The sequence below is a fragment of the Methylobacterium oryzisoli genome, assembly GCF_046557895.1.
GTDB classification, from domain to species: domain Bacteria; phylum Pseudomonadota; class Alphaproteobacteria; order Rhizobiales; family Beijerinckiaceae; genus Methylobacterium; species Methylobacterium oryzisoli.
In genome coordinates this window covers 1-107,965 of record NZ_JBKIBX010000003.1, presented here as the reverse complement: position 1 = coordinate 107,965, position 107,965 = coordinate 1, and the positions used below count along the sequence as shown (strand labels likewise).

The window sequence follows — 107,965 nt, the reverse complement described above, 5'->3', positions numbered from 1 at the left end:
GGTGTGCAAGCCGGCCTCCGCGCGCCGGATCCCGGCGCGCCAGCTCATGCGGGCGGAGGCGATGGAGGTCTGGACGGCCTACCGCGCCGCGTCGGGCTGAGGCCGCGCGGCATCCGGCCGGCGGCCGACCGGACGTTCAGGGATCAGTGCGATTCGGCCCGCGCCGCGAAGGTGGCCGCCTGCTCCGGGCTCGCCTCGCGCTGGTGCTGCGCCTTCCACGTCTCGTAGGGCATGCCGTAGACGTGCTCGCGGCTCTCGTCCTTGGTGAGCGGCAGGCCGCGCGCGTCGGCCGCCTCCTTGAGCCAGTTCGACAGGCAGTTCCGGCAGAAACCCGCGAGGTTCATCAGGTCGATGTTCTGCACGTCGGTGCGCCCCTGCAGGTGCGCCACCAGCCGCCGGAAGACGGCGGCTTCGAGTTCGGTGCGGGTGGTGTCGTCGATGCTCGTCATGGCGCGCTCTCCTGGCAGGGCTCCTGGCGGGGATGGTGCTGAGGTCGGTCCTCGGGGCTGCAGCGTCAAGGCACCATCAGCGGCGCCAGCAGGCCCGCGAAGCGCGCCGCCCAGGCCTCCGCGCCGGCCTCGTCGGCGATCAGATCCTGGCGGATCTCCACCAGGGCGTTCGGCAGCCCCCGGGCGGTGGCGTGCCGGTCGAGCGTGTCGCCCGACAGGCCCCCGAGATAGGGCTCGTTGTCGCCCACCGTGAAGCCGGCCGGGTCGGCCCGCAGGCCGGCGATGAGCGGGGCGGCGACGCGCCCGTCGCGCGGGTCCCACAGGATGCCGACCTCCCACGGCCGCGGTACCCCGCGCCAGGCCGGGGTGAAGCTGTGGATCGCCACGAGCGCGGGCGGGCGCCCGGCGGCAGAAGCCTCCGCCAGGGCCGCCTCGATCGCCTGGTCGTAGGGGTCGTAGAAGCGCCGGACCCGGGCGGCGACGCCGGCTGCGTCGATGCGGGCGTTGCCCGGCACGATCGTGCCGTCCGAGAGCCGCATCACCAGCGTCGGGTCGTCGCGACCGCGGTTCGGGTCGATCACCAGCCGCGAGAAGGTGGTCAGCAGGGCCGGCGCCCCGAGCCGCCGGGCGAGCGAGCGCGTCACCGCCGCGGCGCCGATGTCGTAGGCGATGTGCCGCGCGAAATGCGGCGGGTCGAGCCCGAGCGTGCCGAGATCCCCCGGCACGGCGTTCGAGGCATGATCGCACAGGAGCAGGAGCCCGCAGGCCGGATCGCCCGGGATCCGCTCGACGGGCTGGCACGGGGCGGGATCGGGCATGGGGGACCGGGGCGAGAGGAAGACGCGGCGTCCCTTACCCCAAATGGGCGAGCGGCATCCACCGGGCCGCGTCCCGAGGGCCGGGTGACGCCGGACGCGTCTTGGCCTAGTGCTTCCCGGCCTGGTGCTTCCCGGCCCAGTGCGTCAAACCCTGGTGCTTCGCCGGAACGCCCCGTCCGGCGCCGAGAGGATGAACCGCGCCGCCATGCCCCGCCCCTCCCTGCCCGATCTGGCCGCGACCGGCCCGCGGGCGGCTCCCCGCGGAGCCGGACCCGCCGCGGCGGAGGGGACCGGCCTCGCCTTCGCGGCCCTGTTTCTCGGCGCCGTGGCGATGGGCGTCTCGCCCGTGCTGGTGCGCGTGGTCAGCCCGGAGGTCGGCCCCTTCGCCAGCGCCTTCTGGCGCGTCGCCCTCGCCCTGCCGGCCCTCTACGCCTGGATGCGGATCGAGGAGGCGACCCGGCCCCACCTCGTGCGGGCCGCCTTCGCGCCCGCCGCGCTGCTTGCCGGCCTCGCCTTCGCGGGGGACCTCGTCTTCTGGCACCGGGCCATCCTCGGCACCACGGTCGCCAACGCCACCTTCTTCGCCACCACGGCGCCGGTCTTCGTGGTGCTGTTCGCCTGGATCGGCCTCGGGCGGCGTCCGGCCGCGCGCACGCTCGCGGGCCTCGGCCTCTGCCTCGCGGGCGGGGCCGCGCTGATCGGCCAGTCGGTCCAGGTCGATCCGGCCCGGCTCGCGGGCGACCGCGACGGCGTCGTCACGGCGGTCTTCTTCGCCCTCTACTTCCTGGCCGTCGAGCGCGCCCGGGCGCGCGGCCTCGGGGCGGCGCGCGTCACCTTCGTGGCCTCCTGCGTCACCGCGCTGGCGCTCTTCGGGATCGTGCTCGCGGCCGAGACGCGGCCGGTCCTGCCGCAGACCGCCACCGGCATCGCCGGCCTCGTGGCCCTGGCGCTGCTCAGCCACGCGGGCGGCCAGGGGCTGCTCTCGGTGGCGCTCGGGCGCCTGCCCGCCGCCTTCTCGTCGCTGGTGATCTTCCTCGAAGCCGTGGCGGCGGCGGCGCTCGGCTGGCTGGTGCTCGGCGAGGCGCTGAGCCTGCCCCAGGCCCTCGGCGGCGCCCTGATCTTCCTCGGCATCGCGGTCGCCCGCCCGCGCCGCCGCTGACCAGCCCCCCGGACGAACGACCAGCGAGGATCCGCCCGTGACCGCCTCTCCCTCCCCGGCCGCCGACGAGCGCCGCGCCCTCCTGCTGCGCCTCCTCGACGCCGCCGTCACCGCCGCCCATCCGCGCGGCTGCCTCGTGCCCGAACTGCCGCCCCCGCCCGCCGGCCGGCTGGTGATCCTGGGCGCCGGCAAGGCGGGCGCCAGCATGGCGGCGGTGGCCGAGCGGCACTACCGCGAGGCGCACGGCCTCGGCCCCGACCGCCTCGTCGGCCAGGCGGTGGCCCGGCACGGCTACGGCGAGCCCGCGGGCGTGATCGAGGTGGTGGAGGCCGGTCATCCCGTGCCGGATCAGGCCGGCATCGACGCCACGCGCCGCAGCCTCGACCTCGCGGCGGCGGCCGGGCCCGACGACCTCGTGCTGGTGCTCCTCTCCGGGGGCGGCTCGGCGAACTGGATCGCGCCCGCCGGCGCGCTGACGCTGGCCGAGAAGCAGGGGATCACCAAGGCGATGCTGCGCTCGGGCGCGGCCATCGACGAGATCAACTGCGTGCGCAAGCACCTCTCGCGCATCAAGGGCGGGCGGCTCGCGCTCGCCGCCCGCAACGCCGGCCACCTCCTGACGCTCGCGATCTCCGACGTGCCCCGCGACGACCCGGCGGTGATCGCCTCCGGGCCGACCGTGCCGGACCCCACGACCCTGGCGGATGCCCGTGCCATCTGCGCCAAGCGGGGCATCCCCCTGCCCCCGGCCGCGGAGGCGCTGCTGAACGATCCGGCCAACGAGAGCCCCAAGCCCGGCGACCCGCTCTTTTCCCGCACCGCGTTCCGCATCATCGCCCGGCCGGTCGATGCCCTGAACGCGGCCGCCGCCGCCGCTGCGGCCGCCGGCTACGAGCCCGTGCTGCTCGGCGCCGACCTCGAGGGCGAGGCGCGCGAGGTCGCCGCCGAGCACGCCGCGATCGCCCGCCAGATGGCCGCCGAGGGCCGCAAGGTCGCGCTGATCTCAGGGGGCGAGCTCACGGTGACGATCCGCGGCGAGGGCCAGGGCGGGCCGAACCAGGAATACGCCCTCGCGCTCGCCGTCGCCCTCGACGGCGCGGCGGGCATCGCCGGCCTCTCGGCCGACACCGACGGCACCGATGGCGGGCGCGGCGAGGCCACCGACCCGGCCGGCGCTCTCGTGGACGAGACCACCCTGGCGCGCGCCGCAGCAGCGGGCCTCGACCCGCGCGTGAGCCTCGCCGAGAACGATTCCACCCCCTTCTTCGAGCGGATCGGCGACCTCGTCCGGCCCGGTCCCACCCGCACCAACGTCAATGATTGCCGGATCATCCTGGTCGGCTGAGCGCGTGCGCCGCGTCGTCCTCGCGCTCGCCCTGGCGGGCGGCGTGCTCGCGGCCTCGCCGGCCCGGGCGGACCTGCGCATGTGCAACATGACGGGGAGCCGCATCGGCGTCGCGCTGGGCTACCGCGACCCCGGCGGCTGGGTGACGGAGGGCTGGTGGAATCTCTCCGCCAAGGCCTGCGAGACCCTGGTCAAGGGCGCGCTCGCGGCGCGCTACTACTACGTCTTCGCGGTCGATTACGACCGCGGCGGCGAGTGGAGCGGGCGCTCGCTGATGTGCACCCGCGACCGCGAGTTCACCATCCGGGGCGTCGAGGATTGCCTCGCCCGCGGCTACGACCGCAACGGCTTCTTCGAGGTCGATACCGGCGAGCAGAAGAGCTGGACCATCCAGCTCACCGATCCGGGCCGCCCCGCCTCCTCGCCCTGACGGAGGGCGTTCGCCCCAAGATTCTTATCCGCGCCGGGACGAGCGGGCCGGGCTTCCGGGTTCCGCATGGCTGTCCGGGGAAATTCTTCGACGAGGATGGCGCGGGGAGCCCCTCTCCCGCACGGGGAGGGGATCCCGCGCCATCGATTGTCTCCGGACAGCCATGCGGTGTCGGGAGGACGGGAGAGACGTCTTTCGTCCAATTCGCGGGCCGTGGCCCGGTCCGTCCGTTGCATCGATGCGCGAACGTCACTAGGCACGGAGCCCCGCCCGCGCCGGTTCCGACCTCCGGAATCGACCGCGCGGATCGTCTTTCGCTCTCGGCCCGCCCGGAATCACCCCCATGAAGCGCGCCCGCCGCACCAAGATCGTCGCCACCCTCGGGCCGGCCTCCGAGGACCCGGAGGTGATCGAGAAGCTGTTCGAGGCCGGGGCCGACGTCTTCCGCCTCAACATGAGCCACCTGCCGCGCGAGCGCCTGATCGAGCGCGTCGGCGTGATCCGGGCGATCGAGCAGCGTCTGCGCCGGCCGATCGCCATCCTGCTCGACCTTCAGGGGCCGAAGCTGCGGGTCGGCCGCTTCGCCGAGGACGCCGCGCGGCTGGAGAGCGGCCAGACCTTCGTGCTCGACGGCGACGCGACGCCGGGCGACGCCACCCGGGTCCACCTGCCCCACCCGGAGATCCTGTCTTCCCTGGAGCCGGGCCACAGCGTGCTGATCGACGACGGCAAGCTGCGCCTGTCGGTGACGGAGGCCTCGCCCGACCGCGTCGTCACCCGCGTCCTCGTCGGCGGGCGGATCTCGAACCGCAAGGGCGTGTCGCTGCCCGACACCACCATCCCGGTCGCCGCCATGACTGAGAAGGACCGCCTCGACCTCGACGCCGGGCTCGCCGCCAACGTCGACTGGGTCGCCGTCTCCTTCGTGCAGCGCCCGGAGGACGTGGCGGAGGTCAAGGCCATCGCCGGGTCGCGCGCCCTGGTGATGGCCAAGATCGAGAAGCCGCAGGCGCTGGCCCGCCTCGACGCCATCATGGAGGCGTCGGACGGGCTGATGGTCGCCCGCGGCGATCTCGGGGTCGAGATGCCGCTCGAACAGGTGCCCGGCGTGCAGAAGCGGATCACCCGCGGGGCGCGCCGCCTCGGCAAGCCCGTGGTGGTGGCGACCCAGATGCTCGAATCGATGATCACCGCCCCGGTCCCGACCCGGGCCGAGGTCTCGGACGTGGCGACCGCGGTCTACGAGGGGGCCGACGCCGTGATGCTCTCGGCCGAGAGCGCGTCCGGCGCCTTCCCGGTCGAGGCGGTCGCGACCATGAACCGGATCGCCGAGCAGGTGGAGCGCGACGCGATCTACTGGTCGATCATCGCCGCGCAGCGCTCCGCCCCCGAGGCCACCGCCTCGGACGCGATCGCGGCCTCCGCCCACCAGATCGTCGACACGCTCAACCTCGACGCGATCATGGCCTGGACGGCCTCGGGCTCCACGGCCCTGCGCCTCGCCCGCGCCCGCCCGAACGCCTCGGTGATCGCGCTGACGCCGAAGCGCGAGACGGCGCGGCGCCTCGCGCTCGCCTGGGGCACCCACCCGATCGTCACGAACGACGCCAGCGACATCGACGACATGTCTTTTCGCGCCTGCAAGTTCGCGGTGCGCGAGCGCTTCGCCAAGGTCGGCGAGCGGGTGATCGTGGTGGCGGGCCTGCCCTTCGGCACGCCGGGCGCGACCAACCTGATCCGCATCGCCCAGGTGACCCGCGAGCACGCCGCCAAGGCGTGAGGCGTCGCCGCCGGGCTGCGGGACGCTGACCTCAAGGCCGGGCCGGTCGGGGAGTACCGGGCCTCCGGCCGTCAGGGCCGGCGAGCCTCGCCGTCGCCCGTCCGCCTCTCGGCAGGGCGGGCCTCCTCGCCGTCCGCATCCGCCTCGTCGGCCGTGTACCCGGCGAGCCAATCCGCGCTGTCCTGCGACCCGGCGCGGTAGGGATCGTCCGTGTGGGGCCGGCCGGCGGCTCTCGCGGCCCTGCCCTCTTCGAAGACCGTCTGGGACACCACGATGAACGCCATTGTGTGGTCCTCCGGCTGCCGAGAGCGCCCTCCGACCGCGCGGCCATCGGAGGCCGTTCTCCGTCGATCTTGCGCTCTCTCGCGCCGAACCGGTGTCCACTCGGGCCAGGGTGCCCACCTGGGCGCAGAACGCTTCGGTGCGAGGGCATAGCTGCGCGAGCATACGCCGCCGGAGGCCCGCCCGCGAGGGTGCCGGCCGCGCGGGGAAGCCGGCTCAGTCGGCCTCCGCCCGCTGGCGCGCCGCCACCTCTTCCACCGCCGCCACCACCGCGTCCGTCGCCGTGTAGTGCAGCATGTGGCCGATGCCCGGCAGCACCGTCAGCGTTGCGCCGGGCACCGCGCGCGCCATCGCGGCGGCGTGGACCTCGGTGCGCACGATCGGGTCGATGTCGCCCGCCACGAGCGCGGTCGGAGCCGTGATCTCGGGGTAGCGCGGGCTCTGCCGCTCCAAGAAGGCGTAGAGCCCGTCGAGGTCTTCGAGGTTCGCCAGGAAGGTCGCGGGGCGCAGCACCAGGGGCACCCGCGCCCCGTCGAGATAGTCCGGCGGCAGGCTCTGGGGGCGGAAGACCACCTCGGAGAAGCGGTCGAGGTAGCGCAGGCCGAGCGGGGCCGCGATCGTGCGCGCGGCGAGCCACAGCAGCACCCGGCCGACCGGCGAGCGGTACCAGCCCGCGTAGCCCGAGACCGTGCCGCCCGGCCACGGATAGAGGGCGGGGGCGAGGAGCACGAGGCCCGCGACCCGCTCGGGGGCGTCGAGGGCGAGGCTGGCGGCGAGCGCGCCGCCCCAGGAATGGCCGACCACCACGGCGGGCCCCGCGCCGAGCCGGTCCAGCGCCTCGCCGATCAGCCGCGCCTGCACGGCGGGCGAGGCGGCCTGCGCCCCGGCGAGGCGGTCGCTCCAGCCGAAGCCCGGGCGGTCGACGGCGAGCACGCGAAAGCCCCGGCCCGCCAGGCGGCGGCCGAAGGCCTGCATCGGGTCCATGCCGTTGGCCGAGGCGCCGTGGAGCAGCACCACCGTGCCGCGGCTCGGCTGGCCCTCGGCGGGGCCGGCCTCCAGCACCGCGAGGTGGCCGCCCGCCACCGGCACGCGCCGCCCGGCCGGCGGGTAACGCGCCTCGATCCGGGACGTGATGATCCAGGTGGCGAGGGCGCCTGCGGCGATCAGGGCCGCGACGAGGCCGACCGTCACGGCCGCCGCGAGCGTCAGCACGCGCCCGATCCGCCGCAGCCCGCGCCGCTCATGGCCCGGCATCTGGCCCGGCATCTGGCGGGGCGCGCCAAGGCCGGGTCACAGGTCCCCGGATCACAGGTCGCGGCCGTCGACGTCGGGGGCGAGGCGCTCGATCGCCTCGCGCAGCTTGCCCATGCGGGGGTAGAGGTCTTGCGCCTTGCGGAAGGCGGCGAGCGCCCGGACCTTGTCGTCGCTCGCCATGTAGATGTGGGCGAGCGCGGCCCAGGCCTCGAAGTGCCGCGGCTCCAGCCGCAGCGCCCGGTTGAGGTCGGCGAGCGCGCTCGCCTGATCGTCGAGGAGGTAGAAGGCGGTGGCGCGCCGGCTCCAGCCCTCGGCCCAGCCCGGTTCGAGGGTCACGACCCGGTCGAGCAGTTCGACGGCGAGCGCGGTGTCCTTGTCCTTGAGGGCCTGTCCGGCGCGGTTGGCCAGGAGATCGACCGTGTCGCTCCCGGAGCGGTCGAGGCGGCGCTCGATGAGCTGCGCCACGCCGCGGGCCTCCGGATCGTCCTTCGCGGCCTTGAGCCGGGCGAAGAGGTCGTCGAGCGTCGGCGGCGGCTTCGGCGCGTCCTTGGGCGCCTCCCGGGAGGCGGCGCCCGGCTCCGGGCCTGCGGCACCCGCCGACGGTGCGGCGAGGGCGAGCCCGGCGAGGAGGGTCAGGGCGACGGTGAGGCGGCGCATGGCCTCATCGTCGGATGCGGCCGGGCCGCGGTCAACGCGATGGCTTGCCGCGGCGGCGAGGGGCTGGACAGCCCTTCCGCAGGAGCCAGAGGCCCCTGTGCAGGAGCGTGGCCCCTGCCCTCAGCCCTGGCGGGCCTTGTAGCGCTTCTGGGTCTTGTTGATGACGTAGACGCGGCCCTTGCGGCGCACGATCTGGTTGTCGCGATGCCGGCCGCGCAGCGACTTCAGCGAATTGCGGATCTTCATGGGAAACAGTCTCGCGGGTCTCGGCCGGCTCCGGCCGGCGCCTGGCGGGGTTGAACGGAACGGCCGGTCATCGTCGGCTTTTCGGGCCGCACGCCGGGTTCGGGCGACGCGCAGCACCGCCCGTGGTGCCGTGGCGTTTACCTCCGCGGCCCGAAAAGTCAATGGCCGGCCGCCGCGCGGTGCAACCGATCGGCCCGGATCGCCTTGATCCGTGGGCGCCCGCGGGGCGCGGCACGGGAGGCGATCATGGCAGGCAACCATCCCCAGCACAGGCAGGGCGAAACCGTCGATACGGGCGATCAGCTCAGCAGCGTCGTGCTGCTCGGCCTCGCCGTCGCGGGAGGCGCGGTGGCGGTCGTCCTGTCGTCGCTGCTCAGCTGAGGGCTGCCGGAGGGGCGGCTCACGCCTTGCGGCTCCCCAGCGAGCGGTAGAGGCTGAGCCGCGCCCGCACCACCTCGCGGCCCGCGCCATCCTGGCCGGTGCGCTCCAGGCTGCGGCCCGCCCGCGCCTGCAGCGCCTTGACGGTGGTGAGCGGCACGATCGCCAGCCCGGCCTCGGCCAGGGCGTCGCCGTACGCGGCGATCGCCGCGCGGGCGAGATCCTCGGCCGCCTGCTCGTCGATGCCGAGCGGGGCCGCGCGGAGGCTGTCCTGGGCCTGGATCGCCAGCGCGACGCGCCGGGTGATGACAGTGCTCATTCTGACCTCGCCTGGATGGGCCCGCCTTGCGGGCACCCGCCTCGCGGCGGCGAAGGGGGCACGGGCACCGGCGTCCGGTCGGTGTGCGATGGCACCGATCGGCTCCGGCAGGCCCCGGCCTAGCCCCCGAGTGTGTCGGGATGATTGCATCGGCCGGATGTGGGCCGGTCGGCTCGGCGCGGGGCCGGCGCCTCGGCGGTCGCCCCGCCCTCGGGCGAAGCCCTGAGTCATCGAGCCGTTCTCCGCTTCGGCGAGGGATGTCCTCGGTCAATCGGCTTAGGCCATCGGCGGATCGCGATCTCGTTCGAGTTTTGTCTGATTAAAATACATCATTAACATTAGTTATGCAGTGTTCGTGTTGCGAACTGCTGTCAATGGCCTGCCAAGATGAATAATGATTCTGTGTCGGAGCGTCTGGCGTTCCTCGAAATTGATCGCAGCACGGTGGCGGAGCTGCCGCAGCTATGGGCCATCGTGGGGCCTGCGCTGCCGCAGGTGCTCGCCCGGTTCTACGCGAAGATCACGGCGGTGCCCCACCTCGCGGCGTTGATCGGCCGGCAGCAGGACCGCCTCGTGAGCACCCAATCCGCGCATTGGGAGCGCCTGTTCAGCGGACGCTTCGACGAGGATTACGTCGCCAGCATCCGACGCATCGGCCGCGTCCACCACAAGATCGGGCTGGAGCCGCGCTGGTACATCGGCGGCTACGCCTTCGTGCTGAACGAGCTGGTGCGGCTCCTGTCGCAGCGGGCGGGGTTCGGCGCACGCAAGACCCTCGCCCGGCAGGTGGCCGCCCTCAACAAGGCGGTGATGCTCGACATGGATTTCGCCATCTCGGTCTACCAGGAGGTGCTGCTCGAAGAGCGCCAGCGGAAGGGCGAGGTGCTGTCGGGGGCGATCGCGACGTTTTCGGAGGCGGTGCAGGCCAGCCTCTCGGTGTCGAGCGCGGCCGGCGACGACCTCGCGCGGAGCGCCGCGACGATGGACGCGGCCACCGCCGAGGCCGGGGATCTCGCCGACAACGTCGCGTCCGCGGCCGGTCAGACCTCCGCCAACATGCAGACCGGCGCGGCCGCCGCCGAGGAACTCGCCGTCTCGGTGCGCGAGATCGGCGGGCAGGCCGGCCGCTCCGCGGAGGTCGCGCGCCAAGCGGTCGAGAGCGCGCAGCGCACCGAGCGCACGGTGTGCGGGCTGGCCGAGCAGGCGCGCGAGATCGGGCAGGTGGTCGACCTGATCTCCTCGATCGCCGGCCAGACGAACCTGCTCGCGCTCAACGCGACGATCGAGGCGGCGCGGGCCGGCGAGGCGGGCCGCGGCTTCGCCGTGGTGGCGAGCGAGGTGAAGTCGCTCGCGGGACAGACCGCGAAGGCCACCACGGAGATCGGCGCGCGGATCGGCGCGATCCAGGACGCGACCCTGCGCAGCGCCGCGGACATCCAGGAGATCGTGCGGGTGATCGGCGATGTCAGCACCATCGCGACCGCCATCGCGGCGGCCGTGGAGGAGCAGACGGCCGTCACCCAGGACATCGCCGTCACCGTGCAGCGGACCGCGGCGAACACCCAGGAGGTGGCGGGCACCATCGAGACCCTGCGCGGCTCGACCAACTCGGCCGCGTCGGCGGCGCAGGGCGTGGTCGCGGCGCGCGCGACGCTCGGGACGCAGCTCGACCGGCTGCGCGCCGACATCGACCGCTTCCTGGAGGCCGCCCGCGCCGCGTGAGACGGACCGCGGCGCCTGCGCCCGAACGGCGCAGGCGCCGCTCCCTCGCCCGATAGGAGGAGACGGTTCCCTCCGGCCGGAACCCGCCCACCTTGACGCCAGGAGGCCCCGCCATACCTGCCGCTGGAGTAGTACTCCTGTGCAGTATGGTGGGAGGTCCCTTGCTCCGCTCGTCCGATGAAGCCGCCGCCGCGCCCGTGTCGCTGGCCGAGCCGGTGCGCGACCATCTCGGCTTCCTGCTGCGCGACCTCTACGCCGCGCACCAGAGCCAGGAGCTGTCCGCGCCGCTGGCGAGCCTGCTGGCCCGGCTCACTCAGGCCCTGGACGAGCAGTCCGACGCGGATGCGCGGGCCTTCCATGCCGGCCTGATGCGCGCCCTGCCCTCCCTGCGCGCCTTCGCGCTCAGCCTCGCGGGCCGCTCCGCCGAGGCGGACGATCTCGTGCAGGAGACGGTGCTGCGGGGCTGGCAGAACCAGCATCGCTTCCAGCCCGGCAGCAATCTCGACGCGTGGCTGTTCACGATCATGCGCAACATCTTCTACTCCCTGCGCCGCAAGCGCTCGCGGGAGGTCGAGGACGATGACGGCCAGTACGCGGCGACGCTCGCCGTGGCGCCTCGCCAGGATCACGGGATCAGCCTCGCCGAGGTGCAGGTGGCGCTGGGGCGGCTGCGCCCCGACATGCGCGAGGTGCTGATCCTCGTGGGCGTGCAGGAGGTGAGCTACGAGCAGGCGGCGCAGATCATGGGCGTGGCGATCGGCACCATCAAGAGCCGGGTCTCGCGCGCCCGCACGCAGCTCGCCGCCCTGCTCGGCTATACCGGCCAGGACTTGGACGGGGACGCGCTGATCCGCTCGGTGATGGCCGCGAGCCCGAGCCGGATGCCGCGCTGATCCGGCCGGGCTGTCCGGAGCGGACGGCTACAGCCGGTAGCCCATCCGCAGTCCGCCCCAGTGGCGGCCGTGGACGCGGATCGGCACCGCGATCTCGCGCAGCGGGGGCCGGGCCTGCCCCTCCGGGCGGCACATCTGCACCACGAAGGGCCGCGTCGAGCGGGCCGCGGTGAGGCCGGCCGGATCGTCGTGGAAGCGCCGATGGCGGGAATGGCGGGCGGTCCAGGCCGGATCGTCCGGGCGCGGGGCCTGCGAGAAGCGGCGGTTGTGCACCGGCGCGTAGCCGTGGCGGTCGACCGCGAAGCAATGGGCGAGGCGCTCGTCCGCGATCAGCAGCGGCTCCAGGATCGGCGGCAGGATCTCTTCCAGCGCCGGCAGCGCCGCGGTGAGGAAGCGCGGCGGATCGGTGCCGGGCAGCGGCCGGTAGGCATCGTCGAACAGCGCGTCGCGGCCGAGAAGCCCGGAGCCGATCGCGGCCTCCAGCGCCGCGCCGATCTGCGCGGCCCCGGCCTGCGCGGTCGCGACGAGCGGCCGGTGCTCCGCCTCGATCCGCGCCGCCGCCTGCCGCACGGCCTCGGAAATGGGCTCCGCGAAGGCGCAGTGCAGCCCGCGCGCGCTCACGCCCACCACCGTCACCCGTAACTGGCCGAGCGGGCGCACCGCCAGGGCGAGCGGCGTCCCCACAGTCGGGCGCAGGCCCTCCGGCGGGGCGAGCAGGAGCCCGCCGCGCCCGAGATCGCGAACCCGCCCCACGCCGAAGGTGCCGACCCGGGCCGGCAGGTCGACCGGATAGCGGTCGTGGAGCCGGCGGTCGCCGAGTTCGGCCTGCCGCAGGGCCGCCACCACCCGCGCGCCGAGTGGGGATGCCGGCTCCGGGGCCTCGGCCTCCGCCAGGGTGTCGAGCGCGTCCGCCATCGCGGCGGCCTCGGCCGCGAGATCGGCGGCGGTCGCGGCCTGCCCGCGGCTCGCGGCGGTGAGCGTGTCGAGCACCGGCCCCAGGCCGCCAACCAGGGCCTCGGCCGCGCGTGCCGCCGCGATGGCGCCCGCGGCGGCGCCCGCCCGGTCGCCGAGGCCGCGCAGGGCAGCGGCACTGCGGCTGCCCTCGGCGGACAGGATCCGCACCGCCTGCGCGAGCCGCAGCGTGCCCTCGCCGGCCTCGCCGAGCCGAGCCGCCTCGACGGTCGCCTGGAGTGCTGCCAGATGGGCGCGCCGGGCCACGCCGGACAACGCCGCCGCCAGGGCGTCGATCTCCCCGGCCGCCCCCGCGAGCGGCAGGGCGGACCGGGCGGCCTCGCCGCAGCGCATCCCGGCGAGGCCGAGATGGCGCCCGGCCTGCGCCAGCACCTCGCCGGCGCCCGCCCCCTCGCTCGACAGGGTGCTGCAGACCTCGGCGACGCGGCCGGCCGCCCGGGCGAGATCGGCAGCAGAGCCGGCCGAAGCGGCCGGGCGCGGCGCGCCGCCGGCCCGCGCGACGTCCGCCTCCACCAGCGCGATCACGTCCCGGCCCGCGCGGACGGGGTCGGCGAGCGCCGCCGAGGGGGATTCGGCGAGGCCCTGACGAGGATGGGGAATGCGGGAGCGGTCGATCCGGCGCATGTCGCGATTGGGCGCCGAACCCCCTTAAGGGCGGCTTAACCCTGAGGCCGGCCCCGCCGGGCCGGCGCCCCGCCCAACGCCGCGTCACGCGCGCTGTTGCGCGGGTGCGGGCGGGCGTGGCAAGGAGCGGTCAAGCCCCGATCGACGAGGGTCCCGCGCCGTGTCCTACGGTTGTCCGACGAGAATCTGCGACCCTCCGGCGAGCGACGCGGCGGCCCGGGCCCGCCGGCCGGCCGGCCGAACCGCGTTCCTGCTCGCGGGCCTCCTCGTCGCCCTCGCCGCCGCGATGGTTTCGGCCCGCGCCGACCCGCTGCCCTCGCCGGTGCGCATCGCCACCGAAGGGGGCAAGCCGCCCTTCAACTACGTCGAGGACGGCAAGCCGGCGGGGTTCGAGGTCGACCTCGCCCAGGCGCTCTGCGCCGCCGCCAAGCTCACCTGCGCGATCGTGCTGCACCAGTGGGACGGCCTCATCAAGGGCCTGGAGACCGGCGAGTACGACGCGATCATGGCCTCGCTCGCCATCACGGCCAAGCGCCGCGCACGGGTGGCCTTCTCGCGGCCCTATTACCGCATTCCCTCCGCCTTCATGGCGCGGCGCGACGCGGTGGCCGGCCGGCTCGATCCGGCCGCGCTGAAGGGCCGCGCCGTGGGCGTCGCCGCGCACGCCCCCCAGCTCGCCTACCTGGAAGAGCGCGCGCCCGAGGCGGACATCCGCACCTTCGACAGCCTGCGCGACGCCGGCTACGACCTGCGGCTCGGCCGCCTCGACCTCGTGTTCGGCGACAAGCTCGACCTGTGGCGCATCCTCGAACTGCCGGACGGCGCCGCCTGCTGCCGCCTCGTGGGGGACGCGCCCGCGGGCGACCCGCTCCTCGGCGAGGGCATCGGCGCGGCCTTCCGCAAGTCCGACGCGGGCCTGCGCGAGGCGTTCGACACGGCGCTCGCGGCGATCATCGCGGACGGCACCTACGACCGCATCCGCGCCAAGTACCTCCCCTTCGACACCAAGGTCGACACGAAGTAGGCCGGGCGCGCGGCTCGGGCCGGCCGCGGCCGGCACGGCGGTTTGACGGCCGCGCCCTCGCCTCACTACACGGGACCGCCCGGCGCACGGGGCCGGCAGGGAGTGTTCAGCATGGCGAAGGTCGCGTTTCTCGGTCTCGGCGTGATGGGGGCGCCGATGGCACGCCATCTCGCCGCCAAGGGCCACGACGTCACGGTCTACAACCGCACGGCCGAGAAGGCGCAGGCCTGGGTCGCCGCCCATGGCGGGCGCAGCGCCGCCACCCCCGCCGAGGCCGCCGCCGACCAGGAGATCGTGTTCGCCTGCGTGGGCAACGACGACGACCTGCGCCAGGTCACCACCGGTCCGGACGGCGCCTTCTCGGCCATGCGCGCGGGCGCGGTCTTCGTGGACCACACCACCGCCTCGGCGGAGGTGGCGCGCGAACTCGCGGCGGCCGCCGCCGCGGGCGGCTTCGGCTTCGTGGACGCGCCGGTCTCCGGCGGGCAGGCGGGCGCCGAGAACGGCGTGCTCACGGTGATGTGCGGCGGCGAGCCTGAGACCTACGCTCGGGTCGAGCCGGTCATCGCGGCGTTCGCCCGCTCCTGCCGGCTGATGGGGCCGGCGGGCTCGGGCCAGCTCACCAAGATGGTGAACCAGATCTGCATCGCCGGGCTGGTGCAGGGCCTCGCGGAGGGCATCCATTTCGGCAAGCGCGCCGGGCTCGACATCGAGGCGGTGCTCGAGGTGATCGCCAAGGGCGCGGCCGGCTCCTGGCAGATGGAGAACCGCGGTCGCACCATGAACCAGAACAAGTTCGACTTCGGCTTCGCGGTCGACTGGATGCGCAAGGACCTGTCGATCGTGCTCGCGGAGGCCCGCCACAACAAGGCGCTGCTGCCGGTGACGGCCCTGATCGATCAGTTCTACGCCGAGGTGCAGACGCTCGGCGGCGGACGCTGGGACACGTCGAGCCTGATCGCGCGCCTGGAGAAGTGAGGCGCGGCCGGCGCCCTGCCCCGGGTGTCGGCGAGGGTGTGGCGCAGCCGACCGCATGCTGCGCTGCATGGTTCCCTGAGACGAGGCGCGCGGGCCGGGCAGCCGGCGCGGCTCAGCCGCGCGCCAGGGCCGCGGCCTCCTCCGGCGCCAGCCAGCGCCAGTCCCCGCCCACTTGGTGGCGGAACCACGTCACCTGCCGCTTGGCGTAGCGGCGGGTGTCGGCCTGGCCCCGCGCCACCGCCTCCTCGCGCGTGACCGCGCCGTCGAGGTGGGCGATCAGGCCCGGCACCCCGTGGGCGCGCATCACCGGCAGCATCGGGTCGAGGCGCCGCGCCCGCAGCGCCCGCACCTCGTCGAGCGCCCCCGCCTCCATCATGGCGAGGAAGCGCGCGTCGATGCGCGCCCGCAGGACGGCGCGGTCCGGCACCAGAAACAGTTTTTCGCACGCGGCCCCGGCCAGCGGCCCCGGCCGGCGGGTGCCCTGGAAGGCCGCGAGCGGGCGGCCGGTGGCGGCCAGGACCTCCAGGGCGCGCAGCACCCGCAGGCGGTCGCCCGGAGCGATCCGGGCCGCGCCCTCCGGGTCGCGCAGGGCGAGCTCCGCGTGGAGCGCCGCGGTCCCGCGCGCCTCGGCCTGCGCCCGCACCGCGGCCCGCACCGCCTCCGGCACGGCCGGGATCTCGGACAGGCCCTCCAGCATCGCCTTGACATACAGCCCGGTGCCGCCGACCAGCACCGGCAGGCGCCCCGCCGCCCATGTCTCGTCCAGCACCGCGGCGGCGTCCGCGAGGTAATGGCCGACCGAAAAATTCACCGCCCCGTCCACGTGCCCGTAGAGGCGGTGGGGCGCCTCTGCCTCCTCGGCCTCGCTCGGCCGGGCGGTGAGCCGGCGCAGGTCGCGGTAGACCTGCATCGAGTCGGCGTTGATCACCACCCCGCCCCGCGCGCGGGCGAGCGCGAGCGCCAGGGCCGACTTGCCCGAGGCGGTCGGCCCTGCGATGAGGATCGCCTGACGCCCGACCATTTTCGCTCCCGACGCCGTGCCGGGCCAGACGAGTGCCGTGATGACCCTTGTGGCGACCCTGATAGCAAACCCCGCGCGCCCCGCCATCACGGACGCGGTGCTGGCCGAGGCCCGCCGGGTGCTGGCCACGGAGCATCAGCCGCGCATCCTGCACGGCGAGGTCGCCGCCGAGGTGCTGGTCCCGGGCGCGCCCGATTCCGCGCCGTCGCTCGCCGAGCGGCTGCGCCACGCGCTCGGCGACGAGCCGATCGACGTGGCCGTGCGCCCGGCCGACGCCCATCGGCGCAAGCGTCTCGTCCTGGCCGACATGGACTCCACCATGATCGGGCAGGAATGCATCGACGAACTCGCCGATCGGGTCGGGCTCAAGGACCACGTCGCGGCGATCACCGAGCGGGCGATGCGCGGCGAGATCGCGTTCGAGCCGGCCCTGCGCGAGCGGGTGGCCCTCCTCGAAGGATTGCCGGTCGGCGCCATCGACGCGGTGATCGCCGAGCGCATCACCCTGACGCCGGGCGGGCGCACGCTGGTGCAGACCATGCGGGCGCACGGCGCCTATGCGTGCCTCGTCTCGGGCGGGTTCACGCTGTTCACCGGGCCGGTGGCGGCCCGGATCGGGTTCGACGAGCACCGGGCGAACCGCCTCGTGGTGGCGGACGGGCGCCTCGCCGGCCGGGTCGAGGAGCCGATCGTCGGGCGCGAGGCCAAGCGCGCGACCCTGATCGAGCTGCGCGACCGCCTCGGGCTCTCCCCCGCCGAGACGCTCGCGGTGGGCGACGGGGCCAACGACCTCGCCATGCTGGAAGAAGCCGGGCTCGGCGTCGCCTTCCGGGCCAAGCCCGCGGTCGCCGCGGCGGCGCATGCCCGCGTGGAGCACGGGGACCTCACCGCCCTGCTCTACCTCCAGGGCTTCGCCGCGGCCGAGTTCGTGGCCTGATCCGCAGCAGCCATGGCCTCCGGACTGATCTACCATCCCGACGGGCACGCGCGCTGCTGGTGGCCGGGCCTCGATCCGCTCTACGTCGCCTATCACGACACCGAGTGGGGCGTGCCGGAGCTCGACGACCGGGCGCTGTTCGAGAAGCTGATCCTCGACGGGTTCCAGGCCGGCCTGTCGTGGATCACCATCCTGCGCCGCCGCGACGGCTTCCGGCGCGCCTTCCGGGGCTTCGAGCCCGAGATCATCGCCCGGTTCGGCGAGGCGGAGGTCGCGGCGCTGATGGCGGATCCCGGCATCATCCGCAACCGCGCCAAGATCGTCGGCACGGTGCGGAGCGCCCGCGCCTACCTCGCCATCCAGGAGCGGGGCCCCGGCTTCTCGGCCTTCCTGTGGGACTTCGTGGACGGGCGGCCGGTGCAGGGAACCGCCCGCGACCGGGCGGAGATCGCCACCGAGACCGCGGTGTCGCGCCGCCTGTCGAAGGCGCTCAAGGCCGAGGGCTTCGGCTTCTGCGGCCCCACCATCGTGCACGCCTTCATGCAGGCGGTGGGCATGGTCAACGACCACCTCGTCGGTTGCTGTCGCCATGGACCCTGCGCGGCCCTGCCCGGCCCCGAAGGGCATGGGGTTGGGCCGGGAACGGGGCATGGGACCGCCGCATGAGCATGAGCCGGCCGCCCCGCGCGTGGCAGCGCATGCTCTCGGGCCGCCGCCTCGACCTCCTCGATCCCTCCCCGCTGGATGTCGAGATCGGCGACATCGCCCACGGCCTCGCCCGGGTCGCGCGCTGGAACGGCCAGACGGCGGGGCCGCACGTCTTCTCGGTGGCCCAGCACGCGCTCCTGGTCGAGGCGATCGGCGCCGGTTTCTGCCCGCAGGCGAGCGCTCCCGAGCGGCTCGACCTCCTGCTGCACGACGCGCCCGAATACGTGATCGGCGACATGATCTCGCCCTTCAAGGCGGCGATCGGCCCGTCCTACAAGGCGGTGGAGCTGCGCCTGCTCGGCGCCATCCGGCTGCGCTTCGGCCTCAGCCCGCAGCCGGCCGCCGCGATGCAGCGGCTGATCAAGCGGGCCGACCGGCTCGCGGCCTTCCTCGAAGCCACGCGGCTCGCCGGCTTCGCGCGCGAGGAGGCCCTGAAGGTCTTCGGACGGCCCGAGCCCCTGCACGCCGCGGTCGATGCGCTCCTCGTCCCCTGGCCCACCGCGGAGGCGCAGGAGCGCTTCCTCGCCCGCTTCCACGCGCTCGCGGCGCCCGCCCGCGCGCCCGCCCGCACCGAGGCCTGAGATCCGTGCCCACCCTCCACGTCTGTTCCCTCTCGCGCCTGCCCGAGACCGTGGCGGCGGTCGGCGCCAGCCACGTCGTCACCCTGGTCACCCGCGGCACCGCCGTCCGGCGGCCGGCCACGATCCGGGAGGACGATCACCTGATCCTCGGGATCAGCGACATCTCCGCCCCGATGACGGACCACGTCCTGCCCGAGCGGGCGCATGTGGAGCGGTTCCTGGCCTTCCTGCGTGCCTGGGACCGGGGGCGGCCGCTGGTCCTGCACTGCTACGCCGGAATCAGCCGCTCGACCGCGGCGGCCTACATCGCGGCCTGCGCGCTGCATCCGGACCGGGACGAGGCGGAGCTGGCGCAGCGCCTGCGGCAGCTGTCGCCCTCCGCCACCCCGAACCGCCGCCTCGTCGCGGTGGCCGACGAGGTGCTCGGCCGCGACGGCCGGATGGTTGCGGCGATCACCGCGATCGGGCGCGGCGCCGACGCCTTCGAGGGCGAGCCGTTCTGCCTCGCGATCGAGTGATCGCCGGGCGGCGCCCGCGCCCTGGCGCCCAGTCCGGATCGGCGTAGCATGGCCGCATCGGGACCGGAACGGAGCGCGACCATGACGACGATGTTCGAGGAACGGGAGCGGGCCTTCGAGACGCTGTTCGCGCACGAGGAGGAGCTGCGCTTCCTCACCCTGGTGCGCCGCAACCGGATGATCGGGACCTGGATCGCCCGCCGCCTCGGGCTGACGGAGGCCGAGGCCGAGGATTACACGCGCCGCCTCGTCGAGACCGTGGCGCTTCCGCTCACCGAGGAGGCCCTGGTGGCGCGGCTGCGCGCCGATCTCGACGCGCGCGGCGTCGAGGTGCGGGACCTGCCCGCCCTCGTCACGCGCTGCGCCGCCGAGGCCGCCCGGGAGGTGCGGGCGGGCTGAGTGAGGCGGTCCGGCCTGCATTGCACCGTCGGTTCCCGCGGTCAGCGCGGGATCCCCTCTCCCGTGCGGGAGAGGGGTAGGGGTGAGGGTCCCGGGAGGGTGCAGCAAGAAGACACCACGCTTCCGCTCCCAGCACCACGCTTCGTGTTTGAGCCTGCCCCGTTCCGCTCCCCTCACCGCGTTCTCAGCGTCAAAACGGAACCATCTAGACCCTCACGCGGGATCTTCGATCCCCTGCCCCTCTCCCGCACGGGAGAGGGGTTCCCCGCGCCAGCTCCGGTTGCCGGCCGAAACCCCCTCAGAAGAAGGTCGGCCGCGCGCTCGCGGTGTGCTCCTTGAGCACCGTGCCGGTGGCGGGGTCGACTTCCTTCAGCAGCACGTCGTAGCCCCAGAGGTCGGCGAGGTGCTGGAGCACGCGGTGCGCGTCCTCCTTCTGCAGGAGGACGCGGTTGAGCACCCGGTGGTGCAGGATCAGCTTGCGGTCCCCCTCCAGGTCGACGTCGATCACCTCGATGTCGGGGTCGAGCCATGCGACGTCGTACTGGCGCGCGAAGGCCCGGCGCAGGCGCCGGTAGCCGCGTTCGTCGTGGATCGCCTCGACCCGCAGCTCCGGCTGGTCGGGGTCGTCCACCACGTGGAAGAGCCGCAGCTGGCGCATCAGGCGGGGTGAGAGGAACTGCGCGATGAAGCTCTCGTCGCGGTAGTTTTCCCAGACGTCGCGCAGCACTCCCATCGGGTCGCCGGAGCCGGCGATGTCGGGGAACCACGCCCGATCCTCCTCGGTCGGCTCGGTGCAGATGCGGGCGATGTCCGTCATCATGGCGAAGCCGATCGCGTAGGGGTTGTGGCCGCCGTAATGGCGGTCCTCGTAGGTCGGCTGCCGGATGACGTTGGTGTGCGACTGCAGGAATTCGAGGTAGGCCGCCTCGCTGATCCGCCCGGTCTCGGAGAGCCGGGTCATGATCCGGTAATGCGAGTAGGTGGCGCAGCCCTCGTTCATCACCTTGGTCTGGCGCTGCGGGTAAAAATACTGCGCCACGTGGCGGACGATGCGCAGGATCTCGCGCTGCCAGGGCCGCAGGCGGGGCGCGGCTTTTTCCAGGAAGTAGAGGATGTTTTCCTGGGGCAGTTCGAGCAGCGCGCGGCGGCGCTCCACCGAAAGATCCGGCTTGTCGGTCTTGGCCTTGGCGGGGAGCGTGCGCCAGAGGTCGTTGTACATCCTCTCCTGATGTTCCTTGCGCTCGCGCTCGCGGCGCTGCTCGGAGGAGAGGTCGGGACGCTTCTTGCGCGGATAGCGGTGGACGCCCTGGTTCATCAGCGCGTGGGCGGCGTCCAGCACCGCCTCGACGGCGCCGTGGCCGTAGCGCTCCTCGCAGCGCGAGATGTAGCGCTTGGCGAAGTCGAGGTAGTCGAGGATGCCCTCGGCATCCGTCCACTGGCGGAAGAGGTAGTTGTTCTTGAAGAAGTGGTTGTGGCCGAAGGCGGCGTGCGCGATCACCAGCGTCTGCATCGTCGCCGTGTTCTCCTCCATGATGTAGGAGATGCACGGGTTGGAGTTGATGACGATCTCGTAGGCGAGCCCCATCAGGCCGCGCCGGTAGCCGGCCTCGTGCTGGGCGAAGTGCTTGCCGAACGACCAGTGCTTGTAGAAGAGCGGCATGCCGATCGACGCGTAGGCGTCGAGCATCTGCTCGGCGGTGATGATCTCGATCTGGTTCGGGTACCAGCTCAGGCCCAGTTCCGGTCCGGCCACCGCCTCGCAGGCGTCGTGGATGCGCCGGATGGTGTCGAAGTCCCAGTCGTTTCCGGTGAACAGAGGCTCGCCCGTCCGGACCAGGGCGGGGCTGGCGGGCCGGATCGTCCCGCTCGGGGCTGAACTCATCGAAGCCTGGACCTCTCGTATCCTCCGGCGGACCGCTCTCCCCGGCCCGCCCCCTCGGGGGTGTCAGGGCGCCGCGTTCTCCTGCCCGGCCTTGCGGGCGAACAGCTCGCGGAAGACCGGGTAGATGTCGCGCCGGTGGTTGACCTTGCGCATGGCGAGCACCGGATTGGCCTTGGCGACGGGCTCGTAGGTCCGCCACAGCGTGGTGCGGTGCTCCACGAAGCCCGCCCGCGGCCCGGTCTCGTCGCCGACCTCCAGATAGGCGAAGTGCTGGCAGGCCGGCAGGATGGCCGAGCGCAGCAGATCCTGCGAGGTGGTCGAGTCGCTCGACACGTTGTCGCCGTCCGAGGCCTGGGCCGCGTAGATGTTCCAGTCCTCGGGATTGTAGCGCTCGGCCACGATCCGCTTCATCTCGACGAGCGCCGAGGAGACCAGCGTGCCGCCGGTCTCGCGCGAGCCGAAGAAGGTTTCTTCGTCGACCTCCTTGGCCTGGTCGGTGTGGCGGATGAACACGATCTCGACGTGCTTGTAGCGGCGCACCAGGAAGATGTGCAGCAGGATGTAGAACCGCTTGGCGAGATCCTTCATGTGCTCGGTCATCGAGCCCGAGACGTCCATGAGGCAGAACATCACCGCCTGGGCCACCGGGCGCGGATAGGCCTCGAAGCGCCGGTAGCGCAGGTCGATCGGGTCGATGTAGGGGATGCGCTGCGAGCGGGTGCGCACCCGCTCCAGTTCCGCCAGAAGGTCAGGGAGTTCGGGCGCGTCGGGGTCGCGGGCCTCGATCTCCCGGACCTGCGCCTCCAGGGCGGCGAGGTCGTCGGCCTTCGGCCGCTTGAGGGCGATGCGCCGCGACAGCGAGTTGCGCAGGGTGCGCGTGAGCGCGAGGTTGGCGGGCGAGCCCGAGACCATGTAGCCGGCCCGGCGCAGCGCCTCCGTCTGGACCACGGCGAGGCGCCGCTTGGCGAGGTCCGGCAGTTCGAGGTCTTCGAGGAAGAGTTCGAGGAACTCTTCCCGGGTGAGCACGAACTGGAAGGAATCCTCGCTGTCCTGGCCGCCGTCCCCGGCTTGGCCGCCGCCCCCGCCGCCCTGGCCCCGCGGCGGGCGCTCGATCGTGTCGCCCTCCACGTAGGTCTTGTTGCCCGGCAGGATGTGGTCCTGCACGCCGCTGCCGGGGGAGCGGACGAATTTCGGCTCGCGCACCCCGTCCGCCGGGACGGTGACGCTCGCCTCCTTGTCGATGTTGCGGATGTCCCGGTCGCGGGCCGCCTCCCGGACGGCGCGCTGCGCCACGTCGCGCACGCGCCGCAGGAAGCGCTGCCGGTTCGCCAGGCTCTTGCCGCCCGGATTGAGGCGTCGATCGATGATGTGCATCAGGCCACGTTTCCGATCACGCCCATCCTACCCTACCGGGCGGCTTCCGGCATCACCCGCGAGACCGCCTGCCCGTCAGCCCGCCTGCTTCACCCGCATGTACCACTCCACGAGGCGGCGGACCTGCCGCTCCGTGTAGCCGCGGGCGCGCATGCGCTCGACGAACTCGCCGTGCTTCTTCTCCGTCTCGCTGTCCTTCTTCGAGCCGAAGGAGATGACCGGCAGGAGTTCCTCCACCTGCGAGAACATGCGCCGCTCGATCACCTCGCGGATTTTCTCGTAGGAGGTCCAGGAGGGATTGCGCCCGCCGTGCTGCGCCCGCGAGCGCAGGGCGAACTTCACCACCTCGTTGCGGAAATCCTTCGGGTTGGCGATGCCGGCCGGCTTCTCGATCTTGGTGAGCTCCTGGTTGAGGAGTTCGCGGTTGAGCAGCTGGCCGGTCTCCGGATCCTTGAAGTCCTGGTCCTCGATCCAGGCGTCGGCGTAGTCGATGTAGCGGTCGAACAGGTTCTGACCGTAATCGTGGTAGGATTCGAGGTAGGCCTTCTGGATCTCGTGGCCGATGAACTCAGCGTAGCGGGGGGCGAGTTCGCCCTTGATGAATTCGAGGTAGCGCTTCTCGGTCTCAGGGGGAAGCTGCTCGCGGCGCAGGGACTGCTCCAGCACGTACATCAGGTGGACCGGGTCGGCCGAGACCTCGGTGGTGTCGTGGTTGAAGGTCGCGGCCATGACCTTGAAGGCGAAGCGGGTCGAGATCCCGTCCATGCCCTCGTCGACGCCGGCCGAGTCCTTGTATTCCTGCAGCGAGCGGGCGCGGGGATCGACCTCGCGCAGGGACTCGCCGTCGTAGACCCGCATCTTCGAGAAGACGTTGGAGTTCGGGTGCTCGCGCAGGCGCGAGAGCACCGAGAACCGGGCCAGCATCTCCAGCGTGCCGGGCGCGCAGCGCGCGGTGGCGAGTTCGGAGCCCGAGACCAGCTTCTCGTAGATCCGCTGCTCCTCGGTCACCCGCAGGCAGTACGGCACCTTGATGACGTAGATCCGGTCGATGAAGGCTTCGTTGTTCTTGTTGGTCTTGAAGCTCTGCCACTCGGCCTCGTTCGAGTGGGCCAGGATGATGCCGGAGAACGGGATCGCCCCGATGTTCTCGGTGCCGACGTAGTTGCCCTCCTGCGTCGCGGTGAGCAGGGGGTGGAGCATCTTGATCGGCGCCTTGAACATCTCGACGAATTCGAGGATGCCCTGGTTCGCCCGGTTGAGGCCGCCCGAGTACGAATAGGCGTCGGGGTCGGCTTGGCTCAGGGTCTCGAGCTTGCGGATGTCGACCTTGCCGACGAGGGAGGAGATGTCCTGGTTGTTCTCGTCGCCCGGCTCGGTCTTGGCGACCGCGATCTGGCGCAGGCGCGAGGGCCGCACCTTCACCACCTTGAACTGCGAGATGTCGCCGCCGAACTCGTCGAGCCGCTTGAGGCACCACGGGCTCATCAGCCCGGTGAGGCGGCGGCGCGGAACGCCGTAGCGCTCCTCGATCGCCGGCCCCATCGTCTCGGGGTCGAACAGCACCAGCGGGCTCTCGAAGACCGGGCTCAACTCGTTGCCGGCCTTGAGCACGTAGATGGGGTGCACCTCCATCAGGGCCTTGAGGCGCTCGGCCAGGGACGACTTGCCGCCGCCCACCGGTCCGAGCAGGTAGAGGATCTGCTTCCTCTCCTCCAGCCCTTGCGCGGCATGGCGGAAGAACGAGACGATCCGCTCGATCGTCTCCTCCATGCCGTAGAATTCCGAGAAGGCCGGGTAGATCCGGATGGTCCGGTTCATGAAGATCCGGCCGAGGCGCGAGTCACGCGCCGTGTCCACGAATTCCGGCTTCCCGATCGCCTCCAGGATGCGCTCCGGGGCGCTGGCGTACATCAGGGGGTCGTCGCGGCACGCTTCGAGGTACTCGGTCAGCGACAGTTCCGCGTCGCGTCGCGCCTCGTAGCTGCGGGCAAAAGTCTGAAATAGGTCGCTCGCTGACGGCATTGGCATCCCGAACCCTCACGACATCGCCAGCTTCATCCTGTCCCGCCTCGGATGCAATCGATATCCCCATGTTTGTCGCAGTGCGGCGACGGGCAGACTGCGCAGGCGGGGGCAGCGTGGTCCCGAAACGGGGCGGAGTTGCGCCCGCACCGCCGCAACCGTGCGGAAAGTCCGTGGCCCGCCAAGGCGAAAGCGTGGCGGGCCCCGCCCATGTGTTCGAAAGGACACGCCGATCGGCGATCTTCGAACTCCGTCCGGGCGGCCCGCGCCGGCGGCATGGAGGAAACGCCGGCCCGGGCCAGGGCGTTCCGGGCGCACCGCCAGGGCGCTTGGAGGCCAGGGCTCAGAGGTCGGTGGTCTCGGATTTGGCGCCGCCCGGACCGCCGACCTTGATCTTGATCGTCTCGATCGTGGTCTGGCCGTCCGCGCCCTTCACCTCCACCGTCACCTCGTCGGTGCCGGTAAAGCCGGCCTTGCTCTCGTAAAAGACCGCCTGGACGTTCGCCTCGGTGTTCGGGCAGCGATAGGTGGCGGGCGTCTTGAGCTTGCCGGCGCGCTGGATCAGCGCCCCGTTCTTCGGCCCCGAGGTGATCTTGATCTCGGGCTGCGGCCCGAGCGAGCAGTCCTTCTTGAGGTTCGGCGCGAGCAGGATGCGCACCTGCTTGCCGGAGGCGGCGGATTGCTCGCGGGTCTTGGTGGTCTGGGCGAGGGCCGGACCTGCGAACACCGCGCAGGCGGCGAGCGTCAGGAGGGGGCGGATCATGAGCGTGTCTCTCCGAGGAAGCGCTGCCGCCCCGATGTGGGGAGTGCGCCGACCGGCGTCGAGCCCGCCGGGCTGACCTTGGAGCAATTTCCGGCAGCCTCCCGGCGGGGCGGCGCGGGCCCGCGGCGGCCCGCGGCCGGGCTCGATGCGAAACGGCTCGAGCTTGTCCGCGCAGGATCTTGTTTCCGCGGGATTTTCCGCCAGCAAGCCGAATGCCGATGCTGAGGACGATGGCGGGATCGCCCTACGCCGGAGGGGGATGCCCGTTCGGGGCGGGAATAACTCAAAACGACAGGAGCTTGGAGCCGCGTCTTCATGCGACGCGAGAGGAGGTAGCTCTAGAGCATGTTCCGACGAAGGGCCACTGCTCGTTGCAGAAAGAACAAGAAAAATCAGAGATTTAGTGCTGGATTCTCTTGTAGCGCAATCGAGCGCGGCTCTAATGCAGCGTCAGCATCACCGCGAGGTTGAACAGGCCGAGCAGCGCGATGCCGGCCAGCCACAGCCAGTAGCCGCGCCCCTCGACCGGGTAGTCGCCGAACATCACCGCTCCCCGCTGCCGCCGGAGGATTGCAGCACGGCCATCACGGCGCCGGTCACCCGGGCGATCTGGGCCGGGGTGAACTCGCCCGAGAGGGCCGTGCCGAGCTGCACCTCGATGCGCTGGCGCTCGCCCGCATCCCCGATCGGGTCGGCTGGAATGTCGGACTCGGCGAGCCCGCAGGCGTCCCGGATGGTGTCGGCGGCCCGCCGCAGGGTGGCGCGCTGATCGGGCGACATGTCCCAGAGCGGGTGGCGCAGGCGCGCGATCACCCGCTTGGCGTCGCGGTAGTCGCGGTCGACGTTGGTCAGGGCCTCGACCTGACTCACCAGCAACACGAGTTCGAGCACGTCGGCGGTCGCCTCCGGGCAGGTGCGCACGACGCGCATCAGCCGGGCGATGAGCGCGGTGGTCGGGGAAGCGTGGCGCGACGACTCGGCCATGTCCGCCTAACTCCCTTCGGTCGGCGAGGTTCTCGCCGCGAAACCCTCGTCGCCGATGGCGTCGTCGCGGGTATCGTCGTCGGCGGCGTGATCGCACGGGCCGTCCCGCCACGCGGCGAGCTGCGCCCGGCAGTCGCGCAGGATCTCCAGGGCGCGTCCGAGCGCCGCCCGGTCGGCGGGCGACAGGACCGGCTTGCCCCCCGCGGCGGGCTGCGCCGGCTCCGTCTCCGGGAAGGCCGCCGGCGCGACCTGCTCGCCGCGGCCCACCGCCTGGACGAAGCGCATGCCGCGCTCGCGCAGGATGCGCTGCACGCCGCGGATCGTATAGCCCTGGCCGTAGAGAAGCTGGCGCACGCCGCGCAGGAGGTCGACGTCGTCGCGCCGGTAGTAGCGCCGGTTGCCTCCGCGCTTGAGCGGCCGGATCTGCGCGAAGCGGGTCTCCCAGAACCGCAGCACGTGCTGCGGCAGGTCGAGATCCTCCGCCACCTCGCTGATGGTGCGGAAGGCGTCCGGAGCCTTGTCGCCGGCCGCTTCGGCCGCCGCGAGCGTCGTCATGCGCGCGACCCTCAAGCCTCGGTCGTTCCGGGGACCGCGCCCCGGGCGCTCAGCCCTCCTCGGGCTCGGCGGGCTCGCCGTTGATGCGGGCCTTGAGCACGTTGGAGGGCTTGAACACCATGACCCGGCGCGGCTCGATCGCCACCTCGACGCCGGTCTTCGGGTTGCGCCCCACCCGCTTGCCCTTGCCCCGCACCACGAAGGAGCCGAAGGAGGACAGCTTCACGGTCTCGCCCGCCGCCAGGCAGGTGCAGATCTCGGACAGCACCGTCTCGACCAGGGCCGCCGACTCGGTCCGCGAGAGGCCGACCCTCTGGTAGACGGCCTCGGTCAGATCAGCCCGCGTGACCGTCTTGCCTGCCATCCTGCTGCTCCCCGGCGGCTCTTCAAAAACCGTCATATGTGTATGATCGCGCACGCTAATCCGCGCCGGTCACGGGGTCAACTGGGAGTCGTGCGGTTTCTCGATTGCGTGCCGCCTATCAGCGGTGCCGCCTGCCAGCGGTGCCGCCTACCAGCGGATCAGCGCGCTGCCCCAGGTGAAGCCGCCGCCGATCGCCTCGATCATCACGAGGTCGCCCCGCTTGATGCGGCCGTCGCGGCAGGCCGCGTCGAGGGCGAGCGGGATCGAGGCCGCCGAGGTGTTGCCGTGGCGGTCCACGGTCAGCACGACCTTCTCGCGGGCGATGCCGAGCTTGTCGGCGGAGGCCTCGATGATGCGGCGGTTGGCCTGATGGGGCACGAACCAGTCGAGTTCCTCGGCCGTGGTGCCGGTGGCCCGAAAGGCGTCCGCGATCACGTCGGTCACCGAACCGACCGCGAAGCGAAACACCTCCTTGCCCACCATCCGCAGCTTGCCGGTGGTGCCGGTGGAGCCGGGACCGCCGTCCACGAAGAGCTTTTCGCGGTAGCGCCCGTCCGAGCGCAGATGGCTGGTGAGCACCCCGCGGTCGCCCGCATGGCCCTCGCCCTCCTGCGCCTCCAGCACCAGCGCGCCCGCGCCGTCGCCGAACAGCACGCAGGTGGTGCGGTCCTCCCAGTCGAGCAGGCGCGAAAACGTCTCGGCCCCGACCACCAGGGCGCGCCGGGCGGCGCCCGTCGTCAGGAACTTGTCGGCGGTGGCGACGCCGTAGACGAAGCCCGCGCAGACGGCCTGCAGGTCGAAGGCCGCGCCGCCGCGGATGCCGAGCCCGGACTGGATCTGGGTCGCGGTGGACGGGAAGGTGTGGTCCGGCGTCGAGGTGGCGCAGATCACGAGGTCGATGCTCGCCGGGTCGATGTCGGCGTCGGCGAGCGCGGCCTGCGCGGCCCTGATGCCGAGCACCGAGGTGGTCTCGTCGGGTTCCGCGATGTGGCGCTGGCGGATGCCGGTGCGCTGCACGATCCAGTCGTCGGAGGTGTCGACGCGGGTGGCGAGTTCATCGTTGGTGACGACGGTCCGCGGCAGATAGGAGCCGCAGCCCCGCACCACCGAGCGAAGGCGGGTCATGGCGGGTGTCCTCTCTCAGGCCGATGTCACCGCCGGGGTGGTCTCCAGCATGTCGCGGATCGTCCGCATCAGGTCGTGGCGGGCCATGTCGTGCGCGATGTCGATCGCGCTCGCGAAGCCGTGCGCGTCCTCCGAGCCGTGGCTCTTGATGACGATGCCCTCCAGCCCGAGAAAGACGCCGCCGTTGGCCCGGCTCGGATTCATCTTCTCCCGCAGGGCCTCGAAGGCGCCGCGGGCAAACAGGTAGCCGATCTTCGCCATCAGGGTCCGGCTCATCGCGCCCTTGAGATACGTGGCGATCTGCTTGGCGGTTCCCTCGGCGGTCTTGAGGGCGATGTTGCCGGTGAAGCCTTCGGTGACGACCACGTCCACGGTGCCGCGCCCGAGGTCCGTGCCCTCCACGAAGCCGTGGTAGCTGAGGCTCGGCAGGTCGGCCTCGCGCAGCATCCTGGCCGCCTCCTTGACCGCCTCGTTGCCCTTCATCTCCTCGGTGCCGACGTTGAGGAGGCCGACGGTCGGCCGGTCGAGGTCGAACACGATGCGCGCCATGGCGGCGCCCATCAGCGCCATGTCGACGAGGTGGGCGGCGTCCGTCCCGATGGTGGCGCCGACGTCGAGCACCACGCTCTCGCCCCGCACCGTCGGCCACAGGCAGGCGATGGCCGGGCGCTCGATATGCGCCATGGTCTTGAGGCAGATCTTCGACATGGCCATCAGCGCGCCGGTGTTGCCGGCCGAGACCGCGGCCTCCGCCTCGCCGTCGCGCACGGCCTGGATCGCCTTCCACATCGACGACTTGCCGCGCCCGGTGCGGACCGCCTGGCTCGGCTTCTCGTCCATCGACACCGCCACGCTGGTGTGGCGGATCTCCACCGCCCCCGCGAGCCGCGGCTCCGCCTCCACCATCGGGGTGAGGAGCGCCTCGTCGCCGAACATCAGGAAGGTCGTCTCGGGATGGCGCTCGCGGGCGATCGCCGCCCCGGGCACGACCGTGGACGGACCATGGTCGCCGCCCATCGCGTCGAGCGAGATACGCACTCTCTGGGACATGGGAAAGTCGACGAGCCTCGTTCGCGGCAGGCGGGACAGGGGGGCCGCGGCGCGGCGGAAAATAGCGACCCGGCGCCGGGCCGCAAACGAATTCTCGATCCCTGCGCCCTTCGCCCCGCTGCCCCTGGCCCCGCTGCCCTTGGCCCCACTCAGGCCGGCGCCCCGATGATCGCCCGCCGCAGCCGGCCCGAGACCCAGTCGATGGCGGCGACCGTCACGAGGATCATCAGGACCAGGAAGGCGACCTGCTGCATCTCCAGCACCCGGATCAGCTCCGTCAGGTACTGGCCGATGCCCCCGGCTCCGACGATGCCGATGATCGTCGCCGAGCGGGTATTCGATTCGAAGTAGTAGAGCACCTGGCTTGCCAGCACCGGCAGCACGCCGGGCAGGAGGCCGAAGCGGACCCGGTGGAGCGGGCTGCCGCCCGCGGCGGTCACGCCCTCCTGCGGCCTTCGGTCGGCGGCCTCGATCGCCTCCGAGAAGAGCTTGCCGAAGGCGCCGACATCCGAGCAGGCGATGGCGAGCGCCCCCGCGAAGGGACCGAGCCCCACCACGTTGATCCAGATCAGGGCCCAGATCAGCACGTCGACCGCCCGGATCACGTCGAAGCCACGCTTGACCGTGAAGCGCAGGAAGGGGTTGGGCATCACGTTGCGAGCGGCCAGCAGCGCCACCGGCAGGGCGATGAGCGCGGCCGTCAGCGTGCCCAGGAAGGCGATGCCGAGGGTCTCGGCTAGCGCCTTGAGGAAGACGAGGCCCTGGCCCTCCGGCGAGGGCGGCAGCATCAGCACGGCGAACTCGCCGAGCCGGTGCAGCCCGGTGAGGATGCGCAGGAGCGAGAAATCGAGCCGCACCATCGCGACGACGGCGAGGCCGGCGAGCCCCGCCACCACCCCGGCGACGAGGAGCCGGCGGCGCAGCGGCACGGCGAAGGCCGCCGGGTGGCGCGCGCGCAGGCCCGCGAGGTCGGCGAGCGCCGCCTGGCGCAGGGCGGAGCGGCGCGGGGCGGAGGCCGGCGGGGCGGCGTCTTGCGAGGCAGGCCGGCTCATCGGGCGGCCTCCCGGCCGAGCAGGTGGTGGCGCAGGCGCTCGGTCGCGAGGTCGATGCCGATCACCGTCAGGACGATCAGGAGCAGGATCGCGCTCACGTCCGAATAGTAGAAGTTGCGGATCGCCACGAGGAATTCCTGGCCGATCCCGCCCGCGCCGACGAAGCCCATCACGCCGGCCCCCCGCACGTTGATCTCGAAGCGCAGCAGCCCGTAGGAGGCGAAGTTCGACAGCACCTGCGGCACCACCGCGAAGCGCACGGTCTCGACCCAGGAGGCGCCCGTCGCGGTCAGGCCCTCGACGGGCTTCATGTCGATGTTCTCGACCACCTCCGAAAAAAGCTTGCCCAGGGCGCCCGCGGTGTGGATGGCGAGCGCCAGCACCCCCACCATGGGACCGAGCCCGAAGGCGATCACGAAGATCAGCGCGAAGACCACCTCCGGCACGGTGCGGCAGACCTCGAGCAGGCGGCGGGTGCCGAACCGGATGGCGCGCGACCGCACGAGGTTGGAGGCGGCGGCAAAGCACAGCGCGAAGGCGGCGAGCCCCCCGAACAGGGTGCCGAGATAGGCCATCAGCAGCGTCTCGCCGAGCAGCGCCAGCCATTTCGGCAGGCCCCAGTACCAGGCGGCGAGGTCGCCGCCGAGGTTGGCCAGGGTGAGCGGCGGGACGATCTGGGCAATGTAGGCGGTGAAGTTGGTGATGTTCTCCGCGAGCGTCAGCGGGCGCACCTCCGCGGCGAACCCGGCCAGCACCACGAGGACGACGAGGAGCGCCAGCAGGGCGAGGCCCCGCCTGCGCGCGCCCGCGACGCTCGCCGCGTAGGCCCCCGCGAGGGCGTCGGCCCGCGCGGAGGGAAGCCTGTCGAGGGGCAGCGTCACGTGCGATCCGCCTCAGGAGCGCTTGCGCTGCTCGTCGTTGTAGCGGAGCATCTCGATGATCGGCTGGTAGTCCTTCAGCGTGACGGCCGTGAAGTCGAGGTCCTTGCCGTCCGAGAGCCGGTCGAAGGCGGCCTTGTCCTTCTTGGGCATCGCCACGAGCGCGGTGCGGATCGCCTGCTTGAGGTCGTCCGGCAGGGACGAGAGCATGGCGAAGGGGCCTTCCGGCAGGAAGTCCGACTTGAAGATCACCCGGAAGTCCGACTGCGCCATCGGCGAGCCGTCGGGCTTCTTCAGCATGCCCTTGGCGATCATGCGGGTGACCGCGGTGTCGTTCTCGGAGTTCCACAGGTTGGCGGCGGCGTCCGCCGTGCCCTGGACCAGCGCCAGCACGGCGTTCTCGTGGCTGCCCGCGTAGAAGGTCTTGCCGAACAGCTTGTCGACGTCGTGGCCGGCCTTCTGCATGAAGAAGCGCGGCGCCTGGTTGCCGGAGGTCGAGTTGGGATCGACCAGGGCGAGGTTCTTGCCCTTGAGGTCGTCGACCTTCCGGTACGGGCTGTCGGCCCGCACGTAGATCACCGAGTAGTAGCCCGATGCGCCGTTATCGTGCTTCTGGTTGACCACCGGCTCGGTCTTCACGCCGGTCATCACCGCGCGCGAGAACGAGGCCGGGCCGTAGAAGGCGATGTGGATGTTGCCGGCGCGCTGGCCCTCGATCACCGCCGCGTAGTCGTTGGCGACCCGCAGCTTCACCGGCACGCCGATCTCCTTGGAGAGGTAGGCGGTCAGCGGGGTGTAGCGGTCGACGGTGCCGGAGGCGTTCTCGGCCGGGATCACCCCGAGGGTCAGCTCGGGATACTTGGCCTTCCAGTCCTGCGCGAAGGCGGGCGCCGCAAGGCAGGCGAACGCCGCGGCGGCGGCGCCCGCGAGGGTGCGTCGGGTGAGCATGGGTTCATCCTCTGTCATGGGCGCGGGGCCGCACCCCGCGCGGCGCGGGGACGCTCCCCGCCGGATCTCAGGCGACCGCGGCCTGCGTCTCCGCCCAGGCGGGCGCAGGGCGGCCGGGCGGCTCGTCCATGACCTCGCCGGCCTCCAGACCGTAGAGGTCGCGCGCCACGTCCTCGGTGAGGTCGAAGGCGCGGCCCTCGAAGACGACGCGCCCGGCCGAGAGGCCGACCAGCCGGTCGCAATAGGCCCGCGCGAGGTCGAGGGAGTGCAGGTTGCACAGGACCGTGATCCCGTAGCGCTTGTTGGCCTCGGCCAGCGCGTCCATCACCAGGCGGGTGTTGCGCGGATCGAGCGAGGCCACCGGCTCGTCGGCCAGGATGATCTCGGGCTCCTGCACCAGCGCGCGGGCGATCGCCACCCGCTGCTGCTGGCCGCCCGAGAGCTGGTCGGCTCGCGCGGCGGCGAACCCGCCCATGTCGAAGTTTTCCAGCGCGGCGAGCGCCAGCGCCCGGTCCTCCTCGCTCCACAGCTTGAGCAGCGAGCGGTGGGCCGGCACGTGGTTGAGGCGCCCCATCAGCACGTTCGTCATCACGTCGAGCCGGCCGACGAGGTTGAACTGCTGGAAGATCATGGCGCAGCGGCCCCGCCACGCCCGCAGCGCCGACCCGCGCAGGGCCGTCACGTCGGTGTCGCCGAACAGGATGCGCCCCCCGGTGGGGTCCGCGAGGCGGTTGATCATGCGCAGCAGCGTCGACTTGCCGGCGCCCGAGCGCCCGATCACGCCGACGAAGCTGCCGGGCTCGATGCGCAGGGTCACGCCGTCCACGGCGCGGCGCGCGCCGTACTGACGCGTGAGGTTTTCGACGACCAGCATCCATCCGTCCGGTTCGCGGGGCCCGCAAACCTAAACGCCGGTTTAACGACAGCCGGATGACAGCGGCCGGCGCGCCTCAGCCGCCGTGCCGGTCCAGGAAGGCCGCGACGTCGAGCGAGCGGAAGTCCGGCAGCGCCGCGCGCAGGCGCTCGTGGTCCCAGTCCCACCACGCCAGGGCGTCGAGGCGCAGGGCGGTCTCCTCGTCGAAGCGCCGCCGCAGCACCCGGGCCGGGTTGCCGGCCACGATCGTGTAGGGGGCCACGTCGCGGGTCACCACCGCGCCCGCGCCCACCACCGCCCCGGTGCCGATGCGCCGGCCCGGCAGCACCACCGCCCCGTGCCCGATCCAGACGTCGTGGCCGATCGTCACCGGGCTCCGGCGGCGCCAGTCGAAGAACGCGGCCTCGTCCTCCTCCTCCGGCCAGTACAGGCGCGAGCGGTAGGTGAAGTGCGCCTGCGAGGCGCGCTGCATCGGGTGGTTGCCGGGGTTGAGGCGCACCATCGCGGCGATGGAGCAGAACCGGCCGATCGTGGTGGCAAACACCTCGCCGTCGTTGACGATGTAGGAATAGTCGCCGAGCACCGTCTCGGTGAGCTGCGTGCGGGCGCCCACCTCGGTGTGGCGGCCGAGGCGGCTCTCCACGACCCGGGCGCTCGGGTCGACCAACGGCTCGGGGCCGAGGTGCTTGGCGCTCATGGCGCCGCCCCGAAGGGCAGCCGGCGCAGGACCCGGAAGGGCGCCTCGCCGTCCTGGCGCAGCAGCGTCACCGCGTCGATGACGAGCGGCTCGCCCGCCCCGTAGGCGGCCTGGAGCCGGGCGCGCCAGGGTTCGCGCTCGGGCTGCGGCAGCGCGTCCGTGAGGGTCATGTGGAAGCGGAATTCCTCGAAGACGTGCGGGTAGCCCCAGCGCGCGAGGAGCGCCCGCTGGCGCGGGCGCAGGCGCTCGGGATCACGGCGGGCCAGCTCCGCCGCGGTGAGCGGCGCCCGCAGGGGATCGAGGGCGGCCACGCACTCGGCCGCGAACAGACCGAGATCCGGAGGCGCCTCGGCCGGCACCAGAGCGGTGAAGCCGCCGAGCGTCGCCACCGCGAGCGGTCCCACCGTCACGGGCGGGTGGTCCGCGCTCAGCGCCGCGGCGGCGGCGATCAGGTCGTCCTCGCCAAAACCCTCGGCCAGGCGCATCGGCGCCTTGAGGGTGGCGTGGAAGCCGTAGCGGCGGGGCGAGGCCGTCACCGCGCCGGCCTCCGCGAAGCCGGGCAGCGGCGCCACCGCCGCGCCGGTGGCGCTGTCGTAGCCCAGGATGCCGTCGCCGAAGCGCGCGAGCGGCGTGCCGGGTGCGGGCGTGTAGTAGAGCGCGTAGCGCGTGCGGTCGCTCAACGGGGCGTTCTCCTCGCGGCCCGGTTCAGCACGCGCGCGTGACGGACCGGTGACGGGGCGCCTACAGCACGTTGATGGCGAGCCACACCACGCCCCACCCCACGAGGCCGAACCACGCGACCACGAGGGGGACGCCGACGGCGAGCGTCAGCACGAGGGCGGCCTGCCTCAGCCTGTGCCCGAACGGGCCATCGGCCCCATCCCCGGACAAGTGCGTGTCGTTCTTGCGCAAGGCGTGAGCCCTCCTTCTTGGTCGGCCCACGCCGGCGCAAGCGCCGCGCCGCGCTCAAGGGGCGCAGCCGATCGTCCGCTCGGTCCGCCGGATCTGCGCGACGGTCTCGCGCTGGCGGACGGAGAGCGGCACGTCGCGCTCGTCGTCGTAGGAGCAGCCCGCGTTGCCGAAGGCCCGGATGCCGCGCGGCGTGCGGAAGCAGTAGCCGGCCTCCTTGTAGATGCGGTTGCGCTCGTACCAGAGCTCGTCGCAGCCCTGGGCGGCCGCCTCCCCCGGCAGGCAGGCGCCCGCGCAGGCGAGCGCGGCCAGGAATGCGCGCCGGAGCGCGGCGTGGTGGGTCATCGTCGGTCGTTCCCGTCCGCCCGCATCTCTCGCGGGCGGGCGCATCATGACCGATCCGCCGCCCGCCGCATCCCCGCTCAGGCTGCGCAGACCGCCCCCGGCACGATGGTTGAGGAATCCTTAACCGGAAGCGTGGACGGCGGCATTGCCCGCTCCTACAACCGGACCGTGGGGCGATTCCCGTTCGCGCCGCGGCACGCCGGAGGCGGTCTTTCCGGCGAGGAGGATCCGATGCCGAAGCGACCCCTCACCCCGACGCGCCGGCTCGTCTCGGCGGCCCTCCTGCTCGGCGCCGCGTGGGCGGTTCCGGCCGCGGCGCAGCCCCAGCCGGGCTGGACCGACCCGCCCGTCCGCACCGGGCCGCCCGAGCCCCCGTCCCAGAGCCCCCAGACGGTTCCCCCGAAGGCGGATGCTCCCGGGCGGTCCGCGCCGGCCGTGGCGGCGCGCCCCGCGCGGGTCCGCACGGAGGCGGCGCGGCGGCGCCCGGTGCCGGTGGCCCGGGCCGTGCCCAGGCCCCGTCCGGCGATCACGGCCGCGGCGCGCCCCGTGCGCCAGCCGGCCGTGCGCACCGCCGCGGTCCGGCCCCGGCCCGTCCGCGTCCGGACGCTGCGGCCCGCCCATTACGACGGCGCCTGGGAGGTCTGGGAGGCCAACCGCATGGAGCGGATCCGCCGCGCCCAGGCGGCAGGCTACCTCGTCATGCGGCGCAGCACCTGGGAGTCCATGACGGGCCGCTCCCTCCACGTCCCGGCAGGGTCGTGGTCGGAGGAGACGGATGAGGAGTGAGCAGACGGGTGGGCGCCGGATGGCCGGTCGCGGCGGGCGGCCTTTTCCGGCCCTGGCCGGATGCGGGTGCGGATTCTAATATTTTTTGGTACATGGTGGCATCAGGAGGCAGCCGTGGCCAAGAACACATCCGTCACTCTGGGCGACCATTTCACCGGCTTCATCGATCGCCAGGTCGAGGCGGGACGCTACGGGTCGGTGAGCGAGGTGGTGCGAGCGGGCCTGCGTCTGCTCGAAGAGCATGAGGTGAAGGTGCAGGCGCTCCAGGCCGCGATCCAGGCCGGTGAGGAATCCGGACCGGCGACCGCCTTCGACTTCGAGGCTTTCATCGCCAGCAAGAGCGCGCCGGTGTCCGAGCCGCGATGAGCGGCTACGTCCTCACGCCTCAAGCCCAGGCCGATGTGGCGGAGATCTGGGACTACACGGCCGAGCGGTGGAGCAGAGAGCAGGCGGCATCCTACCTCCGAGCGATCCGGGACGCCTGCGAAGACTTGGCATGTTGCAGGCGGATCAGCCGCCCGGTCGATGTGAAGCTGGGCTATTTCAAGGCCACGGTCAAATCGCACCTCATCATCTTCAGGCGAGACGATGCTGGCCTCGTGATGGTGGTGCGCATCCTGCACGGCCGGATGGATGTGGAGCGGCACCTGCGTTAGAGCCGCATCCGCTCGCAACCCGATCGAATGCGGCTCTAAGGTCTTGTATTCCCGCGCGCTCTCGCACCGAAGCGGCCTCCGCTTCGGCACAGAGCGCTCCAGCGTCCCGGCACCCATCGCCGAACCTGTCTCCGCTTCGGCGATGGGCCTTGCTCCCAGGGCAGGGCGCGCCTACCACTCGGCCCCATCGCGACGAGCCGGAGCCGGGATGCCGTGAGCCAGGAGGCGAGCCGAGAGCCGAGCGGGCAGCGAAGCGTTCGGGTGATCGTGCGCGGGCGGGTGCAGGGCGTCGGGTTCCGGGCCTGGGCCCGCGACGAGGCGGCGCGGCGCGGCCTCGCGGGCCACGTGCGCAACTGCCCGGACGGGAGCGTCGAGGCCCTGCTGTCCGGTCCGCCCGAGGCGGTGGAGGCGATGCTCGCCGCCCTGCGGCACGGGCCGGCTGGCGCCCGGGTCGCCGAGGTCGCGGTCGCGGACGCCCCCCGCCCGGCCGGCGGCGGCTTCGACATCCTGCGTGCGCCGTGAGGCCGGCCCCGGCGTGAACGATTTCTCGCTCCTCGACTTCGCGGCGGTGGCGTTCTTCCTCGTCGCCTGGATCGCCTACAGCACCGCCGTCGAGCGGGTGAGCGGGCGCTCCAGCCTGAACCGGATGATGAACCGCTACCGCCATGCCTGGACGGACCAGCTGGCAGTGCGCGACAACCGGGTGGTCGACACCACCATCAACGCCTCGCTTCAGAACGGCACCGCCTTCTTCGCCTCGACCTCGCTCATCGCGCTCGGCAGCGTGCTCACCCTCACGCGCTCGTCCGACGACGTCCTGACCCTGTTCTCCACCCTGCCGTTCGGCATGCAGACCACCCGGGTGACCTGGGAGATCAAGGTCGCCGGTCTGGCGCTGATCTTCGTCTACGCGTTCTTCAAGTTCGCCTGGGCCTACCGGCTGTTCAACTACGGCGCCATCCTGATCGGGGCGGTGCCGCCCTGGGGCAGCGACCCGGCGGAGATCCGCCGGGCGTCGCAGCGCGCCGCCGCCATGAACGTGGTGGCGGGCGGGCACTTCAACCGCGGCCAGCGGGCGTTCTTCTTCGCCCTGGCCTATCTCGGCTGGTTCGTGAGCGCCTACGTGCTGTTCGCCACCACGGCCGCCGTGATGTACGTGATGTGGCAGCGCCAGTTCGCTTCCGACGCCCGGCGCGCCCTGCAGGAGACCGATGAGTCAGGAGAGTTCCCGGGCGAGGCCCGATGACGCGGCCATCACCGAGACGCTGCTGCGCCTCGTCGCGGAGCGCGGCGCCGACAAGACCGTCTGCCCCTCCGAGGTGGCCCGCGCGCTCGGCGGATCGCACCCGGACGGCTGGGGGCCGCTGATGCAGCCGGTGCGCCGCGCGGCGGTGCGGCTGATGAAGGACGGCCGGGTCGTCATCCTGCGCAAGGGGCGCGCGGTCGACCCGGACGATTTCCGCGGCATCTACCGGCTGTCGCTGCCGCGCTGACTCCGGGACGGACCGGCGCGCACCGCGCCGGTCTCCGGAGGCCTACTTGGCGGCCATCTCGGCCTCGTAGCGGGCCTTGGTCTCGGCGTTCGGCGGGTAGAGGCCCGGCAGCGCCGCGCCCTTCTCGACCTCGCGCATGATCCAGAGTTCCAGCCGCTCCTGCTCCACGGCGGCGAGCGCCACCTCCTGGGCGATGGCGGCCGGGATCACCACGGCGCCGTCCCCGTCCGCCACGATCACGTCGTCGGGGAAGATCGCGACGCCGCCGCAGCCGATCGGCTGGTTCCAGCCCACGAAGGTGAGCCCCGCCACCGAGGCAGGGGCCGCGACGCCGGAGCACCAGATCGGCAGGCCGGTGCCGGCCACGCCCTCGCCGTCGCGCATCACCCCATCGGTCACCAGGGCGGCGACGCCGCGCTTGTGCATGCGCGCGGCCAGGATGTCGCCGAAGATGCCGGCATCGGTGACGCCCATGGCGTCGACGACGGCGATGCAGCCCTCGGGCATCGCCTCGATGGCGCCCCGCGTCGAGGTCGGGCTCGACCACGATTCGGGGGTCGCGAGGTCCTCGCGGGCGGGCACGAAGCGCAGGGTGAAGGCCGGGCCGACGATACGCCGGTCGGCGGCGAATTTCGGCATCGGTCCGCGCATCCAGCAGCGGCGCAGGCCCTTCTTGAGCATGACCGTGGTCAGGGTCGCGGTGGTGACCGCCTGGAGCGCGTCGATCAGCGTCTTGTCGAGGGGCATCGCGGAATTCCGGGTGCGAGGGGCCTGCCCCGCGCCTTAGCCGATCGGCGCGCGGGGCAGAAGACCCGGCGGGCGAACCCCTCCCCAGTTCTGTTCGCCGGGGTCGGGCGTTCGGTCCGAGAGTCTTGAGCCTCGGGTCGTCGAACGATCTCGGCGGCTCGACACCGGACCTTTCGATCCGGCGAGACCGGAACCAAGGAGCGACTCCCGGCCGATGACAGGGAGACGCGCGGCACTGCGAGGGGCGTCGGTCAGACGCGGATTTATCCTCTCCCCGCCTGCGGCGTGGCTGTCCAGAGACAATCGATGGCGCGGGGAACCCCTCTCCCGTGCGGGAGAGGGGCAGGGGTGAGGGTCCCGGGAGGGAGCCGCAAGTACCCGGAACGCTGCCGCTGCCAGCACGACGGTCAGTGTTTGAACCTGAAGCGTCCCGCTCCCCTCACCACGTTCCACGCTTCACTGCGGCTCCACCTGGACCCTCACGCGGGATCTTCGATCCCCTGCCCCTCTCCCGAACGGGAGAGGGGTTCCCCGCGCCATCCTTGTCGGCGATTTTTCCCCGGACAGCCGTGCGCCTGCGGGGAGAGGAGAACGCACACCACCGGCTGAGCACCATGGTGCATCCCAGCGACGCGTTCTAGGTGATCGGCGTGACCAGCACGGTGGCGGCGGCCGGGCGGGCGGAGATGTGCGCGCACCACGCCTCCAGCGCCGGCCGCGGCCGGCGCGGCACCGCGAGGTGGAGCCAGCGATGCGCCGCGCAGCCGAGCGCGATGTCGGCGGCCGTGAAGTGGTCGCCCACCGCATAGGCGCGGCCGGCGAGGTGCGCGTCGAGGATCGCCGCGCAGGCCTCGGTCTCCGTCACTGAGCGGGCGATCACGGCCGGATCGCGCTCCGCCTCGGGCACCCGCACCGTCTGCCAGAAGGCGTCGCGCATGGCCGGCGTGAAGGCGGTGGCCTGCCAGTCGAGCCATTGGTTGACGTGGGCGCGGGCCTGCGGCGCCTGTGGCCACAGGCGGCCGGCCCCGTGCGTCTCCGCGAGGTGGCGCAGGATGGCGTTCGACTCCCAGAGCACGAAGCCGTCCTCCTCCAAGACCGGCACGAGGCCGTTGGGATTGAGCGCGAGGTAGTCCGGGTCGCGCACCCGCCCGTGGGCGCCGCCGGCCTCCACCCGCTCGTAGGGCAGCCCCAGCTCCTCCAGGCCCCAGACCGCCTTCTGCACGTTGACCGAACTCAGCCGTCCCCAGAGTCTGCGCATCGGGTGTTTCCCTCCTCCGGCGGATAGGCGTGCGGGCGCCCGTCCGGATCCGTCACGGTCCAGGTCTCCCCCGCCCCATCCCGCGCCGCGAGGTAGCCCGGCCCCAGCGGCACCTTGCCGTGCCCGCCCGGAATGTCGAGGACGTAGGTCGGCTGGCACAGGCCCGAGATCCGCCCGCGCAGAGTGCGCATCAGCGCCTGCCCCTCCCGCAGCGTCGTGCGGAAATGACTGGTGCCGGGGGCGAGGTCGCCGTGGTGGAGGTAGTAGGGCTTGATCCGGTTCTCCACGAAGGCGCGCATCAGGGCGCCCAGGGTCTCGGCGTCGTCGTTGACGCCCCGCAGCAGCACCGACTGGCTCACCAGCGGGATGCCGGCATCGACGAGCCGGGCGACGGCCGCCTGGGCGGCGGGCGCGAATTCCCGCGGGTGGTTGGCGTGGAGCGCCACGAACACCGCCCGGCCGAACTCCTTCAGGGCCGCGATCAGCGCCGCGTCGACCCGGGCGGGCTCGACCACCGGCACGCGGGTGTGCAGGCGCAGCACCCGGACATGCGCCGTCGCCCCGAGCGCCCGCGCGATCCGCGCGAGGCGGCGGGGCGAGAGCAGCATCGGGTCGCCGCCCGTGAGCACCACCTCCCAGATCTCGGGCCGCGCCGCGATGTAGGCGAGCGCCGCGTCGAGATCCGCCTCGCTCAAGGCGCCGAGGCCATCCGGCCCCACCACCTCGCGCCGGAAGCAGAAGCGGCAATAGACCGGGCAGACGTGGAGCGGCTTGAGCAGCACCCGGTCGGGGTAGCGGTGCACGAGGCCGGGCAGCGGCGCGTGGGCCTCGTCCCCGATCGGATCGGCGCGCTCGCCGGGCGCCGCGTCGAGCTCGGCCGGATCCGGCAGGAACTGGCGGCCGATGCCGTCCCCGGGCGTCTCGATCAGCTCGGCGATGTCGGGCGTGACCGCCACGGCGTAGCGCGCGGCGACCCGCTCCAGGGCGGGCAGGCGCTCGCGCGCCACCAGCCCGGCCTGCGCCAGGGAAGCGGGATCGCGCAGGGTGCGCACGCTCACGGCGCGCCTCCGGCGACGGGGGTCCAGATCACCTCGTCGATCCGCCGGGCGTGGGTCGCCAGCATCACGAGGCGGTCGAAGCCGAGCGCCACCCCGCTCGCCTCCGGCATCTGCGCGAGGGCGTTCAGGAAATCCTCGTCGAGGGGGTAGCGCTCGCCGTAGATCCGCTCCTTCTCGTCCATCTCGGCCGTGAAGCGCCGCCGCTGCTCGGCCGGGTCGGTGAGTTCCCCGAAGCCGTTGGCGAGTTCGACCCCGCAGGCATAGAGCTCGAAGCGCTCGGCGACGCGCGGGTCGGCCGGGCTCGGCCGGGCGAGCGCCGCCTCGGGCACCGGGTACTCGCACAGGATGGTGGCCCGGCCCTGCCCCAGCGCCGGCTCGACCCGCTCGACCAGCACGCGGCTGAACAGGTCGGCCCACGTATCGTCCGGGGCAGTGCGGATCCCCGCCGCCGCCACCGCCGCGTGCAGGCCCTCGCGGTCGGTGGCGCCGTCCGGCGCGACGCTCGCGAGCAGGTCGATCCCGGCGAAGCGCCCGAACGCCTCCGCCACGGTGACCCGCTCGGGCTCGGCGAAGGGATCGGCCTCCCGGCCGCGGTAGGAGAGCCGGTCCGTACCGGCCGTCTCGGCGGCGAGCGCCAGCAGCGCCCCGCAATCGCGCATCAGGGTCTCGTAGGGCTCGCCCGCCCGGTACCACTCCACCATGGTGAATTCCGGATGGTGCAGCGGTCCCCGCTCCCGGTTGCGGTAGACGGCGGACAGGCTCATCAGCCGGCGCTCGCCCGCCGCCAGGAGCTTCTTGCAGGCGAATTCCGGCGAGGTGTGCAGGTAGAGCGGGATCGTCCGCCCGTCCGGCCCGATGCACCGGGTGGCGAAGGCCGAGAGGTGGGTCTCGTTGCCCGGCGAGACCTGGAGGGCGGCGGTCTCCACCTCGATGAAGCCGCGCTCCTCGAACCACCGCCGCAGCGCCGCCCGGATGCGGGTGCGGGCGATGAGCCGGGGGCGCCGGTCGGCGTGGACGTGGGGCGCCCACCAGGGCGAGGCGCAAGTCGTCGCAGGGGAGGTCGTGGCGGGGGAAGAGGTCGCGGAAGACATGGATCGGGGCTCGAACCGCTCGCGACTGGCGGTCGCGCGTCAGATGCGATAGGGCGGGCGCTCGGGCACCCAGGGCCGGCAGCGGCTTGCGGGACGCCGGCCGCTTCTGTCAACGCTCGCACCCAGGATCTGACCCCGTGAAGGTGATCGCCAGCTCGCTCCGAAAGGGCAACGTCGTCGACAAGGACGGCCGCCTCTACGTGATCCTCTCCGCCGAAAATATCCATCCCGGCAAGGGCACCCCGGTGACGCAGCTCGACATGCGCCGCATCACCGACGGCGTGAAGGTCTCGGAGCGCTACCGCACCACCGAGCAGGTCGAGCGCGCCTTCGTGGAGGACCGGGAGCACACCTTCCTGTACTCGGACGGCGAGGGCTTCCACTTCATGAACCCGGAATCCTACGAGCAGCTGGCGGTGCCCCAGGACGTGATCGGCGACCAGGCCGCCTACCTGCAGGAGGGCATGGCCGTGATGCTCTCGCTGCACAACGGCGTGCCGCTCTCCATCGAGCTGCCCCAGCGCGTGACGCTGGAGATCACCGACACCGAGCCGGTGACGAAGGGCCAGACCGCCTCCTCGTCCTACAAGCCCGCCACGCTCTCGAACGGCGTGCGCACCCTGGTGCCGCCCCACATCACCACCGGCACCCGCGTGGTCATCATGACGGCGGACGGCTCCTACGTGGAGCGCGCCAAGGACTGACCGCGCGGGCGGTCTCGGGCGCGGGCGGATTCGGGGCCGCCGCGCTCAGCCGGGCTTGGCCCGGCGGAAGCAGTCCTGCGAGGCCGCGACCGCACGCTCGCGCGCCTCGTCCGTGAGCGTGCCCCGCTCGGCCGCCTGCCACAATCCTTCCTCGCGCAGGCGCACCAGCAGGCAGCGCGCGGCGACCCGGCAGACGTCCGCCTCGCCGCCCGCCGCCGCGCAGGTCTCCCGGTACTCGCGCAGGAAGGCCCCCTCGCCGGCCCGCGGATGCGGCCCGGTCAGCGCCGCGGCCCCGGCCGCCAGCCCGAACAGGACGGGCTGGTGCACGAGGTAGATCGCGAGGCTGTGCCGCCCGGCCGCCGCGAGGAGCCGCCAGGGCCGGGCGTGCAGGTTTGGGGGGGCGAGCCGCGTCAGGCCGAGCCGCGCGAGGGCGATCCCGGCGAGCACGAAGCCGATCCAGGGGAAGAGCGGGACGTAGTCGTTCGTGGCCGGCACCGTGCGGCCGAGCCCGAGGAACAGCAGGGCCGGGGCGTCGAGGAACCCGGCATCCGCCCCGCTCCAGGCCGCGAGCGCGGGCGCCGCGAAGGCCCCCGCCGCCGCCGCGACCACGAGCGGTCGCGGCGCCCGGAGCGCCGGCAGCGCCAGCACGCTCGACAGCGCGATGCAGTGCAGGATGCCGAAGAAGATCCAGGATTGCGGGAAGGCGAGCCGGGTCGCGAGCGAGATGGCGCCGGCCGCCGCGGCGATGCGGCCGAGGCGCGCCAGGAACGGGCGCGGCCGAAAGCCCTTGCCCTGCGCCAGCACGAGGCCGATGCCGACCAGCGTGAGGAAACTCGCGGCGATCGCGTGCGCGCAGGCGCGGCCGAGCGGGCTCAGCGCGTAGTTCTCGGGCGTCAGCCGCAGGAAGCCGAGGTTCCAGGTCAGGTGGTAGAGCGCCATCGCGACGAGTGCGGCGCCGCGGGCGGCGTCGAGGCCCGCGAGGCGGACCGCGCCGGCCGGCGCGGCGGGAGCGAGGAGGCGGCGCAACCGCGCGGGCAGCGGCATCACGGTCGGGATCCAAGGGCTTGAGCCGACGCTGATAGCGGCGCGCGGACGATCCGTCGAACCCTGCGACAGAACCGCGCGGGGCCTCCGCCGGTGCCCTCCTCCGGCCGCCGGTGCTGCACGGCGCGGCGGCAGATTGCCGTCCAGGCATGCGGAACGGGCGGGAGTGGCTCCGATCCGCGCCGCATCCCGGGCGGACTAGGCCGCGGCGGGCACGGAAACGGGCTTCCCCCGAGTCATGACTTTGTTAAGCTCCCGTGGGAATCGCATCGCGCGATTCGGTGTTGGGTTGCTTAACATGTCGGACGAATTCGGTTCAGGCCCGCTCGGCCCGCTGCCGGGGAGTACGTTCGAGACCGGCGCGCGTCGCACGTCGGCCGGCTCCGACGCGGAGACGGAGCGTCCGCTCGACCTCGTCGAGATCAGCGGCCGGATCAAGTGGTTCGACGTCGCCAAGGGATTCGGCTTCATCGTCCCGGACGACGGCTCGCCGGACGTGCTGCTGCACGTGACCTGCCTGCGGCGGGACGGCCACCAGAGCGCGAGCGAGGGCGCCCGCATCGTGGTCGAGGCGGTGCAGCGCGCGCGGGGCTGGCAGGCCTTCCGGGTGATCTCCCTCGACCAGTCGACCGCGATCCATCCGGCCGAGCTGCCGATGCCGCGCACCCACGTCACCGTGGTGCCGACGAGCGCGCTGGAGAGCGCGGTGGTGAAGTGGTTCAACCGCCTGCGCGGCTTCGGCTTCCTCAGCCGCGGCGAGGGCACGCCGGACATCTTCGTCCACATGGAGACCCTGCGCCGCTACGGCATCGCCGAGCTGAAGCCCGGCGAGCGGGTGATGGTGCGCTACGGCGACGGCTCCAAGGGCCTGATGGCCGCCGAGGTGCGGCTGGCGGATGGCGCGCTGCCGGCCTCGCACTAGCTTGCCCGGCATGTCGACTCGCATCGCGCAGCAGGGCGCCGCGGCGGCGCTCGCCGTCCTCGTCCTCACCTCCTTCATCTTGGGCCTCGCCCTCCTCGTCCGGCCGGCCTTGGCCGAGGGGCCGACCGAGCCCCTGACCATCGCCTCCCGCTCCGGCCGCCACGCCTTCCGGGTCGAGGTGATGCGCGACGAGGCCGGGCGCGCCCAGGGGCTGATGTACCGCCGCACCATGGCGCCCGACCGCGGCATGCTGTTCGACTTCGCGCAGGTGGCCCCGGTCGCCATGTGGATGAAGAACACCTACCTGCCCCTCGACATGCTGTTCATCCGCGCCGACGGCACGGTCGCGCGCATCGCCGCCGACACCGAGCCCCTTTCGACGCGCACGGTCTCGTCGGGCGAGCCGGTGCTCGCAGTGCTCGAACTCAACGCCGGCACGGCGGCCAAGCTCGGCATCCGGGCGGGCGACAGGGTGGAGCACCCGGTGTTCAGGGGGCGGTAGCGCAGGATGGTGCCTGTATGATTGTATGACTCCTTTCGTGATCAGCTCAGATCGTTTGTATAGCGGCGATTTGCGACGCAGACAGGACTCGCTGCCTATGGATTGCGTAAATACACCGAGATTTGTTGTTGCACCGATCGAAGTTTTGAAGTCTGACTGCAATTTTCATCGTGTAGGAGGTCGCAGGAGTATCTAAATTACCGCCATGCGGCTTCAATTTTGATCAAGAATGAAGCGCAATTTGACATCTAGACATAGTAAATTATTGCATACTTGTAGCCTAAATTGTAATTCTAACGCATAGCTATCGAAGCGGGTGCCGCATCTGAAGCTAGTAGCCTGATCGGCGCACCGGAAGAAAATTAGGTAGATACTGTCGAAAATACAGCAATGATTTGGGTTTTTTTCGAGAAATTTAGTAAACAAAGATCGATTTCCCCGGTCGCAGATCTAACGTACATTGACGATGGTCGGGGCGAGTTCCGCTGCAATGTCGGACCATCGAACGGTCACTCACTCAGTGCGCGCGCATGGAGTGCTCTTCGGCGCGATCGCGAATGCCCTGACTGGTTTCGTCTTCGCTATAATTCTAAGCTCTACAATTATAGTTGCATCAAAAATCCCCTACGTTTCCGGGCCGTTCGAGGCAATGAGGCGCCTCGGGATCGACAAGGGAATGGGTCTTTATGCCGACATCTATGCGCCTCGGCGCCGGATGACGCGATCCGGTGCGCCTGAGCCTCGCCTGATCTTTCTGGATATCCAGCAGAGTGCCTGCGAGACGTATTTCACGCCGAGGAATGCAATCGAACGTTGCCGGACCGGGCATCCCGCCCAGCCGGAACTCGTGCATGAGGTTCTGGCGCTCGCGCTGAGCGGTGGTGCCCAGCCCGCCGCCATCGTTCTGGACGCGGCGCTCGTCGATCGGAGAACCGCACCGGATTGGCCGGAGCCCGGGCGCACGGCCATCGAGAGCCGCGGCACGTCGGTGATCTACGCGCTGTCCGGCCGTCTCGCACAGGAGCCGCGCACGATCTGGTTCGACGCCCGGGAAGACCCGGTCAAGGCAGGTCTCCTGCGGGAGAACGCCTACGCGGCCATGGCCCAGACCTTCATCGAGGCGGAGGACGGGGATGACGTCTTGCGCCGCTACGCTCCGGCCATCGTCGCGCGCCCGGCCGATGGCGGCATGCGGGTCCTCAAGCCGACGGTAGCCGCCGCCGCCGCCATCGCGGCGGCCGAGGGGCGCGATGGCCTCGACCGGTTCATGGCCGGTCTCCTCGATGGGAGAGCGACCGATTGCAGCGACCACGCGGACGGGCATGCCCCGCGCAGCCGCTACGGCTTCGAGAACCGCCTCATCTGTCTTTCGGCGCTCACGCCAGACACAGCGGGTGCGTCCGGGACGCAAGTTCCGCAACTGCTCTTCACGCTGCGTTCGCTCGCCTATCCGCGCAACGCATCGGGGGCGGGTCCGAACGCGATCGCGAGCTCCTGGGATGATGACATCGAGCAGGCCGCGTATCTGCGGATCCCGGTCGGCGACGTCGAGCAGTTGACGAGCCAGTCCAGGAGCGTCGCGCGCTTCTTCGACAAGGCCGTCATCGTGATCGGAACCTCTGCTCTCAGCGCCGGGGACGTCCACACCACGCCGATCGGGACGCTGGCCGGCGCGGAGGTGGTCCTCAACGCCGTCCGTGCCTTCCTGAGCTTTCCGGTGGCCCTGCATCCGACCCTCGCCGCCGAGCTGTGGAACGAATTCGTTCTCATCGTGCTCGCCTCGTTGATGTTCTTCCTCATCTGGTGCCCGATCGGAGCGTTGTCGCACCGGTTGCCGGGCGCCTCATGGCCGCGTGCCTTCTGCCTGAGATCGATGATCGCGATCGTCTTCGTTGGAGGCATCGCCGTGATCTTCATGGTGTTGCTGTATTGGAAGGTCGGTCATTCTGTGCCGAAGATTGGCGACGGGGTGCCCCCTCCGGATATTCTAACGCCGATCTTCGCAGTCTCTCTCGAAGGCTTCGCCAAGGCTGCGAAATGGGTTCTCGACCTCATCCATGGGGTGGTGGATCGGATCCTCGAAGCCGTCCATGGCTGGATCAGGATCAAGTGGATCAAGCTCAAGTGGATCAGAGGCAAATGGGGAGCACGCAGCAGGTGACGGGTTTGCTCAGAGCCATGCCCGATCGCGTCGGGCCGGATCGCGACCGGAGAATCCCTCGCCTGCGCCGGACCGGCATCCGTTGCGGCGGACGTCGGTCCGGTGCCCCGTCCGGACGGTCGAACGAAGAAGGACTTCGACCCACGGCAGCCGGGTCACCGGAGCATGCCGCCCGGACCTGCGGCCGGCGCGCATGCCGAGCCGTGCTGGCGATCCTCATTCCGGGCCTGCTCGGAACGCAGCCCGCCGCTTCCCAGAGCGGGCCGCCGGACAGTGCCGACATCCTCCGGGCGGACGCCTACATTGCCGAGTACAGCAAGGCGCTGGGTGGCCGCGCCATCGTGCGCCGCGACGGCCAAAGCGTGCGAGAGATCGAGCCGGGCCAGCTCCTCCACGAAGGCGACGTGGTCGAGATCGTCGATGGCCGGCCGCGCATCTCCATCAAGCGGCCCGGTCGCGACCGGCCCTTCTATCTTCCCGACGACGGGAGTGTCTTCAGGGTCGCGCCGCGGCGGATGAGCCAGAGCGGCAGCTCGCTGCGCCTTCCGGACTGGGTCCTGCAACTCTTCGAGCGCTCGCGTCTCACGCATGTCCGCAGTACGCTGGCGCGCGGTTCGCACGAGGAGCTGGATTCAAAGGCGCGGACGAGCGCAGCCGCGTGCCAGCAGCCGGCCGATGCCGGACCGGTCATCCGTCCGGCCGTTCAGATCCTTGCCGCCGACCGCACCCGCATCACCATCATCTGGCAGAACATGCCGGTCGGCCGGGTCGAGCTCCGCGGCAAGACCGGACCGATCCTGTCGGCGAAGGCCGTGACCGGACGCAGCGCCGAACTGACCATAACCGCGCACGACCGCGACCGGATCGACCGGATCGGCCTCTATCAGGAGAGCGGGCGGCTGCTGATGGACGTTGCCGTGCGTTTCGCCGAGGGAGCATCCGAGCCGGCCTCGGATGAGGTCCGGCTGGTCGGGGCCCTGCAGATGCTCAAGACGCGGTGCGCCCGGCATGATGCGCGAACGCTCGAGGCGATGTCGCGCATCGCCGACCTGCGGGATCGCTCGCTTGCCGCCACAGTCGCATTCGAGGCCATGTCGGACGGCGACGTGCGCTGGTGACGACGCGAGGACGGCAGCCATGCGCCGGGAGCCGTCCGCCCGTCATCGGACCAGCCCGTCGGGGGCGAGCGCGCCGGCGCTCCTGCCGCCGAGCGGCATCAGGTCGGTCCTGCGCTGCCGCGCGAAGGCCGGGCACTGCGCGACGAACTTCGCCCAGCTCGTCGCGTAGCCCATTTCCCCGGCCTTCTCGTACAGCTCGCACGCCTTCTGCCGGTCGGGCGCGCCGCCCCAGCCCAACTCGTAATACTGCGCGAGATTCTCGGTCGCCTGACCGCTGCCGAGCCGCGCCGCCATCTCCCAGTATCGCTTCGCCGTCGTCAGGTGTTCCGGGGCGTTGGTCCAGTCACGGTAGAGACTCCCGAGATGAAGGATGGCCCGACGGTGCCCCGTCTCCGCCGCGGTCTTGAAATACCTCTCGGCCAACCGGTAGTCCTTCGGCATTCCGCCACGGCCCCGGTAGGACATGATGCCGAGCCAGAACGCGGCCTCCGGATCCTGGCGGCCGTAGGCGCGGCGAAGATGACGGATGCCCGCGTCGTAGGCGAGATCCGATCCCGAGGGGTAGTAGGGGGGAGCCTGCCCCCTGATCGTCATGAGGCCGAGGAAGGTTTCGGCGCGGGCATTGCGCGACATCGCCCGGCGCAGATGGCCGGCGGCCTCCTCGGAGTAATCCTGCTCGCCGTCGGCGTTCTCGCGATACACCATCTCGACCAGGGCCGTCTCCGCCGCGGCGTAGCCTCCTTGCGCCGCCGCCTCGAAGGCGGCGCGCGCCTTATCCTCCTCCATGTTCGCCCAGTAGGCGCGCGCGAGCTGGAACTGGAGGCGGACGTTGCCGGGGGCGGTGCGCAGTCCGGTCTCGCACGCCTCGATGGCCGGGACCGCGTCGATGAACTCGCGGCGCACGCCCGGCAGATCCCGCGGCCTTTGCTCGTCGTCGGGCGCGGCGGCGAGGCGGTCGCACTGCTGGGCCGCCTCCGCTCCCGTCGGGGGGATTCTGCGGGGTCCGGGCGGCTGCGTCCGGCCTCCCTGTGGGGCCGGCGGAGTCAGGAAGAAATCGTCGGTGATGTTGTTCACGTAGACCGGCGTCTGCACACGGCGCGGATCGCCCTGGCTGACGAGACGCTGCACCTCGGCCCGCACGTTCTTGGCGATCTGCTCCAACGGGCGCGGGGGAGCGACGAGATGCTTCAGAAGGACTCGCGTGAAGACCGAGTTCGGCACCGGGTCGTCCTCGCCCAGCCGGTCGAGGGCCTGCTGTTGCGGTCCGGCTGCGTAGAACTCGAAGGATTCGGTCCGCACGCCCGACGGGATCGGCAGCGGTGCCCGGATGATGATCTGCAACGATCCATCGAAGCCGTTCGACGCTTCGAAGGGATTTCTCCGGCAAGTATCGATGATGACGATGGCGAACCGCGCCCCCCGGCTCTGAAGGGTGTTGATCACCCGTTCCACCGACAGCGATTGGTTCCGGATTCCTCTCACCTGATCCCGGCTGAACCTCTGTATGTCCGTCGGCATCAGAAGATTCTGCGCGCCGTCGTTATAGCCATGCCCCGCAAAGAAGAACAGCGCGGTGTCGCCTTCGGAGATTTTGCTGGAGAACGACCGCAGGCCGTCGTTCAGAGCCGCATAGGATAGATTTCTCTCGGGTATCACTTCATCGAAGCCGACCTGCCGCAAGAGCGACGCAATGCTGTCGGCGTCTTTCTCGGCATTGCGCAGCAGGGGTACGTGGTCGTAGCGGTTGTTTCCAACCACGTAGGCCAGACGGCGTTGCGCGAATGCGGCCGTGGCGAACAGCATCATCAGAGCGGCGGCGAGCGTGGCGCCGAGAAGCCGAGCGAGCATGGAAGCACTCCCACGATGGATGCTGCGGGAACTCCGGGCTACGCAACTCCTGCCGTCAACGAGACCGGATGCATAAGGTTGCGAAGCAGAAGAGATTTATGCGGCGGAGATTGCTTTCGATGGCAGTGTCATCACCACATGATCTTGAGCAATGGCACGCGCCGCTCTGAAGAATTGCGCTGTGAATGACTGTATGAGCGGATCTCGATCGTTATTGTCAAATCATGGAGCTTATTGGCTCAAAACAATAGAATTATATTATGGGAATGGCGCCGCTATCAATGGCCTGAAAGACCGATAGTGAACGGAAATTAGTAACGAAGAAGGAATCCAATATGGATTTTGTTTTTGCCGATATGATGTCCGCGTGAGGATGGCTTGGTTGGTACTGCCACGCTGGCGGGACCAGCGTCCGCTTCGGCCTAGCCGACACGCACGACGCATGACGGATCGGGCCGGTCGCTGTGCCGTAAGCCGTTCGCGGCGTCAGCGCAGCAACCCCGAGAGCCCGCGCAGATACGCCTCCGGCAGCCCGGCCTCGCGCCCCGCCGCGATCACGCCCTGGAGGTAGCCCGGCCGCGGCGTGCCGCCCTGGCTGCGCCCGAGATAGACGAGCGCGCGGCGCACCCCCTCGGGCGTCACCACGGGCTGCTGCGCCTTCACGTAGAGGCCACCCGCCACGCCCTCGTAGCGGTCCAGCGCCGGCACGTCGGACAGCGCGAGGTCCCAGACCAGTCCCCACACGGTGGCGGCGGGATCGCGCACCACCGAGGCGTAGCCCTCCCGCATGATCACGAAACGGTGGCGGTGGAGGCGGCCGATGCCGCAGGCGCGCGAGGCCGGGCAGCGCCGGGCCATCGCGGCCCGGTCCATGTTGGAGCCGTACGCGAAGTAGAGCGGCACCGCGTCAGGCGAATTCGAGGATCACCGCGTCCACCGCGAGGCTGTCGCCCTCCTTGGCCTGGATGGTCTGCACCGTGCCGTCGCGCTCGGCGCGCAGCACGTTCTCCATCTTCATGGCCTCGACGATCGCTAGCGGCTCGCCCGCCTTCACCTCCTGGCCGGGCGACACCATGATGCTCTTCACGAGGCCCGGCATCGGGCAGAGCAGCTGCTTGCCCGACCCGCTCGCCTCCTTGACCGGCATCAGGGCAGCGAGGTCCGCCTCGCGCCGTGTGTAGACCCGCGCCTCGGCGGCGGCGCCCGCGTGCTGCAGGAAGACGCCGTTGAGGAGGCCGCGCACTTGGATCGCCGCCCGGGCGCCCCCGACGGTGCCGGTCCAGACCGGTTCGCCCGGGCGCCACGCGCTCTCCACCGTCCAGGCAGTGCCGTCCGCGAAGGTCACGGCGATCCCGTCCGCTGGCCCGTGGCCATCCGCCGGCCCATGGCCGGTCGCCGGCCCGTGGCCGGCCGCGATGGTCTCGACCGTCGCCTCGAAGCGCTGGTCGCCCAGCCACACCACGCGCTCGCGCTCGAAGCGCAGGTATTTCGGGTCGCGCATCTGGCCGGAGATGCCGCGCTTGCGCTCGTTGAGCCGATGGTCGATCGCGGCGGCCACCGCCGCCATCCGGCGCGCCACCTCGCCCGCCGGCACCGGCGCCTCGAAGCCGCTCGGGAATTCCTCCGCGATGAAGCCGGTGGAGAGGCGGCCCTCCCGCCAGCGCGGATGCGCCATCAGGGCCGCGAGGAACGGGATGTTGTGGCGGATGCCGTCGATCGCGAAGGCGTCGAGCGCCTCGCCCTGCGCGGTGATCGCCTCCTCGCGGGTCGGCGCCCAGGTGACGAGCTTGGCGATCATCGGGTCGTAGTGGATCGCGATCTCGCTCCCCTCCTCCACGCCGGTGTCGTTGCGCACGGTCGCGCTGCCCTGCGCGCCCTCGGCCGGCGGGCGGTAGGTCGTGAGCCGGCCGATCGAGGGCAGGAAGTTGCGGGTCGGGTCCTCGGCGTAGACCCGGCTCTCGACCGCCCAGCCGTCGAGCCTCACCTCGTCCTGGGTGAGCGGCAGCGGCTCGCCCGCCGCCACCCGGATCATCAGCTCCACGAGGTCGAGGCCGGTGATCATCTCGGTGACCGGGTGCTCGACCTGGAGCCGGGTGTTCATCTCCAGGAAGTAGAAGGACTTGTCCTGGCCGGCGACGAACTCGACGGTGCCGGCGGAATCGTAGTTCACGGCCTTCGCGAGAGCGACGGCCTGCTCGCCCATCTTCCGGCGGGTCGCCTCGTCGAGGAGCGGGCTCGGCGCCTCCTCGATGACCTTCTGGTTGCGGCGCTGGATCGAGCACTCGCGCTCGCCCAGGTAGATCACGTTGCCGTGCTTGTCGCCGATGACCTGGATCTCGATGTGGCGCGGGTCGGTGATGAACTTTTCCACGAAGACCCGGTCGTCGCCGAAGGACGAGGCCGCCTCGGAGCGGGCGCGCGCGAAGCCTTCCGCCACCTCGGCGGCGGAATGCGCGATGCGCATGCCCTTGCCGCCGCCGCCGGCGGAGGCCTTGATCATGACGGGATAGCCGATCTCGTCGGCGATCGAGACGGCCTGCTCGGGGCTCTCGATCACGCCGAGGAAGCCCGGCACGGTCGAGACCTCGGCGGCGGAGGCCGCCTTCTTCGATTCGATCTTGTCGCCCATCGCCGCGATGGCGCCGGGGTTGGGGCCGATGAACACGATGCCGGCCTCGGCGAGCGCCTTCGGGAAGGCCTCGCGCTCGGAGAGGAAGCCGTAGCCCGGATGCACGGCCTGCGCGCCGGTCTTCCGGCAGGCCTCGATGATCTTCTCGATCACGAGGTAGGACTGGGCGGCGGGCGCCGGGCCGATATGCACGGCCTCGTCCGCCATCGCCACGTGCACGGCATCGCGATCCGCATCCGAATAGACCGCCACCGTCTTGATCCCCATCCGGCGCGCCGTCTTGATGATGCGGCAGGCGATCTCGCCCCGGTTTGCGATCAGGATCTTGTCGAACATCGGATGCCGCGCCCACTCTCCGGACCGGGACGGCGGCAGGCGCCGGCGGGCGGGCCGCCGGCACTCCGGGTCCAGTCGGGTTCAAAACTCAAGCTTTGATCCCGTTAAAGCACTTGCGCGCGGTTCGGCAAGCTGACCAACGGGTGGGGCTCGGCGTTTTCGGGCGGGGCGCGGTCCCCGGCGTCGGCGGGCGCCGGCGCGGGGCCGGTCAGGCCGCGAGGCGGCGGACCGGCGCCAGGAGGATCGCGCCGCCGGTGCCGCCGAGGGCGCAGGCCAGCAGCGTCTCGTGGCTCGATTCCGCCTCGCGGATCACCTCGCGGGCGATCCGCATCCCGAGCGGGGTCGGACCGCCGCCGACGCTCAGCGAGCCGGCGAGCCAGTGGGCGATCTCGGCGTCGATGCGGCCGGTCGGGCGCTCGCCCCACACCGCGAAGTCGACCAGCATGGCGGTCAAGAGATCCGCGAAGGACGGGTCGGCCGCCCGCACCGCCCGGTCGAGGCCGAGCAGCATGTCGGCCTCGTCGCGGCAGGCCAGCCCCTCGGGCAGGATCTCGCGCGCCAGCTCGTTCACGTCGTCGCGTCCGATCGCGCCCTTGGCGACCATACGGTTGCAGAAGTCTTGCAGCGAAGCCTGGATCATCTGTCGTGCCTCCCCGGCTTTTTTGGTGCCGGTGCTTGTCCCTGTCTGAGGACGACTATGCGAGGCGATGTTCCCGTCGGCGGTTAACGCCGAAATCTGAATCGGCGTTCAGGTTAAGCTTGAGCAAGGAGGCAGCGTTGCGAAACGGTTTCAGCGCACGATGACCTTCGCGTCCACGGGCACGCGGTTGAAGAGGTCGACGACGTCGATGTTGCGCATGCGGATGCAGCCCGAGGAGGCCGCCTGCCCGATCCGCTCCGGCTCGTTGGTGCCGTGGATGCGGTAGAGCGTGTCCTTGTTGCCGTCCGCGAGGTAGAGCGCGCGGGCGCCGAGCGGGTTGGCGGGGCCGCCCTTCATCGCGTGCACGTGCGGCCAGCGCCGGACCATCTCGGGCGGAGGATTCCAGTCCGGCCACGACGCCTTGCGGAAGACCCGGGCGGTGCCGGTCCAGCCATAGGCCTCGTCGCCCACCGTCACGCCGTAGCGGACCGCCTTGCGCTCGGGCAGCACGTAGTAGAGCTGGCGCTCCTTCGTCTGGACCACGATGGTGCCGGGCGCCTCGCCGGTCGGGTCGTCGATCAGGTAGCGGGCGAAGCGCGGGTCGGCTTCCGCGTCCGGTACCATCGCCATCCAGGCGGCGTCCTGCGCGGACAGGGCCGGGTCCGGCAGGGACTTGTAGCTGCAGCCCGCGAGCACGAGGGCGGCCGCGAGCGCGATCAGGGGGCGAGGCATCGAAGGGTTTCCACTCGGAGCCCGAAGTCAACCGACTCGTGGTTGCTCAATCCCTAACCTGTAGAGCTTGGCCGGACCGCCGCGAAGACACGGCGGGACATCCGCGGCGTGAAAGCGCGCACGTGTTGCGTCCGTGTCAGCCTCCTGCCACCGTGGCGCACGATCACGAGAGGCCGGCCCCATGCCGGGCCAAGGACCGCGCATGACGACGCTGTATCTCTGCCACCCCGCCTCCCTCGACCACGCCACGCCGACCGGGCATCCCGAGCGGCCCGACCGCATCCGCGCCATCGAGCGGGCGCTGGAGGACGAGCGCTTCTCCCCCCTCGTGCGCGAGCAGGCGCCGCGGGCGGAGCTCGCCGCGGCCGCGCTCGCCCATCCGCAGGCCTTCGTGGACGCGATCGCCGAGGCCGCCCCGCGCGAGGGCATGGTGGCGATCGACGGGGACACGGTGATGTCGCCCGGGACCCTGGAGGCGGTGCTGCGCGCGGTCGGCGGGGCCATGCACGCGGTCGACGAGGTGATGACGGGGCGCGTCGCCAACGCCTTCTCGGCCATGCGCCCGCCCGGCCACCACGCCGAGCGCACCCGGGCGATGGGCTTCTGCGTGTTCAACAGCGCGGCGATCGCGGCGCGCCACGCCCAGAAGGCGCACGGCGCCGCGCGCGTCGCCCTCGTCGACTGGGACGTGCACCACGGCAATGGCTCGCAGGACATCTTCTGGGACGATCGCAGCGTCCTGTACTGCTCCACGCACCAGATGCCGCTCTATCCCGGCACCGGCGCGACCTCGGAGCGGGGCGACCACGACACCATCGTCAACGTGCCCCTGCGCCCCGGCGACGACGGCGAGCGTTTTCGCGAGGCGTTCGAGCACGGCGTCCTGCCGCGCATCGACGCCTTCGCGCCCGACCTGATCCTGATCTCGGCGGGCTTCGACGCGCATTGGCGCGACCCGCTCGCCAACCTCCAGCTGACGGAGGCCGATTTCGGCTGGGCGACGCGCCGGCTGATGGAACTGGCCGACCGGCACGCGGGCGGGCGCGTCGTGTCGGTGCTGGAGGGCGGCTACGACCTCGACGGGCTGTCGCGCTCGGTCGCCGCGCATGTCGAGGCGCTGATGGGGCGGTGAGCGCGGATCAGGCGGCGAGGCCGAGGAGGCCCAACAGGACGATCGGGATGGCGGCGCCGGCCAGCACCGTCTGGGCCGCCGTGATCCCGGCCATCAGGGGGGCGTCCCCGCCGAGCTGGCGCGCCAGGATGTAGGACGAGGAGGCGGTCGGCAGCGCCTGAAACAGCAGCGCCGTCGCGGCGGCAGGCCCCTGCAGGCCGAGCGCGCGACAGGCCAGCAGGGTCGCCACCGGCATGAGCACGAACTTCGCCGCCGAGGCCACGGCGACCGGGCGCGCCCAGCTGCGCGCCGCGCCGAAATCGAGGGCCGCGCCCACGCAGAGCAGGCCGAGGGGCAGCGAGGCTTGGCCGAGCGCCTTGAGCATGGGCTCGATCCCCGGCGGGAGCCCGATCCCGGCCGCCTGCAGGCCGATGCCGATGGCGCAGCCCACCAGCAGGGGATTGAGCGCGAGCTGACGCAGGACCGCGCGTCCGGTGAGCCGTCCCCCGGCGCCGAATCGCGCGAAGACCAGCACGCAGAGCACGTTCACGGTCGGCACGATGGCCGCGTTGGCGACCGCCGCGAGCGCGATGCCCTGCGCCCCGAACAGCCCGGCCGCGGCCGAGACGCCGACGTAGTTGTTGAAGCGCACGCCGCCCTGGAAGACCGAGGTGAAGGCGGCGCCGTCGAAGCCGAGGAGCGGGCGGGCCGCCAGCAGGATCGCCGCGACCGCCAGGGTCGAGGCCACCAGCACGACCGCGAGGGCGGCCACCGGCACCCCGTCGAGCCGCGCCGTTCCGAGCCCGTGGATGAACAGGGCCGGCAGGAGCACGTAGTAGCCGAGCCGCTCGGCCTGCGGCCAGAAAGCCTCCGCCACGAAGGCCGCCCGGCGCAGGGCCGCGCCGAGGCCGATCAGGAGGGCGATCGGGACGAGCGCGAGGAGGATGGGGCCGATCACGCCGTGCGTCCCCATGTCGATCGGGCTCGCAGGCCCGCACGGCGCAGCCGCGGTGTCGAGGCCGGAGCAGCTTTCCGGACGGCCGGGTTCGGCGGCATGGCGGATGGGTCCCTCGCGTCGGGCGCGACCATAGCGGCGCCCGCGCCGGGGGCGAAGCCTGGCCGGTGCCATGGGTCTTGATGCGGACGGCGAGGGAGCGGGATGGTCCGGGCTCTTCCGCTCAGCCGGTCCGCAGCTTGCCTTGGTCCGCCATGGTCCCGGCGCGGTCCGCGGCATGAACCGTCCGCGCGCGCGTCGTGACCCGCGCGGTCTGCGTTGCCGGGTCGAAGATCCGCACGGTGTTCCGTCCCGCGGCCTTGGCGGCGTAGAGCGCCGCGTCGGCCTCGGCGAAGAGGTCGGGCGCCGGGCCGCCGGGCCGCCGCACCAGCGTCGCGCCGACCGAGGCGCTCACGCGCAGGCCGCGGCCGGCCCAGGCGAGCGGCCGGTCGAGCGCGCGGGAGGCCTGCGCCAGCCGTCGGGCGACCTGCGCCGGGTCGAGAGAGGCGGGCAGCAGCACGGCGAACTCGTCGCCGCCGATCCGGGCGATCAGGACGGCGTCCGGGAAGGTGCGCGTCAGCCGCCGCGCCGCCTCGCGCAGGCAGGCATCCCCGGCAGCATGCCCGAGCCCGTCGTTGATCGCCTTGAAGTGGTCGAGGTCGAGCAGGACGAGGGCGGAGACGCCGAGGCTGCCGGTGGTCAGGTCGCGATAGCGGGCCTCGAAGACGCCGCGGTTCGCCAAGCCGGTGAGCGAGTCGTGCTCCGCGCGCTGGCGCAGGCGTGCCCAGGCGGCGCGCTCGGCGGTCACGTCCTGCTTGTAGCCGAACAGGCGCACCGCCCTGCCCTGCTCGCAGGCGACCTCGGCGGCGATCCGGATCCAGCGGCCCTCGCCCCGCGGGGTGCGGATCTCGGAATCGAGCACGAAGCCCTGCCCGGTGCGGAGGGCTGCGGCCCGCATCGCCTCCATCTCGCGGCGGGATTCCTCGGCGTAGAGGTCGACGATCGCCCCGCGCCGCAGGGGAGCGCCGACGGGCAGCCCGAAGAGGTCGTAGACGCCGTCCGTCCAGATCAGCCGCTCGTCCGCGAGGTCGCATTCCCAGGCGCCCATCCGGGCGAGGCGGAACGCCTGCTCGTGCAGGCGCTTGTGGAGGCCGAGCGAGGCGTGCGCGCCGAGCCGGTCGGGACTCCTATCCATCGCGTGGCCAGCCTCTGCGACTCGTCGAGGCCAGCCTGCCGCAGGCACCTTAATCCGGCGTTGCCGACGGGGGACGCGGCATCCCCTCGCTCTCCAGCGGCTCGTCGCCCACCAGTTCGATCCCGAAGCCCGAGAGGCCGACATAGGAGCGCGAGGCGGTGGCGAGGTTGCGGATCGAGACCACGCCGAGATCGCGCAGGATCTGGGCGCCCAGCCCGATCTCGCGCCACTGGCGCACCCGGGCGGCCTCGGCGCCGTCGCCCTGCTCGTCCGGGAAGGCGGTGAGCGGCACGCCCGCGGTGCCGTCGCGCAGGTAGACCAGCACGCCCCGGCCCTCCTGCGCGAAGCGGCGCATCACGCAGCCGATGGCGTGGCCGCCCTCGATCACGTCCGCCACCACGTTGGAGCGGTGCAGGCGCACCAGCACGTCGCGCCCGTCGCCGATGCGCCCGTGCACGAAGGCGAATTGCTGCATCGGCTCGAACGGCGTGGTGTAGGCGTAGCCGGTCAGGTCTCCCCACGCGGTCCTCACCGGGAAGGTGCCGACGCGCTCCACCAGCTTCTCGCGCGCCTGCCGGTAGGCGATGAGATCGGCCACCGAGATCTGGCGCAGCCCGTGCGTCTGCGCGAAGGCCGCGATCTGCGGCCCCTTCATCACCGTGCCGTCGTCGTTGGCGAGTTCGCAGATCACTCCCACGGGCGGCAGCTTGGCGAGCCGGCAGAGATCCACCGCCGCCTCCGTGTGCCCGGAGCGCATCAGCACGCCGCCGTCGCGGGCGATGAGCGGGAAGACGTGGCCGGGGCGCACGAAATCCGCCGCGCCCATGTTGCCGTTGGCGAGCGCCCGCACGGTGTTGCAGCGCTGCTCGGCCGAGATGCCGGTGGTGAGCCCGTGCTTGACGTCCACCGTGACCGTGAAGGCGGTGCCGAGCGGCGCGTCGTTCGAGGCCACCATCGGTTCGAGCCGCAGGCGCCGCGCCTCCGCGGCCGTCACCGGCGCGCAGACGATGCCGCAGGTGTTGCGGATGATGAAGGCCATCTTCTCCGGCGTGCAGAGGGAGGCCGCGACGACGAGGTCGCCCTCGTTCTCGCGGTCGTCGTCGTCCGTGACGACGACGATCTCGCCGCGGGCGAAGGCCTCGATGGTCTCGAGGACGGAAGCGTGGGGCACGGACATCTCCTGCCGCGGGGGCGCGAGGCCCAGGAAGTCGTTCGGGGTCACGGCGCCGCCCGTCTCGCGGGCGACGAGCGCTGCGGTCTCGCGGGTCAGCCAGGGCGCGGGATTGTTGCACAGGCCCGTCACCGCCGCGGGCGACAGGCCGCAGCGCCGCGCGAAGTCGAGGCGGGACACGCCCTGCCGCCGGAGCCAGTCGCCGAGTTTCACCCCGCCGTCATAGACCCGCGGCGGTTTCGGCGAAACTGAATTCTCCCAAAAATTCAGTCCGGCTGAAAGGCCGCGCCGCCCACCTGCCCGCGATGGCGGAGGAAATGGTCGGCAAGCACGCAGGCCATCATCGCCTCGCCCACCGGCACCGCGCGGATGCCGACACAGGGATCGTGGCGGCCCTTCGTCACCACGTCGGTGGCGCGGTTGTCGCGGGTGACGCTGGCCCGGGGCGTGAGGATCGACGAGGTGGGCTTCACGGCGAAGCGGCAGACCACCGGCTGGCCGCTGGAGATGCCCCCCAGGATGCCGCCCGCGTGGTTTGCGAGGAAGTGCGGCGCGCCGCCATTGCCGGGGCGCATCTCGTCGGCGTTCTCCTCGCCGCGCAGGCAGGCCGCCGCGAAGCCGTCGCCGATCTCCACGCCCTTCACGGCGTTGATCGACATCATGGCGCTCGCGAGATCGCTGTCGAGCTTGCCGTAGATCGGGGCGCCGAGGCCCGCCGGCACGCCCTCGGCCACCACCTCGATCACGGCGCCGAGCGACGAGCCGTCCTTGCGCACCGCATCGAGGATGCCGGCCCACTCGGCCGCCGCCACCGGGTCCGGGCAGAAGAACGGGTTGCGGCCGACCTCGTCCCAGTCGAAGCGGGCGCGGTCGATCCGGTGGGGGCCGAGCTGCACCAGGGCGCCCCGGATGGTGAGGCCGGGCAGGACCTTGCGGGCGATGGCGCCCGCCGCCACCCGGGCCGCGGTCTCGCGGGCGGAGGAGCGCCCGCCGCCGCGGTAGTCGCGGATGCCGTACTTGGCCTCGTAGGTGAAGTCGGCGTGGCCGGGCCGGTAGCTGTCGCGGATCTCCGAGTAATCCTTCGAGCGCTGGTCGACGTTCTCGATCATCAGCGCGATCGGCGTGCCGGTGGTGAGCTGGCGCCCGCCCGTGCGGTCGTCCGCGAAGACGCCCGAGAGGATGCGCACCGCGTCGGGCTCCTGGCGCTGCGTCGTGAAGCGCGACTGGCCCGGCCGGCGCCGGTCCAGCTCGGCCTGGATCTCGGCGGCCTCCAGCGGGATCAGCGGCGGACAGCCGTCGACCACGCAGCCGAGGGCCGGGCCGTGGCTCTCGCCGAAGGTGGTGACGCGGAAGAGATGGCCGAAGCTGTTGTGCGACATGGCCGCACCGCTCTAGCGCGGGATGCGGCCGCGCACAAACGCGCGGCCGCTCCGCCTCAGGCGGCGAACTTGAGCCCGAGGATGCCCGCCACGATCAGCCCGATGCAGAGCAGGCGCAGGAGCGTCGCCGGCTCGCCGAGCAGCACGATGCCGAGGATCGCCGTGCCCACCGTGCCGACGCCGGTCCAGACCGCGTAGCCGGTGCCGACCGGCAGCGTCTTGAGGGCGAGGCCGAGCAGCCAGAGGCTGACGATCATGCTCGCGACGGTGAGGAGCGAGGGCACGAGGCGCGTGAAGCCCTCGGTGTACTTGAGGCCGATCGCCCAGCCGATTTCGAACAAGCCGGCGACGAGGAGGTAGAGCCAAGCCATGACGGGGACCCTGTGAGAGGCAGGGCCGTCCCCGCGTGCGGTTCTCCGGCCGGGTCGTCCCGGCCCCATCGAGATAGTGCGCCGGCACACGCGGCCAAGCGGGGCAGCAGCCCGCGCGCGTGCCGCCGCGCACGGATCCGGGCAGCGGCCCGGAGCATGGTCGCGACATCGCCGGAGCGGTCCGGCGATGTCCCTCCCCGCGGTGCTCCCCGCACCCTCCCCGAGGATCCGCCGATGTCCTTCGTCTCCCTCCGCAAGACCGCTCTCATGGCCGCTTCCGCCGTCGTGCTCGGCGCCGGCCTCACCGCCTCGACCGGAGCCGTGGCCGGTCCCTACTGCAAGTTCCATCCCTGCGGCGTGCCCGGCTGGGGCGTCGGCGCGGCGGTGGCCGGCGGCCTCGCGCTCGGTGCGCTGGCGACCGCGGCCCATGCGGCCCCGCGCCCGGTGGTGGCGGAGGATTGCTACTGGGCGCGCCGCCGGGTCGTCGACGCCTACGGCGAGGTCTACGTCGAGCGGGTCCGCGTCTGCGAGTGAGCGGGGTTTTTTCCGCTCCGCCGCCGGTCCGGCGGCCGTGACGGAGGCTCAGCCGCGCGGGAAGTCCAGGCCCATCTCCCGGTAGCGCTCCGGGTCGTCGGCCCAGTTCTCGCGCACCTTCACGTACAGGAAGAGGTGCACCGGCGCCTCGGCCGCCTCGGCGATGTCGACCCGCGCCGCCTGCCCGATCGCCTTGATGGTCTGGCCGCCCTTGCCGAGCACGATCTTCCGCTGGCTCTCGCGCTCGACGAAGATCGTCTGCTCGATGCGCACCGACCCGTCCGGCCGCACCTGCCACTGGTCGGTCTCGACGGTCGAGGAATAGGGCAGTTCCTCGTGCAGCCGGTCGTAGATCTTTTCGCGGGTGATCTCGGCCGCGAGCATGCGCAGCGGCGCGTCCGAGACCTGATCCTCCGGGTAGAGCCAGGGGCCGGGCGGCATCAGGGCGGCGAGCGCGCGCCGCAGGTCGGGCACGCCGTCGCCGGTGAGCGCCGAGATCATGAAGGTGTGGTCGAAGGGCACCCGAGCGTTGAGCGAGGCGGCGAGGTCGAGCAGGCGCTCGCGGGCGATCACGTCGATCTTGTTGAGCACCAGGATCTTGGGCCGGCGCAGGTCGGGGAGTTTTCCCAGCACCGCCTCCACCTCCTCGTCCACGCCCTTGCGGGCATCGACCAGCAGGCAGACCGCGTCCGCATCCGCCGCCCCGCTCCAGGCCGAGGTCACCATCGCCCGGTCGAGCCGGCGCTTGGGCGCGAAGATGCCGGGCGTGTCCACGAACACGATCTGGGCCTGGCCCTCGATGGCGATGCCGCGCACCAGCGCCCGGGTCGTCTGCACCTTGCGCGAGACGATCGAGACCTTGGAGCCGACGAGGCTGTTGAGGAGGGTCGACTTGCCGGCATTCGGCACCCCGATCAGGGCGACGAAGCCCGCGCGGGTCTCAGGGGTATCCTCGGCCATCTCTCATCCGGCGCCCGCGGCGCCCTCCTCCTGGCGCCACACGCCCTCGCGCACGAGGATCAGGCGCGCCGCCTCCTGTTCGGCGAGGCGCTTCGAGCCGCCGATGCCGAGCCCCGGCGCGACGCCGACGACCCGCGCCTCGATGTGAAAGATCGGCGCGTGGTCGGGGCCGGCGCGCTCCACCACCGCGTAGGTCGGCGTCGGCAGGCCGAGCCCCTGCGCCCATTCCTGCAACGCGGATTTCGGGTCGCGGGTCCGCGTGCCCTCGGTCTCGTTCCCGGCCGCGAAGGCGCGGTCGATCACCGCCTTGGCGGCCTCGTAGCCGGCATCGAGGAAGATCGCTCCGAGGATCGCCTCGCAGACATCGGCCAGGATCGCGGCGTTGCGCCGCCCGCCCCCGTGCACCTCGCCGCTGCCGAGCTTGAGGTGCGGGCCGACGTCCCAGGCGGTGGCGACCGCCGCGCAGCTCTCGCGGCGCACGAGGCCGGAGAGGCGCCGCGACAGGTCGCCCTCGTCGGCGCCGGGCAGCGCCGCAAAAAGGCCGTCCGCCACCGCCAGCCCGAGCACGCGGTCGCCGAGGAATTCGAGGCGCTGGTAGCTCTCGAGCCCGCTCCCCGCGCTGACATGCGTGAGCGCCCGCTGCAGCAGGCCGGGATCGCGGAAGGCATGGCCGATCCGCTCCTGGAGGGCCGCGAGGTCGGGCCGCTCGCGCCGGCGCTTGCCGCGCCCGCCCGCGGGCTTGAGCTCGCCTGCCGCGGGCGCGCTCGCCGCCGGCTCGGTCGCGTCGGCGGCCCCCACGGCCGTCCTCAGTGGATCGGGTTGAACAGGCGGCTCCAGCGCACCGTCCAGGGCCAGTTCCAGATCTGCCACGCGGAGGCGCCCTCGTCGATCGAGAAGAAGATCACCTCGGCCCGCCCGACGAAATTCTCGAAGGGCACGTAGCCGACGCTGCCGAGGTCGCGCGAATCCGTCGAATTGTCGCGGTTGTCGCCCATCATGAAGAAGTGGTTCGGCGGCACCGTGTAGACCTGGGTGTTGTCCCACATGCCGCGGTCGCCGTCGCGCTCGATGATCCGGTGGGAGACGCCGCCCGGCAGGGTCTCGATGAATTGCGGCACCAGGATCGGCTGGCCGAAGGCGTCAGAGGTGGCGTAGTCGGCGATCTGCTCGCGCTTCACCGTCTTGCCGTTGATCGTCAGCGTGCCGTTGATCATCTGGATCCGGTCGCCCGGCAGCCCGATCACCCGCTTGATGTAGTCGGTGGCGTTGTCCTTGGGCAGCTTGAACACCGCGATGTCGCCGCGCTTCGGCTCCGCGCCCCAGATCCGGCCCTTGGCCTCGAAGGGCAGGTACTCGCTCAAGGGCAGCGAGTACTTGGAGTAGCCGTAGGAGTACTTCGACACGAAGAGGTAGTCGCCGATCAGCAGGGTCGGCACCAGCGAGCCCGACGGGATGTTGAAGGGCTGGAACAGCAGGGTGCGCACGACGAGCGCGATCAGCAGCGCCTGGAGGCCGACCTTCACGGTCTCCTTGATCGACTCCCACAGGCCGGCCTCCTTGGCCGGCTTGAGGTCCTGGTTCGTGCGCGCGCGTTCCATTGCGTTACGTCTCCGGCGGTCCGTCATCTCGCCTGGGGTCTGTCACCTTGGACCTGTCACCTGGGCGACCGCCGGGACGCGGGCGAGCCATCCGCGGTGCGGGGGGTCTAGACCAACGTCGGCGCTCCCGCAACGGAGGCCGGCCCGGGTCCGGGTCAAGGCCTTCTCGGTCGTGCCGTTCGGCCCGCCCGCCTCATTCGGGAACGGCCTCGATCACCACGAAGGCCTGGGCGAGCGGCGGGTCGTCCGTGAGGGAGACGTGCACGTTGGCGCGGTGGCCGGCGGGGATCAGCGCGGCGAGGCGCGCGGCGGCCCCGCCGGTGAGCCGCAGGGTCGGGCGGCCGCCGGGCAGGTTCACCACCTCCATGTCGCGCCAGAAGACGCCCTGCGCGAGGCCGGTGCCGAGGGCCTTGGCGCAGGCCTCCTTGGCGGCGAAGCGGCGGGCGTAGGACGGCGCCCGGGCGGCCCGGCGGTCGCTGCGCGCCCGCTCCCCCGCGGTGAAGACCCGGTGGGTGAAGCGGTCGCCGAACCGCTCAAGCGAGCGGGCGATCCGGCGGATGTCGCAGAGGTCCGAGCCGATGCCGACGATCATGCGGCCGCCTCGGCCCGGGCCGCATCCATCGCCTCGCGCATCGCCCGCACGGCCTCGCCGAGGCCGACGAACACCGCCTCCGCCACGATGGCGTGGCCGATGTTCAATTCGCGGATCTGCGGCACGGCCGCCACCGGGCGGACGCTGTCGAGGGTGAGGCCGTGGCCCGCGTGGATCTCCAGCCCGAGCGCGCTGCCATGCGCGGCGGCCCGGGCGATGCGGGCGAGTTCGCGCCGCGCCTCCTCGGCCTCGCCCGCCGCCACCGCCTCGCAGTAGCGGCCGGTATGCAGTTCGACCACCGGCGCGCCGAGCTGCCGGGCCGCATCCATGATGTGCACGTCCGGCTCGACGAAGAGCGAGACCCGGATGCCGGCCTCGCTCAGGCGCGCGATGGCCGGACCGACCGTCTCGCGTGCGCCGACGATGTCGAGGCCGCCCTCGGTGGTGCGCTCCTCGCGCCGCTCCGGCACGAGGCAGGCGGCGTGGGGCTTCAGGCGCACCGCGATGGCGATCATCTCGTCGGTGGTGGCCATCTCCAGGTTCAGCGGGCGGTCGATCTCCTGCTTGAGGCGCTCGACGTCGACGTCGCGGATGTGGCGGCGGTCCTCGCGCAGGTGGGCGGTGATGCCGTCGGCCCCCGCCGCCACGGCCGCGTGGGCCGCGCGCAGGGGATCCGGCATCACGCCCCCGCGGGCGTTCCGGAGGGTGGCGATGTGGTCGATGTTGACGCCGAGGCGGAGGGATGACGCGGACATCGGTAGGGCACTCCCGGGGCTGCGCGCGATGTAGCCGAGGCCGCCCCGCGAAACCAGCGGACGAGAGGGCAATCCAGGCCTTGGTGGGCGCGCGCCGCGGATTCCCGCGGCTCCCGCCTGGACAGGTCTCCGGGGGGGCCGCACTCTGAGGCGTGCGCCGCCCGTCGGCGCCCCGAGCGACGACCCGATGCGGGCCGGCCCCCGCCGGCCCGGGAGACGAGTGACGATGCCTCTTCGACGGCCCACCCGCGGCGCCCCCGTTTCCCGGCGCGCCCTGCGGGCCTGCTCCCACAACTTCGCCGCGTTCCTCCGGCATCCGGGACCAGGGCGCCCTGCCCCGGAATCCCGATTGGAACCCGTGCGGACGGCCGCGGTTGGCGGAGCGACCGGCGTGACCTTACGACGAGAGGCGGACGTGCTGAGGACCCTGCGGACGGCCATCGCTGCGCTCGCGACCCTGTCGGCCGTGACGGCCGCGGCGCAGGACACGGCGGCACCGCCCGCGCCCCCGCCGCCCCAGGAGGCGAGACCGCCCGAGGCCGCGCCCCCGGCGGCCCAGCCCGCGCCGACCCCGCCGCCCGCCGCCCAGGCTCCGCCGGCCAATCCTGCCAATCAAGCGCCGCCGGCCGCCCAGGCGCCGTCCGCAGCGCCCCCGGCCGCCACCGCGCCCGTCGCGCCGCCTCCGGCCGCGACCCCGACGGCCCAGCCCGTTCCGGCGCAGCCGCCCAAGGCGCCCGGCACGCCCGCGACCGTCCTCGACACCCAGGATTACGACAGCGTGATCGGCAAGCCCGTGCGCAGCGCGGCCGGCGAGGATATGGGGCGGATCATCGACATCGTGGTCGATCGGGAGGGGCGTCCGCGGGCCGCGATCATCGATTTCGGCGGCTTCCTCGGCGTCGGCTCGCGCAAGATCGCGGTCGACTGGCGGGCGCTGCATTTCTCGGCGGACAACAAGCCCGGCCGGGCCGTCCTCCAGCTCACCCGAAACCAAGTGCGGGTTTCGCCCGAATACAAGCCCGGCGACCCGATCGTGGTGCTGGGGCCGGCCTCGCCGGCGCCCGACCCCGAGCAGGCCGTCGCGCGCAATCCGCCGGACAAATGACGCCTGCCCGCCAGACGCAACGACGGCCTCCGGCCCACCGCGAGTCGCCCCGCTACGATCCGCGGGCCGATGTGCTGCGCGACCAGGGCCGGCCGGCCGCCGGCGCGGCGCAGCCGGGCCGGCGGCGCGAGAAGCCGGAGCCGTCGGCGACGAGCAGCCGGGGGCTCGACGCCTTCACGTTCTTCGTCGCCAACCTGCAGACCGGGTTCGGGCCGTTCGTGGCGGTCCATTTCACCGCCCACAGCTGGACCCAGGCCGATATCGGCCTCGTGCTCACCATCGGGGGGCTGTTCAGCCTGCTGGGGCAGGTGCCGGGCGGCGCCTTCGTCGACTGGGTGGGCTCGAAGCGGTTCGTCGCCGGGCTGTCGGTCGCGATCATCGGGGCGAGCGCGGTCGGCCTCGCCGTGTGGCCGACCTTCCTGATCGTCGCCCTGGCGATGGCGGCCCACTCGCTGGCGAGCTGCACGCTCACCCCGGCCATCGCGGCGATCAGCATCGGCCTCGTCGGCCACGACCGGCTGGGCGAGCGGCTCGGGCGCAACGCGCGCTTCTCCTCCATCGGCAACGCGCTCGCGGCGGCCGGCATGGGCGCCTGCGGCTACTACCTGTCGAACGCCGCCGTGTTCTACGTGACGGCCGCCCTCGTGGCGCCGACGCTCGCCGCGCTCTGGTTCATCCGGGCGAACGAGATCGACGTGGTGCGCCCGCAGGCGCGCGAGGGAAGCGCCTCCCCGCTCTCCGGCTGGGCGAGCCTGCGGCTCGTCCTCACCAACCGGGCGCTGCTCTGCTTCTCGTTCTGCATCCTGCTGTTCTACGTCGCCAACGCGGCGATGCTGCCGCTCGTGGGCAGCGTGCTCACCATGCGCACGAGCCAGACCGCCACGATCCTGATCGCCGCCTGCATCATGGCCCCGCAGGTGGTGCTGGCGCTGATCGCGCCCGCGGTCGGCCGGGCGGCGCAGACCTACGGCCGCCGCCCCCTTCTGCTCCTCGGCTTCGCCGCCCTGCCCCTGCGCGGGCTGCTCTTCGCCTTCACGGACGAGCCGGAACTCCTCGTGGTCATCCAGATCCTCGACGGCATCTCGGCGGCGGTGATCGGCGTGATGGTGCCGCTGGTGGTGGCCGACGCCACCCGCGGGACCGGCCGCTTCAACCTCGCGCTCGGTGCGGTCGGCACCGCGATGGGCATCGGGGCGGCCATCAGCACGACCCTGTCCGGCTTCATGGCCGACCGCTTCGGCACCCACGCCGCCTTCGTGGGCCTTGCGGCCGTTGCGGGGCTCGCATTCCTGGCCCTCCTGCTGCTCATGCCGGAGACGCGCCGCACGCACGGCCGCTGAGCGAAAGGCCCTCAAGCCGGCTTTCGCACCGCACGCGTCTGCCGCATCGCGGCAGGCCCGCTCAACTCCCGTTCATGTGGGACGCGTATAAAGCGAGCGACCGACGTCTTTTGCCTGCAACATAAGGCGACGCTTGCGCGTTGCGAGTTCGGGCGGGTCCTGCCCGCCGACCGGCGAGCAACCGCACGCGAAGAACCGGGATCGATCAGCACGATGGATGACCTCTGCGCGTACGCTCACCGGCCGTGGGCCTTCGTCGCCCGCTACATCCGCCGCCGTGCGGTTCCCCACGCCGCGATCGTCGTGGCGGTGCTGGGGGCCGTGGCCTGCTCGGTCAGCACGCAATACGGCCTCAAGGGGGTCGTGGACGCGCTGGGCAAGGGGCCGCAGAGCGGCGAGATCTGGACGGCGCTGACGATCCTCGTCGTCTTCATCGCCGCCGACAACATGCTGTGGCGCGTGGCCAGCCTGATCGCGAGCTTCACCTTCGTGTCGGTCACGGGCGACATCCGCCGCGATCTGTTCAAGCACCTCACCGGCCACTCGCCCTCCTACTTCGCCGACCGGCAGCCCGGCACGCTGGCGAGCCGCATCACGGCGACCTCGAACGCGATCTTCACCGCCGAGAACATGTTCGTCTGGAACGTGATGCCGCCCTGCGCGGCGGCATTCGGGGCGATCCTGTACGTCGGCGCGGTGAGCATCCCGATGGCGCTCGGGCTCCTGGTGATCTGCGGCGGCGTGGTGGTGCTGATGTTCCGCATCGCCGCCGCCGGCAAGCCGCTCCACCACGACTTCGCCGAGAAGGCCGCCTCGGTCGACGGCGAGATGGTCGATCTCGTCAGCAACATGCCGCTCGTGCGCGCCTTCTCGGCCTTCAAGCGCGAGTACGTGCGCTTCGACAGCACCATCGGCACCGAGATGACGGCGCGCCGCCGCAGCCTGCTCTACCTCGAGAAGCTGCGCATCATGCACGCGGTCATCACGGTGGTGGCGGTGCTCGGGCTGCTCTACTGGGCGGTGCGGATGTGGGAGGTGAACGCCGCCACCGCCGGCCAGGTGGTGCTGGTCTGCACGCTCGGCATCACCATCCTGGCCGCCACCCGCGACCTCGCGGTGGCCCTCGTCGACGTCACGCAGCACACCGCCCGGCTCTCGGAGGCGCTGACCACGCTCCTCCAGCCGCACGACCTGCGCGACCACCCGGAGGCCAAGCCCCTGGTGGGCGAGGGCGCGCGCCTCGATTTCGAGCACGTCGCCTTCAACTATCCGGACGGCCGCGAGGTGTTCACGGACTTCAACCTCACCATCGAGCCCGGCCAGCGGGTCGGCCTCGTCGGCCGCTCGGGCGGCGGCAAGTCCACGCTGTTCACCCTGCTGCAGCGCTTCTACGACCCGCAGAACGGGCGCATCCTGATCGACGGCCAGGATATCGGCCGCGTGACCCAGGAATCCCTGCGCGAGGCGATCACGGTGGTGCCGCAGGACATTTCCCTGTTCCACCGCTCCCTGCGCGAAAACATCCGCTACGGGCGCCCCGATGCCACGGACGACGAGGTCTGGGCGGCGGCGGCGGCGGCGCGCTGCACCGACTTCATCAACGACCTGCCGCAGGGCTTCGACACGATCGTGGGCGACCGCGGCGTGAAGCTCTCGGGCGGCCAGCGCCAGCGCATCGCGGTGGCCCGCGCCATCCTGAAGGATTCGCCGATCCTGCTCCTCGACGAGGCGACCTCCGCCCTCGACACCGAGTCGGAGGAGGCGATCCGCGAGGCGCTCGGCAACCTGATGCAGGGCCGCACCGTCATCGCCATCGCGCACCGGCTCTCGACCCTCAAGGACTTCGACCGGATCGTGGTGCTGGACGGCGGCACGGTGATCCAGGACGGCTCGCCCGACCGCCTCACCCACCTCGACGGCTTCTACCGCGACCTGATCCAGCGCGAGAGCATCAAGCTCTCCCGCGAGGCGGCGTAGGGAGCGACGGCACCATTGGGGGCGCCTGCAGGGCCTCAGCTCTCCGTTGATCGAGGAGCGCGGGATCCCCTCTCCCGTGCGGGAGAGGGGTAGGGATCGAAGATTCCGCGTGAGGGTCCCGGGAGGCTGCCGCAGTGAAGCGCGGTGCGTGGTGAGGGGAGCGGAACGGTTCAGCATCAGCCGCCAACCTCAGTGCTGGTAGCGGGCAGCGTCCTGCCCTCTTGCTGCCCCCTCCCGGGACCCTCATCCCTGCCCTTCTCCCGCACGGGAGAAGGGTTCCCCGCGCGTCACGCGGCGAGGCGGCGAAGACCGGCGCCGCCTCTACTCCACCACGATCTTGTAGGGCTGCCCGGGCCGCAGGACCGCCCCGCGGTCGAGGCCGTTCAGGACGAGGAAGCGCTCGGTCTCCCGGTCGCCCACCATCATGCGCCGGGCCATCGTCTCCACGCTCTCGCCGGGCGCGGCGGTGACGATCTGGATGCGGGTGGGCCGCAGCCGCCGGGCATCGTCCGGGCCGACCGCGCCGACGCTCGCCAGCCAACGCTCGAAGGCCGGCTCGGGATCGGCCGCGCCCTTGGCCGCCATGATCATCCGGAAGGTGTTGGTGCCGACCCGCACGGCCGCGAGCCGGAAGAACCATTCCTTGCCCTTCGAGACCGCGGTGACGGCCGGGAAGCCGTTGACCATCCGGGTCTGGAAGCTGCCGGTGTCGATCGCGTCGTTCCAGGTCGCCTTGAGCACGTCCTCCAGGCCCTGGCCGGCGTTGGTCTCGACCGCATCGAACAGCAGGCGCCGCCCGCCCTCCGGCGTGGTGCCGAGCACGGCCCGGGCGGTGTTCTCCAGGGCGAAACCGTCCGGCGCCTCGAACGCGACGCCGAGGCGCGGATGCAGGAAGCGCCGCCCGCGCACGATCCCGTCCGCCGGGTTGTCGCCGTAGGCGATGCCGTCGATGGCCGCGAGGTAGCGCGCGCGGTCGTCCGCGCCGAGGCCGGGGGCGCCGATGCGGCGGGCCGCCTGCGTCACCTGGGTGATGCGCTCAGGCGTGCTCGGATGGGTGGCGAGGAGGTCCGCCTCGGTGGTGAGCCCGCTGCCAGCCTTCAGCGCCATCGTCCGGTTGAGGCCGGTGAGGAAGCGCGCGGCGCCGAACGGGTCGTAGCCCGCCCGCGACAGCGTGCGCACGCCGGCCTGATCGGCCTCGAACTCCTGCGAGCGCGAAAAGCGCGCCAGCACGAAGCGGGACTGGTCCTGGAGCAGCGCACCCGTGGCCGGGTCGTTGAGCACGTCGGCCACCACCTTGCTCACCAGTTCCGAGCGCAGGGCCATCTCGGTGCGGGCGCTCGCGTGGCGCAGCGTGACGTGGGCGATCTCGTGGGCCAGGACCGCGGCGAGTTCGGAGGTGTCGCTCGCGAGCGCCAGGAGGCCGCGCGTCACGTAGAGCCGCCCGTTCGGCAGCGCGAAGGCGTTCACGGCGGGCGAATCGAGCAGCGTCACCGCGTAGGTCTCGTCGGGCCGCTCGGTCGCCCGCACGAGGCGGTCCGTGACCTCGCTCACCATCCTGAGGGCCGTGGGCGACCGGTACTCGCCGCCGAACGAGGCGACGAGCTTGGCGTGGTCGGCGTCCGAGCCGCCGCGCTCGCGGCCGGTGGTGCGCGGCGCCTCCGGCGGCACCGTCACGGCGACGGGCGAGATCGCGCCGGTCTGGTCGCCGGCGCAGCCCGCCGCCGCCACGATCAGGCCGGCCGCCAGCACGGCCGCCAGGGTTCTGGTGAGGGACCCGTCCATCGCGATCAGCGCCGCAGCGCGCGCTCCTCGTCCAGCATCTCGATCATCTCGGCCGCGCTCACGTCGAGGGTCGGGCCGCGCCAGAGCTCGACGAAGCCGCGAGCCCGCACGCGCCGTCCCCGAAGCGCAGCCGCCGTCAAACCACGTTCGAGCATGATCCGCCAAGTGCGTTTCGACACCGTGACCGTCAGACCTTCCTCGCCGAACCGGGCGAAGTTGAGGTAGGTGCGGCTGCGCCGCTCCCCGACACTCACCACCCGCCCCTCGGCGACGACGAACCGTCCGTGGAGGCCCGCGAGGCGGGCCGTCTCCCCGGCCGGCACCGGCAGACCCTCCGCCCAGACGCCCCGCCGGGCCGCCCGCGCGGCGGCCTCCACGGCGAGCAGGCCCGGCCGGCACAGCGTATCCGATTCGCCCGCATCGACCAGGGCGAGACCCGCCGCCAAGAGGCTGCCCGCGAGGTCCGCCGGCTCCCCCTCCTCGGCCGCGGCGTCGAGCACGATCCGGCCCCAGCGGTCCGCCGCCGGCTCCTCGCGGGTGGCGAGATCCCGGCCGCGGGCGGCGGCGAGCCGGTCCCGCGCCGCCGCCCGCAGCACCGGATCGTCGGGCAGGCGCACGCCGTCGAGGCGGGCGGTGCGGCCGGACGCCAGCACGAGGTCGCCCGTGGGCGCCACGGCCGCGAGGCGGTCGGCGCGGGCGATCCGGTGGCGGCAGCCGCCCGCCTCCACCCCCGACCTCGCCCCCGACCCGGCCCCTGCCTCCTGGCCGGCCGCCGGCCACGCCAGCGCCGCGGCGACCGCGCCCCACAGCGCCGCCCGCATCCCCTCCCCTCCACCGGTTGGCGCGGCCCGCCCGAGATGCTAAGACCCCGCCGTGAGTCTCCGTAGCTCAGCTGGACAGAGCACAGGTTTCCTAAACCGCAAATTGGGCGTCGCGCCGGGAAACCGCGCGGCGGATCCGCTCAAAGTCGGGGAAAGCGTCGATCCCGCGTCACGCCGATCCCGAGCCAAGCCCGGCCGACAGGCCGGGAAGGTGTAGAGACTAGACGGGCGGCACCTAAGGGCCGCGTGCCTACGGTGAAGGGATAGTCCAGCCCACGAACGCCGGCCGGCGGCGGCGAAAGCCGAAGTGGGATGAAACCTGGGGTCGCAGGTTCGAGCCCTGCCGGGGACGCCACTTCGATCGCCGGCCTTCGCCGGATGGACCTTCGGCCGCAGGCGGCGCCTCCCGCCCGATCGTCGTACGCGGGCCGCCGGACCTGCACCCGGGGCCGGGACGCAGGTTAGCATTTGCTAAGGCGCAAGCTTGGCATTCCTAATACCCGGGATTCATGATCTCCCCGATTGATTCGCAAGCCACCCGCATCACCACCGAGAGCGGTCAGGAGGACGGCCTGCTGCTGTTCCACGACGGATCGCTCGTCGCCGTCATCTCACACCTGCGCCATTCGGTGACCGACGAGTTCGCGGGCCGCTGGTTCGTCGAGGCGGGCTTCGGCCCGTGCGCGCGGGGGGGATCGCGGATGTTCGACACCGCCGAGGACGCCCAGCGGTGGGTGAGGCGCTGCCTCGAAGAGGACATGACGGACCACGAGCGCGCGGCCGCCTGACGCGGCCGGGTCCGCGCGCGAGCCGGGCGGCGCGCAGGCCGCATCGCGCGGCGACCGCTTGGCAGATCCTTAAGGATGTTGCGTCATGACGGAGCGTCGCGGAGTCCCTAGCGGGGATCCGCGACCACGCGGGTCGTGCGGCGCGACGGTCACGAAGTGGCCGTCATCATTCCGCGCCGCGGCGTCCGTCCCGCCGCAATCCGGCCCGCAACCGGCCGAATACTCCGCTCGTCAATCCCGGGCGGCCAGAGGACCGTGAAGGCGTCGCGTCATGATCTTTCTCGCGCTCGCAGCGATCGGCGGCGGCACGGCCGCGGCCGTGCTCACGATGCTCCACGGCTTCGGCTACGCCCTTCTCGCCGCCCTCCTCGGCGGCAGCGGCGCCACGCTGCTTGCCGGCCTCCTGCTGGCGCACCGGCGCCGCCGGGAGCGTCCGCGCGGGCGTTACGCTGGCGAGGAGCGGCCCTGGCGCCACAGCAACGCGGCGTAAGGTGGTGTTGAAGCCAAGGGCTTAACCTTTGGGCGAGGCTGCAGGTCTAGGGTGGCGCTGACCCCGAGCGCCGTCGCGAGCCCGCATGCAGTCGCTGATCGATCGCGGCCTGAGCCGCCCCCGGTATCGGTTGCGGCTGCCCGGCGACCTGGAGGCGCGCTACCACGCGGAGACCGCGCCGGAGAGCGGCCGCTTCGTGCAGTCCTGGCTCGCGGTCTTCATCCTCTTCAACATCCTGTCGCTCAAGGCCGACTTCGACGCCTTCGGGGCCGAGCGGGTGATCGTGCCGGTGGCGCTGACGCTCGGCGTCTTCGTGCCGGTGGCGCTCGCCGCGATCCTGTCCCTGCGCGGCCGTCCCTCCCCCCTGCGCATGACGCTCGCCGCGCTGGTGACCGCGCTGGTGGACATGGCGGTCGTGCTCAACAGCGCGCGCCTCGCCCCGGCTGGGCACGTCGACACCTATCTCATCCTCGCGACGCTCATCCCCCTGGTCGTCGGCCTGATCGCCCCGCTGCCGTTCCGGCACAGCCTGTGGTTCTGCGGCCTGTCCTTCGCGCTCTACGTCGCCGGCGTGGCGGGGCTGGGGCTCGCCAGGCCGACGAGCAACGGCGTGCCTCTGCTCGTGGCGAGCCTGACCCTCGTGCCGATCAAGCTCAGCTATTCGCGCGAGTGGGAGGCCAAGCTGCGCTTCCTGATCGGGCTGCGCGCGCGGGCCCAGGCGGAGGAACTGGCCCTGGCCAACCGCCGGCTCACCGCGCTCTCGCAGACCGATGCGCTCACGGGCGTTGCCAACCGGCGCCTCTTCGTCGAGCGCCTCGCCGCGGCCTGGGCGGAAGCCTGCCTGCACCGCACCTCGGTCGCCGTCATCCTCATCGACATCGACCACTTCAAGCGCCTCAACGACACCGCCGGCCATGCCGAGGGCGACCGCTGCCTGACGCGGGCCGCCGCCCTGCTGCGCGAGGTGGCCGAGGCCGCGGGCGGGCTCGCGGCCCGCTACGGCGGCGAGGAATTCGCGCTCCTGTTGCCGCGGGCGTCGCACGGCGAGGGCTTCGCCGTGGCGGAGGCCGCGCGCCGGGCGATCGCGGCGGCGGAGATCCCCCATGCCGGGCTGCCCGACGGCGGCCCCATGACCGTGAGCGCCGGGGTGGCGGCGGCCTGCGGGGCCGCGGTGGTCCGCGAGGGCGGGACCGGCCAGCTCCTCAAGGCCGCCGACGTCGCCCTCTACGCGGCCAAGCGCAACGGGCGGAATCGCGTCGAGAGCGCGTCGCTCGGCGATCTGGCCGTGCTCCCGGCCGCCTGACGCGACGGTCCGCGCGTCTCAGGAGGCGCGCGGCCAGGGCGCCTGGGCCTCGCGCCGCCACGGCCGGCTCATCACCACGAAGGCGAGGATCACGCCGACCGCGTAGTAGCCGTGCAGGCTGCGGTAGCCCTCGGTCGCCGTCCAGGCGAAGCCGCCCATGAACACGTAGCCGATGGCGGTGCCGAGCGCCCGGAAGGCTAGCGCCCAGGGATGCTCGGTGGCGGGATCGCCCGCCGCGTAGGCCATCACCACCCAGGCGAGCGCGTAGAGGATCCCGCCGACGGGCAGGCCGACGAACAGCGAGACGACGGCACGCAGGAAGAGGGTGGCCCAATCGTCACGGAAGACCTGCATCGCGTTCGCCCTGGTCCTGCCTCGCTACCGTCCGCCTCCGGCGGGCACCGGTCCGGCATCCGCCGCCTGCCCGGCGGCGTCAAGCCCGCCGGCGCGCCCGCGCGGTGGTGCGCGTTCGTCCGAACGCCGGGCGCGTTCGTCCGAACGCCGGGCGTTTACACGATCGCAAGCTTCGGGGGTCAACAATCCGGCGTCTCCCTTTCATGCCGCGGCGCGGGGCGCCGCGACCAGCGCCTGCGAGCCCTCATGGCCGGCAAACCTGCCGACGCGCGCGACGCGCATATCGGCCAGTGCATCGAGCGCCTGCGCACGCTGGCCAGGATGTCGCGCCGGTCCCTGGCGGAGCGGCTCGGCCTCTCGGCCTCGCAGCTCGACAAGTACGAGAAGGGGATCAACCGGGTCAGCGCGACGGACCTCGACCGCATCGCCCAGGTGTTCGGCGTGCCGATCGGGCACTTCTTCGACGACCTGCCGGCAGAGGGCGCGCGGTCGCCCGGGTTCGCCGAGCGGCCTCAAGCGCCCCTCGCCGAGGCGGCGGCGACGCGCTTCGCCCGGGATGTCGCGCGCGCCGCCGACACCCACCTGCCGCCGGACGACCGGCAGCGCCTCGCCGTCCTCGTCGGCGCGCTCGACCGTGCCCTGAACGCCACGGCATCGTTCGATAAAGAGAACTCCTCCGGTTCTTCGGGTTGACCGCCGGTAGTCCGGCTGCCAGAACCCTGCCCATCCACGGTACCGGGCAGACGACCGAATCGGCGCGCCCGCCTCAGGGGGTTCGAGCAGCCAATGCCACGTTCCGACTATCTGTTCACGAGCGAGTCCGTCTCCGAGGGCCATCCCGACAAGGTCTGCGACCGCATCTCCGACACGGTGGTGGACGCCTACCTGGCGGCGATGCCGGAGGCGCGCCTGGGCGTCGAGACCCTCGCGACCACCAATCGCATCGTCATCGCGGGCGAGGTGCGCGGTCCCGATTCCGTGACCTTCCGGGATCTCGAAGAGCTCACCCGGGCCGCCGTGAAGGACATCGGCTACGAGCAGGACGGCTTCCACTGGAAGAACGCCGACGTGGCGATCCACCTGCACGCCCAGTCGGCCGACATCGCGCAGGGCGTGGACGCGTCCGGCAACAAGGACGAGGGCGCGGGCGACCAGGGCATCATGTTCGGGTACGCCACCGACGAGACCCCGGCCCTGATGCCGGCGCCGATCTACTACGCGCACAAGATCCTCAAGGACCTGGCGGACGCCCGCAAGGGCAAGGCGGGGGCGGCCGCCGCGCTCGGCCCCGACGCCAAGAGCCAGGTCACCGTGCGCTACGCGGATGGCCGCCCGGTCGAGGCGACGCAGATCGTGCTCTCGACCCAGCACCTCGACGAATCCCTGGATTCGCACGCCGTGCGCGCGATCGTGGAGCCCTACATCCGCGCCGCGCTGCCCGAGTCCTGGGTGACCGACGCGACCGTCTGGCACGTCAACCCGACCGGCAAGTTCGTGATCGGCGGGCCCGACGGCGATTGCGGCCTCACCGGCCGCAAGATCATCGTCGACACCTACGGCGGGGCCGCGCCCCACGGCGGCGGCGCCTTCTCGGGCAAGGACCCGACCAAGGTCGACCGGTCGGCGGCCTACGCGGCGCGCTACCTCGCCAAGAACGTCGTGGCGGCGGGCCTCGCCCGGCGCGCGACGATCCAGCTCGCCTACGCGATCGGCGTCGCCAAGCCCCTGTCGATCTACGTCGACCTGCACGGCACCGGCGAGGTGGACGAGGCGAAGCTCGAGGCCGTGCTCGGCCAGATCCTCGATCTGTCGCCCCGCGGCATCCGCACGCATCTCGCCCTCAACAAGCCGATCTACGCGCGCACCGCGGCCTACGGCCATTTCGGCCGCGAGCCGGATGCCGACGGCGGCTTCTCCTGGGAGCGCACCGACCTCGTCGGCCAGCTGCGCTCGGCCCTGGCCTGATCCGCCGCCCAGGGGTAAGGGGCTCGCTCCCTCGACCCCTGGGACACGATGACCGACGACGATCACGATGCGGCCCCCGAGCGGGGCCGCGCCTTCTACGGCCGGCGCAAGGGCAAGCGCCTGCGGGCCGGCCAGGAGGAGCGCGTCGCCGCCCTCCTGCCGCGGCTGCGCCTGCCCGCCGCCGGCCCCCTCGACCCGCCCGCCCTCTTCCCGCATCCCGTCTCGGCCGTGTGGCTGGAGATCGGCTTCGGGGGCGGCGAGCACCTCGCCGCGCAGGCCCGCGCCCATCCGGATGTCGGGATCATCGGCTGCGAGCCCTTCGTGAACGGCGTCGCCAAGCTCCTGCGCGCGGTGGACGACCACGCGCTCGCCAATGTCCGCCTCTGGGACCGGGACGCCCTCGAAGTGCTGGTGCGCCTGCCCGCGGCCAGCCTCGCCCGCGTGTACCTGCTCTACCCCGATCCCTGGCCGAAGCGCCGCCAGCGCAAGCGCCGCTTCGTCTCCGACGAGAGCCTGGCCGAGATCGCCCGCGTCCTCGCTCCGGGAGGCGAGTTCCGCTTCGCCAGCGACATCGACGATTACGCCGGTTGGACGCTGGTGCGCGCCGCGCGCTGCCCCGGCCTGCGCTGGACCGCCGCGCGCGCCCGCGACTGGACCGCGCCCTGGCCGGACTGGCCGGGCACGCGCTACGAGGCGAAGGCCGTGGCGCAGGGGCGCCGGCCGACCTACCTGGGCTTTCGCCGCGAGGGCTGAGCGCGCCGGGGGCCTGTGAGCCCGGAAGGACGCCCGGTCCGGGCCGCGGTTTCGCCAAGTGCTTGATCCGACGCCGAGACGATCGAACCGCGCCGGCCACCCGGATCTCCCGCCCCCTCGACCATCTGCATCACGAACCCGCGAGTGCGCCGCGCAGGGCCGCGATGCCCTTCTCGACCATCGCCTCCGCCTCGGGGCGCAGCACGAGCGCGTCCGCCGTCGCCTCGATCAGGCCGGCCTGCTCCAGTTCGGCCACCGCCTCGGGGTCGGCCTGATGCCCGGCCCCGTCTCGGCGCACCACGCGCGACACCTTCTGCCCGCTCTCCAGTTGGTGATAGGCTGCGAACGCGAAGACCGAGAGAGCCTTGTCGCTGAGTTCCATGAGGGTCATCATCCTCGGACGGCCAAGCCGCGGGGGGCGAGCCCCCGGGGCCTTGGGTGGGTGAACCGGGCGGGACAACCGGGGCGAAGCGGCAGGGGGAGCGGTCCGCCCGCACGGCCATCGGCCCGGCGCGCAGACCCAACGCGCGACCCCGCGTTCCGTTCTGGCCGGCTCACGCCGACACGGCTGGCGCCGGCACCGGCTCGAAGACCAGTGGGGCATGCCTTGGATCACAGGCCCGACGATCAGCCCGACCCTCGGCCGGACGCGGCCGGGACGGACCGCCCGGACGACGCGCTCGCCCGCCTCGCCTTCGAGGCAGCGCCCGTCGGCCTCGCGGTTCTGGCGGGCGCCGAGGACCGCTTCGCCGCCGTCAACCCGCATCTCTGCGCCCTGCTCGGCGCCGCGCCCGCCGACCTTCTCGGCCGGCCGCTGGCGGAGATGCGGGACGCCGAGGCGGGCGCGGGCGCGCCGGACGAGGCCGCCGACCAATGCTGGCGCCGCCTCGACCAGGGCACCGCGTGGCTGCGGGTGCGGGTCTCGGAGCGCGACGGGCGCCGCGTGCTGGTCGTCGAGTCGGCCGAGGACGGCCGCGCGGCGGCCCGCGCCGAGCAGACCCGCCTCGCCCTCGCCTCCGCCGGGCTTGGCGACTGGAGCTGGAACGCGGCGAGCCGGCAGGTCACGCTGTCGGAGCGGGCCGCCGAGATCCTCGGGCTGGCCCCCGGCCCCTCGGTGACCTGGGAGACGCTTCAGGACCTCCTTCACCGCGACGACGTCGAACGGGCCCGCGCGGTCGTGCAGGACGCCGTCACCCAGGGGCGCGCCTACGCGATCGAGTTCCGCTACAGCCGCCCGCGCGACGGGCAGGCCCTGTGGATCTCCGCCCGCGGCCGCGCGACGCTCGGGCCGGACGGGGCGCTGCTGGGCATGATCGGCGTGGTGCAGGACGTCACCGCCCGCGAGGAGGCCCGGCGCGCCCTCTACGACCGCGAGCAGCGGCTGCGGGTCGCCACCTCGGTGGCGGCTCTGGGCATCTTCGAGTGGCATCTCCTCGACGACCAGGCGCTCTGGGAGAACGAGCGCATGTGGGAGATCTTCGGCCGCCGCCCGCAGGACGGCACCATCAGCATGACCGAGTTTTTTCGCGATGTGATGCACCCGGAGGACCGGGCGCCCTTTCGCAAGGCGGTCTCGGCGGCCCTGCGTGGCGAGGGCGTGCTGCACGCCACCGGCCGCGTGCGCCGGGCGAGCGACGGGGCGTGGCGGACGATCGAGATGGCGGGGCGCTTCGAGCGCGACACGCCGGGCGGCCTGCCGCGCCGCCTGATCGGCGTGCTGGCCGACATCACCGACCGGCGCCTCGCCGAGGAGCGCCAGACGCTGCTGATCCGCGAGCTGCACCACCGGGTGAAGAATACGCTCGCCACCGTGCAGGCGATCGTCGGCTCCACGGCCCGCACTGCGTCGAGCATCGACAGCTTCTACGAGGCCTTCGTCGGGCGCATCATGTCGCTCGCCCACACCCACAGCGTGCTCACCGAGGATGTCTGGCAGACCGCCTCGTTGCGCGGCCTCCTGGAGAACGAGCTGAAGCCCTACGCGGACGGCGCCATGACGCCGGAGGCGGACGGGCGCATCACCCTCGAGGGGCCGGCGGTGGACCTTGCCTCCGAGATCGCGGTGCCGATCGGCATGGCGATCCACGAACTCACCACCAATGCCGCCAAATACGGGGCGCTGTCGGGCCGCAGCGGCCGGGTGCAGGTGCGCTGGAGCCTGGAGCCGGAGGGCGACCGGACGGTCCTGCGCTTCGAATGGCGGGAATCGGGCGGGCCGGCCGTCACGCCGCCGACCCGGCAGGGTTTTGGCTCGCGCCTGCTCCAGCGGGTGCTCTCGACCCAGGTCCAGGCGACGGTCGCCACCGACTACGCCGCCGACGGGCTGCGCCTGACGATGCTGGCCCCGCTCCCGAAGCGGAACGCGGCGCTGAACCCGCTGGCCGCGCTCTGACGCGCCGCGCTCAGGCCGTCCCCGACCGGGCCCCCCCTCCCGCCTCCCCGCCCTCGGCGATGAACACCTTCAGCTCGTCGAGCGAGTGGAAGTGGAATTTCCCGCCGGGCGTGTCGGCGTCGATCGTGCCGTCCGAGTACATCACGTAGGTGTTGCCGCCCGACGCGTAGGTGCCGACGATGCTCGGCGGTTCGGGGGCCGCGGGCGGCTCCGGTTCGGCGGGCGGCGCGGTCTCCGCGACCGTGGCTTCGAGCTCGGGTTCGGTCGCCCGTGCGGCCTCCGGCTCCGGAATGGGTTCCGGCTCCGCCGGGATGGGCTCGGGCTCCGCGGGCTTCGACTCCGCGGGCCTGGGCTCCTCTCGCGTAGCCTCGTCGGGCTCCGCGCGGGTCAGGCGCAGCTCGGGCGCCGCCACCTCCGGCGCCGTCCGGCTCGGGCGCAGGTCCGTGGCGGCGAGCGCGGCGGCTCCGGCGACGCCCGCCTGCCCGAGGGCGGAGGCGACCGGCGAGGGCGTCGGCTCGGGCGCCGGAACCGGGGGCAGCGGCGGCAGGCTGCGGGTCGGGGCGGACAGGGCCGCGCCCTGCCCCATCAGGCGCTCCATGCGCTGCAGGCGCGCCACGACGGCCGCGAGTCCGAGCAGCACCGATCCGCCGCTCGCCGCCACCGTCCCGGCGATCACCATCGTCCAGCCGATCTCCAGGCGCACGTAGGGAATGCCCTGGACGACGGATGCCAACCCGCCGACGACCATCAGCAGGGCGAGGGCGTACAACGCAACGACCATTCGACTCTCGATCACCTGCGACACCGGCCGCTTACGGCCTAGATTAAGCCGCCCGGCGGGTTTTGCAAAACCGCACCGACGGGCAGGCTCCGTCACCTGGCCCGTCACCTGGCCCGTCACGTGGCCCGTCACCTGGCCCGGACACGTTGCCGGACCCAGGCTGCCGACTTACGTAAGCCGCGACACCGTGTGCCGCGGCCCCTCCGCCGCCCGCCGGTCCCTCGCCTTTCGAGCCGGAGAATCCCGATGGCCTTCACGCTGCCCGAACTGCCCTACGCCTACGACGCGCTGCAGCCCTACATGTCGAAGGAGACCCTCGAGTTTCACCACGACAAGCACCACAAGGCCTACGTCGACACCGGCAACAAGCTCCTCGAAGGCTCGGAACTGGCGGGCAAGAGCGTCGAGGAGGTGGTGAAGGCCTCCTACGGCCAGAACCAGCCGCTCTTCAACAACGCCGGCCAGCACTACAACCACATCCATTTCTGGCAGTGGATGAAGCCGAACGGCGGCGGTGCCATCCCGGGCGCCCTGGAGAAGAAGATCGCCGAAGACCTGGGCGGCACCGACAAGTTCAAGCAGGACTTCATCCAGGCGGGCGTGTCGCAGTTCGGCTCGGGTTGGGCCTGGCTCGCCGTCAAGAACGGCAAGCTCGAGATCATGAAGACCCCCAACGGCGAAAATCCGCTGGTGCACGGCGCCAAGCCGATCCTCGGCGTCGACGTCTGGGAGCACTCCTACTACATCGACTACCGCAACCGCCGTCCCGACTACCTCAAGGCGTTCATCGAGAACCTTGTGAACTGGGAGCACGTCGAGAAGATGTACGGCGAGGCGATCGCGTAGGGGCTCGAGCGCGGCGCGGACCTTTCTGAAGCGCGGGAACCCCTCTCCCACCCGGGCTTGCGGATTCACACTTCGGTTCGTGCACGTTCTCCTCTCCCCGCGTGCGCATGGCTGTCCGGGAAAAATCGATGGCGCGGGGAACCCCTCTCCCGTGCGGGAGAGGGGCAGGGGTGAGGGTCCCGGGAGAGAGCCGCAGTGAAACACAGGGCGTGGTGAGGGGAGCGGAACGGGCGCGGTTCGAACGCCAACCGTTGTGTTGGTAGCGGCAGCGTCCTGCCCTCTTGCTACACCCTCCCGGGACCCTCACCCCTACCCCTCTCCCGCACGGGAGAGGGGATCCCGCGCCATCCTTGTCGAGGATTGTTCCCCCGACAGCCGTGCCGCGTGCGGGGAAAGGGGACCCCGCGCCGGTCACTCCGGCCCGGGCACCAGCCGCAGGCCCTTTCGGTCCAGCAAGGCCGCGAAGCGGTCCGAGGCGAGATAGGCGAGTTCCGCCGGCCGGCTCGCCACGACGGGGTCGAGGGCGCGCAGCTCCTCGTCCACGTGGCCGGGGTGGCACATCACCAGCGGGGCGGGCCCGAGGGCCGCGAAGGCCCGCTCGAACGCCGCCGCAAACCCCTCCCCCGGCCCGAAATCCGAAAAACCCGAGAAGCCGCGGTTGGTGGAAAAACCTGCCTGGGCCGCCGCGGCCCGAAAGCCCGCGGCCAGACTCCGCACGAGGAGCGCCTTCGGCGAGGCCGGCCGGGCCAGGATCGCGGGCAGGCGGTCGCCCGGATCGCGCAGCCAGACCCGCCCGGCGAGACCGCGGGCGGCGAGCGCGGCCAGAACCGCGCCCCGCACCCCCGGCAGCACGTGCACGTGCTGGTGCCCGTCCAAAAAATCCGGCGCCCGGCCAAGGGCCTGCGCGAAGGCGTCGAGCTGGCGCTCGATCTCGGCCCGCACCTCGTCCCGGTCGAGCGCGCCCGCGAGCAACAGGCGCATCAGGCGCCCGAGCGGCGGCAGGCGGCCGGCGGGGGCGAGCCGCGGCATCGGCCCGAGCGGCGCGCCCGCCGTCAGCGTGAGGTGCAGGCCGAGCCCGATCCGTCCGTCCCATTCGCGCAGGCGCGCGGCCTCCGGGCGGAAGGCCGGCAGGTTCGTCATGGAGCCGGTGGCGGAGATCCGTCCCGCCCGGGCGAGGGCGAGGATCCCGCGGCTCACCCCCGGGCTGAGGCCGTAATCGTCGGCGCAGAGCACGATCGGGTGCCGTTCAGGTGGCATCGGCTAATGCAGTCCCTTGAGCCGGCCGTCGAAACCGGCTCTTGATGCCCCGACACGGCCGGCCCGGGCGCCGGCCCCCAGACGAGGAACGGCACCGTGGAGCTGTTCAGGCCCAGCGACCCGATCGACCTCAGCGTCGTCATACCGGTCTACAACGAGAGCGCCAATGTCGGTCCGCTCCTCGCCCGCCTCCTGCCGGTGCTGGAGCGGATCACCCCGGCCTTCGAGGTGGTGTTCGTCGACGACGGCAGCCGCGACGACACCGCGGCGGTGATCGCCGCGCACCACGGCGTCGAGACGCGCATCGGCGCGGTCTCCTTCAGCCGCAACTTCGGCAAGGAGGTCGCCATCGCGGCGGGCCTCGACCATGCCCGCGGGCGGGCGGTCGTGATCATGGACGCCGACCTGCAGCACCCGCCCGAACTCATCGAGACCTTCGTGGCGCGCTGGCGCGAGGGCAACGTGATGGTCTACGCCCAGCGCACCGACCGCGACGGCGAGAGCCGCATGCGCCGCAGCTTCGCCCGGCTGTTCTACGAACTCTTCGCCCGCTTCGGCGAGATGCCGCTGCCCGAGGGGGCGGGCGATTTCCGCTTGATCGACCGCAAGGGCGTGGAGGTGCTGCGCGCGCTGCCGGAGCGGGCGCGCTTCTCGAAGGGCCTCTATTCCTGGATCGGCTTCCGCTCGGTGGGCGTCCCCTACACCGTGGAGGCGCGCCAGCACGGCGATTCGAAGTGGAGCTTCCGCAAGCTCTTCCGCTTCGCCTTCGATGGCATCACCTCGTTCTCGACCGTGCCGCTGCGCGTCTGGACCTATCTGGGCGGCGCCATCGCGGCGCTCGCCTTCGCGGCGGCGCTCTACTTCGTGGCCGAGTACATGCTGCGCGGGCCGGTCGTGCCCGGCTACGCCTCGCTGATCGTCTCGGTGATGTTCTTCTCCGGCATCCAGCTGATGTCGTTGGGGATCATCGGCGAGTACATCGGGCGCATCTTCGCCGAGGTGAAGCGGCGCCCGCTCTACGTCGTGGCCGAGCGGATCGGCCCGGCCGCGGCGGGCCAGGACGCGGCGATCCGCGACGACCGCCGCGCCCGCGTCATCTCGGACGCGGCCTGAGCGCGCGACTCTGCTAAGGAGGCGCCGGGACCCTGCCGCCTGTCGCGGGCCGGGTCCCGCGGTGGGACGAGACCCGGTTCGATGATTCGCAGCATCCTCTCGGTCGGCGGCTGGACCCTGGTGTCGCGCGTCACCGGGTTCCTGCGCGACGTGGTGATGGCCGCCGTGATGGGGGCCGGCCCGATCGCCGACGCCTTCGTGGTCGCCTTCCGGCTGCCCAACCACTTCCGGGCGATCTTCGGCGAGGGCGCCTTCAACGTCGCCTTCGTGCCGACCTATGCGGGCCTCGACGGGGCGGGCGAGGCCGAGGCCGCCCGGCGCTTCGCCGACCGCGTCTTCACCCTGATGCTGATCGTGCAGGTGGCGCTGCTCGCCCTCGCGCTGCCGCTGATGCCCCTCATCGTGCGCGCGCTCGCGCCGGGCTTCGCGGACGAGCCGGACAAGTTCGCCCTCGCGGTGGCGCTCACCCGCATCACCTTCCCGTACCTCCTGTTCATCACGCTGGTCACGCTGCTCTCGGGCGTCCTTAACGCGAGGCGGCGCTTCGCGGCCGCGGCCGCCGCCCCCGTCCTCCTCAACCTCTCGCTGCTCGCCGGCCTCGGGCTCGCCTTCCTGTTTCCGAACGCCGCCTACGCGGCGGCCTGGGGCGTCGCGGTCTCGGGCGTGCTGCAATTCCTGCTCGTCTGGGCCGATGCGGTGCGGGCCGGGGTGGCGCCGCGCCTCGCCCGTCCGACCCTGAAGGATGCCGGGATGACCCGCTTCCTGCGCATGCTCGGGCCGGCGGTGATCGGCTCGGCGGGGGTGCAGATCGCGATGTTCGCCGACACGATCATCGCCTCCTTCCTGCCCACCGGCGCGGTCTCGGCGCTCTACTACGCCGACCGCCTCTACCAGCTGCCCTTCGGGGTCATCGGCATCGCGGCCGGCACCGTGCTCCTGCCGGAGATGAGCCGGCGCCTCGCCGCGGGCGACGCCGCCGCCGCGCACGCGGCGCAGAACCGCGCGACCGGTTTTTCGCTTGCCCTCTCGGCCCCCTTCGCGGTGGCGTTCCTGCTGGTGCCGGACCTGATCATGACGGCGTTGTTCCAGCGCGGCGCCTTCGATGCCGAGGCCGCGGCCCGCTCGGGCGCCGTGCTCGCCGCCTACGGCCTCGCGCTGCCGGCGGCCGTGCTGATCCGCAGCATCGTGGCGAGCTTTTACGCGCGCCAGGACACACGCACGCCGGTGATCGCTTCGCTCACCGCGGTCGCGCTCAACGTCGCCCTCAAGGTGGTGCTCACCGGGCCGCTCGGCGTCGTCGGCCTCGCTCTCGCGACCGCGGCGGGGGTCTGGGTCAACGTGCTGCTGCTCTTCCTCATCGCCCGCCGCCGCGGCTGGACCGCGCCGAGCCGGACCCTCGCGGTGACGGCCTGCGGGGTGCTGGCCGCCTGCCTCGTGCTCACGGCCGGCACGCTCGGCGGCCTGCCGCTCATCGAGCGCGCGATCCCCGCCCTTCCGCGCTTCCGCGAACTCGCCATCCTGGCTGCCCTCGGCACGTGCGGCCTCGTCGTCTACGGCGCGACCCTGCTCGGGGCGCTGCGCCTGTTCGGGGTGAGGCTGCGGCGGGTGTGAGGCGGGCTATATATGCAAAATCGGATTTTTGCATATATAGGACATGGACACCCTCCCGCTCACGCAGCACACGCTCTTCGCCGATCTCCAGCAGCGTTGTCTGGACGCGATGTTCGATGCGCAGCTGCCGGAGAACGGCTCCTTCAGCCAGCGCCATCAGAACGGCCGCTCCTACTGGTACTACCTCGGCTACGCGGCCGGGGCGGATGGGACGGCACGGCGCTACTCGAAGTATGTCGGACCGGTCGACGATCCGGCCGTGACGCAGCGCGTCGCGTCCTTCGGGCAAGCCAAGATCGGGTATCGCGAGCGGCGCGACCTCGTGCGAGCTCTGCACACCCTCGGTCTTCCCGCGCCGCCGCCCGTCGTCGGCGATGTGATGGAGGCTTTGTGGAAGAACGGCTTCTTCCGCCTGCGCGGCGTCCTCGTCGGAACGATCGCGTTTCAGACCTATGCGGGTCTGCTGGGCGTCCGCCTGCCGGAGGCGCATCTCGCGACCAGCGACCTCGATGTGGCGCAGTTCCATTCGATATCGATGCTGGTCGAGGACAGCATGCCGCCGATCCTCGACGTGCTGCGCGGCGTCGACGCGACCTTCCGGGAGGTGCCTCACCCGGCCGATTCGTGCGGCGGCGTCGCCTTCGTCAACGCGCGGCAGTTCCGGGTCGAGTTCCTGACTCCCAACCGCACCGGGGACGCCGCGACCGGGGCCGCCTCGCGCATGCCGGCACTCGGTGGCGCGTCGGCACAGCCCCTCCGCTACCTCGATTTCCTGATCTATCGGCCCGTCCGCTCGGTGCTGCTGCACAAGGGGGGCGTGCCGGTGACGGTGCCGGCGCCCGCCCGCTACGCCATCCACAAACTCATCGTCGCGATGCTCCGCCGCGACGATCCGGCCAGTGCCGCCAAGGCCCGCAAGGATGTGCATCAGGCCGCGGCTCTGATCGAGGCGCTCGGCCTCGCGTCGCAAGCGGATTCCCTCGGGGATGCCTGGATAGAACCTGCGGGCCGGCCGCGCCCGGCTTCCTCCGGCGATCGGCGAACGTCTGGACGAGGCGGTGGCGCGGGTCTGCGCCGAGACGGGGGTTTCGCCCGCGGCCCATGGCATCGGCGGCCCCACCATGCCGTAGCGGAGTCCCGGCGGCGGCGCGGCCGGGTTAAGGTGTGCAGCCACCCTCGGTCGCGAGCCCCGTCATGCCTCTCCCCGCTCCCTTCCAGCATCTCCGCGCCGCCGTGTTCGACGCCTACGGCACGCTGTTCGACGTGCATTCGGCCGTGCAGCGCCACGCCGCTTCGGTGGGCGCGGAGGCGGCGGCCCTGTCGGAGACGTGGCGGCAGAAGCAGCTCGAATACACCTGGGTGCTCTCTCTGATGGGGCGCTACGCCCCGTTCCGGGACCTCACCGAGCGGGCGCTCGACTACGCGCTCGCCCTGTACCCGGGCGTCGATCCCTCCCTGCGCGGGCCGCTCCTCGACGCCTACGCGGCGCTCGACGCCTATCCGGAGGTGCCCGCCACCCTCGACGCCCTGCGGCAGGCGGGCCTGCAGACCGCGATCCTGTCGAACGGCGACGCGGCGATGCTGGACGAGGCGGTGCGCGCGGCGGATCTCGGCGGGCGCCTCGACGCGGTGATCTCGGTCGATCCGGCCGGCATCTTCAAGACCAGCCCCGGCGCCTACGACCTCGCGCCCGAGCGCCTCGGCATCCCGGCGGCCGAGATCCTGTTCGTGTCCTCGAACCGCTGGGACGTCGCGGGGGCGGCGGCCTACGGCTTCGTGCCGGTCTGGGTCAACCGCGCGCGGCGCCCCGACGAGTACCGCGACCTCGCGCCCGCCCGGATCGTCGACCGGCTCGACGCCCTGCTCCGGCCCTGATCCGCGCGGGCGGGCGCCCGCCGGACGGCGCCCGCCCCAAGATGCCCACATTGGCGTGCGACGGCGCGCCCCGGGGGCGCTGCCCCGGAGGCGCGAGGCGGCGGATGAAGCGGTCGGGGGTCGGTCTCGTCATGCTGGGCGCCCTCCTGGCCGCCGGCCCCGCCCCGGCGGGTCCGGGCGTGCCCAAGCACCTGGCCCCGATCCCGCCCGCGACGGTGGCGTTGATGACGGCGCGCGACACCGTGCCGGCCGCCCCGATCCTGATCCGCACCTTCAAGAAGGAGGCGGAGCTGGAGGTGTGGAAACGGGCCGGCGACGGCCGTTTCGTCCTCCTCAGGACCTTCCCGATCTGCCGCTGGTCGGGCCAGCTCGGCCCCAAGACCCGGCAGGGCGACCGGCAGGCTCCGGAGGGGTTCTACGCGGTCCCGCCGCGGCAGATGAACCCGAACTCCCGCTACCACCTGTCCTTCGACGTCGGCTATCCCAACGCCTTCGACCGGGCGCATGGCGGCACCGGCTCCGCCCTGATGGTGCACGGCACCTGCTCCTCGGCGGGCTGCTTCGCGATGACCGACCGGCAGGTCAGCGAGATCTACGCGCTGGCCCGCGAGGCCTTCGCCGGCGGGCAGGCCGCCTTCCAGGTCCAGGCCTATCCGTTCCGGATGACCGCCGAGGAGATGGCGCGCCACCGGCAGGACCCGCACATCGATTTCTGGCGTCAGCTGAAGGAGGGCTACGACCGGTTCGAGGCCACGGGCCGCGAGCCCGCCGTCACCGTGGTGAACGGGCGCTACGCCTTCCCGGCCTACCCGGATCCGGCGGTGGAGGCGAAGGCCGCCGCCCACCGCGCCGACGAGGAGGCCCGCATCGCCGCCCTGGTGGCGCAGGGCAGCGAGGCGGTGCGCACCACCTACGCGGATGGCGGCCAGCACGCGGTGTTTTCCGCCCTCCTGCGCAAGGGCGCCTCCCTCGGCGAGGTGAGCCGGCCCGAGGCGCTGGCCTTCGCGGGCCGCGAGGTGGTGACGATCCCGGCCCGGCGGCGTTCGCCCGCGGTCCAAGTGGCGGAGGCCGGCCCGCTCGCGCCGACCTTCATCCCGCTCCCGGTGATCGAGACCGAGCCGTCGCTGTTCGCCCGCACGCCGCTCGCGGAGGGGCCGACGCGCCTCTCGCTCACGGTCGCGCCGCAGCCGCAGCGACCGCTCTTCGTCACCGTCCGGCCGCCGGTGCTGCTCGCGCTGCGCTGAGCGTCAATCGTCCTCTTCGGCGCCGAGCGTCTTGGGCGTGACGAAGCGTTCGAGCGTGCCGGTGCCGGGGGAGATCTCGGCCCAGCGATCGGCCGCCAGATCGATCACCGCCACCGCGGCGGTGGGGAACTTGCGCGCGAGCGCCCGCAGGCCGTCGCGATCGTCGTCCGAGAGGAGATGGTGGCCGAGCTCCTGCAGGCCGGGATTGTGGCCGATCAGCATGAGCGTGGCGGCCTCGTCCGGGGCGCTGCGCACCACGTCGAGCAGGCGCTTGGCGGAGGCCTCGTAGAGCTGCGGCACGGTCTCGTCGGCCGCGCCCGGGAGCGCGGGCCGCACGAGGTCCCAGGTCTCCTGCGTGCGGCGGGCCGGCGAGACCAGCACCCGATCGGGCACCAGCCCCTCCTCGGCGAGGTGGGCGGCCATGCGCGGGGCGGCCTCGCGCCCGCGCGGCGCGAGCGGCCGGTCGCTGTCGGCGACCCCGTCGGGCCAGTCGGATTTGGCGTGACGCAGGAGGATCAGGCGGCGCATGGCGTCCTCGTCGGGGTTCAGCGGCCGTCGCGCCGGCTCAGGAAGGCGAGCTTTTCGAAGAGCCCCACGTCCTGCTCGTTCTTGAGCAGCGCACCGTGGAGCGGCGGGATGAGCTTGCGGGGATCGCGCTCCCGCAGCTGCTCGGGGCCGATCTCCTCGGCCATCAGGAGCTTCAGCCAGTCGAGCAGTTCGGAGGTCGACGGCTTCTTCTTCAGGCCCGGGGCCTCGCGCACCTCGAAGAAGATCCGCAGGGCTTCCTCCACGAGCCGCTGCTTGATACCCGGGTAGTGCACCGCCACGATCGCCTTCAGCGTGTCGGCGTCCGGGAACTTGATGTAGTGGAAGAAGCAGCGGCGCAGGAAGGCGTCCGGCAGTTCCTTCTCGTTGTTCGACGTGATGATCACCACCGGCCGGCGCTCGGCCCGCACGGTCTCGCCGGTCTCGTAGACGTGGAACTCCATCCGGTCGAGTTCGAGCAGCAGGTCGTTGGGGAACTCGATGTCGGCCTTGTCGATCTCGTCGATGAGCAGCACCGGGCGCTCGGGCGCCGCGAAGGCGTCCCAGAGCTTGCCGCGGCGGATGTAGTGGCGGATGTCCGACACCCGCGCGTCGCCGAGCTGCGAATCGCGCAGGCGCGAGACCGCGTCGTACTCGTAGAGGCCCTGCTGCGCCTTGGTGGTGGACTTGACGTGCCACGTCAGCAGCGGCGCGCCGAGCGCCCGCGCCACCTCCTCGGCCAGCACGGTCTTGCCGGTGCCGGGCTCGCCCTTCACGAGGAGCGGGCGCTCCAGCGTGACGGCGGCGTTCACGGCGACGGCGAGATCCTGCGAGGCGACGTAGGTGTCGGTTCCGGTGAAGCGCATCGGCCCTCAAGTCCTTCGGTGTCCGGAACAGTTAGAGGCCGCCCGGTGCTTTTGGAAGCACCCGTCCCCGATCGCCGATGGCGCAGGCGCCCGGACCGCTACAGCTTGGCCGGATCGAACCAGACGCAGTTGCGGGCGATCACCGAGAAATTGATCTCCGAGCGGGCCGGCTGGGGCAGCACCTGCCCGTCGATCGCCACCGTGGTCTGGTTCGAGGTGGTGCCGTCGCCGAAGCTCTGGGGCCGCGTCACGTAGCAGTACTGCTTCTCGGGCTTCGACTCGCTGCCCTTGAAGTTCCAGCCGGTGACGATCGAGCCGTCGAGGTAGGGCACGGTCTTGAACACCGTGAAGCTCGTGCGCACGGCGGCGCTGGCGGGCGCCTCCGACTTGCCGGCATTCGTCGTGATGGCGGCGACGTCGGGCCGGCCGGCCGGCTGCGGAGCGCCGCCCTCCAGCTTCAGGGTGTTGTCGGTGAGGGTGACCTCGCCCTTGGTCTTCAGGGTCACGTCGTTGAGGGCCGTGGTCAGCGCGCTCGCGAGCTTGTCGGAGGCGCTGGCGACGTCGTTCATCGTGGCGTAGCCATAGAAGGCCGCCCCCGCCCCCGCCCCCGCCAGCGCGGCGAACAGGCCGAGGCCGATCGCCCGGAACAGGAACGCGCGGGCCGCCATGATGCGCGCCTCGGCGCGCAGCCGCCCGTTGACGTGCTGGGCCAGCGCCACGTTCTCGGGCGTGCCGGGGGAGAGGTAGGTCACGATCTCGGCCTCTCGATGCGGTCGTCATCCCGGGCCGGGGCCGGCTGCGGCGGCCCGCCCGGCGGGTTCGCCTGCGGCCGGCGCTGGTCGAGCGGGATCGCCACGCCCGCGGCGACCGCCTCCCGTACGGCGCGCTGCGCGTCGGTGAGGCGCCCCGCGCTCGCGGCGATCTGGTCGAGCAGGATCGGCACCCCCTCGGCGTTCATCGCGGCGCCGAGATCGTCCTCGTCGGAGTAGGTCTTGCGCACCTGCACGGCGCAGAGGGCGAGCAGCGTCGAGGCGAAGGCCGCGCAGAGCGCCGGCGCGAACACGAAGATGCGCAGGAAGGCGTGGACCTGCTGGTCGGTGACGTCGATCGGGTCGACGCCGTAGACCATGGCGGTGAAGGAATGGAGCTGCGAGCGCCGCACCGCGTCCCGGTACTTCGCCTCGGCCTCGGTGACGCGCCGGTCGGCGGCGCCCCGGTCGAGCTCGGCCCGGGCCGCGCGGGCGTCCGCGAGATTCTTGGCCACGATGGTCCGCTCGTCGCCCGTCGATTTCAGGCTGCCCGCGATGGTGGCGGTGCGCGGGTCGGTGACGCAGCGCATGTACGAGTAGCGCTTGCCCCGGCTGTTGGTGCCCGTGAGCCGCTCGCAGCGCTGGCCCGGCAGGCCGGCGAGCTGGGCCGAGGCCTCCTGGGTGCGCTTCTCCAGCGCCTGCGATTCGGCGGTGTACTGCGCCACTCGGGCATCCGCCTGCCGGATGCGGGTGTCGAGGCTCGCCCGGTCGGCCTCCGCCTCCTTGAGGGCGGAGCGGGTCTTCGACGCCTCGGCGAGGCGGGGATGGAACATCATCTCGCCGAGCTGCGAGACGGATTTCGTCGTCACGCCCGCCGCCATCACGATGCCGATGATCGCCAGACCCTTGATCCACCAGTCGCGCTGCACCCGGATCAGGATGCCGAGCGGCACGCGGCAGAGTTCGATCGCCGCGTAGACCACCGGCGCCAGCAGCATGAACCAGAAGCTCTGGTCGCCCTTGTCGGCGTAGGTCTCGGCGAAGAACCACGCGCCCGCGAGCGAGGTGCAGATCACCAGCGCCTCGACCGCGTAAGCGATGGCCACGTAGCCCCAGCGGATGCGGTAGCCCTTCTCGACCGCGCGGCCCTGCCTCCAGGCAGCGGTCTCGTCGCTCCAGGCGCGCTGCTCGCGCGCCATCATCCGGTCGGGTGGCTTCCTCGCCATGTACGCTCCTCGGACGCTCCTCGCGCGGGCGCCGGCGCGGCCGCGTAAACGGATTCCCAACCGCTACCTGCCCGCGTTTTGCGCCGAAAATGCGCCCAGAGCGAGCCGATGCACGCCGCGGACCAACTGGAACGTGCGGTTGCGCACAGGCGGCGCCCCGCCGCGTCCCGCTCGGGCAGGCATGGTCTATGGTCACGGGGTCGGGATTCGGCCCTGGCGGCCGGCGCCCTCCCCGCGAGCGAGGCCCTCATGTCGGACGACCGCTACCACAAGGACCGCCTCGGCAACCGCCGCCTGCATCCCGAGACCCTGATGCTCGGCTACGGCTACGACCCGGCCCTGTCGGAGGGAGCGGTCAAGCCGCCGGTGTTCCTGACCTCGACCTTCGTCTTCTCCTCCGCCGAGCACGGCAAGGCGTTCTTCGACTACGTGTCGGGGCGGCGCGAGCCGCCCAAGGGCGAGGCCGCGGGGCTCGTCTACTCGCGCTTCAACCATCCCAACAGCGAGATCGTGGAGGACCGCCTCGCGGTGTTCGAGGGCGCCGAGGGCGCGCTGCTCTTCTCCTCGGGCATGTCGGCCATCGCCACCACCATCCTGGCCTTCGCCCGGCCCGGCGACGTGGTGCTGCACTCCCAGCCCCTCTACGGCGGCACCGAGACGCTGATCGCCAAGACGCTGGCAGGCTTCGGCATCCGCGCCCAGGGGTTCGGCAACGGGGTGGACCCGCAGGCGGTGCGGGCGGCGGCCGAGGCCGCACGCGCTCAGGGCCGCGTCAGCGTGATCATGGTCGAGACGCCCTCGAACCCGCTCAACACCCTGGTCGACCTCGCGCTGGTGCGGAAGGTCGCCGACGAGATCGCGGCCGCGCAGGGCGGGGAGCCGCCGGTTCTCGTCTGCGACAACACCCTGCTCGGGCCCCTCTTCCAGCACCCCCTGCGCTTCGGGGCCGACATCTCGGTCTACTCGCTCACGAAGTATGTCGGCGGCCATTCCGACCTGATCGCGGGCGCGGCCCTGGGCTCGGCCGCCCGGATGCGGCCGGTGCGGCTGCTGCGCTCGGCGATCGGCACGCAGCTCGACCCGCATTCCTGCTGGATGCTCGGCCGCTCCCTCGAAACCCTGTCGCTGCGCATGTCGGCGGCCAACCGCAACGGCGAGATCGTGGCGGCGATGCTCCGGAGCCACCCGAAGGTCACGCGCCTGCACCACCTCGCCTACCTGGCGCCCGACTCCGCCGAGGCCCGGGTGTTTGCCGGCCAGTGCACCGCCCCCGGCTCGACCTTCTCGTTCGACGTCGCGGGGGGCGAGGCGGAGGCGTTCCAGGTGCTGAACGCGCTCCAGCTGTTCAAGCTCGCGGTGAGCTTAGGGGGCACGGAATCGCTCGCCAGCCACCCGGCCTCCACCACCCATTCGGGCGTGCCCAAGGAGGTGCGCGACCGCCTCGGCGTCACCGACGCCACCATCCGGGTGTCGATCGGCATCGAGCACCCGGACGATCTCGTGGCGGATCTGGAGGCGGCCCTCGCGACGCTGGAGTGACCGCGGCCGGGCACCTCGCCGCGGCGCGCAGGCTCCTGTAGCCTTCGCCCTGCCGCGTCGCTCGCGAGGTTAGGCCGGATGCGCCATCCCCTCCCCGCTTCCCTCCTGTGCGTCCTCCTGTGCGCCCCGGCGGCCCGGGCGGATGACGGGCGCGGCCTGTCTCGCGGCGGCGACCCGGCTCAGGTCAGCATCTCGGGCGTGTCGTCGGGGGCCGCGATGGCGGTCCAGTACGCGGTCGCGCACTCCGCCTCGGTCACGGCGGTCGGCTCCATCGCCGGACCGTCCTGGGGCTGCGCGGAGGGCAGCCTCGCCCGCGCGGTCGAGACCTGCCTGTGCGGCGGCGAGCCCCAGGGGGCGCAGGTCGAGGCGGCCAGGATCGAGGCGGCGCGCCCCCTCGCCGAGGCGAAGCTGATCGATCCCCTGACGGCGGGGCGCCCGCAGCGGCTCGCGCGCGCCTACGTCTTCCACAGCCCCGCCGACCGGACCGTGCGGTCGCCCGCCGGGCGGGTGAGCGCGCGGTTCCTGGAAAACCTCACCGGGCGGGCGGTGGCCTTCGACGACGGCGATCCGGCCGACGGCAGCGACGCGGCGGGCCACGGCATCATCACCCCCGGCCCCGGCCGCGATGCCTGCCGGCTGGAGGAGCGGGGCGACGACGCGACGGCGACCTTCGTGCGCAGCTGCGGCCGGGAGGACAATGTGGGCCACATGTTCCACGCCCTCTTCGGCGAGGAGGCCGCCTACGATCCCGAGCGCCGGGCGCCCGACATCCCGGAGGCCGATCTCTGGCGCTTTGACCAGGGGCGCCTGGTCGCGCAGGTGACGGCGGAGCGCCCGGCCATCGCCAACGACGCCGCCCTGGTGCCGTTCTGGCCCGCGACCGCCTACAGCACCGCCCGGCGCCGCAACCTCGACATGGCGGCGACCGGCTACCTCTACGTGCCGCCCGCCTGCCGGCCCGCCGGACGCGGCTGCCGGGTCCACATCGCCCTGCACGGCTGCCGCCAGGACCCCCGGCACTTCGCGCTGGCGGCCGGCTACAACAACTGGGCCGAGCCCTACCGGGTCATCATCGTCTACCCGGCGATCGCGCCCGGCACGCCGCTCGCCGGCTCCGCCTGCGGGTCACCGATCCCCGACTTCCTCGCCTACGAGCCCAACCCCAACGGCTGCTGGGACTGGTGGGGCTACCTCGATTCCTCCTACCGCACCGGGCGCTATCTCACCCGCGACGCGCCGCAGATCCGGGTGATCGCCGGCATCGTCGCGGCCGTGACGGCGCCCGCCCCGCCCTGAGGAAACCTCTCAGCCGCCCAGGGGCGCGGGCGTCGCGCTCACGCCCTGCTCGCCCGCCGCCCGCGCCTCGGCGGCGAGCGCCCGGGCGTAGGAGGGCCGCGTCGTCAGGCCCTCCCAGTAGCGGCGGGCGAAGTCCGGCAGCTGGTCGCCCAGGCCGACGAACTCCGCCAGCATCAGCGCGTAGCCGATGCTGATGTCGGCCGCCGTGAAGCGGCCCGCGCAGACGAATTCGCGCGCGCCCAGCACCTCGCCGAAGGCCCGCAGCCGCGACAGGAACCAGCGGGCGTAATCCTCGGCCACCTGCGGCTGGCGCCGCTCCGGCGGCTCGAAGCGGCCGTAGCGCAGCACCAGGGTCTGCGGGAAGGTCAGGGTCGCCTCCCCGAAATGCAGGCCGTTGAGGTAGCGCCCGTAGTCGGGTTCTTCCGGGCCGACCGCGAGCCGGTCCGGGCTGTAGCGCGCCGCGAGATATTCGCAGATCGCCGCCGATTCGGTCATCCGGGTCTCGCCGTCGTGGAAGGCCGGGATGGTGCCGAGCGGGTTGACCGCGAAAAAATCCTTGCGGTGGGCGCGCGGCGGGAAGGGCAGCATCACGAGGTCGTAGGGCAGCCCGATTTCTTCCAGCGCCCAGAGCGGGCGGAACGAGCGGGCGCCGACGCAGTGGTGGAGCTTCATCGCCGGAGTCACTTCGCCACCAGCGGGCACTGGCCGGCCGCGAGCGGGCGGAAGGCCTGGTCGGCCGGGATCGTGGCGAGGAGCGTGTAGTAGTCCCACGGCCCCTTCGACTCGGCCGGCTTCTTCACCTCGAACAGGTACATCGGGTGGGTGACGCGCCCGTCCGCCCGCACCTCGGAGCGCCCGAACAGCGGGTCCTCGGCCGGCACCCGGCGCATCTCGGCCACCACCGTGGCGGCGTCCTTCGAGCCGGTGGCCTTCACGGTCTTCAGGTAGTGCATCATGCCGGAATAGACGCCGGCCTGGACCATGGTCGGCATGCGCCCCTTGTGGCGCTCCGCGAAGCGGCGCGACCACGCCCGGGTGCCCTCGTTGAGATCCCAGTAGAAGGCTTCCGTCAGGACGAGGCCCTGGGCCACCTTGAGGCCGAGCGAGTGGACGTCGCTGAGGAAGACGAGCAGCCCGGCGAGGCGCTGCCCGCTCTCGGTGACGCCGAACTCCGCCGCCTGCTTGATGGCGTTGATGGTGTCGCTGCCGGCATTCGCCAGCCCGACCACCTTGGCCTTCGAGCCCTGCGCCTGGAGCAGGAACGACGAGAAATCGGTGGCGGCGACCGGGTGGCGGACCGCGCCCAGCACCTTGCCGCCGTTGCGGACCACCACCTCCGAGACGTCGCGCTCCAGGGCCTTGCCGAAGGCGTAGTCGGCGGTGAGGAAGAACCACGACTCGCCGCCGCTGCGCACCACGGCGCCCCCGGTGCCGTTGGCGAGCGCCCAGGTGTCGTAGGTCCAGTGCAGGGTGTTGGGCGAGCACAGCGCCCCGGTGATCTCCGAGGCGCCCGCGCCCGAATTGATCATCAGCCGGTTCTTCTCGCGCACGATCTGGTGCACGGCGAGCGCCACCGAGGAGAACGGCACGTCCAGCACGACGTCGACGCCGTCTTGGTCGATCCACTGGCGCACGATGCCGGCGCCGACATCCGGCTTGTTCTGGTGGTCGGCCGAGAGGATGCGGATCTCGACATCGGGGTTCTGCGCCCGGAAATCCGCCGCCGCCATCTCGGCGGCCACCACCGAGCCCTCGCCCGCGAGGTCCGAGAACGGCCCGGCACGGTCGTTGAGCACCCCGAAGGTCAGGCTCATGCGCGCCTGCGCGGCCCCGCCGCCCGTCATGAGCGCGGCGGCGAGGCCGAGCGCGCGGCCGAGGTTCTTCAGTCGTGACACGGTGTCCTCCCTCTCGTTCCGTTTCTTGAGATCGCGGCCGGGCGCCCTCACGGGGCGGCGTCCTTTTCCCGCAGCGCCCGCCGGATGATCTTGCCGGTGGCGGTCATCGGCAGGTCGGGCACGAAGGCGACGTGGCGCGGGTATTCGTGGGCGGCCAGCCGCGTCTTGACGAAGTCCTGGATCTCGCGGGCGAGCTCCGGCGTGCCCGCGACGCCCTCCTTCAGGACGATGAAGGCCTTCACCGCCTCGGTGCGGACGGGGTCGGGCACGCCGACGACGCCGCAGAGCGCGACGCCCGGGTGGCGCAGCAGGCAATCCTCGATCTCGCCGGGGCCGATCCGGTAGCCGGACGAGGTGATGACGTCGTCGTTGCGGCCGACGAACCACAGGAACCCGTCCGGGTCGCGCCGCCCGAGGTCGCCGGTGAGCAGCATCTCGCCCGCGAACTTGGCCTTCGTCGCCTCCTCGTTGCCCCAGTAGCCGAGGAACATCACCGGGTCGGGCCGGCGGATCGCGATGTGGCCGACCGTGCCGTCCGGCACGTCCGCGCCCGCGTCGTCGACGATGCGCACGTCGTGGCCCGGCACCGGCCGGCCCATCGCGCCGGGACGCGCCGGAAACAGGTCGGCGCAGGAGGAGACGACGAGGTTGCACTCGGTCTGGCCGTAGAACTCATTCACAGTGAGGCCCAGCACCGTCTCGCCCCAGGCCAGCATCTCCGCCCCCAGGCTCTCGCCGCCACTGCCCACCGAGCGCAGGGACAGGCCCGGATAGGGCGCGGAGCGGGCTTGGCGCATCAGCTTCATGGCGGTGGGCGGCAGGAAGACGTTTCGCACCGCCTGATCAGCCATCAGCCGGAAGGCCGCCTCGGGGTCGAACTTGCGCGCGCGATGGGACACGACCGGCACCCCGTGGTGCCAGGCCGGCAGCAGCACGTCGAACAGGCCGCCGATCCAGGCCCAGTCGGCCGGGGTCCAGAATCGGTCGCCGGGCTGCGGCAGGAAGCGCTGAGGCATCTCGACGCCCGGCAGGTGGCCGAGCAGCACCCGGTGGGCGTGCAGCGCCCCCTTCGGGTCGCCGGTGGTGCCCGAGGTGTAGATGATCACCGCCGGGTCGTCGGCCGCCGTGTCCACCGGCGCGAAGCGGTCGGAGGCCTGCCCGCACAGGGCGTGGAAATCCTCCGCGCCGGGGCCTGGGCCGTCGATGCAGTAGACCCGCTCCAGGTTCGGCAGCCGGTCGCGCAGGGGCGCAAGCGTCTCGGCTCCGGCCCGGTCGGTGACCACGGCGCGCGCGCCGCTGTTGGCGAGCCGGTAGCCGAGCGCGTCCGGCCCGAACAGCGTGAAGAGCGGGATGGTGATCAGCCCGGCCCGGAAGCCGGTGACGTGGCTGATCGCGGTCTCCGGCCCTTGCGGCAGCAGCACGCCGATGCGGTCGCCGCGGGCGATGCCGTGCGCCGCGAGCACGTTGGCGAAGCGGTTCGAGGCGCGCCGGATATCCTCGAAGCCGAAGCGGCGCTCGGCCCCACTCTCGTCCAGCGCGATCAGCGCGAGCGGGTTGCCGGGGGCGTGGCGGTCGCAGACATCGGTGCCGATGTTGTAGCGCGGCGGGATCTGCCAGCGGAAATCCGCGACGAGATCGGCGTAGCTGGTCGCCCGCGTCAGCATCGGCGTTCCTCTCCCGCGGGGCGGTCACTTTCGGCCGCGCCCGTCGTTCCGGTGCCGGCTCCGAGACCGGCGGCGAGGCGTGGTGTCACCCGCCCTCTTTAATCAAACGTTCGTTCAGTTATTTTCGGCTGTCAAGGCGTTCCGCGACCGAAGGCCCCACGCGTCCATCGCCCGCGCGAAGATCGCGGCGTTTCGGTCGGGACGGTCTTCTGCTCATATGGCCCGGCTGCCGGGCGTGATTCGAGGCGGGGCCGGCAGTCCCTCGTCTCGCGTCTGGAGTTCGCGTGTCCGGTGCGGCCCCACCCTCGGCACGGCGCAGCGGGTTCTGGACCCTGGTCCAGTCCACCGAGCGCCTGCGCGCCCATCCCTGGCTCGGCGATCTCATCGCGCTCGGCGCCACCGCGGCGGCGTTCGCCCTGCGCCACGCGCTCGACGCCGTGCTGCCGCCCGGCTTCCCCTTCCTGACCTTCTTCCCGGCCGTCATCCTCACGGCCTTCTTCTGCGGCCTGCGGCCGGGCATCACCTGCGCGGTGCTGAGCGGCCTGTGCGCGTGGTACTTCTTCCTCGTCCCGCAGGAGAGCTTCGTGCTGGACGGCTCGACCGCCCTGGCGCTCGCCTTCTACGCCTTCATCGTCACGGTCGATATCGCCCTGATCCACATCATGCACCGCGCGGGCGCCCGGCTGCGGCAGGAGAAGGCCGTGACCGCGGGCCTCTACGAGCAGCAGCGGACCATGTTCCAGGAGCTGCAGCACCGCGTCGCCAACAACATGCAGTTCATCGCGGCGCTGCTGACCCTGCAGAAGCGTAAGGTCGGCAGCGACCCGGCGGCGGCCGTGGCGGCGCTCGACGAGGCACGGGTGCGGCTGGAGACGATCTCGCGCATCCACCGCCGCCTCTACGACCCGGACCGGATCAGCCTGCCGATCGGCCAGTACCTGCAGGAGCTGTGCGCCGACCTCCTCGACGCGACGGGAGCGCAGAACATCGTCTGCCTCGTGGACGTGCCGCCGACCCGGCTCGACCTCACGCGGCTGACCACCCTGTCGCTCCTGGTGGTGGAGGTGGTCACCAACGCCCTCAAGCACGCCTTCCCGCAGGCCGAGCGCGGCACGATCACCATCCGGCTGGAGCGCCTCGATGCCGCCCGGGTCGCGCTGACGATCGCCGACAACGGCCGCGGCATGCCGGCCGCGTTCGACCCGGCGACGAGCCGGAGCCTCGGCGTGCGGATCTCGCAGGCCCTGGCCGGGCAGCTCGACGGGGTCCTCACCTACGGGGGCGAGCGCGGCACGGTGGTGCGCGTCGAGTTCCCGGTCCCCGCCTGACGCCTGCTACAGCCAGTCGTTCCGGCGGAAGCGCCAGAAGAGGAAGCCGCACAGGGAGGCGATGCTGGCGAGCACCAGGACGTAGCCGTAACGCCACTTCAGCTCCGGCATGAACTCGAAGTTCATCCCGTAGATGCCCGCGATCGCGGTCGGCACCGCCAGGATCGCCGCCCAGGCCGCGAGCCGGCGGGTGATGACCGTCTGCTGCGCCTGGCCGAGCATCAGGCTTGCCTCGAAGGCGAAGGCCAGCACCTCGCGCAGCGCATCGATCTCGTCCTGCACCCGCCGCAGGTGGTCGGACACGTCGCGGAACAGGGGCTGCATCTCCTCGTCGATGGCGACGAGGTCCCCGTGTTCGAGCTTGCGGCAGACCTCCACCAGGGGCACGACCGCATTGCGCAGGCGCAGGAGGTCGCGCCGCAGCAGGTACAGCCGCTCGACCTCGGCGGGCAGGAGTTCGCGCTTGAGGATGCGGTCCTCCAGCGACTCGGCCTCCGCCATCACCGTCTCCATGACGGGGGCGTAGTTGTCGACGATGAAGTCCAGCACCGCGTACAGGATGTAATCCTCGCCGTGCGCGAGCAGCTTGGGGCAGGATTCGGTCTTCTCGCGCACCGGCGCGTAGGATTCCGAGGCGCCGTGGCGCACCGTGACCACGTAGCCGCGGCCGACGAACAGGTGCGTCTCGCCCAGCGCGATGCGGTCCTGCACGAGCTGCGCGGTGCGCGTGACCACGAACAGGCAGTCGCCGTAGCGTTCGAGCTTGGGACGCTGATGGGCGTTGAGCGCGTCCTCGATGGCGAGCGGGTGCAGCCGGAACTGCGCCTGGATCTCCCGCAGCAGCGCCGCCGAGGGCTCGTAGAGTCCGATCCAGACGAGGTGCCCGGGCCGGCTCGCCCAGTCGCCGGCCTCCTCCACGCGTACGTCGGCGACCCTGCGGCCCTCCGCGTAGGCGCCGGCCGCGACGACGCCGGGCACGTCCGGAGGGGCGACGGAGGTGATGAGGGCCATCGGGGAAACTCGCGTGTGGGAGCGCCATCTGCGGCCGAAACCTGCCGCAGGGCAAGAAGAGGGCGATACCTTGCCCTGGGAAGAGTCTTGCCGGCTTCGCTGCAAGGCGAGGAGGCCCGGAGTGTTGCCGATCCTCAACGCCGCACCACGCAATCCGGTCTCATCGTCGATCATCCCGGACGGGCCCCGGGCCGGTGCTTTACAGCCGCGCTCGCCCGTGGCTGATCACCCCCGCGACTCCTCTCGGCACGGGCCCGACACCGCATGAATGCTTCCCCGCCTCCCGGACGGAGCCGCATCCGCGCCGCCCTCGGCGCGGCGGGGCTGATGGCGATGGGCCTCGGCGCGCGGGCGGCCGATCTCGGCCCGGCCCCGCCCGCCTTCATCGACTGGTCGGGGGGCTATCTCGGCCTCCAGGGCAGCGCGGGCGCCTCCTACGGCGCCTTCAGCTTCGCGCCGAGCCGGATCGGCGGGCGGGCGGTCGCGCCCTTCAAGACCGGGGATGCCACCGGCAGCAACGATATCGGGCGGGAGGCCACCACGGCGGTCGGCGGGGTGTTCGGCGGCTGGAACTGGCAGACCGGGCCGTGGCTCGCCGGCGTCGAGGCGGACCTCAACGCCGCCAACCTGAAGCGGCCGGTGCCGAGCACCATCCCGGGCTTCGGCACCGAGGCGGTCGACCCGGCCTTCAGCCTGATCCGCGCCAAGTCGGATTTCTACGGCTCCCTGCGCGCCCGCCTCGGCTACAGCTTCGAGAATTCCCTCGTCTACGCCACCTTCGGGCTCGCGGGGGCGAATGCGCGGGTGATCGCCAGCTACCCGGACGGCGCGGGCGGCGTCGCGACGGCCCGGCGCGATCTCGGCTTCCTCGGCTTCACCCTCGGCGCCGGGCTGCAGGTCGCCGTGCACCCGAACCTCGCGCTCGGCATCGACTACCGCTACGCCGACCTCGGATCGAGCGGGTCCTTCCCGCTCGGCACCCTGCCGGGTCCGGCCGGCGGCCCGGTCACGACCGCCACGCGCTTCACCACGCACCAGATGATGGCGCGCCTGATCTGGCTGCCCGCCGGCCTGCGCCTTGCGCCCGAGGCCGAGGATGCGGCGGAGGCCGCCGAGCGGACGCGCTACTCGCTGCACGGGCAGGCGACGCTGCTGGCGCAGGGCGTGCCGGGCTTCCGCTCCCCCTACCGCGGCGAGCAGAGCCTCGTCCCGCACCAGGCCCAGCAGACCACGACGGCGACGCTCTTCCTCGGCTTCAAGCTCGCCGAGGGCACCGAGCTCTACTACAACCCGGAATTCTCGCAGGGCTTCGGCCTGAGCCGCACGCTCGGCGTGGCGGGCTTCGTCAACGGCGAGGCCCAGAAGGCCGGGGCGCCCTTCCCCAAGCTGCGCTCGAACCGCTACTTCGTGCGCCAGACCTTCAACCTCGGCGGCGAGACCGAGGACGTGCCCGACGGCCCCAACCAAGTCGCCACCACGCGGTCCGTCGAGCGCCTCACCGTGGTGGCGGGCAAGTTCGCGCTCGGCGACTTCTTCGACGGCAACATCTACGCCCACGACCCGCGGGTGGATTTCTTCAACTGGGCGATCTGGGGCGCGGCCGCCTGGGACTTCCCGGCGAACCTGCCCGGCTTCACCCAGGGCGTGATGGTCGAGTACAACCGCAAGGAATTCGCCCTGCGGGCCGCCTACACGCAGGTGCCCAAGCAGCCGTCGAGCGACGTGCTCGACCCGCGGGTGTTCGAGCGCGGCGGCCTGACCGTGGAGTTCGAGGGGCGCCACACCCTTCCGGTGCTCGACCGGCCCGGCAAGCTGCGCATCGGCCTGTTCAGCAACGTCGGCAACACCGCGAATTTCCGCCAGGTCGTGGCCCTGACCCAGGCCGGCCAGTTCGACGACATCAACGACGCCGCCGCCCTGACGCGCCGCCCGCGCCGCAAGAGCGGCGCCTACATCAACCTCGAACAGTCGATCACCGACGATCTCGGCGTCTTCGCCCGCGCGAGCTTCAACGATGGGCGCAACGAGAGCCTCTCCTTCACCGACATCGACCGCAGCGTCTCGGGCGGTCTCTCGCTGAAGGGCAGCGCCTGGGGCCGGCCCGGCGACACGGTGGGGCTCGGCACCAGCCGCAACGAGATCTCGCCCTCGCACCGCGCCTTCTACGCCAATGGCGGCCTCGGCCTGCTGATCGGCGACGGCCGCCTCAACTACGCGCCGGAACGGGCGGTGGAAGCCTTCTACGCGCTCGGCCTCACCAAGGCGGTGACGGTGACGTTCAACTACCAGCACGTGGAGAACCCGGCCTACAACCGGGACCGCGGACCGGCGGATTTCTTCGGCGGCCGCTTCCACGTCGATTTCTGACACGGCTTTTCGTCGAGGGCGTCCGTCGCCCGGAACAGGGCTGGGACCGCCTTCGTGAGATGGCGGGCCGGGTCCCCGGCGGCCTGCCCCAACGAGAAGGGCCACGCTCCTTTCGAAGCGTGGCCCCGTCCGCTGCGGCGCCGGTCGGCGCCGGCCGGTCTTAGCGGAAGAGCGAGAGGACGTTCTGGCTCGCCGAGTTGGCGATGCTGAGCGCCTGGACGGCCAGCTGCTGCTGGGTCTGGAGCGCCTTCAGCTTGGTCGACTCCTCCTCGATGTCCGCGTCCACCAGCGTGCCGATGGTGCGGTCGTTGGCCTTCATCAGCGTGTCGACGAAGGTCTTCTGGCCGTCGATCTGCGTCTTGTTGGCGCCGAGCTTGGTGCCGGCGTTGGTGACGCTCGCGATGGCCTTGTCGACCTGGGTGATGATGTTCCTGAGGTTGGTGTCGCCGGCGGTGCCGACCAGGGCCGAGATGTTGATCGTGTTGATCGAGAAGGTCGTGCTGGCATCGACCGTGTCGAGGATGCCCTTGCCGGCCGTCGTTCCCGCCGCCGAGCCGCTGCCGGTGCGTGCATCGGTCGCCGCGACGCCCGTGCCGAAGCCGACATCGACCAGCGCGTTCGCGCCGCTCGCCGCCACGGTCTGGAACGTGACCGCGGCGGTCGCGCCCGCGCCGGTCGCGGTGGTCCGGAAGGTGAGGCGGCCGGCGGAGTCGAGAGCCGCACTCACGTCGCCGGCGAGACCGGTGGCGCCGGTGCTCGCCGCGATCTGGTTGTTGATCGCGTTCAGGAACTCGCTCGTCGTGACCGCCGCGAGGTTGCTGGCGGCCGAGGCCAGCGTGGCGCTGTTGAGCCGGATGGTGGCGGTGTCGCCGTTGCCGAGGGTGAGCGCGAAGGCGACCTCGTTGGTGCCGCTGAAGTTCGCCGTGCCGCCGGTGAAGCCCGCGGTGCCGGTGAGCGAGGTGGTGGCGGTCACCCGGCCTTCGGTCGCCGGGGTGTTCACGCTCGTGGCGTTGACGTCGTAGAGCTTGATGTTGCCGACCTCGACCGAGATGGTCGAGAAGGTGATGGCGCCCGTGGTGGCGCGCGAGAAGCCGGCGACGACGCTCTGGGTGGCCTGGTAGGCGGTGTTGGTGGCCGACGAGTCGACCGACAGCCAGTTCTGACCCGAGGAGATCGAGGAATCGGCGGTGGCCTTCATCTTGTTCTGGATGGCGGCGAGCTCGGTCTGCACCTTGGCGCGGTCGACGCCCGGCTGCAGGGCGGTCTGCAGCTTGGCGCGCATGTTCTGCAGGTCGGAGAGCACGCTGTTGAGGCCATTATAGGCGGTGTCGACCGCCGACGAGCCGAGGCCGAGCGAGTCCTTGACGGCGCCGAGCGAGGCGTTGTCGGTGCGCACCGTGGTGGCGATCGACCAGTAGGCGGCGTTGTCGGAGGCGGCCGAGACGCGCTGGCCGGTGGAGACGCGGTTGCTCGTCATGTCGAGCTGCGCGTTGATGCCCTTGAGCGTCGTCAGCGCCGTCATCGCGGCGCTGTTGGTGAGCAGGCTGGTCATGGTCAGGTACTCGTTACTGGGATGCGGAACTGGGCTGCTGGTCCGGGCTCGCACCGGAGAAGCGGAGCGGCATCATGCCTTTAGGTCCGAGACCGGACCTAACCCACAACGCAATGACCACGGGCTCTCACCGGAGGGACGAAGCGGCCTCATGCCGATAGATCCGAAGATCTATTTCGTCCTGCTTGCTGCCGGCACCGCCTGATCTCTTCGTCAGTTGAGCGAGATCAACCGTGCGACGCCCTGACCGTAGGCGGTCGCGCTTTAACGAGTCCTGAAATCACGGAGGCTGGGCGGCGCGGAACGCGCGCCGCCGCGGCCTATGGTTAATCTCGTCTTGCGGGCAGGCGCCCCATCACAGCCGCGCCGTCACCTCCCGCACGACCGCCTCGGGCGTGATGCCGAAGTGGCGGAAGAGCTCGTCGGCCGGTCCGGAGGCGCCGAAGCCCGCCATGCCGACGAAGCCGCCGCCCTCGCCGATCCAGCGGTCCCAGCCGAGGCGCACCGCCGCCTCGACGGCGACCCGCACGGTGTCGGGCGGGATCACCGCGGCCCGATAGGCCTCCGGCTGGGCCGCGAACAGCTCCCAGGACGGCATCGAGACGACGCGGGTCGGGATGCCCTCCTGCTGCAGCCGCTCGCGCGCGGCGAGCGCCACCGCCACCTCGGAGCCGGTGCCGATCAGCGTCGCGCGCGCCGGCCCGCCCGCGGCCTCGGCCAGCACGTAGGCGCCGCGGGCGCTAAGGTTCTCGTCCGACGGCTCGCGCCGCAGGGGCGGCAGGGGCTGGCGGGCGCAGATCAGCGAGGTCGGCCCGTGCCGGTGCGCGAGCGCCAGCTCCCAGGCCTCCACGGTCTCCACCGCGTCGGCCGGGCGCAGCACGAGCATGTTGGGCATGGCGCGCAGGGAGGCCAGGAACTCCACCGGCTGATGGGTCGGGCCGTTGCGGCCGATGCCGATCGAATCGTGGCTGTAGACGGTGACGACCGGCAGTTCCATCAGCGCGGCCATGCGCAGGGCCGGGCGCAGGTAGTCGGAGAAGACCAAGTAGGTGGCGCCCACCGGCACGAGGCCGCGATGCGTGGCCATGCCGTTCATCATCGCGCCCATCGCGTGCTCGCGCACGCCGTAATGCAGGTAGCGCCCGGCGCGGTTCTCGGCCGTGAAGGCGGCGAGCGCCTGCTTGTGCCGCGTCGGGCCTTCGAGGTCCGGGGCGCCGCTGAACAGGTCGGGGATCGTGCCGGTGAGCGCTGCCAGCGTGTCGGCCGCCACCTCGATGCTCGGCCGCTCGGGCGCGGCCTCGACCGTGCGGCGCGCGAGCGCCCGCAAGCCGTCGCGCCACCCGTCCGGCAGGCGCCCGTCCGCCCGCCGGTCGAACTCCGCCCGCACACCCTCGGGCAGCGCCGCCCGGCGCGCCTGCCACGCCGCGTAGGCAGCCCGGTTGCGCTCGGCGGCGCCGCGCCGCCACGCCGCCGCGACCTCCTGCGGCACCGTGAAGGCGGGCGCCTCCCAGCCGGCCGCCGCGCGGGCCTCGGCGCAGTCGCTGTCGAACACCCGCCCGCCATGCGCGCCGCGCTGGCCTTCGAGCCGCGGCAGGCCGCGCCCGATGGTGGTGCGGCAGGCGATCAGGCTCGGGCGCGGATCGGCCTTGGCGAGGAGGAGCGCGGCCGAGACCGCCGCGACGTCGTGGCCGTCGCAATCGATCACCTGCCAGTCCGCGGCGCGGAAGCGCGCCCGCACGTCCTCGGAGATCGACAGGTCGGTGCCGCCGTCGTCGGTGATCAGGTTGTCGTCCCACAGGAAGGTGAGCTTGCCCAGGCGCAGGTGCCCGGCGAGCGAGATCACCTCGTGGGCGATGCCCTCCATCAGGCAGCCGTCGCCGACGAGGGCGTAGGTGCGGTGGTCGACGAGGCCGGGGCCGAACTCCGCGGCGAGCTTGGCCTCCGCCACCGCCATGCCGACCGCGTTGGCGATGCCCTGGCCGAGCGGCCCCGTCGTCGCCTCGATGCCGTGATGGGGGGCGAATTCGGGGTGGCCGTGGCAGGGCGAGCCGAGTTCGCGGAAGCGCCGGATGGCGTCGATCGGAATGCCCGCGTAGCCCGAGAGGTGGAGCACCGCGTAGAGCAGCATCGAGCCGTGGCCGTTCGACAGGACGAAGCGGTCGCGGTCCGGCCATTCCGGGTCGTCCGGGTTGCAGACGAAGTGGCGGGTGAACAGCGCGGTGGCGACCTCGGCGCAGCCGAGCGGCGCGCCGGGATGGCCGTCCCCGGCCCGCGCGATGGCGTCGAGGGCGAGGAACCGGATGGCATCCGCCATGCGGCGGGGCGCGGGATCCGACGTCGCAGGATCGGGCATCGGAAGGTCGGACATCGGAAGGTCGGACATGGCGGGTCCTTCGGGCAAGGCGTGGCCGTTCGGTGCCGCCGGGGCGGCGCCGCTGGCATCGTGACG

Annotated in this window: 110 protein-coding genes (1 of these 110 cut by a window edge); 48 read left to right on the top strand and 62 right to left on the bottom strand. The window is 72.2% G+C overall.

What is annotated here, in order from left to right; genetic code table 11:
- On the top strand, positions 1-100 hold the end of the coding sequence (locus ACKUB9_RS04660; RefSeq protein WP_407519918.1) for a nucleoside deaminase. Its footprint begins 368 nt before the window's first position; 100 of the gene's 468 nt are visible here — the last part of the coding sequence; its start codon lies off the left edge, out of view; it ends in the stop codon at positions 98-100.
- A gap of 43 nt (positions 101-143) precedes the next feature.
- Here ACKUB9_RS04660 and ACKUB9_RS04655 read toward each other — a convergent pair whose 3' ends face one another.
- Together ACKUB9_RS04655 and ACKUB9_RS04650 are read right to left on the bottom strand one after the other, a co-directional pair.
- Positions 144-449 carry a DUF1244 domain-containing protein gene (locus ACKUB9_RS04655; protein WP_407519917.1) on the bottom strand — a complete coding sequence of 102 codons (306 nt, stop codon included), beginning with the start codon at positions 447-449 and terminating at the stop codon, positions 144-146.
- Between the two features lie 65 nt (positions 450-514).
- A complete protein-coding gene (locus ACKUB9_RS04650; RefSeq protein ID WP_407519916.1) occupies positions 515-1,267 on the bottom strand; it encodes an N-formylglutamate amidohydrolase in 753 nt (250 codons plus the stop codon).
- 205 nt (positions 1,268-1,472) lie between these two features.
- Between ACKUB9_RS04650 and ACKUB9_RS04645 the strand changes: the two genes are divergently transcribed.
- The 4 genes from ACKUB9_RS04645 (at position 1,473) to pyk (ending at position 5,981) form a co-directional block, all read left to right on the top strand.
- On the top strand, positions 1,473-2,426 hold the full coding sequence (locus ACKUB9_RS04645) for a DMT family transporter (RefSeq protein ID WP_407519915.1): 954 nt from the start codon (positions 1,473-1,475) through the stop codon (positions 2,424-2,426).
- A 37-nt stretch (positions 2,427-2,463) separates the two neighbouring features.
- Positions 2,464-3,771: a glycerate kinase type-2 family protein gene (locus tag ACKUB9_RS04640; RefSeq protein ID WP_410822945.1), complete on the top strand. Its 1,308-nt coding sequence runs from the start codon at positions 2,464-2,466 to the stop codon at positions 3,769-3,771.
- The gene (locus ACKUB9_RS04635) at positions 3,743-4,201 is read left to right on the top strand and encodes a DUF1036 domain-containing protein (RefSeq protein ID WP_407519913.1); all 459 of its coding nucleotides are present in this window, start codon (positions 3,743-3,745) and stop codon (positions 4,199-4,201) included. The genes ACKUB9_RS04640 and ACKUB9_RS04635 overlap by 29 nt, the downstream gene beginning before the upstream one ends.
- A 343-nt stretch (positions 4,202-4,544) precedes the next feature.
- Entirely contained in the window at positions 4,545-5,981 is a 1,437-nt protein-coding gene (pyk, locus tag ACKUB9_RS04630; protein WP_407519912.1) for a pyruvate kinase, read from the top strand.
- A gap of 71 nt (positions 5,982-6,052) precedes the next feature.
- Here the strand turns inward: pyk and ACKUB9_RS04625 are convergent, their stop codons facing one another.
- The 4 genes from ACKUB9_RS04625 to ykgO all read right to left on the bottom strand — a co-directional run bounded on the left by ACKUB9_RS04625 (position 6,053) and on the right by ykgO (position 8,420).
- On the bottom strand, positions 6,053-6,265 hold the full coding sequence (locus ACKUB9_RS04625; protein ID WP_407519911.1) for a hypothetical protein: 213 nt from the start codon (positions 6,263-6,265) through the stop codon (positions 6,053-6,055).
- A gap of 214 nt (positions 6,266-6,479) precedes the next feature.
- Positions 6,480-7,517, bottom strand: a complete 1,038-nt coding sequence (locus tag ACKUB9_RS04620; RefSeq protein ID WP_407519910.1) for an alpha/beta fold hydrolase — start codon at positions 7,515-7,517, stop codon at positions 6,480-6,482.
- Between the two features lie 51 nt (positions 7,518-7,568).
- Positions 7,569-8,174 (bottom strand): tetratricopeptide repeat protein, encoded by a 606-nt coding sequence (locus ACKUB9_RS04615; protein WP_407519909.1) that lies wholly within the window; start codon positions 8,172-8,174, stop codon positions 7,569-7,571.
- 120 nt (positions 8,175-8,294) lie between these two features.
- Positions 8,295-8,420: a type B 50S ribosomal protein L36 gene (gene ykgO, locus ACKUB9_RS04610; RefSeq protein ID WP_015932380.1), complete on the bottom strand. Its 126-nt coding sequence runs from the start codon at positions 8,418-8,420 to the stop codon at positions 8,295-8,297.
- A 246-nt stretch (positions 8,421-8,666) separates the two neighbouring features.
- Here ykgO and ACKUB9_RS04605 point away from each other — a divergent pair, with 246 nt between their 5' ends.
- Positions 8,667-8,801, top strand: coding sequence for a hypothetical protein (locus ACKUB9_RS04605; RefSeq protein WP_407519908.1), 135 nt, complete (start codon positions 8,667-8,669; stop codon positions 8,799-8,801).
- A gap of 19 nt (positions 8,802-8,820) precedes the next feature.
- Here ACKUB9_RS04605 and ACKUB9_RS04600 read toward each other — a convergent pair whose 3' ends face one another.
- Positions 8,821-9,117: a hypothetical protein gene (locus ACKUB9_RS04600; RefSeq protein ID WP_407519907.1), complete on the bottom strand. Its 297-nt coding sequence runs from the start codon at positions 9,115-9,117 to the stop codon at positions 8,821-8,823.
- Positions 9,118-9,519: 402 nt separating this feature from the next.
- On the opposite strand from ACKUB9_RS04600, the gene ACKUB9_RS04595 reads away from it, so the two are divergent.
- A complete protein-coding gene (locus ACKUB9_RS04595) occupies positions 9,520-10,839 on the top strand; it encodes a protoglobin domain-containing protein (protein WP_407519906.1) in 1,320 nt (439 codons plus the stop codon).
- 146 nt (positions 10,840-10,985) lie between these two features.
- Entirely contained in the window at positions 10,986-11,732 is a 747-nt protein-coding gene (locus ACKUB9_RS04590; RefSeq protein WP_407519905.1) for a sigma-70 family RNA polymerase sigma factor, read from the top strand.
- 27 nt (positions 11,733-11,759) lie between these two features.
- Here the strand turns inward: ACKUB9_RS04590 and ACKUB9_RS04585 are convergent, their stop codons facing one another.
- Entirely contained in the window at positions 11,760-13,328 is a 1,569-nt protein-coding gene (locus tag ACKUB9_RS04585; protein ID WP_407519904.1) for a methyl-accepting chemotaxis protein, read from the bottom strand.
- 160 nt (positions 13,329-13,488) lie between these two features.
- Between ACKUB9_RS04585 and ACKUB9_RS04580 the strand changes: the two genes are divergently transcribed.
- Both ACKUB9_RS04580 and ACKUB9_RS04575 read left to right on the top strand, forming a co-directional pair.
- Positions 13,489-14,352 (top strand): ABC transporter substrate-binding protein, encoded by an 864-nt coding sequence (locus ACKUB9_RS04580; protein ID WP_407519903.1) that lies wholly within the window; start codon positions 13,489-13,491, stop codon positions 14,350-14,352.
- A 111-nt stretch (positions 14,353-14,463) separates the two neighbouring features.
- A complete protein-coding gene (locus ACKUB9_RS04575; RefSeq protein WP_407519902.1) occupies positions 14,464-15,330 on the top strand; it encodes an NAD(P)-dependent oxidoreductase in 867 nt (288 codons plus the stop codon).
- A 112-nt stretch (positions 15,331-15,442) separates the two neighbouring features.
- On the opposite strand, the gene miaA is transcribed toward ACKUB9_RS04575, so the two are convergent.
- Positions 15,443-16,351 carry a tRNA (adenosine(37)-N6)-dimethylallyltransferase MiaA gene (gene miaA, locus ACKUB9_RS04570; RefSeq protein ID WP_407519900.1) on the bottom strand — a complete coding sequence of 303 codons (909 nt, stop codon included), beginning with the start codon at positions 16,349-16,351 and terminating at the stop codon, positions 15,443-15,445.
- Between the two features lie 40 nt (positions 16,352-16,391).
- On the opposite strand from miaA, the gene serB reads away from it, so the two are divergent.
- The 5 genes from serB (at position 16,392) to ACKUB9_RS04545 (ending at position 19,494) form a co-directional block, all read left to right on the top strand.
- Positions 16,392-17,288, top strand: a complete 897-nt coding sequence (gene serB / locus ACKUB9_RS04565; RefSeq protein WP_407519899.1) for a phosphoserine phosphatase SerB — start codon at positions 16,392-16,394, stop codon at positions 17,286-17,288.
- Between the two features lie 12 nt (positions 17,289-17,300).
- The gene (locus tag ACKUB9_RS04560; RefSeq protein ID WP_407519898.1) at positions 17,301-17,954 is read left to right on the top strand and encodes a DNA-3-methyladenine glycosylase I; all 654 of its coding nucleotides are present in this window, start codon (positions 17,301-17,303) and stop codon (positions 17,952-17,954) included.
- Positions 17,955-17,956: 2 nt separating this feature from the next.
- A complete protein-coding gene (locus ACKUB9_RS04555; RefSeq protein WP_407520085.1) occupies positions 17,957-18,577 on the top strand; it encodes an HD domain-containing protein in 621 nt (206 codons plus the stop codon).
- Positions 18,578-18,582: 5 nt separating this feature from the next.
- A complete protein-coding gene (locus ACKUB9_RS04550) occupies positions 18,583-19,095 on the top strand; it encodes a tyrosine phosphatase family protein (RefSeq protein ID WP_407519897.1) in 513 nt (170 codons plus the stop codon).
- Between the two features lie 81 nt (positions 19,096-19,176).
- A complete protein-coding gene (locus ACKUB9_RS04545; RefSeq protein WP_407519896.1) occupies positions 19,177-19,494 on the top strand; it encodes a DUF1476 domain-containing protein in 318 nt (105 codons plus the stop codon).
- A gap of 298 nt (positions 19,495-19,792) precedes the next feature.
- Here ACKUB9_RS04545 and ACKUB9_RS04540 read toward each other — a convergent pair whose 3' ends face one another.
- From ACKUB9_RS04540 to ACKUB9_RS04460, 17 genes are all read right to left on the bottom strand, one after another.
- Positions 19,793-21,376 carry a SpoVR family protein gene (locus ACKUB9_RS04540; protein WP_407519895.1) on the bottom strand — a complete coding sequence of 528 codons (1,584 nt, stop codon included), beginning with the start codon at positions 21,374-21,376 and terminating at the stop codon, positions 19,793-19,795.
- A gap of 63 nt (positions 21,377-21,439) precedes the next feature.
- On the bottom strand, positions 21,440-22,750 hold the full coding sequence (locus ACKUB9_RS04535; RefSeq protein WP_407519894.1) for a YeaH/YhbH family protein: 1,311 nt from the start codon (positions 22,748-22,750) through the stop codon (positions 21,440-21,442).
- 75 nt (positions 22,751-22,825) lie between these two features.
- A complete protein-coding gene (locus ACKUB9_RS04530) occupies positions 22,826-24,778 on the bottom strand; it encodes a PrkA family serine protein kinase (RefSeq protein ID WP_407519893.1) in 1,953 nt (650 codons plus the stop codon).
- 337 nt (positions 24,779-25,115) lie between these two features.
- The gene (locus tag ACKUB9_RS04525) at positions 25,116-25,535 is read right to left on the bottom strand and encodes a 4-aminobutyrate aminotransferase (RefSeq protein WP_407519892.1); all 420 of its coding nucleotides are present in this window, start codon (positions 25,533-25,535) and stop codon (positions 25,116-25,118) included.
- A gap of 543 nt (positions 25,536-26,078) precedes the next feature.
- Complete coding sequence (locus ACKUB9_RS04520; RefSeq protein WP_407519891.1) at positions 26,079-26,519, bottom strand: hypothetical protein; 441 nt, start codon at positions 26,517-26,519, stop codon at positions 26,079-26,081.
- A gap of 6 nt (positions 26,520-26,525) precedes the next feature.
- The gene (locus ACKUB9_RS04515) at positions 26,526-27,074 is read right to left on the bottom strand and encodes a MerR family transcriptional regulator (protein ID WP_407519890.1); all 549 of its coding nucleotides are present in this window, start codon (positions 27,072-27,074) and stop codon (positions 26,526-26,528) included.
- 49 nt (positions 27,075-27,123) lie between these two features.
- Positions 27,124-27,438: an integration host factor subunit alpha gene (locus ACKUB9_RS04510; protein WP_407519889.1), complete on the bottom strand. Its 315-nt coding sequence runs from the start codon at positions 27,436-27,438 to the stop codon at positions 27,124-27,126.
- Positions 27,439-27,585: 147 nt separating this feature from the next.
- Positions 27,586-28,563, bottom strand: a complete 978-nt coding sequence (locus tag ACKUB9_RS04505; RefSeq protein ID WP_407519888.1) for a beta-ketoacyl-ACP synthase III — start codon at positions 28,561-28,563, stop codon at positions 27,586-27,588.
- Between the two features lie 15 nt (positions 28,564-28,578).
- Positions 28,579-29,613: a phosphate acyltransferase PlsX gene (gene plsX, locus ACKUB9_RS04500; RefSeq protein ID WP_407519887.1), complete on the bottom strand. Its 1,035-nt coding sequence runs from the start codon at positions 29,611-29,613 to the stop codon at positions 28,579-28,581.
- Between the two features lie 149 nt (positions 29,614-29,762).
- The gene (phnE, locus tag ACKUB9_RS04495; RefSeq protein ID WP_407519886.1) at positions 29,763-30,665 is read right to left on the bottom strand and encodes a phosphonate ABC transporter, permease protein PhnE; all 903 of its coding nucleotides are present in this window, start codon (positions 30,663-30,665) and stop codon (positions 29,763-29,765) included.
- Complete coding sequence (gene phnE / locus ACKUB9_RS04490) at positions 30,662-31,546, bottom strand: phosphonate ABC transporter, permease protein PhnE (RefSeq protein WP_407519885.1); 885 nt, start codon at positions 31,544-31,546, stop codon at positions 30,662-30,664. The genes phnE (ACKUB9_RS04495) and phnE (ACKUB9_RS04490) overlap by 4 nt, the downstream gene beginning before the upstream one ends.
- 12 nt (positions 31,547-31,558) lie before the next feature.
- Entirely contained in the window at positions 31,559-32,491 is a 933-nt protein-coding gene (phnD, locus tag ACKUB9_RS04485) for a phosphonate ABC transporter substrate-binding protein (protein WP_407519884.1), read from the bottom strand.
- Positions 32,492-32,558: 67 nt separating this feature from the next.
- Positions 32,559-33,365, bottom strand: a complete 807-nt coding sequence (gene phnC, locus ACKUB9_RS04480; RefSeq protein ID WP_407519883.1) for a phosphonate ABC transporter ATP-binding protein — start codon at positions 33,363-33,365, stop codon at positions 32,559-32,561.
- Between the two features lie 76 nt (positions 33,366-33,441).
- Positions 33,442-34,062 (bottom strand): DapH/DapD/GlmU-related protein, encoded by a 621-nt coding sequence (locus ACKUB9_RS04475; protein ID WP_407519882.1) that lies wholly within the window; start codon positions 34,060-34,062, stop codon positions 33,442-33,444.
- Complete coding sequence (locus ACKUB9_RS04470; RefSeq protein ID WP_407519881.1) at positions 34,059-34,742, bottom strand: DUF1045 domain-containing protein; 684 nt, start codon at positions 34,740-34,742, stop codon at positions 34,059-34,061. The genes ACKUB9_RS04475 and ACKUB9_RS04470 overlap by 4 nt, the downstream gene beginning before the upstream one ends.
- 61 nt (positions 34,743-34,803) lie before the next feature.
- Entirely contained in the window at positions 34,804-34,974 is a 171-nt protein-coding gene (locus ACKUB9_RS04465) for a hypothetical protein (protein ID WP_407519880.1), read from the bottom strand.
- A gap of 54 nt (positions 34,975-35,028) precedes the next feature.
- On the bottom strand, positions 35,029-35,316 hold the full coding sequence (locus ACKUB9_RS04460) for a YARHG domain-containing protein (protein WP_407519879.1): 288 nt from the start codon (positions 35,314-35,316) through the stop codon (positions 35,029-35,031).
- Positions 35,317-35,547: 231 nt separating this feature from the next.
- Between ACKUB9_RS04460 and ACKUB9_RS04455 the strand changes: the two genes are divergently transcribed.
- The 6 genes from ACKUB9_RS04455 to ACKUB9_RS04430 all read left to right on the top strand — a co-directional run bounded on the left by ACKUB9_RS04455 (position 35,548) and on the right by ACKUB9_RS04430 (position 38,251).
- Entirely contained in the window at positions 35,548-36,102 is a 555-nt protein-coding gene (locus tag ACKUB9_RS04455) for a hypothetical protein (protein ID WP_407519878.1), read from the top strand.
- Between the two features lie 114 nt (positions 36,103-36,216).
- Positions 36,217-36,468 carry a type II toxin-antitoxin system ParD family antitoxin gene (locus ACKUB9_RS04450; protein WP_407519877.1) on the top strand — a complete coding sequence of 84 codons (252 nt, stop codon included), beginning with the start codon at positions 36,217-36,219 and terminating at the stop codon, positions 36,466-36,468.
- Positions 36,465-36,758, top strand: a complete 294-nt coding sequence (locus ACKUB9_RS04445) for a type II toxin-antitoxin system RelE/ParE family toxin (RefSeq protein ID WP_407519876.1) — start codon at positions 36,465-36,467, stop codon at positions 36,756-36,758. Before ACKUB9_RS04450 ends, ACKUB9_RS04445 begins: the two co-directional genes overlap by 4 nt.
- A gap of 213 nt (positions 36,759-36,971) precedes the next feature.
- Entirely contained in the window at positions 36,972-37,280 is a 309-nt protein-coding gene (locus tag ACKUB9_RS04440; RefSeq protein WP_407519875.1) for an acylphosphatase, read from the top strand.
- 13 nt (positions 37,281-37,293) lie between these two features.
- On the top strand, positions 37,294-38,004 hold the full coding sequence (locus ACKUB9_RS04435) for a DUF599 domain-containing protein (RefSeq protein ID WP_407520084.1): 711 nt from the start codon (positions 37,294-37,296) through the stop codon (positions 38,002-38,004).
- Positions 37,970-38,251, top strand: a complete 282-nt coding sequence (locus ACKUB9_RS04430; RefSeq protein WP_407519874.1) for a DUF3253 domain-containing protein — start codon at positions 37,970-37,972, stop codon at positions 38,249-38,251. The genes ACKUB9_RS04435 and ACKUB9_RS04430 overlap by 35 nt, the downstream gene beginning before the upstream one ends.
- A 42-nt stretch (positions 38,252-38,293) precedes the next feature.
- Here the strand turns inward: ACKUB9_RS04430 and ACKUB9_RS04425 are convergent, their stop codons facing one another.
- The 4 genes from ACKUB9_RS04425 to epmA form a co-directional block, all read right to left on the bottom strand.
- Positions 38,294-38,998, bottom strand: coding sequence for a ribonuclease activity regulator RraA (locus ACKUB9_RS04425; protein WP_407519873.1), 705 nt, complete (start codon positions 38,996-38,998; stop codon positions 38,294-38,296).
- A 637-nt stretch (positions 38,999-39,635) separates the two neighbouring features.
- Positions 39,636-40,256 carry a glutathione S-transferase family protein gene (locus ACKUB9_RS04420; protein WP_407519872.1) on the bottom strand — a complete coding sequence of 207 codons (621 nt, stop codon included), beginning with the start codon at positions 40,254-40,256 and terminating at the stop codon, positions 39,636-39,638.
- Positions 40,232-41,314: a lysine-2,3-aminomutase-like protein gene (locus tag ACKUB9_RS04415; protein WP_407519871.1), complete on the bottom strand. Its 1,083-nt coding sequence runs from the start codon at positions 41,312-41,314 to the stop codon at positions 40,232-40,234. The genes ACKUB9_RS04420 and ACKUB9_RS04415 overlap by 25 nt, the downstream gene beginning before the upstream one ends.
- Positions 41,311-42,405, bottom strand: a complete 1,095-nt coding sequence (gene epmA, locus ACKUB9_RS04410) for an EF-P lysine aminoacylase EpmA (RefSeq protein ID WP_407519870.1) — start codon at positions 42,403-42,405, stop codon at positions 41,311-41,313. The genes ACKUB9_RS04415 and epmA overlap by 4 nt, the downstream gene beginning before the upstream one ends.
- A gap of 137 nt (positions 42,406-42,542) precedes the next feature.
- Between epmA and efp the strand changes: the two genes are divergently transcribed.
- Positions 42,543-43,109, top strand: a complete 567-nt coding sequence (gene efp / locus ACKUB9_RS04405) for an elongation factor P (protein WP_407519869.1) — start codon at positions 42,543-42,545, stop codon at positions 43,107-43,109.
- A gap of 45 nt (positions 43,110-43,154) precedes the next feature.
- Here the strand turns inward: efp and ACKUB9_RS04400 are convergent, their stop codons facing one another.
- Positions 43,155-44,153: a heparan-alpha-glucosaminide N-acetyltransferase gene (locus tag ACKUB9_RS04400; RefSeq protein ID WP_407520083.1), complete on the bottom strand. Its 999-nt coding sequence runs from the start codon at positions 44,151-44,153 to the stop codon at positions 43,155-43,157.
- 298 nt (positions 44,154-44,451) lie between these two features.
- Between ACKUB9_RS04400 and ACKUB9_RS04395 the strand changes: the two genes are divergently transcribed.
- The 4 genes from ACKUB9_RS04395 to ACKUB9_RS04380 all read left to right on the top strand — a co-directional run bounded on the left by ACKUB9_RS04395 (position 44,452) and on the right by ACKUB9_RS04380 (position 48,856).
- Positions 44,452-45,075: a cold-shock protein gene (locus tag ACKUB9_RS04395; protein WP_407519868.1), complete on the top strand. Its 624-nt coding sequence runs from the start codon at positions 44,452-44,454 to the stop codon at positions 45,073-45,075.
- Positions 45,076-45,085: 10 nt separating this feature from the next.
- Complete coding sequence (locus tag ACKUB9_RS04390; RefSeq protein ID WP_407519867.1) at positions 45,086-45,577, top strand: DUF192 domain-containing protein; 492 nt, start codon at positions 45,086-45,088, stop codon at positions 45,575-45,577.
- 676 nt (positions 45,578-46,253) lie between these two features.
- Positions 46,254-47,738 carry a CHASE2 domain-containing protein gene (locus ACKUB9_RS04385; RefSeq protein WP_407519866.1) on the top strand — a complete coding sequence of 495 codons (1,485 nt, stop codon included), beginning with the start codon at positions 46,254-46,256 and terminating at the stop codon, positions 47,736-47,738.
- 203 nt (positions 47,739-47,941) lie between these two features.
- On the top strand, positions 47,942-48,856 hold the full coding sequence (locus ACKUB9_RS04380; RefSeq protein ID WP_407519865.1) for a hypothetical protein: 915 nt from the start codon (positions 47,942-47,944) through the stop codon (positions 48,854-48,856).
- 42 nt (positions 48,857-48,898) lie between these two features.
- Here the strand turns inward: ACKUB9_RS04380 and ACKUB9_RS04375 are convergent, their stop codons facing one another.
- From ACKUB9_RS04375 to ACKUB9_RS04355, 5 genes are all read right to left on the bottom strand, one after another.
- Positions 48,899-50,704 carry a caspase family protein gene (locus tag ACKUB9_RS04375; RefSeq protein ID WP_407519864.1) on the bottom strand — a complete coding sequence of 602 codons (1,806 nt, stop codon included), beginning with the start codon at positions 50,702-50,704 and terminating at the stop codon, positions 48,899-48,901.
- A 486-nt stretch (positions 50,705-51,190) separates the two neighbouring features.
- Positions 51,191-51,607, bottom strand: coding sequence for a gamma-glutamylcyclotransferase family protein (locus ACKUB9_RS04370; protein ID WP_407519863.1), 417 nt, complete (start codon positions 51,605-51,607; stop codon positions 51,191-51,193).
- Between the two features lie 4 nt (positions 51,608-51,611).
- Complete coding sequence (locus ACKUB9_RS04365) at positions 51,612-53,669, bottom strand: acetyl-CoA carboxylase biotin carboxylase subunit (protein ID WP_407519862.1); 2,058 nt, start codon at positions 53,667-53,669, stop codon at positions 51,612-51,614.
- Between the two features lie 208 nt (positions 53,670-53,877).
- Positions 53,878-54,309, bottom strand: coding sequence for a hypothetical protein (locus tag ACKUB9_RS04360; RefSeq protein ID WP_407519860.1), 432 nt, complete (start codon positions 54,307-54,309; stop codon positions 53,878-53,880).
- Positions 54,310-54,459: 150 nt separating this feature from the next.
- The gene (locus ACKUB9_RS04355; RefSeq protein WP_407519859.1) at positions 54,460-55,041 is read right to left on the bottom strand and encodes a L,D-transpeptidase; all 582 of its coding nucleotides are present in this window, start codon (positions 55,039-55,041) and stop codon (positions 54,460-54,462) included.
- 202 nt (positions 55,042-55,243) lie between these two features.
- Between ACKUB9_RS04355 and ACKUB9_RS04350 the strand changes: the two genes are divergently transcribed.
- Complete coding sequence (locus ACKUB9_RS04350; RefSeq protein WP_407519858.1) at positions 55,244-56,173, top strand: histone deacetylase family protein; 930 nt, start codon at positions 55,244-55,246, stop codon at positions 56,171-56,173.
- A gap of 7 nt (positions 56,174-56,180) precedes the next feature.
- On the opposite strand, the gene ACKUB9_RS04345 is transcribed toward ACKUB9_RS04350, so the two are convergent.
- From ACKUB9_RS04345 to sugE, 5 genes are all read right to left on the bottom strand, one after another.
- Positions 56,181-57,110, bottom strand: coding sequence for an AEC family transporter (locus ACKUB9_RS04345; RefSeq protein WP_407519857.1), 930 nt, complete (start codon positions 57,108-57,110; stop codon positions 56,181-56,183).
- A 220-nt stretch (positions 57,111-57,330) separates the two neighbouring features.
- On the bottom strand, positions 57,331-58,341 hold the full coding sequence (locus ACKUB9_RS04340) for a diguanylate cyclase domain-containing protein (protein WP_407519856.1): 1,011 nt from the start codon (positions 58,339-58,341) through the stop codon (positions 57,331-57,333).
- Positions 58,342-58,390: 49 nt separating this feature from the next.
- A complete protein-coding gene (gene ribB, locus ACKUB9_RS04335; protein WP_407519855.1) occupies positions 58,391-59,725 on the bottom strand; it encodes a 3,4-dihydroxy-2-butanone-4-phosphate synthase in 1,335 nt (444 codons plus the stop codon).
- A gap of 53 nt (positions 59,726-59,778) precedes the next feature.
- Positions 59,779-60,891 carry a chorismate synthase gene (gene aroC / locus ACKUB9_RS04330; RefSeq protein WP_407519854.1) on the bottom strand — a complete coding sequence of 371 codons (1,113 nt, stop codon included), beginning with the start codon at positions 60,889-60,891 and terminating at the stop codon, positions 59,779-59,781.
- Between the two features lie 56 nt (positions 60,892-60,947).
- Complete coding sequence (gene sugE / locus ACKUB9_RS04325) at positions 60,948-61,262, bottom strand: quaternary ammonium compound efflux SMR transporter SugE (RefSeq protein ID WP_407519853.1); 315 nt, start codon at positions 61,260-61,262, stop codon at positions 60,948-60,950.
- Positions 61,263-61,496: 234 nt separating this feature from the next.
- On the opposite strand from sugE, the gene ACKUB9_RS04320 reads away from it, so the two are divergent.
- Positions 61,497-61,796: a hypothetical protein gene (locus ACKUB9_RS04320; RefSeq protein ID WP_407519852.1), complete on the top strand. Its 300-nt coding sequence runs from the start codon at positions 61,497-61,499 to the stop codon at positions 61,794-61,796.
- Positions 61,797-61,844: 48 nt separating this feature from the next.
- On the opposite strand, the gene era is transcribed toward ACKUB9_RS04320, so the two are convergent.
- The 5 genes from era to ACKUB9_RS04295 form a co-directional block, all read right to left on the bottom strand.
- Entirely contained in the window at positions 61,845-62,756 is a 912-nt protein-coding gene (era, locus tag ACKUB9_RS04315; protein ID WP_407519851.1) for a GTPase Era, read from the bottom strand.
- A gap of 3 nt (positions 62,757-62,759) precedes the next feature.
- Positions 62,760-63,554, bottom strand: coding sequence for a ribonuclease III (gene rnc / locus ACKUB9_RS04310; RefSeq protein WP_407519850.1), 795 nt, complete (start codon positions 63,552-63,554; stop codon positions 62,760-62,762).
- 8 nt (positions 63,555-63,562) lie between these two features.
- Entirely contained in the window at positions 63,563-64,354 is a 792-nt protein-coding gene (lepB, locus tag ACKUB9_RS04305) for a signal peptidase I (RefSeq protein WP_407519849.1), read from the bottom strand.
- A 193-nt stretch (positions 64,355-64,547) separates the two neighbouring features.
- Positions 64,548-64,946: a holo-ACP synthase gene (gene acpS, locus ACKUB9_RS04300; protein ID WP_407519848.1), complete on the bottom strand. Its 399-nt coding sequence runs from the start codon at positions 64,944-64,946 to the stop codon at positions 64,548-64,550.
- Positions 64,943-65,701 carry a pyridoxine 5'-phosphate synthase gene (locus ACKUB9_RS04295; RefSeq protein ID WP_407519847.1) on the bottom strand — a complete coding sequence of 253 codons (759 nt, stop codon included), beginning with the start codon at positions 65,699-65,701 and terminating at the stop codon, positions 64,943-64,945. The genes acpS and ACKUB9_RS04295 overlap by 4 nt, the downstream gene beginning before the upstream one ends.
- Before the next feature lie 391 nt (positions 65,702-66,092).
- Between ACKUB9_RS04295 and ACKUB9_RS04290 the strand changes: the two genes are divergently transcribed.
- From ACKUB9_RS04290 to ACKUB9_RS04280, 3 genes are all read left to right on the top strand, one after another.
- Positions 66,093-66,806: a PRC-barrel domain-containing protein gene (locus ACKUB9_RS04290; protein ID WP_407519846.1), complete on the top strand. Its 714-nt coding sequence runs from the start codon at positions 66,093-66,095 to the stop codon at positions 66,804-66,806.
- The gene (locus ACKUB9_RS04285; RefSeq protein WP_407519845.1) at positions 66,803-68,146 is read left to right on the top strand and encodes an MFS transporter; all 1,344 of its coding nucleotides are present in this window, start codon (positions 66,803-66,805) and stop codon (positions 68,144-68,146) included. The genes ACKUB9_RS04290 and ACKUB9_RS04285 overlap by 4 nt, the downstream gene beginning before the upstream one ends.
- Before the next feature lie 213 nt (positions 68,147-68,359).
- On the top strand, positions 68,360-70,123 hold the full coding sequence (locus ACKUB9_RS04280) for an ABC transporter ATP-binding protein (RefSeq protein WP_407519844.1): 1,764 nt from the start codon (positions 68,360-68,362) through the stop codon (positions 70,121-70,123).
- A 321-nt stretch (positions 70,124-70,444) separates the two neighbouring features.
- Here the strand turns inward: ACKUB9_RS04280 and ACKUB9_RS04275 are convergent, their stop codons facing one another.
- Both ACKUB9_RS04275 and ACKUB9_RS04270 read right to left on the bottom strand, forming a co-directional pair.
- Positions 70,445-71,905 carry a M48 family metalloprotease gene (locus ACKUB9_RS04275; RefSeq protein ID WP_407519843.1) on the bottom strand — a complete coding sequence of 487 codons (1,461 nt, stop codon included), beginning with the start codon at positions 71,903-71,905 and terminating at the stop codon, positions 70,445-70,447.
- A 5-nt stretch (positions 71,906-71,910) separates the two neighbouring features.
- Positions 71,911-72,726, bottom strand: coding sequence for a DNA-binding protein (locus ACKUB9_RS04270; protein WP_407519842.1), 816 nt, complete (start codon positions 72,724-72,726; stop codon positions 71,911-71,913).
- A gap of 509 nt (positions 72,727-73,235) precedes the next feature.
- Here ACKUB9_RS04270 and ACKUB9_RS04265 point away from each other — a divergent pair.
- From ACKUB9_RS04265 to ACKUB9_RS04255, 3 genes are all read left to right on the top strand, one after another.
- A complete protein-coding gene (locus ACKUB9_RS04265; RefSeq protein ID WP_407519841.1) occupies positions 73,236-73,514 on the top strand; it encodes a hypothetical protein in 279 nt (92 codons plus the stop codon).
- Between the two features lie 271 nt (positions 73,515-73,785).
- Positions 73,786-74,004, top strand: a complete 219-nt coding sequence (locus ACKUB9_RS04260; protein WP_407519840.1) for a hypothetical protein — start codon at positions 73,786-73,788, stop codon at positions 74,002-74,004.
- An 85-nt stretch (positions 74,005-74,089) separates the two neighbouring features.
- Entirely contained in the window at positions 74,090-75,307 is a 1,218-nt protein-coding gene (locus ACKUB9_RS04255; RefSeq protein ID WP_407519839.1) for a GGDEF domain-containing protein, read from the top strand.
- A gap of 18 nt (positions 75,308-75,325) precedes the next feature.
- Here ACKUB9_RS04255 and ACKUB9_RS04250 read toward each other — a convergent pair whose 3' ends face one another.
- Positions 75,326-75,661: a hypothetical protein gene (locus ACKUB9_RS04250; protein WP_407519838.1), complete on the bottom strand. Its 336-nt coding sequence runs from the start codon at positions 75,659-75,661 to the stop codon at positions 75,326-75,328.
- A gap of 246 nt (positions 75,662-75,907) precedes the next feature.
- Between ACKUB9_RS04250 and ACKUB9_RS04245 the strand changes: the two genes are divergently transcribed.
- The 3 genes from ACKUB9_RS04245 to trmB all read left to right on the top strand — a co-directional run bounded on the left by ACKUB9_RS04245 (position 75,908) and on the right by trmB (position 78,379).
- Positions 75,908-76,354, top strand: a complete 447-nt coding sequence (locus tag ACKUB9_RS04245) for a helix-turn-helix domain-containing protein (RefSeq protein WP_407519837.1) — start codon at positions 75,908-75,910, stop codon at positions 76,352-76,354.
- 93 nt (positions 76,355-76,447) lie between these two features.
- Positions 76,448-77,626, top strand: coding sequence for a methionine adenosyltransferase (gene metK, locus ACKUB9_RS04240; protein ID WP_407519836.1), 1,179 nt, complete (start codon positions 76,448-76,450; stop codon positions 77,624-77,626).
- A gap of 48 nt (positions 77,627-77,674) precedes the next feature.
- Positions 77,675-78,379, top strand: a complete 705-nt coding sequence (gene trmB / locus ACKUB9_RS04235; RefSeq protein WP_407519835.1) for a tRNA (guanine(46)-N(7))-methyltransferase TrmB — start codon at positions 77,675-77,677, stop codon at positions 78,377-78,379.
- Positions 78,380-78,509: 130 nt separating this feature from the next.
- On the opposite strand, the gene ACKUB9_RS04230 is transcribed toward trmB, so the two are convergent.
- Positions 78,510-78,761 (bottom strand): hypothetical protein, encoded by a 252-nt coding sequence (locus ACKUB9_RS04230; RefSeq protein ID WP_407519833.1) that lies wholly within the window; start codon positions 78,759-78,761, stop codon positions 78,510-78,512.
- A gap of 225 nt (positions 78,762-78,986) precedes the next feature.
- Here ACKUB9_RS04230 and ACKUB9_RS04225 point away from each other — a divergent pair, with 225 nt between their 5' ends.
- Complete coding sequence (locus ACKUB9_RS04225; protein WP_407519832.1) at positions 78,987-80,771, top strand: sensor histidine kinase; 1,785 nt, start codon at positions 78,987-78,989, stop codon at positions 80,769-80,771.
- 10 nt (positions 80,772-80,781) lie between these two features.
- On the opposite strand, the gene ACKUB9_RS04220 is transcribed toward ACKUB9_RS04225, so the two are convergent.
- Entirely contained in the window at positions 80,782-81,552 is a 771-nt protein-coding gene (locus tag ACKUB9_RS04220) for a hypothetical protein (protein ID WP_407519831.1), read from the bottom strand.
- A gap of 246 nt (positions 81,553-81,798) precedes the next feature.
- On the opposite strand from ACKUB9_RS04220, the gene ACKUB9_RS04215 reads away from it, so the two are divergent.
- Positions 81,799-82,398 (top strand): superoxide dismutase, encoded by a 600-nt coding sequence (locus ACKUB9_RS04215; protein ID WP_407519830.1) that lies wholly within the window; start codon positions 81,799-81,801, stop codon positions 82,396-82,398.
- Between the two features lie 411 nt (positions 82,399-82,809).
- Here the strand turns inward: ACKUB9_RS04215 and ACKUB9_RS04210 are convergent, their stop codons facing one another.
- Positions 82,810-83,655 (bottom strand): ChbG/HpnK family deacetylase, encoded by an 846-nt coding sequence (locus tag ACKUB9_RS04210; RefSeq protein ID WP_407519829.1) that lies wholly within the window; start codon positions 83,653-83,655, stop codon positions 82,810-82,812.
- Between the two features lie 96 nt (positions 83,656-83,751).
- On the opposite strand from ACKUB9_RS04210, the gene ACKUB9_RS04205 reads away from it, so the two are divergent.
- From ACKUB9_RS04205 to ACKUB9_RS04185, 5 genes are all read left to right on the top strand, one after another.
- Positions 83,752-84,768 carry a glycosyltransferase family 2 protein gene (locus tag ACKUB9_RS04205; RefSeq protein ID WP_407519828.1) on the top strand — a complete coding sequence of 339 codons (1,017 nt, stop codon included), beginning with the start codon at positions 83,752-83,754 and terminating at the stop codon, positions 84,766-84,768.
- An 81-nt stretch (positions 84,769-84,849) separates the two neighbouring features.
- On the top strand, positions 84,850-86,379 hold the full coding sequence (gene murJ, locus ACKUB9_RS04200) for a murein biosynthesis integral membrane protein MurJ (RefSeq protein WP_407519827.1): 1,530 nt from the start codon (positions 84,850-84,852) through the stop codon (positions 86,377-86,379).
- A 43-nt stretch (positions 86,380-86,422) separates the two neighbouring features.
- Positions 86,423-87,751, top strand: coding sequence for a nucleotidyltransferase family protein (locus ACKUB9_RS04195; protein WP_407519826.1), 1,329 nt, complete (start codon positions 86,423-86,425; stop codon positions 87,749-87,751).
- Entirely contained in the window at positions 87,655-88,254 is a 600-nt protein-coding gene (locus ACKUB9_RS04190; protein ID WP_407519825.1) for a haloacid dehalogenase type II, read from the top strand. The genes ACKUB9_RS04195 and ACKUB9_RS04190 overlap by 97 nt, the downstream gene beginning before the upstream one ends.
- A gap of 104 nt (positions 88,255-88,358) precedes the next feature.
- On the top strand, positions 88,359-89,498 hold the full coding sequence (locus ACKUB9_RS04185) for a hypothetical protein (RefSeq protein WP_407519824.1): 1,140 nt from the start codon (positions 88,359-88,361) through the stop codon (positions 89,496-89,498).
- A 3-nt stretch (positions 89,499-89,501) separates the two neighbouring features.
- Here the strand turns inward: ACKUB9_RS04185 and ACKUB9_RS04180 are convergent, their stop codons facing one another.
- The 4 genes from ACKUB9_RS04180 to ACKUB9_RS04165 form a co-directional block, all read right to left on the bottom strand.
- Complete coding sequence (locus tag ACKUB9_RS04180) at positions 89,502-90,026, bottom strand: SixA phosphatase family protein (protein WP_407519823.1); 525 nt, start codon at positions 90,024-90,026, stop codon at positions 89,502-89,504.
- Between the two features lie 17 nt (positions 90,027-90,043).
- Positions 90,044-90,889, bottom strand: coding sequence for an AAA family ATPase (locus ACKUB9_RS04175; protein ID WP_407519822.1), 846 nt, complete (start codon positions 90,887-90,889; stop codon positions 90,044-90,046).
- Positions 90,890-90,987: 98 nt separating this feature from the next.
- Entirely contained in the window at positions 90,988-91,641 is a 654-nt protein-coding gene (locus ACKUB9_RS04170; protein ID WP_407519821.1) for a hypothetical protein, read from the bottom strand.
- A complete protein-coding gene (locus ACKUB9_RS04165; protein WP_407519820.1) occupies positions 91,638-92,864 on the bottom strand; it encodes an ATPase in 1,227 nt (408 codons plus the stop codon). The genes ACKUB9_RS04170 and ACKUB9_RS04165 overlap by 4 nt, the downstream gene beginning before the upstream one ends.
- A gap of 249 nt (positions 92,865-93,113) precedes the next feature.
- Here ACKUB9_RS04165 and ACKUB9_RS04160 point away from each other — a divergent pair, with 249 nt between their 5' ends.
- Together ACKUB9_RS04160 and ACKUB9_RS04155 are read left to right on the top strand one after the other, a co-directional pair.
- Positions 93,114-94,403: a cystathionine gamma-synthase family protein gene (locus tag ACKUB9_RS04160; protein ID WP_407519818.1), complete on the top strand. Its 1,290-nt coding sequence runs from the start codon at positions 93,114-93,116 to the stop codon at positions 94,401-94,403.
- A gap of 78 nt (positions 94,404-94,481) precedes the next feature.
- Entirely contained in the window at positions 94,482-95,699 is a 1,218-nt protein-coding gene (locus ACKUB9_RS04155; protein WP_410825763.1) for an alpha/beta hydrolase family protein, read from the top strand.
- A 9-nt stretch (positions 95,700-95,708) separates the two neighbouring features.
- On the opposite strand, the gene ACKUB9_RS04150 is transcribed toward ACKUB9_RS04155, so the two are convergent.
- The 3 genes from ACKUB9_RS04150 to ACKUB9_RS04140 all read right to left on the bottom strand — a co-directional run bounded on the left by ACKUB9_RS04150 (position 95,709) and on the right by ACKUB9_RS04140 (position 99,258).
- Positions 95,709-96,371 (bottom strand): glutathione S-transferase family protein, encoded by a 663-nt coding sequence (locus ACKUB9_RS04150; RefSeq protein ID WP_407519816.1) that lies wholly within the window; start codon positions 96,369-96,371, stop codon positions 95,709-95,711.
- A gap of 8 nt (positions 96,372-96,379) precedes the next feature.
- Complete coding sequence (locus ACKUB9_RS04145) at positions 96,380-97,543, bottom strand: ABC transporter substrate-binding protein (protein WP_407520082.1); 1,164 nt, start codon at positions 97,541-97,543, stop codon at positions 96,380-96,382.
- Positions 97,544-97,641: 98 nt separating this feature from the next.
- Positions 97,642-99,258: an acyl-CoA synthetase gene (locus ACKUB9_RS04140; protein ID WP_407519815.1), complete on the bottom strand. Its 1,617-nt coding sequence runs from the start codon at positions 99,256-99,258 to the stop codon at positions 97,642-97,644.
- Between the two features lie 332 nt (positions 99,259-99,590).
- Between ACKUB9_RS04140 and ACKUB9_RS04135 the strand changes: the two genes are divergently transcribed.
- The gene (locus ACKUB9_RS04135; protein WP_407520081.1) at positions 99,591-100,586 is read left to right on the top strand and encodes a sensor histidine kinase; all 996 of its coding nucleotides are present in this window, start codon (positions 99,591-99,593) and stop codon (positions 100,584-100,586) included.
- A 6-nt stretch (positions 100,587-100,592) separates the two neighbouring features.
- Here the strand turns inward: ACKUB9_RS04135 and ACKUB9_RS04130 are convergent, their stop codons facing one another.
- The gene (locus tag ACKUB9_RS04130; protein WP_407519814.1) at positions 100,593-101,597 is read right to left on the bottom strand and encodes a magnesium and cobalt transport protein CorA; all 1,005 of its coding nucleotides are present in this window, start codon (positions 101,595-101,597) and stop codon (positions 100,593-100,595) included.
- A 264-nt stretch (positions 101,598-101,861) separates the two neighbouring features.
- Between ACKUB9_RS04130 and ACKUB9_RS04125 the strand changes: the two genes are divergently transcribed.
- Positions 101,862-103,964 (top strand): carbohydrate porin, encoded by a 2,103-nt coding sequence (locus tag ACKUB9_RS04125; RefSeq protein ID WP_407519812.1) that lies wholly within the window; start codon positions 101,862-101,864, stop codon positions 103,962-103,964.
- A gap of 160 nt (positions 103,965-104,124) precedes the next feature.
- Here the strand turns inward: ACKUB9_RS04125 and ACKUB9_RS04120 are convergent, their stop codons facing one another.
- Together ACKUB9_RS04120 and tkt are read right to left on the bottom strand one after the other, a co-directional pair.
- On the bottom strand, positions 104,125-105,516 hold the full coding sequence (locus ACKUB9_RS04120; RefSeq protein WP_407519811.1) for a flagellin N-terminal helical domain-containing protein: 1,392 nt from the start codon (positions 105,514-105,516) through the stop codon (positions 104,125-104,127).
- Between the two features lie 355 nt (positions 105,517-105,871).
- Complete coding sequence (tkt, locus tag ACKUB9_RS04115; protein WP_407519810.1) at positions 105,872-107,899, bottom strand: transketolase; 2,028 nt, start codon at positions 107,897-107,899, stop codon at positions 105,872-105,874.
- Positions 107,900-107,965 lie beyond the last annotated feature (66 nt).

What these genes read in the sequence shown, in the direction of transcription:
- ACKUB9_RS04655 (WP_407519917.1), bottom strand. Translation starts at nt 449, where the DNA reads ATGACGAGCATCGACGACACCACCCGCACCGAACTCGAAGCCGCCGTC.
- ACKUB9_RS04650 (WP_407519916.1), bottom strand. Translation starts at nt 1,267, where the DNA reads ATGCCCGATCCCGCCCCGTGCCAGCCCGTCGAGCGGATCCCGGGCGAT.
- ACKUB9_RS04645 (WP_407519915.1), top strand. Translation starts at nt 1,473, where the DNA reads ATGCCCCGCCCCTCCCTGCCCGATCTGGCCGCGACCGGCCCGCGGGCG.
- ACKUB9_RS04635 (WP_407519913.1), top strand. Translation starts at nt 3,743, where the DNA reads ATGATTGCCGGATCATCCTGGTCGGCTGAGCGCGTGCGCCGCGTCGTC.
- pyk (WP_407519912.1), top strand. Translation starts at nt 4,545, where the DNA reads ATGAAGCGCGCCCGCCGCACCAAGATCGTCGCCACCCTCGGGCCGGCC.
- ACKUB9_RS04625 (WP_407519911.1), bottom strand. Translation starts at nt 6,265, where the DNA reads ATGGCGTTCATCGTGGTGTCCCAGACGGTCTTCGAAGAGGGCAGGGCC.
- ACKUB9_RS04620 (WP_407519910.1), bottom strand. Translation starts at nt 7,517, where the DNA reads ATGCCGGGCCATGAGCGGCGCGGGCTGCGGCGGATCGGGCGCGTGCTG.
- ACKUB9_RS04615 (WP_407519909.1), bottom strand. Translation starts at nt 8,174, where the DNA reads ATGCGCCGCCTCACCGTCGCCCTGACCCTCCTCGCCGGGCTCGCCCTC.
- ykgO (WP_015932380.1), bottom strand. Translation starts at nt 8,420, where the DNA reads ATGAAGATCCGCAATTCGCTGAAGTCGCTGCGCGGCCGGCATCGCGAC.
- ACKUB9_RS04605 (WP_407519908.1), top strand. Translation starts at nt 8,667, where the DNA reads ATGGCAGGCAACCATCCCCAGCACAGGCAGGGCGAAACCGTCGATACG.
- ACKUB9_RS04600 (WP_407519907.1), bottom strand. Translation starts at nt 9,117, where the DNA reads ATGAGCACTGTCATCACCCGGCGCGTCGCGCTGGCGATCCAGGCCCAG.
- ACKUB9_RS04590 (WP_407519905.1), top strand. Translation starts at nt 10,986, where the DNA reads ATGGTGGGAGGTCCCTTGCTCCGCTCGTCCGATGAAGCCGCCGCCGCG.
- ACKUB9_RS04585 (WP_407519904.1), bottom strand. Translation starts at nt 13,328, where the DNA reads ATGCGCCGGATCGACCGCTCCCGCATTCCCCATCCTCGTCAGGGCCTC.
- ACKUB9_RS04575 (WP_407519902.1), top strand. Translation starts at nt 14,464, where the DNA reads ATGGCGAAGGTCGCGTTTCTCGGTCTCGGCGTGATGGGGGCGCCGATG.
- miaA (WP_407519900.1), bottom strand. Translation starts at nt 16,351, where the DNA reads ATGGTCGGGCGTCAGGCGATCCTCATCGCAGGGCCGACCGCCTCGGGC.
- serB (WP_407519899.1), top strand. Translation starts at nt 16,392, where the DNA reads ATGACCCTTGTGGCGACCCTGATAGCAAACCCCGCGCGCCCCGCCATC.
- ACKUB9_RS04560 (WP_407519898.1), top strand. Translation starts at nt 17,301, where the DNA reads ATGGCCTCCGGACTGATCTACCATCCCGACGGGCACGCGCGCTGCTGG.
- ACKUB9_RS04555 (WP_407520085.1), top strand. Translation starts at nt 17,957, where the DNA reads ATGAGCCGGCCGCCCCGCGCGTGGCAGCGCATGCTCTCGGGCCGCCGC.
- ACKUB9_RS04545 (WP_407519896.1), top strand. Translation starts at nt 19,177, where the DNA reads ATGACGACGATGTTCGAGGAACGGGAGCGGGCCTTCGAGACGCTGTTC.
- ACKUB9_RS04540 (WP_407519895.1), bottom strand. Translation starts at nt 21,376, where the DNA reads ATGAGTTCAGCCCCGAGCGGGACGATCCGGCCCGCCAGCCCCGCCCTG.
- ACKUB9_RS04535 (WP_407519894.1), bottom strand. Translation starts at nt 22,750, where the DNA reads ATGCACATCATCGATCGACGCCTCAATCCGGGCGGCAAGAGCCTGGCG.
- ACKUB9_RS04530 (WP_407519893.1), bottom strand. Translation starts at nt 24,778, where the DNA reads ATGCCAATGCCGTCAGCGAGCGACCTATTTCAGACTTTTGCCCGCAGC.
- ACKUB9_RS04525 (WP_407519892.1), bottom strand. Translation starts at nt 25,535, where the DNA reads ATGATCCGCCCCCTCCTGACGCTCGCCGCCTGCGCGGTGTTCGCAGGT.
- ACKUB9_RS04520 (WP_407519891.1), bottom strand. Translation starts at nt 26,519, where the DNA reads ATGGCCGAGTCGTCGCGCCACGCTTCCCCGACCACCGCGCTCATCGCC.
- ACKUB9_RS04515 (WP_407519890.1), bottom strand. Translation starts at nt 27,074, where the DNA reads ATGACGACGCTCGCGGCGGCCGAAGCGGCCGGCGACAAGGCTCCGGAC.
- ACKUB9_RS04510 (WP_407519889.1), bottom strand. Translation starts at nt 27,438, where the DNA reads ATGGCAGGCAAGACGGTCACGCGGGCTGATCTGACCGAGGCCGTCTAC.
- ACKUB9_RS04505 (WP_407519888.1), bottom strand. Translation starts at nt 28,563, where the DNA reads ATGACCCGCCTTCGCTCGGTGGTGCGGGGCTGCGGCTCCTATCTGCCG.
- plsX (WP_407519887.1), bottom strand. Translation starts at nt 29,613, where the DNA reads ATGTCCCAGAGAGTGCGTATCTCGCTCGACGCGATGGGCGGCGACCAT.
- phnE (WP_407519886.1), bottom strand. Translation starts at nt 30,665, where the DNA reads ATGAGCCGGCCTGCCTCGCAAGACGCCGCCCCGCCGGCCTCCGCCCCG.
- phnD (WP_407519884.1), bottom strand. Translation starts at nt 32,491, where the DNA reads ATGCTCACCCGACGCACCCTCGCGGGCGCCGCCGCCGCGGCGTTCGCC.
- phnC (WP_407519883.1), bottom strand. Translation starts at nt 33,365, where the DNA reads ATGCTGGTCGTCGAAAACCTCACGCGTCAGTACGGCGCGCGCCGCGCC.
- ACKUB9_RS04475 (WP_407519882.1), bottom strand. Translation starts at nt 34,062, where the DNA reads ATGAGCGCCAAGCACCTCGGCCCCGAGCCGTTGGTCGACCCGAGCGCC.
- ACKUB9_RS04460 (WP_407519879.1), bottom strand. Translation starts at nt 35,316, where the DNA reads ATGACCCACCACGCCGCGCTCCGGCGCGCATTCCTGGCCGCGCTCGCC.
- ACKUB9_RS04455 (WP_407519878.1), top strand. Translation starts at nt 35,548, where the DNA reads ATGCCGAAGCGACCCCTCACCCCGACGCGCCGGCTCGTCTCGGCGGCC.
- ACKUB9_RS04445 (WP_407519876.1), top strand. Translation starts at nt 36,465, where the DNA reads ATGAGCGGCTACGTCCTCACGCCTCAAGCCCAGGCCGATGTGGCGGAG.
- ACKUB9_RS04430 (WP_407519874.1), top strand. Translation starts at nt 37,970, where the DNA reads ATGAGTCAGGAGAGTTCCCGGGCGAGGCCCGATGACGCGGCCATCACC.
- ACKUB9_RS04425 (WP_407519873.1), bottom strand. Translation starts at nt 38,998, where the DNA reads ATGCCCCTCGACAAGACGCTGATCGACGCGCTCCAGGCGGTCACCACC.
- ACKUB9_RS04420 (WP_407519872.1), bottom strand. Translation starts at nt 40,256, where the DNA reads ATGCGCAGACTCTGGGGACGGCTGAGTTCGGTCAACGTGCAGAAGGCG.
- epmA (WP_407519870.1), bottom strand. Translation starts at nt 42,405, where the DNA reads ATGTCTTCCGCGACCTCTTCCCCCGCCACGACCTCCCCTGCGACGACT.
- ACKUB9_RS04400 (WP_407520083.1), bottom strand. Translation starts at nt 44,153, where the DNA reads ATGCCGCTGCCCGCGCGGTTGCGCCGCCTCCTCGCTCCCGCCGCGCCG.
- ACKUB9_RS04395 (WP_407519868.1), top strand. Translation starts at nt 44,452, where the DNA reads ATGTCGGACGAATTCGGTTCAGGCCCGCTCGGCCCGCTGCCGGGGAGT.
- ACKUB9_RS04390 (WP_407519867.1), top strand. Translation starts at nt 45,086, where the DNA reads ATGTCGACTCGCATCGCGCAGCAGGGCGCCGCGGCGGCGCTCGCCGTC.
- ACKUB9_RS04385 (WP_407519866.1), top strand. Translation starts at nt 46,254, where the DNA reads ATGGGTCTTTATGCCGACATCTATGCGCCTCGGCGCCGGATGACGCGA.
- ACKUB9_RS04375 (WP_407519864.1), bottom strand. Translation starts at nt 50,704, where the DNA reads ATGCTCGCTCGGCTTCTCGGCGCCACGCTCGCCGCCGCTCTGATGATG.
- ACKUB9_RS04365 (WP_407519862.1), bottom strand. Translation starts at nt 53,669, where the DNA reads ATGTTCGACAAGATCCTGATCGCAAACCGGGGCGAGATCGCCTGCCGC.
- ACKUB9_RS04360 (WP_407519860.1), bottom strand. Translation starts at nt 54,309, where the DNA reads ATGATCCAGGCTTCGCTGCAAGACTTCTGCAACCGTATGGTCGCCAAG.
- ACKUB9_RS04355 (WP_407519859.1), bottom strand. Translation starts at nt 55,041, where the DNA reads ATGCCTCGCCCCCTGATCGCGCTCGCGGCCGCCCTCGTGCTCGCGGGC.
- ACKUB9_RS04350 (WP_407519858.1), top strand. Translation starts at nt 55,244, where the DNA reads ATGACGACGCTGTATCTCTGCCACCCCGCCTCCCTCGACCACGCCACG.
- ACKUB9_RS04340 (WP_407519856.1), bottom strand. Translation starts at nt 58,341, where the DNA reads ATGGATAGGAGTCCCGACCGGCTCGGCGCGCACGCCTCGCTCGGCCTC.
- aroC (WP_407519854.1), bottom strand. Translation starts at nt 60,891, where the DNA reads ATGTCGCACAACAGCTTCGGCCATCTCTTCCGCGTCACCACCTTCGGC.
- sugE (WP_407519853.1), bottom strand. Translation starts at nt 61,262, where the DNA reads ATGGCTTGGCTCTACCTCCTCGTCGCCGGCTTGTTCGAAATCGGCTGG.
- ACKUB9_RS04320 (WP_407519852.1), top strand. Translation starts at nt 61,497, where the DNA reads ATGTCCTTCGTCTCCCTCCGCAAGACCGCTCTCATGGCCGCTTCCGCC.
- era (WP_407519851.1), bottom strand. Translation starts at nt 62,756, where the DNA reads ATGGCCGAGGATACCCCTGAGACCCGCGCGGGCTTCGTCGCCCTGATC.
- lepB (WP_407519849.1), bottom strand. Translation starts at nt 64,354, where the DNA reads ATGGAACGCGCGCGCACGAACCAGGACCTCAAGCCGGCCAAGGAGGCC.
- acpS (WP_407519848.1), bottom strand. Translation starts at nt 64,946, where the DNA reads ATGATCGTCGGCATCGGCTCGGACCTCTGCGACATCCGCCGGATCGCC.
- ACKUB9_RS04295 (WP_407519847.1), bottom strand. Translation starts at nt 65,701, where the DNA reads ATGTCCGCGTCATCCCTCCGCCTCGGCGTCAACATCGACCACATCGCC.
- ACKUB9_RS04285 (WP_407519845.1), top strand. Translation starts at nt 66,803, where the DNA reads ATGACGCCTGCCCGCCAGACGCAACGACGGCCTCCGGCCCACCGCGAG.
- ACKUB9_RS04280 (WP_407519844.1), top strand. Translation starts at nt 68,360, where the DNA reads ATGGATGACCTCTGCGCGTACGCTCACCGGCCGTGGGCCTTCGTCGCC.
- ACKUB9_RS04275 (WP_407519843.1), bottom strand. Translation starts at nt 71,905, where the DNA reads ATGGACGGGTCCCTCACCAGAACCCTGGCGGCCGTGCTGGCGGCCGGC.
- ACKUB9_RS04270 (WP_407519842.1), bottom strand. Translation starts at nt 72,726, where the DNA reads ATGCGGGCGGCGCTGTGGGGCGCGGTCGCCGCGGCGCTGGCGTGGCCG.
- ACKUB9_RS04265 (WP_407519841.1), top strand. Translation starts at nt 73,236, where the DNA reads ATGATCTCCCCGATTGATTCGCAAGCCACCCGCATCACCACCGAGAGC.
- ACKUB9_RS04260 (WP_407519840.1), top strand. Translation starts at nt 73,786, where the DNA reads ATGATCTTTCTCGCGCTCGCAGCGATCGGCGGCGGCACGGCCGCGGCC.
- ACKUB9_RS04255 (WP_407519839.1), top strand. Translation starts at nt 74,090, where the DNA reads ATGCAGTCGCTGATCGATCGCGGCCTGAGCCGCCCCCGGTATCGGTTG.
- ACKUB9_RS04250 (WP_407519838.1), bottom strand. Translation starts at nt 75,661, where the DNA reads ATGCAGGTCTTCCGTGACGATTGGGCCACCCTCTTCCTGCGTGCCGTC.
- ACKUB9_RS04245 (WP_407519837.1), top strand. Translation starts at nt 75,908, where the DNA reads ATGGCCGGCAAACCTGCCGACGCGCGCGACGCGCATATCGGCCAGTGC.
- metK (WP_407519836.1), top strand. Translation starts at nt 76,448, where the DNA reads ATGCCACGTTCCGACTATCTGTTCACGAGCGAGTCCGTCTCCGAGGGC.
- trmB (WP_407519835.1), top strand. Translation starts at nt 77,675, where the DNA reads ATGACCGACGACGATCACGATGCGGCCCCCGAGCGGGGCCGCGCCTTC.
- ACKUB9_RS04230 (WP_407519833.1), bottom strand. Translation starts at nt 78,761, where the DNA reads ATGGAACTCAGCGACAAGGCTCTCTCGGTCTTCGCGTTCGCAGCCTAT.
- ACKUB9_RS04220 (WP_407519831.1), bottom strand. Translation starts at nt 81,552, where the DNA reads ATGGTCGTTGCGTTGTACGCCCTCGCCCTGCTGATGGTCGTCGGCGGG.
- ACKUB9_RS04215 (WP_407519830.1), top strand. Translation starts at nt 81,799, where the DNA reads ATGGCCTTCACGCTGCCCGAACTGCCCTACGCCTACGACGCGCTGCAG.
- ACKUB9_RS04210 (WP_407519829.1), bottom strand. Translation starts at nt 83,655, where the DNA reads ATGCCACCTGAACGGCACCCGATCGTGCTCTGCGCCGACGATTACGGC.
- murJ (WP_407519827.1), top strand. Translation starts at nt 84,850, where the DNA reads ATGATTCGCAGCATCCTCTCGGTCGGCGGCTGGACCCTGGTGTCGCGC.
- ACKUB9_RS04195 (WP_407519826.1), top strand. Translation starts at nt 86,423, where the DNA reads ATGGACACCCTCCCGCTCACGCAGCACACGCTCTTCGCCGATCTCCAG.
- ACKUB9_RS04185 (WP_407519824.1), top strand. Translation starts at nt 88,359, where the DNA reads ATGAAGCGGTCGGGGGTCGGTCTCGTCATGCTGGGCGCCCTCCTGGCC.
- ACKUB9_RS04180 (WP_407519823.1), bottom strand. Translation starts at nt 90,026, where the DNA reads ATGCGCCGCCTGATCCTCCTGCGTCACGCCAAATCCGACTGGCCCGAC.
- ACKUB9_RS04175 (WP_407519822.1), bottom strand. Translation starts at nt 90,889, where the DNA reads ATGCGCTTCACCGGAACCGACACCTACGTCGCCTCGCAGGATCTCGCC.
- ACKUB9_RS04165 (WP_407519820.1), bottom strand. Translation starts at nt 92,864, where the DNA reads ATGGCGAGGAAGCCACCCGACCGGATGATGGCGCGCGAGCAGCGCGCC.
- ACKUB9_RS04160 (WP_407519818.1), top strand. Translation starts at nt 93,114, where the DNA reads ATGTCGGACGACCGCTACCACAAGGACCGCCTCGGCAACCGCCGCCTG.
- ACKUB9_RS04155 (WP_410825763.1), top strand. Translation starts at nt 94,482, where the DNA reads ATGCGCCATCCCCTCCCCGCTTCCCTCCTGTGCGTCCTCCTGTGCGCC.
- ACKUB9_RS04150 (WP_407519816.1), bottom strand. Translation starts at nt 96,371, where the DNA reads ATGAAGCTCCACCACTGCGTCGGCGCCCGCTCGTTCCGCCCGCTCTGG.
- ACKUB9_RS04145 (WP_407520082.1), bottom strand. Translation starts at nt 97,543, where the DNA reads ATGACGGGCGGCGGGGCCGCGCAGGCGCGCATGAGCCTGACCTTCGGG.
- ACKUB9_RS04140 (WP_407519815.1), bottom strand. Translation starts at nt 99,258, where the DNA reads ATGCTGACGCGGGCGACCAGCTACGCCGATCTCGTCGCGGATTTCCGC.
- ACKUB9_RS04130 (WP_407519814.1), bottom strand. Translation starts at nt 101,597, where the DNA reads ATGGCCCTCATCACCTCCGTCGCCCCTCCGGACGTGCCCGGCGTCGTC.
- ACKUB9_RS04125 (WP_407519812.1), top strand. Translation starts at nt 101,862, where the DNA reads ATGAATGCTTCCCCGCCTCCCGGACGGAGCCGCATCCGCGCCGCCCTC.
- ACKUB9_RS04120 (WP_407519811.1), bottom strand. Translation starts at nt 105,516, where the DNA reads ATGACCAGCCTGCTCACCAACAGCGCCGCGATGACGGCGCTGACGACG.
- tkt (WP_407519810.1), bottom strand. Translation starts at nt 107,899, where the DNA reads ATGTCCGACCTTCCGATGTCCGACCTTCCGATGCCCGATCCTGCGACG.